Origin of the sequence: Arthrobacter globiformis, from assembly GCF_046536215.2 — a bacterium.
Taxonomy (GTDB): domain Bacteria; phylum Actinomycetota; class Actinomycetes; order Actinomycetales; family Micrococcaceae; genus Arthrobacter; species Arthrobacter globiformis_E.
In genome coordinates this window covers 113,906-228,041 of sequence record NZ_CM143421.1, presented here as the reverse complement: position 1 = coordinate 228,041, position 114,136 = coordinate 113,906, and the positions used below count along the sequence as shown (strand labels likewise).

The window sequence follows — 114,136 nt, the reverse complement described above, 5'->3', positions numbered from 1 at the left end:
ATGCCGTCCCGGCACCCGAGGCCGGCGTCCGCGGCCAGCTCCTGGTTGGGCAGGACGCCGATCCCGGCGAGGACGACGTCGGCAGGAAAGGCGGTGCCGTCGGCGACGGTCACGCGCTCGGCGCGTTCCCCGCCGTCGATCGAGGTGACTGCGGCGCCGAACACGAACCGGACCCCGTGCTGCCCGTGGAGCTGCTCGAAGTGGCGCGAGACGGGGGCTGACGTTACCCGGCTCATGACCCGGTCCTGGAATTCGAGCACCGTGACCTCACAGGCCTTCGCAGCCGCCGCAGCCGCTACTTCAAGCCCGATGTATCCGGCGCCGATGATGGCCACGCGGGTCCCCGGGACCAGCAGCCGCTTGAGTTCGAGGGCGTCGTCCCGGGTCCGCAGGGACCGCACTCCCGGAAGTCCGGCGCCCGGGACCGTGAGCGGCCGTGCCCGTGAACCCGTGGCGATGACCAGCCGGTGGTAGGCCTGCCGCGTCCCGTCGGACAGGAGCACGGTCCGGCCGTCCCTGTCGATGGACTCCGCGCTGGCTCCAGCGAGCCGGCTGATGCCCTTGTCCGCATAGAACTTCTCCTTACGGAGCACGGCCGGGTCGTCCGGGGCGCCGTCCTTCAGGAGTTCCTTGGAGAGCGGCGGCCGTTCGTAGGGCAGTCCGTTTTCGGAGTCGATCAGCAGAATGCCGCCATCCCAGCCACGGGTGCGGAGCCCCGCGGCGACAGCGACACCGGAGTGGCCCGAGCCGACGATGACCACCGGGTTTTGAGCCAGCACCGGGGCTGCCGCCACACGGGCTGCCGTGGCTGCGCAGCCTTCTTTGTCTGCCCCGCTACGCATTGGTTTCCTCCAGCATCACGTGGAGGTGCTCCGGGCCCGAGTTGGTCAGGTTGTTCCCGCGCACGTATTCGATCGGCTTGTCCGGATCCAGCGCCAGCGATGCCAGCTTTTCCGCGAGCAGCTTCACTGTGACCAGGACCTCAAGCCTGGCGAGGGGCGCACCGAGGCAGCTGTGGACGCCGTGCCCGAAGCCGAGGTGGCCGTCGGTGTTGCGGTCGATGTCGAAGCGTTCGCCGTCGGGATACTTGCTGCTGTCCCGGTTCGCCGCGGCGGGCAGCAGCCGGACAATGGCACCGGCCGGAATCGTCACGCCGGCAACCTCCACTTCCTCGGTGGTGATCCGGCTGGCCCGCTGGACGGTGCCTCGGTAGCGGGCCAACTCCTCGACGAAGAGGTTGGCGTCGTCCGGATTCCGGCGGATGCGGTCCAGCAGGTCCGGCTCTTCACTGAACATCCGGAAGGCGTTGGCCAGCAGGATGGTGGTGGTGTCGTGGCCTGCCACGAACACGAAGGCGCACAGTTCCTTGGCTTCCTTCTCGCTGAGCAGGCCGTCCTTCCACATCCGGGCGATGTGTCCGCCGACGGAGTCGCTGTCCTCGCGGTACAGGCGCTCCATGGTGTCTTTGAGATAGGCGAAGAACTCGAAGGTGCTTTGCTCGTCGGTGCCTGTGCCCTGGGCGTTGCGGGCCAGCCGGCCGAAGTAGCTGAAGGTCTCGTCGGACCAGAACTTCATCTTCTCGAAGTCCTCGGCCGGAACGTCCAGCAGTGCACTGATGGTGGACATGCTCAGCGGGATGGCGTAGTCGTCCACGGCATCCCCGCCGCCTGCGGCGAGCATCGGAGCCAGGTACTTTTCGGCATTCTCCCGCACCCGGTCCTCGAAGCGGGCGATGGCCTTGGGGATGAAGGCCTGCGCCACCACCTGGCGCAGCCTCGTGTGGTTTGGGGCGTCGAACAGCGTCAGGAACGTCAGCGGGACCGGGTCAACGACCTGCGAAGAGAAGACTTTCGGTGCCCGCATGGCCCGGCGGACGTCGTCGTACCTCGAGATGAACCAGACATCCGATACCGGTGAATGGGCACGGAGCACCGGGGCGTTCTCGCGCATCCACTGGTAGTGGCGGTAGGGATCACCCTGCGTCCCGTCGTCCACCACTTTGAAGGGCGCCAGGCCCTCCGGCCAGTCAAGTTCGTGCGAATACGGCGGCAGTGCCGTCTGGGGCACCGTGGTCGGGGACAGCGTGGAGACCGGGGGTGCTGCTGTCACTGGGCAAGACATCATCGTCCTTCTTTCCGGTTGGCTTCGGCGTCATCGGGTGTGATCCGCCTCTCACTCCACAGTGCGGGATCTGCCGCCGCCTTCCCCACAGGTCTTCCGTTCATCGGTTGCGAAAGTCCGTGCGCTGGCCGGGCCGGGCGGATGCAGCCTGCCCGGCCCTACACCTAGGCGGATTTCAGCGCGCGGGAGATCCCGTGCGCAGCGGTCAGCAGGGCGGGAACAATCAGCGGAACCGCCGCGTCCTGCCGCGGCACGATGGCATTGAGCGCCGCGGCAACCGTGTTGCCTGGCCCGAAGACGGGCACGGCGATGCCCGTCCACTCGGTGACACCAATGCCGGGCAGGGCCACGTAGCCTCGCTGCCTGATCTCGGCCAGGTGCTTGCGGATAAGGGCTGGGTCCGTGATGGTCTCGGGGGTCACTGCCTTCAGGGGCTCCGCCAGCACCCCGGCCTGGACGGCCGGCGGCGAGAACGCCAGCAGCACCAGGCCGGACGAGGCGGCGTGGATGGGCATCCGCTGCGCAATGTGGGCGGCGTCCAGGCTGGAGTGCGGCGAGGAGAGGCGCTCCACGTACAGCACAGTCCCGTGGTCCAGCACCGCCAGGGTGGTGTGCTGGTGGACGGCTGCCTGCACGTCCTCCATGAACGGCAGCGCCAGCTCGCGGAGGTTCAGCGCCCGGGAGCCCCTGGCGGCGAGCTCCCACATCCGCATTCCGGAGCACAGGTACCCGTCCGGCAGCCGCTCGATGAGGCCGTGCAGGACCAGGTCATCCACCAGCCGGTGCGCGGTGGTCAGCGGGAGGCCGGCGCGGCGGGCCAGGCCGGAGAGCGTCATGGCCGGCAGGTCCCGGTCGAAGGCGCCCATGAGCCGCACCACGCGGCTGATGACAGATTCCCCCGAAGGTGAGTTCGCCATGGCGGTCTCCGGCCCGGCGCCTAGCGGGGCACCGCGTTGGCTGGCCGCCCGGCCTGGTCCCCCGTCCGGTCCGCGTTCCGCTCCCCGGCGAGCCTGGCGATGTCACGTCCGGCACGGTAGCCGAACACCAAGGCCGGGCCGATGTGGGAGCCGTAGCCGGGATACCCGCCGCCAAAGACGCTCACCGCAGCCGCGCCCACGGCCAAAAGTCCGGGAACCACCGAGCCCTCGGCCGTGACCACCTCGGAGTTGTCGTTGACGCCGAGGCCGGCGAACGTGCCCAGATCGCCCATCTGGATCTTCGCCGCGTAGTAGGGGCCCTTGCCCACGGGCGCGAGGTTCGGGTTCGGCTTGTGCTCGAGGTCGCCCCGGAAGTGGTTGTACTGGGTGGAGCCGCGGCCAAAGGCCGGGTCCTCGCCGCGCTCGGCTGCCGGGTTGAAGCCGGCGACGGTGGCTTCCAGTCCGGCGGCATCGATGCCGAGCTTGCCGGCCAGCTCAGCAAGGGTGTTCCCCTTCACCAGATAGCCGGTCCGGTAGAAGTAGCCGCGGGGCATGGGCCAGGGCTTGGCATAGCCGATGCCGTATTTGTGCATCGTTTTCGCGTCGCCGATCACGTAGCCGAAGGTCCTGTCCTCGTCCTTGTTGTGCTCGATCATGGCGCCGCCGAAGTCGTGGTAGCTCAGGGCCTCGTTGCCGAAGCGCCTGCCGTGGCGGTCGACGGCGATCAGCCCGGGCAGGCCAATGGCCCGCAGGTGCGGAAAGAGCCGCTGTTCGCCGCTGAGGTATTTGAAAACGGTCACCGGGGCCCAGGAGCCCACGCTGGACACGGAATCGTCGATGTAGCCTCCGGCTCCCATCGCCAAGGTGGCGGCGTCGCCGCCGTGGCCCACGGTGGGCGTGAAGTGGTCGTCGCCGCCGGCGTCGTGCGGGAAATACCGCTGCCGCAGCTCCCTGTTTCCGGAGAAGCCGCCGGCGGCGAGGATCACGCCGGCCCGCGCGGTGACGGTGACGGCGCGCTCTCCGCCGATGACCGCACCGGTGACGGTCCCGGCGTCGTCCCTGGTGAGCGAGAGCGCCGGTGCGGAGTTCCACAAACGGACGCCCAGGTCGTCCGCGCTCTTGACCATGCGGGTCATCAGGGCGTTGCCGTTGGAGCGCAGAACCGGTCGCTTGTAGCGGGCGGCGTCTGCCCAGGTGCGCAGCAGCTTCCTGGCGACGTAGATGAAGGACCTGAGCGACTGGTTCACATGGAAGAACTCGTTGATGTCCGGCCCCACCTGCGGCATGTAGCCGAAGACCGTGTAGGAGCTCATGTACGGCTGCATCAGGAGCCGCTTGTCGCCCAGCACCCGTGCGTCCACATCCTGCGGCAGGATCGCCCGGCCGGACAGCTTCGCTCCGGGCAGGTCCATCTGGTAGTCCGGGGCCTTCTCCGGGTAGGTGAATTTCACGTCGGTTTCGTTTTCGAAGAACGAGATCGCCTCGGGGACGGTGTCCAGGAAGTTCCGGACCCCTGCCGCGTTGAAGGTCTCGGGCGCGAGGTTCTTCAGGTAGGTCTCGGCGTCCCCGCGGGTATCGCCCTGCGCCGCGCCCTGCTTGTTGCCGGGGACCCAGGCCCACCCCGCGGAAATGGCGGTGGTGCCGCCGAAGTACCGTTCCTTTTCGGCGACGATCACGCTCAACCCCTGCGAGGCCGCTTTCAACGCCGCGGCCATCCCGGCCACGCCCGAGCCGATGACGAGGACGTCACAGACCGCCGTCTTTGCGGTTTCTGTCATGGTTCCTGCTCCGTTCTGCCTGCGGGCCACTCCATTGCGGCGGCAGGCGTTGACTGACAAACCCCCAGTAGACCCGGGGGTACGGGCGCCGGGGAGGAGGATTACCATTGAGCGGGAATCGACAGGAGGAACAGTGGCCAACTCCGCATCCGGCGAGTCGATCATCGGCCGGTTCGTGAAAATCGTGAGCGCCTTCGATGACCGGCACCCCGCCATGAGCGTTGCCGAGCTCGGGCGCCGCACCGGCCTGCCGGTGACCACCACCTACCGCCTGGTCAACGACCTGCTGCTGGAGCGGCTGCTGGAACGCGAGCCCGGCGGGGATATCCACATCGGCACCCGGATGTGGGAGCTGGCGTCGCGCGGTTCGAAAATGCTCGGTTTGCGGGAAGCTGCCCTGCCGTTCATGGAGGACGTCCAGGCCGTGGTGCAGCACTCCACCACGCTGGGCATCCTCGACTCCGACGAGGTGCTGTACATCGAGCGGCTCGGCTCGGACAAGACCATCGTGGACATCACCAAGATCGCCGGCAGGCTCCCGGTCCACGCCACGTCCTCCGGGCTGGTGCTGCTGGCGCACTCCCCCGCCGCGTACCAGGACTCCTTCCTGGCCCGGCCGCTGACCAAATTCACCGAGACCACGCTGACCGAGCCGGCCGCGCTCCGGCGCCACCTCGCCGAGATCCGGCAGCGCGGCTTCGCTGCCATGCCCGGGGTGATCGTTCCCGAATCCAGCGGCATCGCCGTGCCGGTGTTCGGCCCCGACAACACCGTCCGCGCAGCGCTCAGCGTGGTGGTGCCGCGCAACGAGGAGAACGCGCCCGCCCGGGTGCCGGTCCTGATGGCGGCGGCCCGCGGGATCTCGCGCGCCCTGGGCTGGCGGGGCGAGCTGAAGGGAACGCTCCGGCAAAGCCACTAAAGGCGGTTTTGCCGTTCATCGGCAATCGTGTGGTTCCGCTCACAGGTCCCCTGCCACGCTGGCTGGGAAGCAGCGACGAGGCTGCAGGATCACGAGGAGCACCACATGAATCCCATCCAGAACCGCGTGGCCGGAAAGACGGCCATTGTCACCGGCGGCCGCGGGGACCTGGGCAGCGCCACCGCCGCCCTCCTTGCCGAACACGGCGCCAAGGTTGCCAGCCTGGACGTTGCCGGCATCCCGGCCGCCGCTGCCCACGAGAACATCAGTGAGTATGACGTCGACGTCACCAGCGAGGCCAGCGTCGCCAAGGCCATCCGCCGGGTCCGCGACGAACTGGGCACCCCGGACGTCCTGGTCAACGCCGCTGGCATCATCGGCCCGGCGGGAGCGTCGCACACCGCGTCGACCGCCGACTTCGACACGATCTTCAACGTGAACGTCAAGGGCGTCTGGCTGATGACCAAGCACGTGGTGCCCGGCATGATCGAAAAGGGCACCGGCAGCATCGTCAACTTCTCCTCCATCCACGGCCTCACCGGCGGCCGGAACGTGCCGCTCTACCACGCCACGAAGGGCGCCGTGCGGCTCCTGAGCAAGTCGGACGCCGCGGCCTATGGCGGCTACGGCATCCGGGTGAACTCCATCCACCCCGGCTCCATGAACACGCGGATGAGCCGCCGCTCCGCAGAGCAGTCGGACATCGGCCCCGAGGCATACTACAAGCAGCTGGTGGGCTCCAACCCGCTGCCCCGCCAGGGCGAACCGGACGAGATCGCCTACGGCGTTCTCTACCTGGCCTCGGACGAGTCGCGCTTCACCACCGGTTCCGAGCTGGTCATCGACGGCGGCTACACGGCTGTCTGACGCCACCCCGCCCACCCGCCGGCACCTAACTGCCGCGGCACCCATCATCTTCCTCTTGAAAGGCAACACCCCATGAAATTCGTCAACGGCACCTCCGCGGACACCTACGACGTCGTCGTCGTCGGCTCCGGTGCGGGCGCACTCACCGCGGCGGCCACCGCCGCCCGCGCCGGCAAGTCCGTCGTCGTCCTCGAAAAGAGTGACCTGCTGGGCGGGACGTCCGCCGTGTCCGGCGGCATGCTCTGGGTGGCGGACAACCACCACGCGCGCACGGCCGGGATCACCGATTCCAAGGCAGCGGCCGCGCAGTACGTCCGCGCGGTCGCCCGCGGCAGGGGCCGGGAGGAACTGCTGGATGCAGCGTTGAATTACGGCGACCAGATGCTCCGCTTCGTCGAGGAGGAGTGCGGCGTCCGCTTCATCTTCCTCGACAACTTTCCCGACTACCGGCAGGACCTCCCCGGTGCCGTGACGGGCGGACGCACCGTGGAACCCGAGCTGTTCAACAGCACCGAAGCCCTGGGCGGCCTCCGGAAGCACGTGCGCAGCGACGGACGCGCGCCGTTCACCATGCAGGAATACGAGGACTGGGGCGCCTTCACCAAGTTCCCGTGGGACGAACTGGCCAGCCGCCAGGACGATGGCCTGGTTGCCAAGGGACAGGCGCTGGTTTCCATGCTGCTCGCCAGCCTGGTCCGCGACGGGGCCGCCCTCGTCACGGGGGCGCGCGGGCACCGCCTGCTCACCGACGGCCTGCCCACCGACGGCCTTTCCACGGACGGCGGCCGGGTGACCGGCGTCGAACTCGAAACCGGCGAAGTGTTCCATGCCCGCGACGGTGTTGTACTCGCGACCGGCGGCTTCGAATGGGACAAGGCCCTTGCCGACTCGATGCTCGCGTCCCGGCTCTACACGATGTGCTCGCCGCCCTCGAACACCGGCGACGGGCTGCGGATGTCGCAGCGCATCGGCGGCCAGACCCGCGGCACGCGCGAAGCCTGGTGGGCGCCGATGTCCGTCACCGGCGACACCCGTGACGGCCAGCCGGTGGGCACCCTGCTCCGGTTCGAACGGCAGGGCCCGGGGTCCATCATGGTGAACCGGCACGGCCGCCGCTTCGCCAACGAATCCCAGAACTACAACGACCTCGCCCGCAGCCTGCAGTCCTGGGACTCCGCCGCCAACCGCACGCTGAACACCCCGGCGCACGTGATCGTGGACCACGCCTACCTGGAGCGCTACGGCATCCTCGCCCACCGCGCCGGGCAGCCGACGCCGGACTACCTGATCGAGGCGCCGACCCTGGCGGAACTCGCCGCCAAGATCAACGTTCCGGCCGAAAACCTTGAAGCCACCGTGGCACGGTTCAACGGGTCCGCGGCCAGGGGCGAGGACCCCGACTTCGGCCGCGGCGAAAGCGCCTACGACAAGTACTGGGGCGACGCCGACTGCCCGTGGCCCAACCCCTCGCTGGGCCCGCTCGAGTCCGGGCCGTTCTATGCGCTGGAGGTGGTGAACGGCGCCTTCGGCACCAACGGCGGCGTGGCCACCGACGGCTCAGCCCGCGTGCTCGACGTCGACAACCGCCCCATTCCGGGCCTGTTCGCCGCCGGCAACACCACCGAGAACGCCTACGCGGCAGGCTATCCCGGAGCCGGCGCCACCCTCGGACCCATCATGACCATGGGCTACCTCGCCGGCCGCACCCTGGCCGGCCAATCGCCGGAGTACCAGTCACCGGTGGCCGAGCTTGTCGAGGCGGGCGCCTGAGATGATCCGCCACACCGTGCTCTTCCAGTTCAAGCCCGACTTCCCGCCGGTCGACCGGCAGGCCTGGATTGACGGGCTCAACAACATGGCCGGAAAGATCCCCGGCATGCTCAGCCTCAGCCATGGCCCGGACGTCCTCAACACGGAGCGCTCCTTCGACTACGCCATCGTGGCCGACTTCGAAAGCGTCGAGGACATCGCTGTGTACAACACGCATCCGCTCCACGAGCCGCTGAAGGCGTACTCGTTCCCCAACAGCCGGCAGATCCTCTCGGTGGACTTCCACCTCCCGGACACCGCGCCGGCAGCCATTGAGACAACGCAGTCTTAAGGAGATTCCCGTGACCACCACCCCATCACCGCAGGTTCCCCAGCAGGCCCCGCGGAAAACCCCGCGCAAAGCCGCCCTGGCGTCCTTCCTCGGCAGCACGCTGGAGTACTACGACTTCTTCATCTACGGCACCGCCGCAGCCCTGGTGTTCCCCCACCTGTTCTTCCCCTCCGCGGACCCCGCCATCGGCCTCATCGGCGCCTTCGCCACGTTCGGCGTCGCGTATGTGGCGAGGCCTGTCGGCGGCCTGGTGATGGGCCACTTCGGCGACAAGCTGGGGCGCAAGAAGATCCTGCTGCTGACCCTCGGCATCATGGGCCTGGCGTCCCTCGGAATCGGCTTCCTGCCCACCTACGAGCAGCTCGGCGTCTGGGCCCCCATCCTGCTGGTGGCGGGCCGGCTGGCGCAGGGCTTCTCCGCCGGTGCGGAATCGGCGGGAGCTTCCACGCTGACGCTGGAACATTCGCCCGAAGGCAAGCGCGGCTTCTTCACCAGCTTCGTCATGACCGGCTACGCCTCCGGCATGGTGCTGGCCACCCTGGTCTTTATCCCGGTGACCTCGCTGCCCCGGGACGCCATGATGGGCTGGGGCTGGCGCATCCCCTTCTGGCTCTCCATCGTGGTGCTGGCCATCGCCTACTGGGTCCGGACGCACCTGGACGAAACACCGGTCTTCGAGGAAGCCCAGGAACGCCGCCAGGTGACCCCGATGCCCCTCAAGGAAGTTCTCCGCTTCCAGGCTCCGGATGTGCTGCGCGTGGCGGGAATGTCCATCATGTCCGTGATGCAGACCATCTTCACCGTGTTCGGACTCGCCTACGCCACGTCCGGCGCCGGATTCGACCGGGCCGCCATCCTGACCGTGAACGCCGTGGCCATCGGCCTGTCCATGTTCGCCATGCCGCTCGCGGCCAGGCTGTCGGACCGCATCGGCCGCCGCCCCCTCCTGCTGACCGCCGCGATCGGCTGCTCCGCCACGATCTTCCTGTACTTCCTGGCCCTCTCCTCGGGCAACATCGTGCTGGTGTTCCTCGCCGCATTCCTGAACATGACGGTGCTGTACTCGGGCTTCAACGGCGTCTGGCCGGCGTTCTTCGCCGAACAGTTCGCCGCTCCCGTCCGCTACTCCGGCATGGCGCTGGGCAACCAGTTCGGCCTGGTCCTGGCCGGCTTCGGGCCGATGATCGCCGGGATGCTGCTGGCCCCCGGAGCCTGGGGCTGGGTGCCCGTGGCCATCTTCGGCACTGTCTGCATGCTCATCGCCGCAGGATCCGCGTTCTGGTCCCGCGAGACTGCCGCCACGCCCATCGGCGAACTCGGCGGACCGTACCTGGCAGGCACCGCCCGCCGGCGGCAGGCCGAAGCGCAGCAGCCCGCCCTCCAGCGGCGCTGAACCCAAACCGCCCGGAAGGAAAGACCATGACGCAACACACCAGCCGCGAAGTGCAGCCGGAAGCAGGGCACCCTGCGGACAGCCAGGACGCGTTCGACGGCGAACTGGCCACCGCCCCGTGGCTGGGCCTGCACTACCGGACCGAAGCCCAGTAACACCCCGCGGCGGCCGCTCCGTTTCGACGGTTCCCCGCCCGCAAGACGTTGCGCAACGTCGAGCGGGCAGGGAACCGTCGAAATGGCGGGATGGAGGGGCGGTTCAGCAGCCGGTCAGGGATCGCCGCGGCCGCTCCTGCCGGTAGTAATAACGGGACACCTCAGAGAAACCTGCCCGGGAGTACAGCTCCCGGGCAACGGTGTTCGACGCCATCACGAGCAGCCAGTAGCCAGCCAGAGCCCCGTTCCCCGTGTCCAGCGCCGCTCCTGCCTGGAACAGGGCCTGCTGGACCCGGCTGGCGTAGCCGCGGCGCCGGACATCGGGCCGGGTGGCCATGCAGTACAGCCCGCCCCAGCTGCCTGCCGCACCGGGAACAACGGCAAGGCGTCCGACGGCGGCTGGCCCGCCGCCGTCGTCCCTCACCAGCGCGTACAGCGCCGGGCAGCCCGAGAGGATGGCACGGGCCGTCTCCAGTTCCGCGGCGCCGCCGCGGCCGTCAACGGACCACCACAAGTCCAGCCATTCCACCGACGGAGAGTCGGTGATTTCGACGCCGGCGCCACGTTCCGGGGCATCCCCGCCGGCCGCCGGTGCAGGGTCGGAGGCCGGCGCCGTATCAGCCGTCCGTACCATGATCAAAGTCTCCGATTGCCGGGTGAAGCCCTCGTCATCCAGGACGGCGTTCAGTTCGAAGCTGCCGGGCGTGTCAAAGACCTGGAAGATCACCGGCAGCCTGCGGCCGCGGTACCAGGCCCTGGCGTCCCGCAGCGCGGCAAGGCGCTCGCCCCTCGTGCCCAGGGGCTCCGAACGCGGCCAGATGGAGTTGGCACGCTGGGTGACGCCGTGTGCGGCACGGAGGACCCAGCCGCCGGACAGCTCCCGGTCCGGTGCGGGCCAGGCCGCATCCATGGCGGCTTCCAAATCCGGCAACAAGGCCACGGCACTCCTTCGTCAACGGCAGGAGGCTCCCCCGATCTGCGGTACAGATCCGGGGAGCCTCCTGCTCCTGGTTAAGCTTCGCGATTGCTCACGCGGCGGGCCGCGGGACTCAGTCGGCCTTCTTCTCTTCCGGCTTCTTGGCCTCGGGCTTGAAGTCGACGCCGGCCTCCTTGCGCTGCTGCCCGGTGATGGGCGCCGGCGCGTCGGTCAGCGGGTCGTGGCCGCCGCCGGACTTCGGGAAGGCGATGACGTCGCGGATCGAGTCCACGCCGGCCAGCAGCGCCACCACACGGTCCCAGCCGAACGCGATGCCGCCGTGCGGCGGGGCGCCGTACTTGAAGCCCTCCAGCAGGAAGCCGAACTTCGTCTGGGCATCGGCCTTGTCCAGGCCCATGAGCTCGAAGACGCGCTCCTGGACTTCGCGTTCGTGGATACGGATGGAGCCGCCGCCGATCTCGTTGCCGTTGCAGACGATGTCGTAGGCGTAGGAGAGCGCGGACTCCGGGTCCTGGTCAAAGGTGTCCAGGAATTCGGGCTTCGGCGAGGTGAAGGCGTGGTGCACGGCGGTCCACTGTCCGGCGCCGACGGCCACGTCGCCCGACGCGACCGCGGCAGCGGCAGGTTCGAACATGGGGGCGTCAACCACCCAGCAGAAGGCCCAGGCGGTGGGGTCGATCAGGCCGGTGCGGTGCCCGATCTCAACGCGGGCGGCGCCGAGCAGCGCACGGGACGGGGTCTTCTCGCCGGCGGCGAAGAAGATGCAGTCGCCCGGCTTGGCGCCCACGGCGTCGGCCAGGCCGGCACGCTCGGTCTCGGTGAGGTTCTTGGCCACGGGGCCGGCGAGCTCGCCGTCCTCCTTGTAGAGGACGTACGCCAGGCCCTTGGCGCCGCGCTGCTTCGCCCACTCCTGCCAGGCATCGAGTGCGCGGCGGGCCTGCGAGGCACCGCCGGGCATCACGACGGCGCCGACGTAGGGAGCCTTGAAGACGCCGAAGTTGGTGTCCTTGAAGAACTCAGTCAGTTCGGTCAGCTCCTGGCCGAACCGCAGGTCGGGCTTGTCCGACCCGAACCGGGCCATGGCGTCGGCGTAGGTGATGCGCTGGATCGGCGTCGGGATTTCGACGTCGATCAGGTTCCAGACAGCTTTCACGATGCCCTCGCCGAGCCGGATGATGTCGTCCTGCTCGACGAAGCTGGCCTCGATGTCGAGCTGGGTGAACTCGGGCTGGCGGTCGGCGCGGAAGTCCTCGTCGCGGTAGCAGCGGGCGATCTGGTAGTACTTCTCGAAGCCGCCCACCTGCAGGAGCTGCTTGAACAGCTGCGGCGACTGCGGCAGCGCGTACCAGGAACCCGGCGCCAGGCGGGCGGGGACCAGGAAGTCACGGGCGCCTTCCGGCGTCGAACGCGTCAGGGTGGGCGTCTCAATTTCGACGAAGCCCTCGTCGTGCAGCAGCTCGCGGGCCACGCGGTTGGCCTCGGACCGGAGGCGGATGTTGCGGCTGGGGCCGGGGCGGCGCAGGTCAAGGTAGCGGTGCTTGAGCCGGGCTTCCTCGCCCACTTCCACGTGCTCGTCGATCTGGAAGGGCAGCGCGTCGGCGGTGTTGAGGATGACCACCTTGTCGGCCATGACCTCCACCTCGCCCGTGGCCAGGGCAGGGTTTTCGTTGCCTTCCGGGCGCTTGGAGACCGTACCGGTCACCTGGAGCACGTATTCGTTGCGCAGCCCGTGGAAGACCTCTTCCTCACGGACCACCACCTGCGCCACGCCGGAGGCGTCACGCAGATCGACGAATGCGACACCACCGTGATCACGACGGCGGCCAACCCAGCCTGCCAGGGTTACGGTTTGTCCAATGTGCTCGGAGCGAAGGGATCCGAGGTCATGTGTGCGCAGCACAGCATTCCTTTCAGAAGGAAGACAGAATGAAGTTCAAATACGATCGTTGCGGAAACGATCCCGTCCGAGTTTACCCGTTTGAAAGGTTCCTGCCCCGCCATGACCAAGCACCAGCAGCTCCAACGACGGCTGGGTGTGGCCGACGCGACAGCCATCGGGCTCGGATCCATGCTCGGCGCCGGCGTTTTTGTCGTCTTCGCACCGGCCGCCCGGCTGGCCGGATCGCTGCTCCTGGCGGCCATCGCCCTGGCCGGCGCCGTAGCGTACTGCAACGCCGTGGCCTCGGCCCAGCTCGCGGCAAAGTATCCGCAAAGCGGCGGGACGTACGTGTACGGCCGGAAGCAACTCGGTGAGTGGCCGGGCTTCCTGGCCGGCTGGGGCTTTGTCACCGGCAAGTCGGCCTCCTGCGCGGCCATGGCCCTGACCTTCGGCCAATATGTTGCGCCGGGCTACGCCACCCCTGTTGCCATCGCCGCGGTGGCCGCACTGACCGGCGTGAACCTGCTGGGCATCACCCGGACAGCCTTCCTGACGCGCATCCTGTTGGCCGTGGTCCTGGCGACGCTGGCCTTCGTGGCCGCGGCGAGCATCCTGGGACCGCACGTTGCCGGCGGGACGGCTTCCGGACCGGCCTATGCAACTTCCGGACAAGCCGGGAGCTTCTGGGGCATCCTGCCGGCCGCCGGCCTGGTGTTCTTCGCCTTTGCCGGGTACGCGCGCATCGCCACGCTCGGCGAGGAGGTCAAGGACCCGGCACGCGTGATTCCGCGCGCCATCCTCGGTGCCCTGGCCGGCGCGCTCGTCATCTACCTGGCGCTGGGGGCGCTGCTGCTGGCGCATCTTCCGGTTTTCGTGCTGGCATCCTCCACAGCTCCGCTTCTCGACGCCGTGGAACAGTCACGGCTGGCCGCCGGAGCGCCGGCCGTCCAGGCCGGGGCCGCCGCCGCCTCGCTCGGCGCACTGCTGGCCCTCATCACCGGGGTGGGACGCACGGCCATGGCGATGGCCCGCGAACGTGACCTGCCCGCTCCCCTGGCCCGGGTGGGCGGACGCCACCCGGTGCCGGTGACCGCCGAACTGGCGGTGGCCGCCGTCGTCGTTCTGTTGTTGCTGACCACCGATGTGCTGACGGTGGTCGGCTTTTCCAGCTTCGGCGTCCTGCTCTATTACGCCGTGACAAATGCCGCCGCGTTTACCCTCCGGGACCGGCCGTGGCACGCGCCCAAGTGGCTCAATGCCGCAGGGCTGGCCGGGTGCCTGGTCCTGGCATTTACCCTGCCGGCCGCGTCGGCGCTCGGCATGGCGGCCATCATGGCCGCCGGACTCGCCGGGCGCGCCGTTGCGCTGGCATTCCGGAAGCGGCGGTTGGGCTAGCCGCGGGGGGTCGTGACTCAGGAAGCCCTGGCCCGCTAGGCCGAGGGCGCGGAGACGACCTGGACGCGGATGTCCTCCTCCGACGGCGTCCACGTCGCAGGATCGGCGTCGACCTGCACGCCGGAGCGGATGTCCTTGACCTGGTGCTTGCCGTCCTCGTCCGTGAACCAGACGAACGGGATGCCGCGGCGGTCCGCGAACTTGATCTGCTTGCCGAACTTCTCGGCCTTGGCGGCCACCTCCGCGGCGATGCCGCGGCTGCGCAGCTCCGTGGCAACGTCCTGTGCCTCGCCCCAGCTCTCGTCCGAGGTCAGTGCAACGAAGACTGCCGTGGGCACTGAACGGGAGGCCTTGGCCAGGTCCTGGCTGAGGATGCGCGAGACGAGCCGGGTCACGCCGATGGACAGCCCGACGCCGGGGAACTTCCGGTTGCCCTTGCTGGCCAGGGCGTCGTACCGGCCGCCGGAGCAGATCGAGCCGAGCTGCTCGTGGCCCACCAGGACGGTTTCCACGACGGTTCCGGTGTAGTAGTCCAGTCCGCGGGCGATGCTGAGGTCGGCGACGACCTTGCCGGGGACCCGCTTTACGGCGGCCTCGATCACCTGTTCGAGTTCGTTCAGGCCCTCCTCCAGGAGGTCGTTGCTGACTCCGAGCGAGCGGACCTGCGCCGCGAAGGACGTGTCCTCGGTCTTGATGCCGGCCAGCTTCAGGGCTGCCTGTGCCTGCTCGTCGGTGGCGCCGAGCTCGGACTTGAGGAGCTCAGCCACGTTCTCCGGGCCGATCTTTTCCAGCTTGTCGATGCTGCGCAGCACGCCGGCGGTGTCGGTCAGGCCGATGCCGCGGTAGAAGCCTTCGGCGAGCTTCCTGTTGTTGATGCGCAGCCGGAACTCCGGGATCGGGAGGGCGCCCAGCGCCTCGGCAATGACCAGAGCGATCTCGACGTCGTAGCGGAAGGGCAGCTCGCCGTCGCCCACCACGTCAATGTCAGCCTGGGTGAACTCGCGGGCACGGCCCTCCTGCGGGCGTTCACCGCGCCAGACCTTCTGGATCTGGTAGCGCCGGAACGGGAAGGCCAGATAGCCGGCGTTTTCCACGACGTACCGGGCGAAGGGCACAGTGAGGTCAAAGTGCAGCGCGAGGGCGTGCGGATCGTGCTTGCCCTTGGCTTCCTCTCCCTCATCGTCCTGGAGCCGGCTCAGGCCGTAGACCTCTTTGTCGATCTCGCCCTTGCGGAGCAGCTGGCCCACGGTTTCCACAGCGCGGGTCTCGATGGAGCCGAAACCGTGCAGCTCGAAGGTGCGGCGCAGCGAGTCCAGGACATGCTGCTCCACCAGCCGCTCCTCGGGAAGCCACTCGGGGAATCCGGACAGGGAGGCGGTGCGTGCCATGGTGGAGTTTCTCCTCAGGTAAACGAAGGCCGGTGCCGCTGCGCAAATTTCCGCAGCCATTTGAATCAAACGGCTGCGGCAGCGGCGGGAGTCCAGCCTGTTCTGCATAAACTTATGTGCGGCAGTCAGTTTATGCTTTCGGCGCCTGCATCTCTAATGCGGGAGCACGGGCGCTGGCCGGCTGCCGCAGTTCAATCTGCTGCAGTGCAATCTGCTGCCGGGGACGCCTTCAGGGGCCTGCCCGGCGGGCAGTCCGATCGATGAGGAGGACCCGTGGCGGCCAGTCCACGCGAAACACGCGAAGCCAAGAGGCGCATCCAGCAGATGGAAGCCAAACGCGAGCTTCGCCGTGACCAGGAGAAGCGCCGCAAGCGGGACAACCTCATAGCGGGAGGTGCGGGAGCCGCAGCGGTGGTTCTCGCCGTCGTGCTTCAACTGACTGTGTTTTCCGGGAACCCCACCGAAGAGGAATTCGCGGCCGCCGAGGCGGGCCTGGCCAAGCCGTCGGCCGCCCCTTCCGCCTCCGCCACCCCCACGGCAACGCAGACCAACGCAGCCAACATCCCCAAACCCGCGACGGCGGCCGGCAAGACGTTCACCGGCTCATTGCAGCTCAACCGCGGCACAGTGGGCGTGCAGCTGGACGGCACCAAGGCCCCGCAGGCCGCCGCCGTGTTCAAGTCCCTGGCTGACCAGAACTATTACAAGGGCGTCAGCTGCCACCGCCTCACCACCGCCGACAACTTCGGTGTCCTGCAATGCGGCTCCAAGACCGGCGACGGCCAGGGCGACCCCAACTACACGTGGGGCCCGCTGGAGAACACACCGGCGGACAACAAATACCCGGCGGGAACGATTGCGGTGGCCCGCACCGGCAACAACGCCTACGGCAACGGCACCCAGTTCTTCATCGTCTACAAGGACACCGTCATTCCGGCGGACTCCGCCGGCGGCTACACCGTCGTGGGGAAGGTGACCTCGGGCCTTGATGTTGTCACGAAGATTGCGGCTGCAGGTCTTAAGTCGGGCGAAAGTGGCACAGACGGCGCACCTGCGGAAGCAGTCACGATAGACTCATTTTCTCTGAAGTAGGAACCTTGGGCACCAGCGGCCACAAGCGACCTATGAATGGGTATCTTCCTCCAAGCGAAAGACTTTTAGCGGTGACAGACAGTCAGAAATCCGACGAAACAGCAGCCGAAGTGACCGAGGTCCAGGCTTCCCCCGAGACTGTGGAAGCGGGACAGGCGGCCGACCAGGCCGCCCAGCCCGACGACGCCGCCCAGCCCGACGAGGCCGCACAGCCCGACGAGGACGCCACGCCGGCCGACCAGGCCGAACCGGCCGGGGAAGCAGCCGCGCCTGAAGAGGCGGCCGCCCCTGAGGGTGACGCGCAGGCCGGCGAGGCCGGTCAGCCCGAAGAGGCTTCGCAGCCCGAGGCTGCACAGGAAGACACGGCCGCGGCGGAAGCCGCCGCCACCCCGCAGCCGGAGGCTGTGGAGGAAACCCCGGCACCGAGCCGCGCACCGTCACCGCGTCCGACGCCGGCACCCCGGCCCGCTCCCACGCCCGCCGCTTTTGCCGCCAGGCCCAAGGCCGGCCCGGCTGCCACCGTCACTCCGGTGCAGGCTCCGCCCGCCACGTCGCTGGCCGAGGCCGCCCGCTGGGGCCGCGTTGAGGGCGACGGCCATGTGTTCCTGACCATCGACGGCGAAGAGCACCCGGTGGGCCAGTACCCGGACGTCAGCAACGACGAAGCCCTGGCCTACTTCGCGCGGAAGTACGACGACGTCGTGGCCCAGGTTGTCCTGCTGGAACAGCGCGTGGCCTCAAAGGCGCCCACCACGGACATGCAGAAGACCGTGACGCACCTGCGCGAGCAGCTCGCCGAACGGAACATGGTGGGCGACATCCGTTCCGCGGAGGGCCGCCTGGACACCCTTTCCACCCAGATCACCGAACTGGAAAAGGCGGAGAAGGCGCAGCACGACGCCGTCCGTGCCGCCGAACTGGCCGCCCGGGAGGCCATCGTGGCCGAGGCCGAGGCGATCTCCGGCACCGATCCTGCCCAGGTTCAGTGGAAGACGTCCAGCGCGCGCATGAACGAGCTGTTTGAAAGCTGGAAGGCCGCGCAGAAGAGCGGCGTACGGCTGGGCCGCAGCAATGAGGACGCCCTGTGGAAGCGTTTCCGCGCTGCCCGGACGGTCTTCGACCGGCACCGCCGCGCCTACTTCTCCCAGCTGGACAGCAACAACTCGGCCGCCAAGGCCGCCAAGGAGAAGCTGATTGCCGAGGCCGAGGCGCTGTCCTCGTCCACCGACTGGGGCTTCGCCGCCGGTGAATACCGCCGGCTCATGGACGAGTGGAAGGCATCACCGCGTGCCAGCCGCAAGGACGACGACGCGCTGTGGGCCCGGTTCCGCGCCGCGCAGGACGTCTTCTTCAGCTCGCGCCAGGCTGCCAACGACGAGATCGACCAGGAGTACGCCGCCAACCTGAAGGTCAAGGAGGCGCTCCTCGAGGAGGCATCGTCCATCGTTCCGGTCAAGGACATCGCCGCGGCCAAGAAGGCGCTGCAGTCCATCCACGACCGCTGGGAAGAGGCCGGCAAGGTTCCGCGTGCGGACATGGGCCGGATCGAGGCCGGGCTGCGCCGGATCGAGGATGCCGTCCGCCAGGCCGAGGACGAGAAGTGGCAGCGCTCCAACCCGGAGACCAAGGCCCGCACCAACAGCGCCCTGAGCCAGCTCGAATCCGCCATCGCCGGCCTGAAGGATGACCTTGCTGACGCGGAGAAGGCAGGCGACCAGCGCAAGATCAAGGCCGCCAGGGAAGCCCTGGAAGCCCGCCAGGCGTGGCTGGACCAGATCCAGCGTTCGGCGAGCGAGCTCTCCTAAGCAGCGTCAGTTCAGGCCCCGTTCCGGTTATCCACATAACCGGGGCGGGGCCTTACCCGTTAATGCCGATTCCGGCAGGATGACGGAATGGCACCGTTTTCCCAGCCCCCTGTGTTGCAGCCCCCTGTTTTGCACACACCTGTTCCGCAGGCACCTTTGCTTCAGGCGCATGCCTCCCAGGCGCGGGGTGATTCCCCGCCGGCGGACTCCCCCGCCCAGCTGCTGGAACTCTACTCTCCCGGGTTGCCGTTCACCTGGCCGGAGCTCCAGTCCATGGCTGCCGACGGCGTGCTGACGCAGCTTTACCAGCACGGCTACACGGTTCCCGGGACTGCATCCTCGCCGCAGCTGCGGGCACGTGCCGCGGCCCACGGTGTGCCCGCTCCGGTCCGGCGGCGGGTGGTGGCGGGGCGGATGACGGCGGCCTGGATTTACGGGTGCGCCCGCGAGCCGGACCGGCTGGCCCTCCTGGTGGACGCCAAACGCCGGATCTCCAGCCTTCGTTCCACCCGCGGCTGCACGCTCCACGAGGTACGGCTGGGCCCGTTCGACGTCGTCAGCCTGGGTGGCCTGATGGTCTCGAGTCCGCTCCGCACGGCTCTGGACATCGCCCTGCACGTGGATGCCGAGAGGGCAGTGCCGGCCCTGCGGCTGCTCCTGGCAAAGCCCGAACTCGATGTCAGGCTGAGGCTCCTTGTGCTGGCGGTCGAGGCGATGCCCCGGCTGCCCCACAAGAACGCTGCCTTGGAGAAGCTCGCGCTGCTAGCTTCTCCGGCGGTTGCCCGTGGTCCGGTAGACGTCGAACACGCCGTCGATCCGCCGTACAGCACTGAGCACGTGGCTGAGGTACTTGGGGTCGCCCATCTCGAAGGCAAACTTTGAGATGGCCACGCGGTCCGTGGACGTGTGGACGCTGGCCGCCAGGATATTCACGTGGTTTTCGGAGAGCACGCGCGTCACGTCGGAAAGGAGGGACTTCCGGTCCAGCGCCTCCACCTGGATCTCCACCAGGAAGACGCTTGACTGCGTCGGTGCCCAGTCGACGTCGACAATGCGGTCCGGCTGGTCCTTGAGGCCTGCCACGTTGGTGCAGTCCGTCCGGTGCACCGAGACGCCCGAGCCGCGGGTGACGAATCCGAGGATCGGGTCCGGCGGGACGGGGGTGCAGCAGCGGGCGAGTTTCACCCAGACATCGCCCACGCCGCGGACCACCACGCCGGAATCCGAGAAGCGGGCCTTGCTGACCTGGGTGGGGATGCTGACCTCGGTGAGGTCGTCATCGGGTGTTTCGTTGCCGCCCAGGCTCTCGACGAGCTTTTCCATGACGGACTGCGCGGAGGTATGGCCGTCGCCCACGCCGGCGTACAGCCCGGAGATGTCGACGTACTTGAAGTCCTCGGCCACGGCGGCCAGGGCGTCGTGCGTCATCAGGCGCTGCAGCGGAAGGTTCTGCTTCCGCATGGCGCGGGTCAGCAGTTCCTTGCCGCGGTCGATCGCCTCTTCACGGCGTTCCTTGCTGAACCACTGCCGGATCTTGTTCCGTGCCCGGGCGCTCTTGACGAAGTGCTGCCAGTCCTGGCTCGGGCCTGCGCCCTCGGCCTTCGAGGTGAAGATCTCCACCCAGTCGCCGTGGTTGAGCTCGCTGTTGAGCGGTACAAGCTTGCCGTTGACGCGGGCGCCGATGGTGCGGTGGCCCACCTCGGTGTGCACGGCATAGGCGAAGTCCACCGGGGTGGAACCGGCCGGCAGTGCCATGACCTCACCCTTGGGGGTGAAGACGAACACTTCGCGGGCGTTGATCTCGAAGCGGAGCGAGTCGAGGAACTCGCCGGGATCGGAGGTCTCCTGCTGCCAGTCCACGAGGGAGCGCAGCCAGCCCATGTCGCCGTCGCGCGGGCTGCCCGGTCCGGTGGCGGTCCGGTTCGGCTGGTCCTTGTACTTCCAGTGCGCGGCCACACCGTACTCCGCGCGGCGGTGCATCTCGTGCGTCCGGATCTGGATCTCCACCGGCTTCCCGCCGGGGCCGATGACGGTGGTGTGCAGGGACTGGTACATGTTGAACTTCGGCATCGCGATGTAGTCCTTGAACCGGCCCGGCAGCGGGTTCCAGCGCGAATGCAGCGTGCCCAGGGCGGCGTAACAGTCCCGGACCGAGTCCACCAGGACGCGGACGCCCATGAGGTCGTTGATGTCGTCGAAGTCCTTGTCCCGGACGATCATCTTTTGGTAGATCGAGTAATAGTGCTTGGGCCGACCGGTGATGGTGGCCTTGATCCGTGCCGTGCGCAGATCATCGGCGATCTGGTTCCGGATCACGCTGAGGCTCTTTTCACGCTCCGGCGTGCGGTCGCCCACCATGCGGACGATTTCCTCGTACACCTTGGGATAGAGCGCCGCGAAGGACAGGTCCTCGAGCTCCCACTTGATGGTGTTCATGCCAAGCCGGTGTGCCAGCGGCGCGAAGATCTCCAGCGTTTCGCGGGCCTTGCGGGCCGACGACTCGGCGGATACGAACCGCCATGTGCGCGCGTTGTGGAGCCTGTCCGCGAGCTTGATCATGAGGACGCGGATGTCCTTGGCCATGGCCACGACCATCTTGCGGACGGTCTCCGACTGGGCAGCCTCGCCGAAGCTGACCTTGTCCAGCTTGGTGACGCCGTCAACCAGCATGGCCACTTCAGGGCCGAAGTCCGCGCGCAGGTCGTCGAGGGTGTAGGGGGTGTCCTCCACCGTGTCGTGGAGCAGCGCGGCCGCCAAGGTGGTGCCGCTGAGTCCCAGCTCGGCGAGGATCGTGGCGACGGCGACAGGATGGGTGATGTAGGGATCACCGCTCTTGCGCTTCTGCCCGCGGTGGCTCTGCTCCGCGACCACAAAGGCGCGCTGGATGAGGTCGAAGTCTTCCTTGGGGTTGTTCGCCCGCACCGTCCGCAGCAGCGGCTCCAGGATGGGCGAGTACGTCGCGGTGCTGCGGCCCGTCAGCCGCGCCAGGCGGGACCTCGTGCGCTCACGCCGGCCCGGGAAGGTGGGCCGGACACCGGAGTTGTCCACGGGGACTCCGGGCGCCGGGCGCCCGCCAGCCACCAGACCAGTCTGTTGTCCCTGGCCCGGACCGTTGCCTCCGGCTGCCGTTGGCGCCGACGTCGAACCTTCTTCCAATGAAGTACCCCTCACGACCCGTTTAATTATCCCAGTGTATTCCCGCTCCGGGCCCCACCGATAACCGCGTCCGTCACCAACGGCGTTGCCGGGTACACAGCCCGGTCCCCGGGCAGCCGCGCGGGGGCTGCGCAGACGCTTAAAGCAAAGACCGGACGCCGTCGCGGTGACGGCATCCGGTCTATGGGAAGTTACCTACGCTTTTGCAGGCACCCTAGGCTTTTGCAGGCTCGGCAGCCTTGGCAGCCGCGTCAGCACGGCGCTGCTTGACACGCTGGGCCTGCTTGACCAGCGGCGCCTCGCCCTGGCGAAGCCACGCGTACATCGGCGCCGCGATGAAAATCGTCGCGGCGGTGCCGATCAGGATGCCGACGAAAAGTGCCAGCGAAAGGTCGCGCAGTGTTCCGGCACCCAGCAGGCCGGCCCCGATGAACAGGATCGCCCCGACCGGGAGGATGGCCACCATCATGGTGTTGATGGAGCGGACCAGGGTCTGGTTGACGGCCAGGTTGACTTCCTCGGCGAACGTCCGGCGCGAGGAAGTATCGATGTCAGCCGTGTTCTCACGGATCTTGTCGAACACCACCACGGTGTCGTACAGCGAGTAGCTGAGCACCGTAAGGAACCCGATGATCGCCGACGGCGTGACCTCGAAGTCGCTCAGGGCGTAGACACCGGCGGTGATGAACATGGTGACGAGCATGCCCACGATCGCCGAGAGGGACATCTTCCAGGTCCGGAAGTAGAGGGCCATCAGGACGGTCGCGAGGGCTACGAAGACCACGAGGCCGATCAGGGCCTGCTTGGTGACGTCAGCGCCCCAGGTGGGGCCGACGAAGGTGGAGGTCACCTCGTTGTCCGTGACGCCGTAGGCCTTGGTGAGGCCTTCCTTGATCTTGAGGGTCTCGTTGTCGGAGAGCTTGTCCGTCTGGATCCGCATGGTGGTCCCGGCGACGTTGGCGACGCGCGGCACGCTGCCGGGAACGACGTCGTGGACAGCCTTCTCGCCCACGGTTGCCTCGGTGGTCTTGACGTTGGACACCGTGAACTCGGACCCGCCGCGGAACTCAATGCCCAGGTTGAAGCCGCCCTTGACCGCGGGGATCAGGATGGACAGCGCAACGGCCACGGCGGCCACGGCGAACCAGATTTTCTTGGCGCCGACGAAGTCGTAGGAACGCTTGCCGGTATAGAGCTCGTTACCGAATTTCGCGAAACTGGACATTACTTGCCCTCCTTGGCCGGGCCCTTGGAGGAACCGGCGAGCTGCTCCTGCTGCTCCGCGCGGCGGCGTTCAGCGATGGTCATCCGGCGCTCAGCCTCAGCAGCGGCACCGGTGTTCTTGGCGCGCACCACTGACGGCTTGTCCTCGGGGCTGCGGAGCCTTCCGGCGCCGCGGTAGAGCGGCACCGCGCCGAGGCGTTCGGGGTCAAGGCCGGAGAACTTGTGGCCTTCGCCAAAGAACCGGGTCCTCGCCAGCTGCTGCAGCGTGGGGTGGGTGAACATGAACACGACGATGAGGTCGGCGATGGCGGTCAGGCCGAGCGTGAAGGCAAAGCCACGCACGTTGCCGACGGCCACGAAGTACAGCACCAGCGCGGCCAGGAGGTTGACCGCCTTGGATGCCAGCACGGTCCGCTTGGCGCGCTTCCAGCCGTTCTCCACCGCCGACACCAGGCCGCGGCCCTCGCGGAGCTCATCACGGATGCGTTCGAAGTAGACGATGAACGAGTCCGCTGTCTGGCCGATGGACACGATGATGCCCGCAACGCCGGCGAGGGAGAGCCGGTAGTTCTCGGTCCAGCCGAGGATCGCAATGGCAAGGTAGGTGAGCGCACCGGCCACCACCAGCGAGGCGATGGTGACGAAGCCGAGCGCACGGTACTGGAACAGCGAGTAGACAACCACCAGCAGCAGGCCGATCAGGCCGGCGAGGAGGCCCATCCGGAGCTGCTCACCACCGAGGGTTGCGGAAATCTGCTGCTCGCTCTGGATGTCGAAGCTGATGGGCAGGGCACCGAACCGGAGCTGGTCGGACAGCGCCTTGGCGGACTTCTCGGTGAAGCCGCCGGTGATCTGCGGGCGGCCGTCGGTGATCACGGCCTGGGACCGCGGCGCCGAAATGACCTGGTCATCAAGGACAATGGCGAACTGCGACTTGGGGTCACTGCCGGTCTCACCGCCCGCGGCAACGTAGAACTGGTTGAGGCGCTCGGTGACCGTCTTGAACTTGGCCGTGCCTTCGGCGTTGAACTGGATGTTCACAGCCCATTCGTTGGTGACGGCACCCTGGGCGCCCTGCTGGAGCTGGAACGTCGAGCCCTGGATCTCCACACCCTTGACCTCGACCGGACCCAGGATGTACTTGATCGCGGGAGTCTGGTCGGTGGCAGGCTCGCAGGTGACCAGCGGCTTGGCCGGGTCGGAACGCTCCTGCTTGTCCTGGGCCGGGTGGTCACAGTCGAGGGCTTCGAACTGCTTCTGGACGTCCGCGGTGATCCAGTTCGAGTCGCTGGCGTTGGTCGGCTTGGCCGTCGGCTTCGGCAGCTGCGCAGCAGGTGTCCGCTGCGCAGCGGGAACCGCTGCACCCGCACCCGTAACGAGGACGGGGCGGAAGTTCATGTCCGCGGAGGCCTGGATGAGGGCGCGGGTCTCCGTGGACGGCGTGCCGGGAAGGCTCACCACCACGTTGCGGCCGGACTGCGTGCTGATCTCAGCCTCGGCGACGCCGGACCCGTCCACGCGCTGGCGGATGATGGCCACCGCCTGGTTGAGCTGCTCCTCGTTGATGTCCGAGTTACCCTCAACCTTGGGTGCCAGGATCATCTGGGTACCGCCCTCAAGGTCCAGGGCAAGCTTCGGGCTCCAGCTGGCAACCCCGGACATAGTGCCGCCCGCAAGGACGGCCGTCATGGCGGCCAGGATTACGCCAAGCCAGACCAGCACCCGAAGGGATGGTTTTCTGCGGCCAGTTCGTGCCATTGCCTATCTTTCTATTAATTGCGGAGGGCCGCCGGAGCGAGCTTTGTCGCACCCGGCGGCTCCGCAGCCGTAGACAGCTGTACTGCGCGGAAGCGGCGGACTAGATGTCCTTCTTGCCCTCGTCGTTGAGGCGCTTGATGGTTTCATCCGGGGTCTCGTCGGCCGTACCGGCCTTGTTTTCGGGAGCCAGCGTTTCCGGGGCCAGCGGCTCCTCGGCCGTCAGGGCGGACGCGTCGTCGGGAACGGCCTGCGTCTCAGCGGCGGCGGGCTCGACGATCTTGGTCACGGCCTGGCGGTGCACGGTGGCCAGGTTTCCGGGCGACAGTTCCAGGACAACCTTGTTCTCGGCGTCATCGATCGACACGATGCGGCCGAACAGCCCGAAGCTGGTCATGACGTCGACGCCCGGAGCGAACTGCGACTGCAGCTGTGCCTGCTGCTGCTGGGTCTTCTTGTTGCGGCGGAACATCATGAAGATGAAAACGCCGAGCATGAGGAACAGCAGAATTGTCATTGGATCCAAGAGGATTTTTCCGTTCTGTAACTTGCGTAGCTGGTTGACAGCGACGTCCGCTTTGCACCGGGCTGCCCGCCCGGACACGGGAGACCGGCCACGGGCGGCCCGCCGAAGCGGGACACGGAAACAAAGCCCGGACGCGCCGAGCGTCCTTCCAGTCTAGAGGGAAAAGCTGGGAGGGCGCTGCTATTGGGTGCTGGAAACCCACTCAGATGACGATTCCTCATCGTCCGGCCCGGCCCCGAACAGGTCAAGCGTTTCCTGGCCGAAGACCCCCGCCGGTACTGCCAGCCCCAGGTGGGTCCAGGCCGGCGCCATGGCAATCCGGCCCCTCGGCGTCCTGCCCAGCAGACCTTCCCGGACCAGGTACGGCTCGGCCACCGTCTCTACGGTCTCCGGCTCCTCCCCCACGGCGATGGCCAGGGTTGACAGGCCCACCGGGCCGCCGCCGAATTTGGTGATCAGCGCCTCCAGCACCGACCGGTCCAGCCGGTCCAGTCCGCGCTTGTCCACCTCATACATGTCCAGCGCGGCGGAAGCGGAGCGGGCATCAATCTGGTCGATGCCGTGGACCAGGGCCCAGTCCCGGACCCGCCGCAGCAGCCGGTTGGCGATGCGGGGGGTGCCGCGTGAGCGTCCGGCGATCTCGGTAAAACCGGCCGAGTTCACTTTCAGGTCCAGGAGCCCGGCGGACCGGCGCAGCACCAGCTCAAGCTCCTCAACCGAATAAAACTCCAGGTGGCCGGTGAACCCGAAGCGGTCCCGGAGCGGACCCGGCAGGAGACCGGCACGCGTGGTGGCACCCACCAGCGTGAACGGCGGCAGCTCCAGCGGAATGGCCGTAGCGCCAGCGCCCTTGCCCACCACGATGTCAACGCGGAAGTCCTCCATGGCCATGTAGAGCATTTCCTCGGCCGGGCGGGACATCCGGTGGATTTCGTCGAGGAAGAGGACTTCGCCTTCGGACAGCGAGGAAAGGATGGCGGCGAGGTCGCCGGCGTGCTGGATGGCCGGGCCGCTGCTGATCCGCAGCGGCGCGTTCATCTCGGACGCGACGATCATGGCGAGCGTGGTCTTGCCGAGTCCGGGGGGACCCGAAAAGAGGACGTGGTCTGCGCTGCGTCCGCGCATACGCGATGCCTTCAGGACCAGGGAAAGCTGCTTGCGGACCCTGTGCTGGCCCACGAAGTCGTCGAGGTTCTTGGGCCGGAGCGCCGCCTCGATGGCCCGCTCTTCCGGCTCCTCTCCCCCGGCGACCAGGGACGGCTCAGCCACGGCTGCCTACCCTGTTGCCGGCGCGGGCGCCGTCCTGGCCGAGCCAGCGCAGCGTGGTGCGCAGGATCTCGGCGACGTTGCCTTCGCCGGCGAGTTCCGGCGCGTCCGCGAGGGCCTTGTCGATGCTGCCCGAGGCGTCCTTTTCGGACCACCCCAGGCTGGTCATGGCGGCCACGACCTGCGGCTTCCAGACGCCTTCGGATGACGCGGCCGGCGCTCCGGCGGGCGTGGCCGTGCCGTGCGGAACCAGTTTCCCGGCGAGTTCCAGGACGATGCGCCCGGCGACCTTCGGGCCGATCCCGGGCACCTTGGTGAAGGTCTTGCTGTCCTCGGTGTGCGCTGCCACGCGGATGGCCTCGGGATCGTGCACGGCGAGGACCGCGAGGGCGAGCCGCGGACCCACACCGCTGACACTGAGCAATATGTCGAAAACTTCCCGTTCGTCGTCGCTCGCAAAACCGAACAGCGTCAGGGAGTCCTCCCGGACAATCAGCGAGGTGAAAAGCTTCCCCTCCTCGCCGGTCCGCAGCTTGCTGAGCGTCTGCGGAGTGGCGTAGACGCTCATGCCCGCGCCGTTGAGATCGATGACGGCGGTGGACAGTCCGACGTGCGCCACGGTTCCGCGGAGAAAACTAATCAAGGCCGGGGCTCCTGAACTTGCGCCGGCAATAACCGACTATCCGAACATATCTACGAATACCCTAGCAAGGGCCAGCAACATTCAGCGCGCACGGCGCGCCTTCGCCTCAGCCTCGGCCCAGGCGCGCTGGGCAGGGGTCAGCGACTGGCTGCCGGGACCGGTGGTGGCAACGGATGCACCGCTGCCGGCCCGCCAGGCGTGCGTGATGGCAAGGGCCAGGGCGTCCGCCGCGTCCGCCGGACGCGGCGGCGCATCGAGCCGGAGAATCTTGGTGACCAGCTTGGTGACGGCCTCCTTGTTGGAGGAACCGCTCCCGGTAACGGCCGCCTTGACCTCCGACGGCGTGTGCAAAGCCACGGGGATGCCGCGCCGGGCCGCGGCGGCGATGACGACGCCGGAGGCCTGGGCCACGCCCATGACCGTGCTGACGTTGAGCTGCGAGAAGACCCGTTCCACCGCGAGCACGTCAGGCTCGTAGCGGTCGAGCCAGTCGTCGATGGCGAGGGCGATCACCAGCAGCCGCTGGTCGAGTGTTTCCTCGGGGGACGTTCCCACCACGCCGACGGCCACCATGGTGGCCCGGCGGTTCTTTTCGACGTCCACCACGCCGATGCCGCAGCGGGTCAGGCCGGGGTCGATGCCCAGCACGCGCAGCGTCACCTGCAACCGCCCCGGTCCGCCACGCGGAAAATCACTCGGCTTCCAGCGCTGCCTGAACTTCGTCGCTGAGGTCAGCGTTGCTGTAGACGTTCTGGACGTCGTCGAGGTCCTCGAGGGCGTCAACGAGCTTCATGAACTTCTTGGCGGCATCAAGGTCCAGCGGCACCTCCATGGAGGGCACGAACTCGGCCTCGTCGGTGTCGTAGTCGATGCCGGCTTCCTTGAGTGCATCGCGGACGGCCTGCAGGTCCTTCGGGTCCGAGTGGATCTCGAAGTTGTCCCCGTTGTCCTTGACTTCCTCGGCGCCGGCATCCAGTACGGCCATGAGGACGTCGTCCTCGGTGAGGTCGTTCTTGGGCAGCGTCACCACGCCCTTGCGGGTGAACAGGTAGCTGACCGAGCCGGGGTCGGCGATGGTACCGCCGTTGCGGGAGATGGCCAGCCGCACCTCTGATGCGGCACGGTTCTTGTTGTCGGTAAGGCACTCGATCAGCAGTGCCGAACCCTGCGGGCCGCGGCATTCGTACATGATTTCCGTGTAGTCCACGACCTCGCCGGTGAGCCCGGCGCCGCGCTTGATGGCGCGGTCGATGTTGTCGTTCGGAACCGACGTCTTCTTGGCCTTGGTGACGGCCAGTTCGAGTCCGGGGTTGCCCGCGAGGTCCGGGCCGCCCATGCGGGCCGCGACTTCGATGTTCTTGATCAGCTTGGCGAACGACTTTGCCCGGCGGCTATCAATGATGGCCTTCTTGTGCTTGGTCGTTGCCCATTTGGAGTGGCCTGACATGCTTTACGCTTCTCCTCTGATCATGCGGATAAAAAGTTCATGCACGCGCTTCTCCCCTGTCACTTCCGGATGGAAGGAGGTAGCCAGCAGCTGGCCTGAACGCACTGCAACAATTCTAGCTGTCCCCTGCAGATCGGCCGCGTGGGAGGCATGCTCCTGGTCGGCCGGCTCCACCTGCGCCAGGACCTCAACGCCGGGGCCGACACGCTCCACCCAGGGGCCGCGGATGAACACCGCGTGAACCGGAGCCACGCCCTGCTCTGTGGCGCTGAACTCCAGGCCCTTGAAGTCGAGGTCGGTCTCGAAGGACTCGCGCTGCCGGCCGAAGGCGTTGCGGCGGACCGTGATATCCAGGCCGCCGAATGTCTCCTGCGGGTTTCCGGCGAGGTCTGCCGCGGGGTCGGCGATGTCGTGCGCCAGCAGGATCATGCCCGCACAGGAACCGTACACCGGGAGGCCGTCGGCGATCCGCTGCCGCAGCGGTCCGGCCAGATCGAAGGCGCGGGCCAGCTTGTCGATGGCCGTCGACTCGCCGCCGGGGATAATGAGCCCGTCGAGTCCATCGAGCTCGGCCGGGCGGCGGACGCCCACGCCGGCTGCGCCGGCGGTCTCGACCGCCCGGAGGTGCTCACGGAAGTCACCCTGGAGCGCCAAAACGCCGATGCGCAGGCCGGACCCGGGCATTTCGGCCACGGCGGCGGGGCGCGGAAGGGCGCTGGAAAGGGAATTGGTCATCTAAACAGCATAGTGTCCCGGGCACAAACCGGCGTTCCCGCCGTCGGGGACCCGCCACATTGCATGCCGCTGCTGGGATATATTACAGAGCATGTTTTCCCTCAGCGTTCCGCTCGGCAAGTTCGTCCGCCGGGTTTCCCGGCTCAGGGGCGGAGGCTCTGCATTCCCCGGCCTGGTGGTCGAAAAAATCGATCCCGGCTTCATGCAGCGGACCCTGTCCACCCTTCCCCACGGTGTGGCCGTGGTCAGCGGCACCAACGGCAAGACGACCACCACCAAGATGGTGGTGGAGCTGCTGGAAAGCCAGGGCCTGAAGGTGTTTACCAACCGCACCGGCAGCAACTTCACCCGGGGAGTCGCGGCCGCCCTGCTCGGTGATGTCGACTGGCGGGGACGGCTCGACGCCGACATCGCCGTGCTGGAGCTGGATGAGGCCCACGCCGTGCACTTCGTCAACCGGGTCCCGCCCCGCTACAGCCTGCTGCTGAACGTCCTCCGCGACCAGCTGGACCGTTTCGGTGAGATCGACAAGACCGCCCAGCTCCTCCAGCACATCGCCTCCAAGACCACCGGGACTGTGGTGCTCAACCGCGAGGACCCGCGGGTGGCCCGGATCGCCGACACGCTGCACGGCCCCGAGGTCCTCTACTTTGGCCTGGACGATTCCCTGCTGGGCACGTTCCCCAGCGACGATGAACTCCGCGCCGGGCCCGGCAGCCCCGTACCGGCGGTGCCGGAACGGCCCCAGGCCGACGTCGTGCTCCGCCGGGTGGGTGCCGATGACGCCGATTTTGAGTACGACGGCGGCATAGTCACCACCGGGATGAAGCTCCGTGGCGTCTACAACATCTTTAACGCCGCTGCCGCGCTGGCGCTGGCCCGCAGCATCTGCGGCAGCGGTGCCGCCACGGCGGACCACGGCACCCTGCTGAAGGCTCTCTCGGAGGTAGCCCCTGCGTTCGGGCGCGGCGAAAGCCTGACCGTGGACGGGCTCCCGCTGGACCTGGTCCTGGTCAAGAACCCCAGCGGTTTCCGGCTGGGCCTCAAGTCGTTCCCCTCGGGCGGCTACGCCACCATGATCGCCATCAATGACAACTATGCTGACGGCCGCGACATGTCCTGGCTGTGGGATGTTGATTTCGACTCGCTGCGCGCCGAGGGCGTGGACCAGGTCACCGGCTCCCGCGCGTACGACATGGCCCTGCGCCTGCAGTACGACGAGGTGCGGATCGGGGCGGTGGACACCGACATCCCCGCCGCCCTCGCCGACTTCATCCGCAAGGGCAAAGGCAAGCCGAAGCGGGTCTTCTGCACCTACACCTCGATGCTCGCCATCCGCCGTGAGCTGTCCAAAATCACCACAGTGGAGGTGGTCTCTTGACCCCCGATTCGGCCGCCGGCACCACCGCGTCAAAGGGAACCATCCGGGTCCTGCAGCTGTACCCGCGGGAGATGAATATCTATGGCGATTGGGGCAATGCCCTGGTGCTGCAGCAGCGCATCAAGTGGCACGGATACACGCCGGAACTGCTCGAGTACAACGTGGGCGACGAGTTCCCGGAGGGCGTGGACATCATCTTGGGCGGCGGCGGGCAGGACAGCGGCCAGCTCGTCATCCAGGACGACCTCCAGTCCCGCGGCGGCCTCCTCAAGGGGATGGCTGAGGACGGCACGCCGATGCTCCTCATCTGTGGGCTGTACCAGCTGTTCGGGCGCTTCTTCAAGACCCGCTCCGGCCCGGTCATTCCAGGCATCGGGGTTCTGAATATTGAGACCCACGGCACGGATGAGCGGCTGATCGGCAACGTCAAGGTCACCACCGCCGAGTTCGGCGAGGTGCTCGGCTACGAAAACCACAGCGGCCAGACCACCCTGGGCCCCGGCGTCGAACCTCTGGGGACGGTGGCGAAGGGCACCGGCAACAACAGCAGCGACGGCCAGGAGGGCGCCCGGTACCGCAACATCGTGGCCAGCTACCTGCACGGTTCCCTGCTGCCCAAGAACCCGGCCATCGCCGACTTCCTGATCCGGACCGCCGTCGAACGCAAGTACGGAACCTTCCTTCCCGGCGAACCCGACGACCGCTTCGCCGTCCTGGCCCGCGAGCACGCGGCCCGCCGGCCGCGCTAGGGAGTCACCAGCAGCTCATGCGCTCCGGCCTGCGCCGCGCCCATGGACTCCACCACCTGTTTGGTCCGCAGCCGGGTCTCGGCGTCTGCCGCGGGACTGGCGCAGACGCCCTGCGGGGCGTCCGCGGCCACGGAGCACCAGCGGTAGGGGCCGCTGACGATGACTGACGGTGCCCAGGCGACGTCGGAGGCGGTCCACTTGCCGGCACTGTCCTGGCTGAACTGTGCCCGGAGCAGGAGCCCCTCGTTGTTGACCACATACGCAGGCGACAGTTCGGTCACACCGTTGCCCAGCCCGTAGGCGATCCACGTCCCCTTGTACTTTTCGACCGGGAGCACCGAGTGCGTGTGGTGCCCGTAGACCATCGTGAACTGGCCGCTGTCCGCCAGCGCGTGCGCCACTTCCAGCTGCTGCGCGTTGGGGGCGCTGGAGTATTCGTCCCCCGCGTGCATGGCGGCCAGGACGACGTCCGCGCCCTGCGCCCTGGCCTCCCTGGCTTTGGCGATCATGGCGGGGGCGTCGAGCATGTCCACCTGCCACGGCTGTTCCGGGACCTGCCCGTTGAGCCCGTAGGTGCCAGCGATGACCGCAATCCGCGCGGCATCGGTCTGCAGGATAAGGATGCCGCGGGACTCAGCCTGCGACCGGTAGGATCCGGTGTGTTCGAGCCCGGCTGCGTCCAGCACATCCAGTGTCCGGGAGAGGCCCTCCGTACCCTGGTCGATCGTGTGGTTGCTGGCGGTGGTGCAGGCCCGGTAACCCACGCCCTTGGCGGCAGCGGCAATCTGCGGCGGGACGTTGAAGGAAGGATAGGCGGAGAATGGGCCAGCCGGCAGCGCGACAGGCGTTTCCTGGTGGCAGATGGCGAGGTCGCTTTGTTCGATGTAGCGCCGCTGGACTTCCAGCAGCGGACCGAAGTCGAGCCCCTTGATGCCGCCGGCCACGGCATCCTCGTGGGCCTGTTGCCAGAGCTGGGCGTGGACCAGCATGTCGCCGGTGACCAGGACAGACGTACAGCGGACCGCCCTGCACGCGGGACCGGCACCCGGAGTTGGCTGGGCAGTTGTGGAGGTGGGCGCGGCTGCGGGGGTGGGCGCGGCTGCGGCACCCGAGGTGGGGGCCGCCGTCGGCGTTGGAACGGAGTGGCTTCCGGATTGCGTGCCGGGCTGCGGCCGGGCATGCTCGGCGATCACGCCGCAGGACGCCAGCGCCACCGCCAGCAGCGCGGCGACAGCCGCCTATTGCACCCGCCCAGATCTGTTGTTGTTCCCCATGACCCCAGCGTAAGTCGGGGAAATCCCGGCGGCGGGCAACCGGTCCGCCGAGGCCCGCCAAAAACATTGTGCACCGCCGGGCTGCATGAAAGGGTTGCTTCATGACCAATCCCCTCCTGTCCCCCAGCACCCTGCCCTTCGGTCTGCCGCCGTTCGCCGACATCGACGACGCCCACTATGCCGAGGCGGTGGAGGCGGGGCTCGCCGAACACCTGGCCGAGATCCAGGCCATCGCGGACAACCCCGGGCCTGCCACGTTCGACAACACCGCGCTGGCCATGGAGCGGTCCGGCCGCCTGCTGGACCGTGCAGCGGCTTCATTCTTCACCCTGGTTTCGGCCGACGCCTCCGAGGCGATCAGGGAGCTGGAGACCGAGCTTTCGCCCCGGTTCGCCGCCCACCAGGACGCCGTCTACCTCAACCGGGCGCTCTACGAGCGGTTTGCCGCCGTGGACACCGCGGGCCTGGACGCCGAAGCGGCACGGCTGGTCGAGGAGTACCTCAAGGAGTTCCGACAGTCCGGCATCCAGCTGGACGACGCCGGCCAGGACCGGCTCCGTTCCCTCAACGCCGAGCTGTCCCGGCTGGGCACCGAATTCGGGCAGCGCGTCAAGGAAGCCATGAAATCCGCCGCCCTGCTGCTGGACAGCGCCGAGGATCTCGCCGGGCTCCCCGCGGACGAGATCGCCAGCGCCGCGGAGGCCGCCCGCGTTGCCGGCCATGACGGGAAGTTCCTGCTCACGCTCATCCAGCCCAGCAACCAGCCCGCCCTTGCTTCACTGGACAACCGGGGCGTGCGCCGGCGGCTCTTCGAGGCCTCCATTGCCCGAGGCAGCTCCGGCGGCGGCCTCGACGTCCTCGACCTCGTGAAATCCATGGTCCGGCTCCGCGCCGAAAAGGCTGCCCTGCTCGGCTTCGCAAACTATGCCGAACTGGTGGTGGACCGGCAGACGGCCCCGGACTTCGGCGCCGTACGGACCATGCTGAACCGGCTGGCACCCGCGGCCGTCCGGAACGCCGACGCCGAGGCTGCCGCCCTGGCCGAAAGCGCGGGCCACCCCTTGGAGGCGTGGGACTGGGCCTACTACTCCGCCAAAGTGCGGCGGGAACGGTACACCGTGGACGAGCAGGCCCTCAGGCCCTACTTCGAGCTGGACCGCGTACTGGCGGATGGCGTGTTCTTCGCGGCGACCTCACTCTTCGGCATCACCTTCCACGAGCGCAAGGACCTCACCGGCTACCACGAGGACGTCCGGGTCTGGGAGGTCCGGGACGCGGACGGCACAGAACTGGGGCTTTTCCTCGGCGACTACTACACCCGCGACACCAAACGGGGCGGCGCCTGGATGAATTCACTGGTGGACCAGTCGGCGCTGCTGGACACCAAACCGGTGGTCATCAACAACCTGAACATCTCCAAGCCGCCCGCCGGGGAGCCCACGCTGCTCACCCTCGATGAGGTCCGGACAGCATTCCACGAGTTCGGCCACGCCCTGCACGGGCTGTTCTCCAGCGTCACCTACCCCCGTTTCTCGGGCACGTCGGTGCCGCGGGACTTCGTGGAGTACCCGTCCCAGGTCAACGAGATGTGGATCATGTGGCCGGAGGTGCTTGCCAACTACGCCCGCCACCACGCCACCGGGGAGCCGCTGGCCCAGGACGTCGTCGACCGGCTGAACGAGTCCCGCCTGTGGGGCGAGGGGTTCGCCACCACGGAGTACCTCGGCGCTGCACTGCTGGACCTGGCCTGGCACGTCCTGGAGTCCGGGGGCGTTCCGGAGGACGCCCTGGAGTTCGAGACGAAAGCCTTGGCTGCCGCAGGGGTGGCCCATCCGCTGATCCCGCCGCGGTACCGGACGGGATACTTCCAGCACATCTTCGCCGGCGACGGCTACGCTGCGGGCTACTACTCCTACATCTGGAGCGAGGTGCTCGACGCCGAAACCGTGGACTGGTTCACCGAAAACGGCGGGCTCAGCCGGGCCAACGGCGACCGCTTCCGCGCGGAACTCCTCTCCCGCGGCAACAGCCGGGACCCGCTCGACTCGTTCCGCACCCTCCGCGGACGCGACGCCACCCTCGGTCCCCTCCTCAAACGCCGAGGCCTCGAATAAAATTGGAGTTTTTGTCCATTTGTCGCGACTTCGAGGGCCTCTAAGTCCCATTAAGTGGACAAAAACTCCAAGGCATTAAAGCGGACGACGGCGGCCGGTCACCTCGCAAGGTGACCGGCCGCCGTCGTACTAATTACGTGCTGTTACCAGCCGCGCTCGGCGAGGCGGTGCGGCTGCGGGATCTCGTCGACGTTGATGCCGACCATCGCTTCGCCCAGGCCGCGGGAGGCCTTGGCGATGACGTCCGGGTCATCGAAGAAGGTGGTGGCCTTCACGACGGCGGCGGCACGCTGGGCCGGGTTGCCGGACTTGAAGATACCCGAACCGACGAACACACCGTCCGCACCGAGCTGCATCATCATCGCGGCGTCGGCCGGGGTGGCGATGCCGCCGGCGGTGAACAGGACGACGGGGAGCTTGCCGGTGGCGGCAACTTCCTTGACCAGTTCGTACGGGGCCTGGAGTTCCTTGGCCGCGACGTACAGCTCGTCCTCGGGCAGGGCCGCGAGCTTCTTGATCTCGGCGCGGATCTGGCGCATGTGCGTGGTGGCGTTGGAAACGTCACCGGTGCCGGCCTCGCCCTTGGAGCGGATCATGGCCGCGCCCTCGTTGATGCGGCGCAGCGCCTCACCGAGGTTGGTGGCACCGCAGACGAAGGGAACGGTGAAGTTCCACTTGTCGATGTGGTTGGTGTAGTCGGCCGGGGTCAGGACCTCGGACTCGTCGATGTAGTCGACGCCGAGGGACTGCAGGACCTGGGCCTCGACAAAGTGGCCGATGCGGGCCTTGGCCATGACCGGGATGGACACGGCGTCGATGATCTGGTCGATCATGTCCGGATCGGACATGCGCGACACGCCGCCCTGGGCACGGATGTCGGCCGGGACGCGCTCAAGCGCCATAACGGCAACGGCACCGGCATCTTCGGCGATGCGGGCCTGCTCGACGTTGACGACGTCCATGATGACGCCGCCCTTGAGCATCTCCGCCATGCCGCGCTTCACACGGCTGCTGCCCGTCACGCTGTTGGCGGACGAGCCGGCTTCGTTGCTTACATCAGGTGTAGACACAAAAACCCCTATGGGTAGCTAGATGACCTTCGCCGGCAGTGCAGGCGGCACGGACATGCCGTTTTTGCACACACCGGATTACCGGATCCATTGACCGGGCAGTCCTAATACTAGTCCCACCGCGGCAGCCCGGCTTAATCAGGTTTGTTCGGAGTCTTCCAGCGACTGGACGCGCACGGCCAGGACTCGCTGGACCACCGTGACAAGGCTCGCCGCGGCCAGCAGCACCAGGGTCGCCAGCAGCACCACGGGCGGGAGCCCGGCACCGGTCAGGCCGGTGATCACCAGGACGGAAACCAGGCGTTCAGCACGTTCGGCAATGCCCACGTTCGCCTGGAAGCCAAGGGATTCGGCCTTTGCGCGGACATAGGAAACCACCATGCCAAGGACAAGGCAGACGACGGCGGCAATGGCTATGGGGGTATTCGCACCGCCGGTGAAAAACCAGATGGCCAGGCCGGCAAAGAGGGCACCGTCAGCCAGCCGGTCCAGGCTCGAATCCAGGAAGTTGCCCCAGCGGCCGCCCAGGTTCTGCATGCGGGCCATGATGCCGTCGATGACGTCGGAGAAGATGAACGCCGTGATGAAAACTGTTCCCCAAAAGAGCTGGCCCAGCGGGTAGAACACCAGGGCCCCCACCACCACACCGGCAGTTCCCACAATGGTGATCGCGTCCGGTGAGACGCCCATTTTCAGTAGCCAGCGTGCAATCGGGGTGAACAGCGCGGTGAAGAACCCGCGGGCATGCCTATTCAGCATGCGTCTCCCCGGGCCAGGCGTCGGCGACCTGCTGGCGGACCTCGTCAAGGGTCTGGGTGATCGCCTTGGTCTGGGCGATGATCGGGAAGAAGTTTCCGTCCCCGCCCCAGCGCGGCACGATGTGCTGGTGCAGGTGCCCCGCGATGCCGGCGCCGCCCACGACGCCCTGGTTCATGCCGAGGTTGAAGCCGCCGGGATTCGCCGCCTTCCGCAGCACGCGCATGGCGGTCTGCGTCAGCTCGGCGAACTCGACGGTTTCCTCCACCGTCAGGTCCGTGTAGTCGGGGACGTGGCGGTAGGGGCACACCAGCAGGTGGCCGGGGTTGTAGGGGAACAGGTTCAGCACCACATAGCTCGTGCGTCCGCGGTACACGATGAGCGACTCCTCATCGGTGCGCGCGGGCGCGATGCAGAACGGGCAGTCGTCCGGGTTCTTGAACTGGTGCTGCCCGCCCTTGATGTAGGCCATGCGGTGCGGAGTCCACAGCCGCTGAAAGGCATCCGGAACGCCGGCGAGGCCAAAATCGTCCGTCACTTCGGCGTCGCCCGGATAGCCCGACCCTGTGTTCTCCTGCACGTGTTCCCCCTCCGCCGCGGCTAGCTGGTCCGGTTGCGGACGGCGTCCACGATCCGCTGGACAGCCTCTTCCACGGGCACGCCGTTGTCCTGGCTGCCGTCCCGGAACCGGAAGGAGACAGCGCCCGCTTCGGCGTCCTCGCCGCCGGCGATCAGCACGAACGGGATCTTGTCCTTGCTGGCCGTGCGGATCTTCTTGGGGAACCGGTCCGAGGAGATGTCCACCTCGGCGCGGATGCCGGCAGCCTTGAGCTTGTCGACGACTTCGAACATGTAGTCATTGAAGGCCTCCGCCACCGGAATGCCCACCACCTGCACGGGAGCGAGCCAGGCCGGGAACGCACCGGCATAGTGCTCGGTGAGGACGCCCATGAACCGCTCCACCGATCCGAACAGCGCCCGGTGGATCATGACGGGACGCTGACGGGTGCCATCGGCGGCCTGGAACTCGAGTTCGAAGCGCTCGGGCAGGTTGAAGTCGAGCTGGATCGTGGACATCTGCCAGGTGCGGCCCAGCGCATCCTTCGCCTGGACCGAGATCTTGGGTCCGTAGAACGCGGCTCCGCCCGGGTCCGGGACGAGCTCCAGCCCGGAAGCCTCGGCCACTTCGGCCAGGGTGCGGGTGGCTTCCTCCCAGGTGGCGTCGTCGCCGACGAACTTGTCCTCGTTCTTGGTGGAAAGCTCGAGGTAGAAGTCGTCCAGCCCGTAGTCCTTGAGCAGGCCCAGGACGAAGTTCAGCGTGGTGGTGAGTTCGTCCTTCATCTGCTCGCGGGTGCAGTAGATGTGGGCGTCGTCCTGTGTCATGCCCCGCACGCGGGTCAGGCCGTGCACCACGCCGGACTTCTCGTAGCGGTAGACCGAGCCGAATTCGAACAGCCGCAGCGGCAGTTCGCGGTAGGAGCGGCCGCGCGAACGGAAGATCAGGTTGTGCATGGGGCAGTTCATCGGCTTCAGGTAGTAGTCCTGGCCGGGCTTGCGGACGGTGCCGTCCTCGTTGTGCTCCGCGTCGATGTGCATAGCGGGGAACATGCCGTCGCGGTACCAGTCCAGGTGGCCGGATACCTCGTACAGGTGGCCCTTGGTGATGTGCGGGGTATAGACGAACTCGTAGCCGGCGTCCACGTGGCGCTGCCGCGAGTAGTCCTCCATGGCCTTGCGGATGATGCCGCCCTTGGGGTGGAAGACCGGCAGGCCCGAGCCCAGCTCGTCCGGGAAGGAGAACAGGTCCAGCTCGGCGCCCAGCTTCCGGTGGTCGCGGCGCTCGGCTTCGGCGATGCGTTCCTGGTATGCCTTCAGTGCGTCCTTAGTAGGCCACGCGGTGCCGTAGATGCGCTGCAGCTGCTGGTTGTTCTGGTTGCCGAGCCAGTACGCGGCCGAGGACCTGGTCAGCGCGAAGGCGTTGGAGATCAGCTTGGTGTTGGGCAGGTGCGGGCCGCGGCACAGGTCGCACCAGACGCTGTCCCCGCTCTTGCGGTCGACGTTGTCGTAGATGGTGATGTCGCCGGCGCCCACTTCGACGTTGACGCCTTCGCCGGCATCTGCGGCGTCGTTCTTCTTGCCCAGCAGTTCGAGCTTGTACGGCTCGTTCTTCATCGCTTCGCGGGCCTCGTCCTCGGTGACGACGCGGCGGACGAACTTCTGGTTCTGGTTGACGATCTTGAGCATCATCCTTTCCAGCTGGCGCAGGTCCTCCGGAGTGAAGGGCTCCTCGACGTCGAAGTCGAAGTAGAACCCGTCCGTAATGTAGGGACCGATGCCCAGTTTGGCGTCAGGGCGCAACTGCTGCACGGCCTGGGCCATGACATGGGCGGTGGAGTGGCGCAGCACGTTGAGCCCGTCGGGGGAATCGATGGTGACGCCTTCAATCTCGGCACCCTCGGGAAGGGGCTGGTCCAGGTCCTTGAGTTCGCCGTCGACCCGGGCCACAACGACGTCGCGGCGCTCAAAGAAGAGTTCCGCGCCGGTGGTCCCGGTAGTCACCTTCATTTCTTCGCCATCGACGATGAGGGTGATCTGCTGGGCATCTGACACGGGTGTCTCCTATTCAAAGTTCAGGCTTCGTAGCTTGTGGCGTACGGGGACCACAGCCAGCCTCGTCAATGTTATCTGTTGCTGAAGTGGCGAGCCAAAGCGCCACGGCGGCAAGGCAGGTCAGCTTCCCAGTCCGGTGATGGCGAGGGTCCTGCTGATGCCTTCCAAGGGCCCCTGTTGCCTGATCTCCTCAGGCACAGCGGTCCCCCGTTCCGGGAACGGCAGGGTGTCCACCTTGCTGAGGTCCCACGCCATGCTGGCGCTGAGGCTGATGCCGCGCGGGCCGGTCCGCCGGGTGGTTCCCCGGATGAGCAGCAGCCGGGTTCCGAACAGCAGCGGGCCTGCGTTCTCCTGCGCCTCGTGGAAGAACACGGAATCCACGCACCCGGTGCCGTCGTCGATGCTGATGAAGACCACCCGCCGGCCGCCGCGCATAGGCGGGGTCTGGGTGGCGATCCGCACCCCGGCCACCAGGACCTCCGTGCCGTTGCGCAGTCCCAGCAGCTTGTCCGCGGTGGTCACGCCCAGCCCGTCCAGGAGCGGCCGGTGGCTGGACATCAGGTGCTCGCTGACGTCAACGGCCATCAGGTCGAGTTCCGCCCGGACGTTCTCCACCGCGGTGGGTTCCGGCAGCCCTGCCTTGATATTGCGCAGTTCGACATCCCCGAGCGGCAGCGCGAGCTGCCCCTCGATGATGTCGGCGCCCTTCTTGGCAGGCTTGTTCTGAAGGCTCTGGAGGTGGTGGACAAGGTCTGCCCGGTTGGCTGCCCCGCCGGATTCCCGGTGCAGGGTGTCAAAGGCACCCAGCTGGGCGAGCCGCTTGATGCTGGGCTTGCTCAGCCTGGACCGTGCCCTCAGGTCAGCCAGTGAATCATAGGGCTGGCCGGCAACGATCCGCTTCAGTTCAGAACCGGACAGTCCGAAGATGCCATTGAGGCTCAGCCGGATGCCGAGCTTTCCCCGGTCAGGGCCTTCAGCGAGCCGCTCCACCCGGTATTCCGCCCCGCTGCGGTTGATGTCCAGCGGCAGGATGGGGATTCCCATGCGGCGTGCTTCGGCAACGAGGAGCCGCTTGGGGTACATGCCGGGATCGTGTTCCCACAGGCCGGCGAGGAACGCTTCCGGATGGTGGGCTTTCAGCCAGGCCGACTGGTAGGTGGGCACGGCGAAGGCGGCGCCATGGGCTTTGCAGAACCCGAAACTGGCGAACGATTTCAGGGTGCCCCAGACCTTGTCCACGACGTCCGGCTTGTATCCCCTGGCTTTTGCCTCGCGGCGGAAATACTCCTCCACCTGGCCCTCCATGGCGTCGTTGCTCAACGCCCTGCGGAACTCGTCGGCTTTTGCCAGCCCGCAGCCGGTCATCACATCGAAGGTCCGCAGGATCTGCTCATGGAAGACCGTCACCCCGTGGGTTTCCTGAAGCACCGGCTTCAGGTCCGGGTGCGGGTAGGTTTCCGGCGCGAAGCCATGCCGGTGTTCGAGGAAGGGCCGGACCATGTCCGATTTCATGGGACCGGGGCGGAACAGGGAGATGTCGATGATGAGGTCGTTGAATTCGCGCGGGGCCATCTTGCCCACCAGCTCCCGCTGGCCCGGTGACTCGATCTGGAAGCACCCCAGCGTGTGGGTGCTTCTGATCAGCTCATACGTCGGCTCATCATCCAGGGGCACGGCGTTGAGGTCGATCAGCCCGTCCTCGGTGATGTAGTCGGGCCCGTTGCCGCCAGGGCCAACGGGGTGTGCTCCGGCAGCCACCACTTCTGCCTTGGAGGGATGGATGCGGATGATCTCCCGGACGGCAAAGGCCATGGCGCTTTGCATCCGAACGCCCAGGACATCGAGCTTCAGCATGCCCATGGGGTCCATGTCGTGTTTGTCGAACTGGCTCATGGGCAGGCCAAGGCCGCTGGGCTGGACGGGGGTCCGGTCCAGCAGGGTGGCATCTCCCAGGATCACGCCACAGGGGTGCATGGAGATGTGGCGTGGAAGGCGGTCCAGCCGTTCGGTGAGGTCCACCAGCAGGTCCAGCTGCTGGTTCTCGGTGAAGTTCCGCTGTTCCACCCGCCCGGCAAACTCACGGAGTTCCGGCTTTTCCTCCAGGGCCTCCCGGAACTTCCGTGCCGAGAAACGCCACAGCTGCTTGGCGATCTCGCCGACATCGTCGTCGTCCATCCCCAAAGCCATGCCGGCGTCCCGCACCGCACCGCGAGCGCGGTAGCCGTTCTGCATGCTCATCAGCGTGACGCGCTGGGAGCCGAAGCGGTCAAAGATCTTCCGGTAGACGTTGTGCCGCTCCGCGCTTTCCACGTCGATGTCGATGTCAGGCAGGGTGGACCGGTCACCGGAGAGGAACCGTTCGAAGATCAGGTCGTGCTGGAGCGGGTTCACCTGGCTGATGTCGATCAGGTAGTTGACCAGGCTGGAGGCCCCCGATCCCCGCGCCGCCGCCCTCACGCCCATGTCCAGGATCATTCGGGAAACCTCGGCCACGGTGAGGAAGTAGGAGGCAAAGCCAAGGCGGGCGATGATCTTCAGCTCATGCTGCAGCCGGGCTCGCATGTCCGCTTCGGCCTTCCCGGAGATGCCGGGGAAGCGCCGCGCAATTCCCGCTTCGCACCGCTGGGCCAGTTCTGCCAGCGGATCCCCTTCAATGCCGATGACGGCGGCCTCGGGGACCACAGGCTGCTTCCAGCCCATGTCAGCCTCGGGGTCCATGCGGCAACGGTCCGCGAGCGCCTCAGTCTGTGCGAGCAGCACCTGGAGGTCAGCTGTGCCGTAGCCGGCGGCATGGATAATTTCCTTGCCCAGCTCCTCCATTTGGACAGGGGTTTTCAGCCAGCCCTGCCCGTTGGGCTGGAGCAGCGGAGCGGCGGAGAGCTCGGGAAGTGACTTCAGCGTGCGGGCCGAATCCAGGACGTCCGCGGTGGCGGCCCCGTCCTCCTCGCAGTAGCGGACTGCGTTGGTGAGGACGGCAGGCACACTGAATTCCTGCGCCAGCTTGAGCATGCGTACCGCATGGGCCGTGCTGAGGGGCTCCCCCGGCGCACTGAGGTGGGTGACGATCTCCGCTGCGACGCTTCCGGCCGGCATCGCGTCCAGCCAGCCCTTGAACAGGGTGCGGGGCCGGAGGTAACGCCGGCCGCCCAGTGCCAGGCCGACGTCGGAATCCGGGCCCAACAGAATGGTGAGCACCGGTTTCAGGGTTTCCGGGTCCAGCACCCGTGAGGCGAGTTCAGCCCTGGTGACGGCAACGGGAACCGCGCCCCCTGCTTTGCCCGTGGTGCGGGCGTGTGCGTCGGAGATCAGCCGGCACAGGGCCTTGTACCCCGCGCCGTTGTTGTGTCCGTGCGCGAGCACTACGACCCGCCCTGTGACGCGGTCCGCCGAATACCGGGTTTTGGCAACCCGGACATCAGGCAGCCCGCCCCCGTGGTCCCCTTCGTCGTCGAACACTGACAGATCGACGCCGACCACGGGGGCAATCCCGGCAGCCATGCACGCCTTGAGGTGTTTTACGGTGCCATACAGGCCGTCCCGGTCCGTGCACCCCAGGGCGGTTGCGCCCTGGGCAGCTGCCGCCTGGGCGAGTTCATCCGGCCAGGAGACGCCGTAATGGGCGCTGAAGGCGGTGGAAACGTGGAGGTGAGTGAAGCTCATGCTGATTTGTGCTGGAATGCGTCTCTGGGCTTGAGGGCGTCATGGATCCGGAGCAGCCGCCAGCGTCCGCTGCCGGTGTGCCGCACCAGGTCAAGGGTCAGGGGTTCAGCCGGTTCTGCAGCCGGATTTTCCGGCGGGCTGCAACTGCTGGCAGGCAGGACCTGCACCCGCCAGATCTCATGGTCCACAAGCCCTGGCCCGCTTCCCAGCGGGGCACGCCGTTCCTCGGCCCACCACTGGCGCCGTTCATACCAGCGCAAGGGTTCAGCGCAGACCCGGTATTCCCTTCCGCCCCACCGAAGCTCCGCCGGCTCACCGGTAGGTGCGCAGACGACGTCGACAGACTCGCTGAACGTTCCCATGGGTGCCTCCGGATACCAATCCCATCCTGCGGATAATACGCAGGCATTCGAATATGTATTCGAATAGTTCCAGTCTACGCCGGGCCGGAGACAAAACCTAGATGGGTGTGGACGGACGGCGGCTCACAGGGCAGGATGGTCCCATGAGTTCCAATGACGCGCTCCTGAAGCAGGTAAGCATCGCCGCCAAAGAAAGCACATTGGTGGCAAAGTTCGATATCGACGGCAGCATTCCAGCATCGGGCGCCTTTGTTGTGGGGCTCGTGGCTGCCACTCCGGATTATTCGCATCAACGGAGGCTGGGAATCGAGTTCATGAACGGCGAGGCGGTCTCGATCTACTCCTTCAGCCATGACGGCACGGAGGAGAACTTCGACCTCAGCAGCGTTGAGCACTCGGGCAACACCATCACGGGCAACTTTCCCATGAGCACGGTCCTGGGGCTCGACAAGAGCCATCTGATGTCCGCGTTCAGCGAGGCCGACGGGCGGGAATTCCAGTCCGGCGTGCCCGTAGAGGAGAAGCTCTAGAGGGTCAGCGCCACCGCGAGCGGCACCGGGCAGCAGCCCGATCAGCCGCCTCCGCGCTCCGACGCGCCTGCCAGCATCTCAGCTGTTGTCGTTGTGGATTTTCATCTCAAGCTCGATGAACTTCGAGATCATGGCCCGGTACGTGGTTTCCACGATATCCGGGTCGATTTCTTTTTTCTCGGCGGCCAGGCGCACGTGCTCGATAACCCGCTCCACGCGGCCCGGCGCCCGCACCTCGGCGTCGTCGCCCTTCAGCGTTCCAGCGATGCGGATCAGGCGTTCACGGCGCGCAATCAGCGTGACGATCTGCTCGTCCACCTCGTCCACCGCGACCCGCACGGCGGCGAGCTGTTCCCGGTCAGCCTGGGCGTTTTTCTCGTCTCCGTGATTTGTGGGCATGATCATGACAGTATCGAACCATGCAGCCCAGAGTCGATTTTATTTCATTGGGAGTGCGCAGCGTGGCCGCCTCCCGGCGCTTCTATGTGGACGGCCTGGGCTGGCCGGTCCACCGCGAGGTTCCCGACGAAGTCATCTTCATCCAGGCCAACCACGGCCTGATTCTCTCCCTGTGGGATGCCGGGCAGATGCAGTCCGAGGCCGCCGTCGACGCTCCTTCCGCCGCTCCCTGCATTACGCTCAGCCACAACGTGGGCAGCGCGGGGCAGGTGGACCAGGTGATGGCACAGGCAGAGTCGGCCGGCGCCGCCGTCGTGGCTCCTGGCAAGACCCAGCCGTGGGGCGGCTACACCGCCTACTTCGCCGATCCGGACGGCTTCCGCTGGGAGATTGCCTTCAACCCGACCTGGACGGTGGACGACGGCGGCCGGGTCACCGTCTGATTGCGGCCCGCCGCTGGTTCCGGCCGGGTTCCCTTCCGGGTTCCCGCAGCGTCAGAAGAGAGCCTCCACCGGCTCGATGAGGTCCGGGGAGTTGTTGCGGACGTTACCCACCGCCTTGCCCACGGAATCCACCCGCCAGCCGGCGGCAACCTCCTTCACTCCGGACCGGACCAGGTCCACGAGGCCGGCGGCGTCATCCACCTGCGGATCAAGCCAGGCCGCCATGGTGTCGCGGCTCATCGGCAGCGGGACGCGGTCGTGGAGTGCCGTGAGTTCGGCGAACACCGTTCCTTCGGTTCCCGCCGGCGGCGAGTCCGCCGTCATGATGGACATCGACAGCATCCACTGTGCGGGTTCGCCCGGCGGCACGGACGGATCCTTCCACCACTCGTACAGTCCGGCGAAGGCCATGGCGGACTCGTCCCGGGGGTGGACGTAATACGGCTGCTTGCTGCGGCCCTCCCCCTGCTTCCACTCGTAGTAGCCGTCCGCCGGGACCGCGCAGCGCCTCGACTGCACGGCCTTGCGGAACGCCGGCTTCTCAAGGACCGACTCGCTCCTGGCATTGATCATCTTCGCGCCCATGGCAGGACTTTTCGCCCACGACGGGACCAGGCCCCAGCGTGCGACGTGCAGCTGGCGGACCGTGTCGCCGTCGATAAGCCGTTCCAAAACAATCGGCGCACCGTCGGTGGGGGCAACGTTCCACGACGGCGGGATCACGGTTTCGTTCTCAAGTTCAGCGTCGAATTCGGCCAGCAGATCCCCTACTGCCCGGGCCATGACGTAACGTCCACACATGGCACCAGCATGCCATCGCAACAGAGACGGGGGAATACCGGCGCCCGGGTTACGGTTGTGGGGAAGGAAACCGACAGGACCATATCAATCCGAGGAGAGCCCGTGGACTTTACCCCCGAAGACGGCACCATCACCATGTTCTCGACCACCTGGTGCGGCTACTGCAACCGGCTGAAGAAGCAGCTCGACGCGCAGGGCATCGGCTACACCGAGATCAACATCGAAGAGGTCGACGGCACGGCCGAGCTCGTGGAGCAGATCAACGGCGGCAACCGCACCGTCCCCACCGTCCTCTTCCCGGACGGCACCGCGGCCACGAACCCGTCGGCAGCCGAGGTCAAGAGCAGGCTAGCCGCCTAGGGCAGACGCCACAGTAGTAACAAAAAGTAGAGGCACCGGAACTCCGGTGCCTCTACTTTTTTGTTCAGACCTTTTCGCCGATGCGGTCCTGCTCCGGTCTGGGTGCGTGGGCTTCCCTGCGGCGGGGCTCCTTGCGGCGGGCCAGGAAGGCCCACAGCCTTGTCTCGTCCGCGTGGCTCCGGGTTTCCGGATGGTCCACGGGCAGTGGGTTCCCGTGCGCAGCTTCCGGCGGCGCCGGTACCCGGTGCGCCTCAGGCTTTCGGACGGTATCCTTTCGGGTGTCCCAGCCAAAATCCGCCCGCGATGAATAGCACATCACCGACCTCCTTTTCAGCGGCTGTCCTTTAATCGTCCTCTCCCCGGCGTTTGAAATCGACAGCTCTGGGTACGAAAATTCCGGGCCCGGCGACGCTTCCGGCGCCGGCCGGGCCGGCGCGTTACAGTTCAAGTTCCTTCCCGCGTTCCAAAGGATTGCTGTGAATCCAGTTTCCCCGCAGATCGGCACCGTCTTTGTCCCCGTCAGCGATATCGAGGAAGCCCGCGACTGGTATTGCGGCATGCTGGGCGTGCCCGCCGATGACAAGGTCCTGCTGGACCACCTGTACATCCTTCCCATGGAGGGGGCCGGCCTGGTTCTGGACAGCAGGATCTACTCCCCCGGCGCCGTCTTCCAGGTTCCGGCGTTCCACTTCAACACCGCGGACATCCATGCGGCGCACGCGTTCATGAAAACCCGGGGTGTGGAACTCACGGCTGTCAACGACGACCAGTGGTTCAATTTCCGGGACCCGGACGGAAACGTCCTCATGATCTGCCAGATTCCTTCAGCCACCGAATAATTCCGTCCACGGAACAGGCCGCGGCGGAGGCTGAGCCAAACGCTAGGCGTGAAGACTGCTGAAGTCCGCCTCGCCCATCGCGGCGTAGTCCCCGTAGGTTCGGACCACCGCGTCCTCGATGGCCTGCACGTCAAGGCCGGGGACGAGGTCGTTGACCGCGCCGGCCGTCGCCGGATCCCAGTCCAGCCCCAGGGCCGCATAACTGGCCGTGAGCACCTCACGGATGGGCGCCGAGTTTTCCACCACGACGACGGAGCTGAACAGCCAGGCGCCGGACACCACACGCTGGGCCGTGCCCACCAGCTTGATCCGGTGCTCGGGCGCAACGGATGCGAAGCCGTGCACGCTGTATTCACCCGGGCAGTACTCCCCGGGGATCTCACCGACGGCGGCCTGCACGCCCACGCTCTGCAGCGCCCCCGCCAGCATCCCGCCGAAAAAGGCGAACCGGCCCTTGGCTCCGGCGATCGCATCGCTGTGCGGCTCCACGTGGTCGATGATGAGGGTGCCCTCGTGGTACGCGGCGGCGCGGCCTCCCGCCTTGCGGATCAGGGGTTCGAACCCGAGGTCGCGGCACGCCTGGGCAGCGGCGCCGAAGCCGGGCAGGCGGGTGTCGCGCTGGCCGAAGGCAACAGTCGGCGCGGGCCGGTACAGCCGAAGGGTGGGCCCAATGTCCCCGGCCCTGGCCTTGCCGAGGAGCTCGATTCCGAAATCAAGGTCCCGGACTGCGCCGAGGGACTGATCCTGCCGGACGAGGGTCAAAGTCCGTGATTCAGCCCCGGCCTGCTGCATGTTGCTAAGCTCCCTTATGGTCATGTTGCAATTCCTGGTCGTCGCGGCTGCCTTCGCCGTGATCGACGCCGTGTGGCTCAAGCTCATGAACCCGTTTTACCGCGGCCACGTCGGTGAATTGCTGGCTCGGCGGCCCAATCTAGGGTACGCCGTGGCGTTCTATTTGATTTACATTGCGGGCATCGTTTTCTTTGCCCTCCGGCCGGCGCTCGACGGCGGCACCTGGCTGACCGCCGTCGGCCATGGGGCGGCGCTGGGCGCCTTTGCCTACGCAACCTACGACCTCACCAACGCCGCGACGCTCAGGACCTGGCCGCTGCAGCTCATTGTGGTGGACATGGCATGGGGTGCACTGCTGACCGCCCTCGCCACGCTGGCGGGCTGGCTGGTCTTCCACTAGCCGGCCCACAATCGACGGCGGTCAGCCCTTCCGCAGCGTGAGGATCTGCTCCGCCCGCCCGAACGGGCCGGACAGGTCGTGGAGCACGGTCGAGGTGAGGCCGATGCCGTCAGCACCGAAGGACACAGCATTGTCCAGTCCCAGCCACTCACCCACCGGCCGCCGGTACATGTGGATCTGGAGGTCCAGGTTGGGGAAAGCGTAGCTGCCCTTGCCCGGCGGCACCCGTGCGGCAATGCCGTTGGCGGTGTCCACCAGCCCCATCAGCCGCGCCATGTCCGTGCTGTCGTTCCTGTCCGTGAGGGGGTGGTCCGTGCGCAGCCACACCTTCCCGGCGCCGGGACGGTGCCCCTCCGCCACCCGCATTTCCAGGGAGCGGATATACCCACCGGGCCACACGCTCGCGCCGTCGTACGGCTTGCATTCGTCCGGCGACGGGATGGTGCCGTCCTCGACGGCGGCCACCGCGGACGTCTCGCTGGTGACCATGCGCCAGGCCGTTGCCCTGATGGCGATGCGGCCGGCGGCCACCAGCTCTGCCTGCAGCAGCTCGATCGTGCGTCCCGGGCGCAGCGTTGTAGTGACGATTTCAAATTCACCGCCGGGGATCAGTCCCAGGATTTCGTAGCTGAGCCGGGCCATGCGCATGTCGTTCCGGGGTTCATGCCGGTCGAGGCGGTCCGCCAGGAGTCCCGACGCCGGGGCCATGTGCTGTTCGTGGGCGTTCCAAGCCCCCTGGGCGTGGATGGTGGACCGGAAGCGGCCGCCGCCAAGGTCCTGGTAGTAGAAGTCGCCGTCGGCGAGTTCCGGGAGTTCAGCAGTCAACGTTGACTCCTTCAAAGCGTGATCGGTTAATCCCGGTTCACTCTATCGCTTCCGGCGTACGGGGCCGCCGCCGAGCACATCGCCATCAGCGGCGGCACGGTATCGGTGACCGCCTCCGATGACGGAGAACGCCTCCGGCGGCGCCGTGGCAGCTGCCGGAAGCTCCGGCATGGTGGTCACCCCGGGAACCAGCAGCACGCGGCACACGTCCGGCGCGGCATAATTTTGCCCCGCCGGACGCGCGCTTAATGTCCGGATCTCCATATGATGATCTGGGTAGACTCGGAGACTGGTCCTTCTAGCAGCCCTCGGAAGAGGTGTTCGATGCGAGTTATTAGCTACAACCTCCGCAAGCACAAGGCGAGCGGTGAACTGATGAGTCTGGCCCGCAACTTTGGGATAGACGTCCTGTGCCTTCAAGAATGTGACTCATCCGATCTGCCTGACACGCTCGGCCCGCTCCACTTGGCCGACTACACCAAGGGCAACCGGCTTGGCCTGGCCATCTACTACCGGGCTGACCGGTTCACGGCCCTGGATACCCAGACCTTCGCCCTGAAGAAGTCCATGCACGACCGAGTGATGGCACCGGCCCATGAGCGGCTGATCGGCACCCGGATGGTGGACAACGAAACCGACCATGAGCTGGTGGTGGGTTCGTTCCACGCCGCCCCGCTCACGGCGTCAAACTCGCTGCGGCGCAAGCAGATCCACGCGGCGCACGCCGAACTGCTGAGCATGGGCACCGGGCTCATGACACTGATGGTGGGCGACTTCAACTATCCGTTCTTCACCAAGAGCCTTGACACGCACATGAAGAACTCCGGCTACGCACTGTCCCTGAGCAACCGCAGGACGTACACGCGGTACAAGGTCTTCAAAGGCCACTTCGACTTTGCCACGTCACTGGGCCTGGACATTGAAAGCGTGGAGACGCTGCCCCGGGGGAAGTCGGACCACCTGCCCATCCTGGTGACGGCCGAATACGGCGTTGACCGGGCCCCGATCAAGGGCCAGCCGGTTTCCTGACGGTGCCATCCCGTACCGGGATGACGTCAATCCGGGCGCCGGGTCCGACGACGACCAACACCCGCTCTGCGATCACACCTGCCAGCGCGGCCACGACCGTTCCGGGATCCGGCTGTGCAGGGTCCGTCTGTGCGGAATCCGGCTGTCCAGTATCCGTCGGCCCGGTATCCGGTTGTCGTGCCGGACGGGTGGAACGCAGCCACACCGTCACATTGGCACCGGTCGCATTCCGGATGGCGCGTAGGAGCGGAGCGGGATCGGAGCCTGTCACCAGGACAACCTCCCCGATGGTGCGGCCAGTGTCCGCCGGCGGCGCCGCGCGCTCCCGGCGCCAGACGCTGTAGTGATAGGCGGCCACGAGAGCCGTGGCGGTCAGCAGCCCGAGCGGCGATCGGATCCGGCCCACAAAGTTTCCCGAAGGCACCGGGTCCAGGAGATATTCAAAGACCTGGTAGCCGACCACCAGCAGGGCGATCAGCGCCACGACGGCACTGATCCCGAAGATGGCCACGAGGTAGACCCGCCGTCCGGCAGCAGGGCGGGCAGGCAGGCCGTCTACGCTGCCCGAACCGCCTGCACGCTCTTGAGCCTCCACACTGTCGGCGCTCGCCGATGCGCCGCGGTTCGCTGGCTGCCATGCCCGCCACCACACTGCCCCGCCCACAGCCAGCGCGCTGATGCCGCCCAGGAGCAGCGTGCGCCTGCCCGTTCCGGCCAACGTTGTTTCGGCAAACCCCAGGGCCGCGTTGACCACCACCCCCACGCCTGAGGCCGCAGCGACCAGGGCCACGCCCGAGGCCAGCAGCCGCCCCGCCTCCCGCATTTTCTCCGACCGCCCGGCCGTCAGCACCGAGTGGTATCGCCAGACGAGGGACCCCACCGCGGCCGCTGCCAGCGCGGGGCCAAGGGGATCCACGAGCCGGAGCATCTCTTCGGAGCGGTCCAGTACCAGCCGCAGCAGGACGAACACCGCGGTGATGGCACCGGCCATTGCTGTGAGGCAGCCGCCAAGCACGCCGAAGACCGCCGCGGCCACGTTGGCCAGCGGTGAGGACAGGCGCCGCGCCCCACCCCGGACCCAGTGCCACCACCAAACGAGGAATCCGCCGGCGGCCCAGATGAGCGACTGCAGCACCGCAACCCACCAGGGTGCTCCCACGTCCTGCGCACCGGCCAGCCCCCGCAACGACGCTTCGAGAAGCCCGCCCAGCGAGGTCACGGCTCCGCCGGCGAATATCAACAGCCCCAGGACCGACCCTGCGAGCGCCGGGACCGTGTTCAGCCGGCGCGGTCCCTTACTGCGGTGCAGCCACATCCACCGGTGCCACGCCCAGACGGCCGCCCACACCAGACCCATGGCCAGGGACGAACGCCATTGCGTTCCCTCAGCCAGGACATCCGTACCCGCCGCACCGGCTCCGGCACGGGCCAGCAGACCCACCAGTTGGGCCACGGCGCCGAGCAACGCCGTGACAGCGGTGACGAGGGCCACGGTGTAGACACCTGCGACGTACAGTCCCCAGGCAATGGAGGAACGTTCCGCGTCCTCCCCCTGCCGGCGCCACGCCAGCCACCACAGGACAGCGGCCATGCACCCGCCCACCAGGCCGAACGCGAGGGACCGGGCGAGGCTGCCGACGTCGTTCCCTGCAAGTGCTGTGCCCGCCGTCAGCAGCCGCTCCAACAGGCCGGCCACGCCGGACGCGCCGATCAGCACGAGGACGAAGAGGAGCACGAAGACCACCAGCCGCCGCACGGCGGGCACTGCCGGCGATGATGACCGGCCTGTGCCCTGCCCGACCGTGCTCACGGCGCCACCGCCGGAACCGGACAGATGGTGAGCTGCCACGGAGCGGTTGCAACCAGCCAGTTGCCGTTGACCCGCTCCAGGCCGAACACGGCCTCAGTCTCGTATTCGGGGTTCCCGAACGGGCCGTTGCCGTCGGACGTGGCCAGGACGACGTGCACCTCCGCCGTGTTGCCATGCTCTACTGTGGAGGCCAGCGTGACCCGCAGCGTGCCCGCCGCAGGACGGTCGGCCGGCACGCACGGCCTGTCCGGGTACGACGTCCCAAACCGCCCGTCTGTGGAATAGCGCGCGGCTGCCGCGCCGTCATTGTTGAGGACGGCGGCCGCATACCGCTGGACCACACCCGCCGGCGTATTCTCGGCCAGCGGCTCCGGCTGGCCGCGGAAAAAGACCACAGCGAGCGCCACGGCGACGAGACCGGCAATGATGGCAAGGACTGCGATCAGGGTCCGGTCGGGCCGTGGCGGTGCGGTCATCCGGGGAGCTAGGTGGTGTGGTGCTCGACGGTGAAGTCGCCGCCGGGGTACAGGATGGTCTCGTGGCCATCGTCAAAACGGACGTGATACGGCGGCGCTCCGTTTTGGCCCTTGACCTCCAAAATCTCACCGTGCCGGTCAGAGGACTCCACTGTCCTGCCCCGAATGATGATGCGGTCTCCCTGGGTTGCCTGCATGGCAATCACCTCCCAGCCCTAGAGTACGATGCTCTTCCCTTCGGCGGAACAGGCCCGGGGCATCCTCGGCGAAGGGATGGGATTATGCCCGGCCGCCCGTGTGGCGGATGCAGAAGGGGGTCCATGGGCGCGCCTCCAGCCGCCCCTCGGCGATCTGCTCTCCGCACACCGTGCATATTCCGTAAGTGCCGGCGCGGATCCGCTCGAGGGCGGCATCCACTTCCGCCAGTCCGGAGCGGCTCTGGTCCAGGAGTGCGGACGCCTGCGATAGTTCGAAGGCGATCGTGGCCCCCTCGGGGTCATGCTCGTCGTCGACGTTGGAGTTCTGCCTTGCGGCATTCGCCGAAGCTATGTCTGCGCGAAGCGCGGGCAGGAGGGCGAGCTTCCTCTCCCGTTCTTCCTCCAGCAGCAGGCGGAACCTGTCAGTGTCCATCGCTGACGCCGTCCAGCAGCCTGCCGCGCAGCTCCGGCCAGGAGGCGGCGAAGGTGGGGTGCAGGTTGATGCCGGCCACCTCGTCGACGGGAATCCACAGCAGTTCGATGCTCTCCGGGTCGTTGATGGCCGGTTCGAACGGTTCCAGCACCCGCACCGCCACGGTGGTGTAGGACCAGTAGCCGACGTCGAACACGGATGTGAAAAGCACCTTGACGCTTTCCTCGGGAACGGCCGCCTCCTCATGGGCCTCGCGCAGTGCGCCCGTCACGGCGTCCTCGCCCTGGTGCAGGGCTCCCCCGGGAAGCCCCCAGGTTCCTCCATGGTGGCTCCACGTGGCGCGGTGCTGCAGCAGGACACCCTTCCCGGGATCATGGGCCAGGAGGCCGGCCGATCCGAAGCGCCCCCAGAACTTTCCCCGGTCGCCTTCCACCCAGGCGTCGCCCGGGTCGCGGGGGCCAAGGGGACGGCGGGGGTCACCCGGGGACGGCGGAATGATTTCTCCATCGTCCCAGTCTGCCTCATGGGAAGATGCTTCGATGAGCCTGCGCCTGGTCCTTGTAGCCGACACCCATGTCCCGAAGCGCGCCAAGGCACTGCCCGCACAGGTGTGGGCCGCCGTTGAGGAAGCGGACGTGGTGTTCCACGCAGGCGACTGGGTCAGCGAGCGCATGCTCGACGAGTTCGAACAGCGCAGCGCGCGCCTGATCGGCGTTTACGGAAACAACGACGGCGACGGGCTGCGGCGCCGCTTGCCGGAGACGGCCAGTGTGACGCTCGACGGCGTCCGGTTCAGCATGATTCACGAGACCGGTCAGGCCAAGGGCCGGGAACAGCGCTGCGAGGCGCTCTTTCCCGATACGGATGTGCTCATTTTCGGCCATTCCCACATTCCCTGGGACACAGTGGCGCCCGGCGGAATGCGCCTGCTCAACCCCGGCTCCCCCACGGACCGCCGCCGGCAACCTGTATGCACGTACATGACCGCCGTCGTCGTAAACGGCAGTTTGACCGACGTCCAGCTGGTGGCGGTCAGCTCCACGCCCTGACCCGCACACAGGAAAGGGAGCCCTGCCGCTGTTCCTGGCGGGACTCCCTTCGAATCTCCGCTGCAGACGGAGAATCAGACGTGGTGATCCTGTTTGGTCAGTCCTTCTTGAAGGCGTCCTTGACCTTTTCACCGGCCTGTTTCAGATCGGCCTTCGCCTGGTCAGTTTTACCTTCGGCCTCAAGGCCCGGATCGTCGCTGGCCTTGCCAGCCCCTTCCTTGGCCTTGCCGCCAAGCTTTTCTGCTGCATTGTCGATCTTGTCGTCCAGACCCATGCCACTGTCCTTCCGTCTGCCCAGCCCGCTGGCTGCAGGCTGGCTCGTCCTCTCAGTCTAGGTCCGCCACCTATCCGGGTGAAGGGCAACTACCACTTAGCCGCGCGGGTCCGCCAGCAGCCCGTCGGTGGCGGCGTCGGCCTGCCCGCCGAAGTAGTGCTCCAAGACGCTCCGGAATACCTGTTCTTCCGGTGCCGCCCGGAGGAACAGCGTCATGGACGACTGAAGCTTCCGGGAGTCGATGCCGCCGAAAATCTCCGCCGCGCCGCGGTTGCCCACGTTATCCACCGCTGTGGCGCATTCGATCAGCCGCGGTCCCAGCACGGGATGCTGCAGGTAGGCACGGGCCTCATCAAGGGACGCGATGGCGTACCTTCTGGACGTGGCGCTTTGCCCCAGGCCGGCAACCTGGGGAAAGACGAACCACATCCAATGGCTGCGCTTGCTGCCGGCGCGGAGCTCCGCCAGGGCCTGGGCGTAGGTGGCGCCGTCATTCTGGGCGCTGACGAACCGCTCCAGGTCATATGGGTCGTTCATGGCGCTCCTAGCTGGACACGTCCCGTTCGATGTCCTCGGCGAGGTCGTCCACGTCTTCAGGCCGCATGCTGATGCCGGCACCGTCCAGCCGCTCCTTGAGAACGTGGCTCACATCGTCCTCGACATGGCCCAGCCTAATCTCGTCGCGGACCTCCTCGGCAATGGCTTCGACGCTACCGGGGCTGTCCGCCCCTGCCGTGGCGCCAGCGGCATCCGCCGCAACATCCGCGTGCGGATTCTCAGTGAAATAGTCATCGCCGGTAGCTGCAGATTCAGTCATATCCCATGGTGGCCGCCCCGCTCAGATCCGGTCAACAGAACCGGCCAAGGATATGTTTCATTCATGTGCCCGTAACGCGGCCTTCCAGAGTCAGCTTTCACGGCGGCTCACCGGCCTCGCCCTGCATTCCCGGCAAAACCACGTCAGCTTGAGACGAAAACCATCCCGGCCAACAGACTCCGTTAACAAATCCGAAACACGGCAGTCACGCGGGCTTTACGTAGGCGCGATTTTTGAAACCCCTGCGTAACTTGCCACGCCCAGACCCGAAACATAAATCCACCACTATCAATGAGGGGCGCGGCGCCGGCATCAGCGGGCCGCGGAAAGGATGAGTTTCCTGGGAAGGGAAAACGCGTGGAAATCACTGCGGCGAACGTTTGGATGATGGTGTCGGCGGCACTGGTGCTGCTCATGACCCCGGCACTGGGCCTCTTCTATGGCGGCATGACCCGCGCCAAGGCCTCCCTCAACATGATCATGATGAGCTTCGTGTCCGCCGGCATCGTGGGCGTCGTCTGGGTGCTCTGGGGTTACTCCATGAGCACCGGCGAAGGCGTCCTGGGCCTGTTCGGCAACCCGTTCGCCAGCTTCGGCCTCGGCGGCCTGATGGCCACCCCCGACCTGATCAAGGCCGGCTTCGCCGGAACGTTCGCGATCCTCACCGTCGCCCTCATCAGCGGCGCGATCGCCGACCGTGCCAAGTTCACCGCTTGGGTTCTCTTCGTGCCGATCTGGATCACGGCCGTGTACTGCCCGCTCGCATTCATGATCTGGGGCGGCGGCCTCATGAGCCAGGGCGGAGCAGTGACCGCCATCTTCGGCCAGGTCATCGACTTCGCCGGCGGCGCCGTCGTCGAAATCAGCTCCGGCATCGCCGCCCTGGTTCTGGCCGTGATCGTCGGCAAGCGCCACGGCTTCGGCAAGGACCCGGGACACCGCCCGCACAACGTCCCGTTCATCATGCTCGGTGCCGGACTCCTTTGGTTCGGCTGGTTCGGCTTCAACGCCGGCGCCGCCACCACGGCAGAACAGGCCGGACTGATCTGGGTCAACACCCTGGTGACGCCGTGCGCCGCCATGCTTAGCTGGCTGCTCACCGAGAAGATCCGCCACGGCCACCCCACCTCCCTGGGCGCCGCGTCCGGTGCCGTCGCCGGCCTCGTGGCCATCACGCCGTCGTGCGCCAACATCAGCCCAGTGGCCGCCATCGGCCTGGGCCTGGTTTCCGGAGTGGCCTCGGCGCTGTTCGTCGAACTGAAGTTCAAGTACGGCTTCGACGACTCCCTGGATGTCGTCGGCGTGCACTTGGGCTCCGGCCTGGTGGGCACCCTCGCTCTCGGCTTCATTGCCCTCCCCGTCAACGGCGAAGGCGGCGGCCTCTTCTATGGCGGCGGCGTCCAGCAGCTCATCGCCCAGACCGTTGCCGTTCTCATCACGCTCGCTCTCTCCGGGCTGGTGACCGCAATCATCGGCCTCGCGATCCACAAGACCATCGGTTTCAGGGTCAGCCATGAGGCCGAGGTGGCCGGCGTCGACCGGTCCGAGCATGCCGAGAGCGCCTATGAATTCGGCAGCATGGGACACAGCCAGTTCCACCCGCTCCGCCCGCACTTCGCCGCGGCTCCGTCCGTCCGCCCGGCGGTCACGCCAGCTGCTCCAGCCGGCCCTGCCGCAAACGACTCTGTCTCCCCTGAGGCGGAAGAGGAACTGCAGCCCGCACCGGCTTCGGTCTAGCACTTCTGTTATTCGTGGGCTCCACGTCCTAGTGGCGGAAAGCGAGCCGGAGCTCCGGCCTTCGTTCAGCCACGGCGTCCAGCACGGCGTCAACGGCTTCACGGTCGGGGCGGCTGTCCGCCGTCGTCGTTGTTGCTTGCGCGTCCGCGGCAATCCTGGCGCGGCGGACGAAACCATCCCAGTCACCGCCACCGGATCTCAGCGCCCGCAGCGGTGCCAACAGGGACGCGCGGCGGAGCCAGGCATCGGGGTCCCCCGCCCACCGCTCCAGCACCGCGTCGGCACGCATGCGGGCCTGGCCCGCAAGCCCGTCCACCAGCGGACCAACGACGTCGACGGCGAGCGGGTCCACCAGCGACGGTATTTGCGCGTCCCGCACAAATCCCTCCATGCGCGTCAGGTCGGAGTTGGTCAGCAGCCCCACCTTGGACTGCAGAAGGACGACGGCGGCCAGGCGCCGCTCGTAGACCGGCACCTCCCAGAGTTCGGAACTCAGGGCGGTGACCTCGTCGTGGCCAAATCCGGTGTGGCGGCGAAGGGCGTCCCGGACCGTTCCGCGCACCGCGCCAACCGACGCCCCGTAGTACCGCATACCGCTGCCGAACCGGTGGCGCATCTCCTCGGCCCGGTACCAGGAAGCCTCGCGCTGCAAGGTGTCATCCACGAATTCGCCGGCAGCACTCACCCGCTCATTCTTTCCGGCACGCGCCGGCCAGTCCAACCCCACGACGCGCTTTGAACGCGGGCGGGTCCCCTGTGTCCGGGCCGTGTTTGCGGGCCGCGTTTCCGGCTCCGTGTTCTCGGGGCCGTTTTTGTGCGCCGCGTTTCCGGATCCGTGTTCTCCCGGCCGTTTTCCGGGCCCTGTTTCCAGCCCGCGTCATAAAAGTGTTCCCGCAGGTCAGGTCGGGGAAACGGTTGCACGGTCCCGCTGCAGCGCTGCCGGCGTTTTGCGGGCGTTGGTAACGATCGAGTAACGTTGACGCCTGTTCCCCATGGGACGGCCCCGCTGGGGGTCCCGGAGGCCAGCGCTGGGCTCCGGATGCGCAGGGCGGCAACACGGCCGCTCAGGCCTCGTCGACCGGGGCCCAGAATCGCTTCGCGCTTTTCTTTACCGCCTACATTTTGGCTGCCTTCTGCGCGGCAGCCGTTTGCCCGGAGGGGTCTTTTGCTTAAGAAGAACATAGCCATTGCCATTAGCATCGGCGCACTTTCGCTGACCGGATGCAGCCTCACTCCCTCTGCGGAACAGGCTGCCGGGCAGACTGCCGCCGCCGCGGGATCCGCCTCCACCAGCCAGGCCGCCGCCCAGTCGTCCAACGGCTCCGTTGCCGCGAAGCGGGCGTCCGCTGTCTCGCCGTCGAGCGGAGCCAAAGCTGCCGCAGCCAAGGCTGCCGCCGCCAAGAAGGCTGCCGCTGCGAAGGCTTCGGCGGCAAAGACCGCCGCTTCCAAGGCGGCCGCGGCGAAAGCTGCCGCTGCCAAGGCTGCGGCACTAAAGGAGACCGCCGCCCAAGCCGCTGTTCCGGCGAAGGCTGCGCCCGCCGTCGTCGCCCCTGTTGCTCCCGCTCCCGCCCCCGCAGTGGAGGCCGCGGCGCCGAAGGCACCGGCGGCTCCCGCCCAGCCCGCTCCCGCCCCGGCGGCCGTCGCTCCAGCAGCGTCCACGCCGGCAAGCGGCACCCAGGCCGCCAGCACCCTCGGCTGGGGTTCGGTCGTCGCCGGCGACGAGTTCAACTACACGGGAGCCCCGGACCGGACCAAGTGGAGCGTGTACAACAGCTCCGGCCATGCGGGCAACGGCCTGCGCAGCCCGCAGGCCTGGTCCGTCGCGAACGGTGTCGCCACCGTTAGCGGCGACTCGGCCGGCACCACCGGCGGCATGTCGGCGAAGTTCGCCAACCAGAAGTATGGCCGCTGGGAAACCCGCATGAAGACCAACCAGCGTGATCCGGAATACCATCCGGTCCTCATCCTGTGGCCCGACACCAAGTCCTCGACCTGCGCCGAGATCGACTACGCCGAGAGCACCTCTGACACGGCCCTGGTGAAGTTCTTCCTGCACTACGCGTGCAGCGGCTCCAGCAAGCAGACCTACGCCTCGAAGGCCGTTGACACCACCCAGTGGCACAACTACGCCGTGGAGTGGACCCCCACAGGCATCACCGGCTACATCGACGGCGTGAAGACGTTCACCGACACCAACCCGGCGCACCAGCCCTCCGGCAGCATGCACCAGACGCTGCAGCTCGACTGGTTCCCGGACGGTACCCGCCTCACGCCGTCCCAGATGCAGGTCGACTGGGTGCGCGTCTACAAGTAACAGCACGCCTGCGACGAAGGGTGCCCGCTTTGAGCGGGCACCCTTCGCTTTTTCATGCTCTATTCCCCCAAGTGCCTCCATTACCTTTGGCTTGCGCCAGCCAACTAAGGAGCACTTCAGGGCGTTCTCAGCGCTGGGAACGCCCTGATCTGCTACCTAGTTTTCGTTCTCTAGCGGATTCAATAAAGTTTTCGAATCCTGCCTAATCCGGTGCCGGATCGGCCCTTTAATGTCGGACCCCCTTGGCAGACTGTGTTCATGGATGTTGTTGGGAAATCGGCAGTGACAGCGAGGGCGCCGCGCGGCGGCGTCCTGCAGGCTGCCGCGGTTTCTGATGGCGTTTACCACGTCCCTGATGCCGCCGTTCTCGACGCCGATCCGTACTACGGCTTGCCTTATGACGATGATCTCGACGCCGTGTATCCGGCGTCCTTGCCGGAGGACCCGTTTCCTGAGGTCCTTTTTGCGGACCGTCCTTTCGACGGGGACGTCTTGGCCGAGAGCGTCTTTAGAGACGGTGGTTTTGACGAGGGCGGTCCCTCCGGCGGCGCTACTGCCTCGAACGTCGCACCCGGGTCCAGCGTCCAGGACACTGGACCAACCTCGGGGTGGTTTCTTCCGGCAGCTGACCTGACCGCAGACAATCCCGGGCTGATCGACCAGGTCCGGGCGTACGAGAACGTCAAGTGCTGGGCCGCCGGGCAACAGGCGAGGCTTTCCGTCACCTTCGAGGCCCGGCTCCGGCAGGAATCCACCGACCGACCGGCCCTGTCCGCCGAGGACCTGGGCAAAGACAGGGGCAAAGACAGGGGCAAAGACCGGGACCTGGGTGCGGCCGAACAGATCGCGCTGGCCCGGGGCGAGTCCCCGAACCGCGGGCAGAGGCTCCTCGGCACGGCCAAAGCCCTGGTGCAGATGCCCCACACCCTGGCCGCGCTGGAGACCGGGCAGCTGAACGAAGAACGCGTCACGCACATCGCGAAAGAGACCGCCTGTTTGACTGTCGCGGACCGGGCCGCTGTTGATGAGGAACTCGCCGCCGACACCGGAACCTTCACCGGCGCCGGAACCCGTGCCGTCATCGCCGCTGTCCGCGCCGCCGCCATCCGGCGCGACCCCCGCACCGTCGCCCAACGCGCCAGCCACGCCGTCTCCGAACGGAGAGTCAGCCTACGCCCGGCACCGGACTGCATGACCTACCTGACAGCCCTGCTGCCCGTCCACGAAGGCGTCACCGTGTACGCGGCGCTGACCCGTCACGCCGATACCCTCCACGCCGCCGGGGACCCACGCTCCCGCGACCAGGCCATGGCCGACACCCTGGTCGAAAGGACCACCGGCACCCCCGGCGGCATCACCGGCATCGAACTCAACCTCGTCATGACCGACCGCACCCTCCTCCAAGGCGACTCCGAACCCGCCCGGATCCCGGGTTACGGCATCATCCCCGCCGACTTCGCCCGCAACCTGCTAACCCAAGGGAAGAGGATGGCACCGGGGCAAAGCCCGGGGCGGGGTCACACTCCGGCACCAGGGCAGGATCCGGCGCAGGGGCATGCATTGGCAGATGTCGATACAGCCAGGAACCTAAAAGAACTCAAGACCTGGGTCCGGCGGCTCTACACCGCACCCGGCACCGGCGATTTGGTGGCCATGGACTCCAAACGGCGTCTCTTCCCCGCACCGCTGCGCCGCTTCATCCAACTCCGCGACGACACCTGCCGCACACCCTACTGCGACGCCCCCATCCGCCACCACGACCACATCATCCCCTGGCACAACGACGGCCCCACCTCGTTAAGTAACGGCTCCGAACTCTGCGAAGCCTGCAACCACACCAAAGAACTCCCCGGCTGGAAAGCACAACCCAGACCAGGACCCCGCCACACCATCGAAATCACCACACCCACCGGCCACACCTACCAATCCACAGCGCCCCCGCTGCCAGGCACCAGACCTTCAGGAGCAGGGCCAGGTGAGACGGGCCCTCCCGGAGCCGGACGACGGGCAGCACACCAGTCCGAAGGCCCCGTCCCGGCGCTCTAACGGGCCGGGACCCTCGGGGCTGACGGCCGCCACCCGAATTGACGCCAGCCAGCGCGTGCGACCAATGATGTTTGCCCTCGCTGACGCCCGCGAGCGCCGCCGGCGGTCGTCCGCGGGCACGCCTGCCGGCCTGCTGTCCGCCATGCCCGTGGGACACTGCCGGGCCAATGCGACTGCCGGGCCTGTGAGACACTCGGTGTCATGCGCGAACTCGTCGTCCTTGGAACCGCATCGCAGGTCCCGACGCGGACGCGCAACCACAACGGATACCTGCTGCGGTGGGACGGCGAGGGCCTCCTGTTCGACCCCGGCGAGGGCACGCAGCGCCAGATGATCCATGCAGGTGTCTCCGCCAATCAGATCACCCGCATCTGCCTGACGCATGTCCACGGCGACCACTGCTACGGGCTTCCGGGCGTACTGTCCCGCATGGCCCTGGACGGAGTCAAGCACCCGGTGTACCTGCACTATCCCGCGTCCGGAGAGGACGTTGTCCGGGCACTCGTGTCCGTGGCCTCTCCCGGCATCGATCTTCGCCTGCAACCGCACGCGGATGCCGGGGAAATCGCCCCCGGGCTCGAGGTGCGGCCCCTCCGCCACCGGATCGAGACCTACGGCTACCGGCTGACCGAGCCCGATGGCCTCACCATGCTTCCGGAGCGGCTGGCGGCCGCGGGCATTACGGGTCCGGACGCGGGCCGTCTGCAGCGGGAAGGAATCCTCCGGGGAGTGCGGCTTCAGGACGTCAGCGTTCCGCGCACCGGCCAAGGCTTCGCTTTCATCATGGACACCGCCCCGTGCGAGGGAGCCGAGGGCCTGGCCGACGGCGTCGACCTCCTCGTCACGGAATCCACCTTCAGCGACGACGACGCCGCGCTGGCGGCCCAGTACGCGCACCTCACGGCGGGGCAGGCCGGTGATCTGGCCGCCAACAGCGGCGCCGGGACCCTCGTGCTCACACACTTTTCCTCCCGCTACGGCGACGTGGACATCCTGGCCCAACAGGCACGGGCCCGCTCAGGAGGGACCGCCGTCGTACCTGCCAATGACCTGGACCGGATCAGCCTTCCCAAGCGGCAGCGGTCCGCTTCCTGACCGGCGGCCAGAAGCGGCCTGCGGAAAAAGTAGAATTAACCAGACATGCAATGTTCCTACTTCGATGCCGCCCGCTGCCGCTCCTGCACCCACATGGGCAGGCCCTACGACGAGCAGCTGGCCGGCAAGCAGCTCCACTGCCAGACACTCCTCTCCGACCACGCGTCCGTAGAGTGGCTGCCACCTGTGGCGAGCCGCGAGTCCGGCTTCCGCAACAAAGCCAAGATGGTGGTGGGCGGCACGGCCAAAAACCCCACCATAGGGATTCTCGACGCCGAGGGCCGCGGCGTTGACCTGCGCGAATGCGGCGTCTGCTCCCCGGGACTCCTCGCATGCTTCCCCGTCCTGGCGGCCTTCATCACCCGGGCCCATCTGACGCCCTACGATGTCCCCCGGCGCAGCGGCGAGCTCAAACACCTGATCATCACCGAATCCCCCGACGGCGAGGTCATGCTGCGCCTGGTCCTGCGTTCGGAGAAGCTGGTGCCGCGCATCCGGGAGCACCTCCCCGCGCTCGTGGCCGCCCTGCCGCAGGTGAAGGTGGTCTCGGTCAACCTGCACCCGGAACACAAGGCAGTCCTGGAAGGCGACCGCGAGATTCTGCTCACCGGCCAGTCCACGCTGCGGATGCGCGTCAATGACCTCGATCTCCACCTGCGGCCGCAGAGCTTCTTCCAGACAAACAGCGACATGGCGGCGGCCCTGTACCGGCAGGGGCGCGAGTGGGTCAATGAACTGGCGCCGGCATCGGTCTGGGACCTGTACTGCGGTGTCGGCGGTTTTGCCCTGCACTGCGCCGACCCGTCCCGTGACGTCACCGGCATTGAAACCAGCCGTGAAGCCATCGTTTCGGCCAGGCTCAGCAGCGACGAGGCGGGCCTGCAGCGCATGCGCTTCGAGGCGGGCGATGCCACGGCCTTTGCCGTCGCCGCGGACCGGGCGCCCGAACTGGTCATCGTCAATCCGCCACGGCGCGGCATCGGCAAGGAACTGTGCGGCTGGCTGGAAGCCTCCTCCGTGCAGCACGTGGTGTACTCCAGCTGCAATGCACAGTCACTGGCCCGTGACCTGGCTGCACTCCCCTCGTTCACCGCCCGGCGGGCACGGGTGCTGGACATGTTCCCGCAGACCACGCATTACGAAGTCATGGTGCTGCTCGAACGGGCCTAGCCACGTCCCCGGATTCTTGAGCCGAAGATCGGCAAAAGTTTCTCCCGTCTTGAGGTCCCCGCGCGACAGTGTCCGGTAAGCCGCGCAGCAAGGTGCGGCACGGGCCGATGGGCGGGGGCATGCAGGTGACAGCAGCGGGCGGTGCAGGGTGAACGGCGCAGAGGAAATCCCCGTCCTGGACGCCGGCCCGCTGCAGACCCTTGCCGCCGAGGTGGGTCCGGCCTTCGCCGAGGCCTTCATCGATGACTACCTTCAGATGCTGCCGGACCGGGCGTCGAAGATCCTTCGCGCCCTGGCCGGGGGTGACCCGCGGATGGCTGCGGACGCCGTCGTCAGCCTGAGGGCGACGTCCGCCATGGCGGGAGCCCTGCGCCTCGAGCGGTGCTGCAAGGAACTGGAATCACGCATCCGGCGCGGGCAGCGGCTCGAGCCCGATGCGGTCAGGGCAGTGCTGTATGCGAACATCCGGCTCCTGCTGCGTGAAGCCGGACGCCAGGGGCACCTCCCACAGTCTCGGCCCAAGGGCCAGGATTAAGGACGACGGCGGGTGCCCGGCTCGCCGTGCCCCGCACCGGACCAAAGGCACCTGAAACCCCTCCGCCCGCGGACGTAGAATCGTCGGACACGATCGCCTGAAGAGCAGCCGCACGGCTGAACCGATTACAGGAGGACTTCCATGAGCCGCACGAGCACCAGCCAAGTCGCCCCGGCAGCCGCCACCGCTGCGCAGACCATTTTCCGCGTGGGCCTCGGCGGTGTCCTCATCGCCCACGGCACCCAGAAGCTGTTCGGCTGGTTCGGCGGCGGCGGGATAGAAGGCACCAGCAAGGGCATGCACGCCATGGGCTTCCGCCCGGCGAAGCCCAGCGCGGTCCTCGCCGGCCTCGGCGAAGCAGGCGCCGGCCTTGCCCTGGCGCTGGGCCTCGGCACCCCCGCTGCGGGTGCCGCTGCTGCCACCACCATGGGTGTTGCGGCCAGCGTGCACGCCCCCAACGGTTTCTTCGCCACTGAAGGCGGCCTTGAATACCCGGCAGTCCTGGGGCTCGCGGCAGCATCCTTCACGATTGGCGGCCCGGGCAGCTTCTCCCTCGACTCGGTCACCGGCCACGTCCTGGACCGCCCCTGGATGCGGGCCCTTGCCCTGGCAGTGATTCCGACGGCCATCGCGGTCCAGGTGTACCGCCGCCAGAAGGCACTGGCCCGCGACGCGTCCGGCCAGGCCGGTCCGGAGACGGCGAGCGCCACCGGCCCGGACAGCACAGGCTAGGCAACCGGCACTTCACGCAATGGCGGCTTTGGGCGACAGCTAAACGTACTTCTTGAACCACGCCAGCGTGTCGTTCCAGGCCGCCGTGGCCTGCTGCTCGTTGTAGCGCTCGCCGGTGTCGTTGTGGAAGGCATGGTCGACGCCGGGATACACCTTGAGCTGGTTGCGCACGCTGGTTGCCGCCAGGGCATCCCGGAGTTGCGGCATGGGTCCGGTGATCCTGTCGTCCAGTTCGGCGTAGACACCGAACACGGCAGGCTTGATGGACGGCACCTTGTCCAGGTCAGGGGCAGGACCGTAGAAGGCCGACGTCGCCTTGAGGCCGGTGATCTCCACCGCCGACTGCCAGGTGATGCCCCCGCCGAAGCAGTAGCCGGTCATGGCGATCCGGCCCTGCTCCACGAAGTCCTGCTTCTGCAGGTAGTCGAATCCGGCCGCGAAGTCCGCGACGTGCCGCTGCGCGCCCGCCTGCGTGAGGGCACCGGGGACGGCATCCCGGTCCAGGCTCGCCGTGCCGCCTTCCCTGCTCAGCAGGTCGATCGCCAGGGCCGCATATCCTTCCTTGGCAAAGCGCCGGGCGACGTCCTGGATGTGGGGTGTCAGCCCGCGGTTCTCGTGGCAGACCAGGACGGCGGGGCCGGGCTTCCCGCCTTCGGGTCTGGCGAGGTAACCACTGATCTCGGTGCCGCCGGACGCAAACCTCACTGTCGACGTCGTAATGCCGTGCGCCCCCTCGGGAACGGACAGCGGGCTCTTCGCCCCCGGGACGGCGCCGCCCGAGGCAGTGCCCGTAGCTGAGCCCGACGTCGGGGTGGGGGTGGGCATGGGTCGGTGCTGCGGGGAACTTCCTGGGGTGTGCACCCGACCAGGAGCATCGCGGCGGCCGCGGCGGCCATGCTGCCGGTGATGAACGCGACCCGGCGGGTGAACGTGTGCTGGCTCATGGCCCCGGCGCGGTAGTCGTCGAAAAATTCCTCGATCAGGTACTTCTCAAACTTGCCAAGCTGCGTCATGACGGCCTCCTGGAGTTTTTGCCGCTTATCCTCCTCCGAACCCCAACACCAGACAAGAGGACCGCGTGCACCGCGGGCGGCCAGGCCTAGCCGCCGTTTTTCAGGCCCCTGGCATAGGCGGCCTGCCCCGCATGCTGAAGGCAGTCGGCAATCGTGCTGACCAGCCGGACGCCGAAGGTTACCGGCGGGTCCCAGCGGGTATCCACGACCCGGTCGAGGCCGTCGTCGCCGAGGGTGCCCAGAACCTCCGCTGTCTGCCGGTGGACCGCCTCGTAGTATTCGGCAAGCAGCTCCCGCGGAGCCCGCACGGCGTCGACCTTGTCTGACGAATGGCCGTAGCCGGTGTCCCGTTCGGGCAGCGGCAGGTCAAAGCGGCCCGCGAAGCCCTGCGAAGTCCAGACCTGCTGCCGCCCGGCAGCGGAAGCCACCTGCGCGTCCTCCACCCGGCTGAGGTGCCAGATCAGCCATCCGATGGAGTTGCCGTTGCCGGCAGGCCTTCGAACCAAGGCTTCGTCGTCGAGCCCTTCGAGGGTGGCTTCCACGATCTCGCGGATACGGCCAAAGGCGTCCAGCAGGACTTCGTTGGATTTCATGGGGTCCCCTTTACATTTGGCTGTGGGCGGCGACGGCAGGATCAGAACCGATGCGGGCACCGGCTTCGAGGGCAGTGATCCCGCTGATCTCGGCCGCCGACAGCACGACGCCGGTGGCAGCCAGGTTGGCCCGCATCCGGCCGCTGTTGGCCGACTTGGGAATGACGATGGTGCCCTGTGCGAGGTGCCAGGCAAGCACCACCTGGGCCGGGGTGACGCCGTACCTGTCGGCCACGGACGTCACGGCCGCAGCGTCCAGGTCAGCACCCTGGCCCAGGGGACTGTACGCCTCCACGGCGATGCCCAGAGAGCGGCTCTTTGCCGCCAGTTCGGGCTGCTGGAATGTGGGGTGCAGCTCGAACTGGTTGACCGCCGGAACAATGTCCGCCGACTGAAGGAGCGTGTCCAGGTGGTCCGCCAGGAAGTTTGACACGCCGATCGCACGGATCTCGCCGTCTGAATGCAGTTTCTCCATCGCTTTCCATGCCTCGGTGAAAAGGTTCCGGGATGGCACCGGCCAGTGGATGAGGTACAGGTCAACGTAGTCGACGCCCAATGCTCGGCGGCTGTTCTGGAAGGCTTCCCGGGCCATGCCCTGTTCGCCGTTGCGGAGCTTGGTGGTGAGGAAGATGTGCTCACGGGAGATCCCCGAGGCAGCGATCGCGGCGCCGACCGCTGCCTCGTTGCCGTACGCCGCCGCGGTGTCGATGTGGCGGTAACCCGCTTCCAGGGCGTCCTCCACGATCCGCTGGGTTTCTTCCGGCGGGACCTGGAAGACGCCGAAGCCCAGCTGCGGGATCTGGACGCCGTTGTTCAGGGTGACATTCGGTACTGCCTCGTTCGGCGTCATCAAATTTCCTCTGCTGCGGGGGCGGGTCACCCTAAGTATGCCTCCCAGCGGGGCGGCGGCGGAGGAACCCAGGCGCGAGCGGGCCACCTGGACCATTGGTATGACTCCGGAAGCCATGCGCCCAACACGGCCGGCGCAATAGCCCAGGTTGTTCCCTGCCGTTTCGTGCCCGCTCACTCACAGTTGTCCCCGGAACCATTTCACATCACGACGCCGGTCAGGCGCCAGAGGTTCGACGTGCCCCTTCCGGGCGATGGAGGAGGGAGACGGCACCGGGAATTAAGGACCAGCCGGGCCACATGGAGTGCCACGCGGACTGATTGATGGTGATGGCGTCCGAGATCTCCCCCAAAGCGCGAGCGCATCCGACGGCGCCTTCCGGCCTGGACCGCCCGGGACTACGATTTTGCCTGTTGTACCCGCCAACGCTAACCGGCACCGTCCCGGGAGGCCAGAGGATAAAGGGGAATTGCGGTGAGCAGGGAGACCAGGCAGAGCGGGCCGCACTGGCGGCGGGTAATGGCGGCGCTCGCCAACCGAGATGCCCGGACCGCCTACGCACAGATAGTACTCGGGGCAACCGACGTGCCTTCGGGCGTCCACGGCCAACGGCGCGACCGGGCCGTCGCGGCCCTGCTCGACGCTGGCCTGGTTGAACGGACCGCCGGCAATGAATTGGAGGCATCCGAGTCGATTTTCCATGACCTCCTGACGCAGCAGCCCAAGCGCCAGCCGCAGACCGGAGTGGCGCGGTTCATGCGGCTTGGCCGGATCGACAGGTATCCGGCCAACCAGGCGGAGCGGCGGGAACTCCTGGCCTGGATCGCAGGCGAGACCTTCGAGCCGGGCGAGGAGCTCACCGAGCGAAAGGTCAACGAACGGCTCCTGAGCTACACCGACGATGTAGTGCTGCTGCGCCGTTACATGATCGATTTCGGCGTGCTGGACCGAACGCCGTCGGGATCCGCCTACTTCCGCCCCAAAGACCGGTAGGCTCAGTCTCCCCGCGCCTTCCGGGTGGCGGCGTCGTTGGCTTTCTGCAGTGCCTCGACAAGTTCCTCCTTGTCCATCTTGGAACGTCCGTCGATGTTCAGTTCCCGGGCCAGCTTGTAGAGGTGCTCCTTGGAAGCATTGGCGTCCACGCCTCCGGCGGTGGGCGCCGGGGAATCCATGCCCTCTTCTGCGTGCTGGTCAGAAGGTCCGCGCTTCTCCTTCGGCTCCCAGTGGTCACCCACCTTCTCATAGCTGTGCTTTAACGATGCGAAGGCGGTCCGGGCGGCCCGGCTCTCGTCATTGTCATAGGACTCAAGTGCTGAATCGTAGGTCTTGGCGAAAGTGTCCTGGGCTTTCTGGTCCGAACGCTGCAGGGTCGAGGGAAGCTCGTCCTTGCGGGCGTGATCATTCTTGCCGGTCTTGGGCATGCCACCCACGCTCCTTCACCAACAGACGAATCATGCGGATGGAACCAGCTTGGCACTGATGCCTCGTTTTGGCATGGGCGAGTGGGACGAAATCCGCTTCTCGGAATTACTGCGTGTGGCCAATAGTGGGCTTGGTTCCGATGGCGCATCAAAGCTTCGCTTCCGCCTCAACAAGCTTGGTGCCTCCTGACAGCCAACAAGTCCCGGTGCTAGGCATCCTCGGAATCCAGATCCAGGTCCGGTATGTCCAACAGGCCCAGATCCTCCAGGACCGTGGCGTCCTCATAGGTGGTTGCAATGCACCGGACCACCGCAGGCGGTACGCGGAAATGGGTGTCGATCGTCAGGATCCCTTGCTCCGCAAGGCCCGTGAGTTGGGCCAGGGCCGCGGTCTTCAGCGTCTCGACGGTGGCCCTCTCCTCTGCCGAAGCCCCCGCCCGCGGGTCCAGAATACTGTCGGTCCGCGGGGGATCCTCCGAGGCCGCGGCCAGAAGGATCGAGGCCACCGTCGCGGCAACGAGGACCTCCCAGGGCTGTTCAGGGTCATAGCCAAGCACCGAGGCCGAGAGGAACTGCTCGACGAAGAACACCAGCTCTTCCAGACGGTCCGGGGTGCTGCCGGCCTGGAAGACGGCGGAGGCCGCCGACGGCTCCGCCTTCGTTGGCCCGATCTTGATCAGTTCAGTGCGGGCCAGCGCCTCCCACGCCTGCGCCAGCAGCGGCACCTCGTACATGCTGCGGACTGTCTGCTTTTCCGAACCACCGTGCCCGGCCGCAGGGGCTCCGGCCTGCTTGGGGCCGCCCCTGACGTTGAGCCCGAAGCACGCCGCGGCCGCTTCGATATCCTTCGTCCGGAGCGCACCGGTTGCGGTCACCGGCTTTGCGTCGCCGATCCACTGAAGCAGCGCCGTGGTCCGCCGGATCAGCGGGAGCTCCGAGAAGACCTCCAGGGCATCCTCGTCGGAGATGACGGGCACGTCGACGAGGGCCCAGTCGTCCGTCTCCCCTACAAGGGCGCTGAGAAGTTCACCGACGTCGGCGAGCTGTTCGGCTGAACCCGACCACCGGTCCGTGTCCGCAAGGAAGTCAACGAACCCGTGCACGGCCGCGACGACGAACTCACCCCGGTCGTCGTCTTCATCTTCTGCCGGCGTGGAGGCGAGATCGGCAGCGAGGGCTTCGGCCAGGATCACAGGGTCCAGGCGTGTCAGGTCAGCGGCGGCCACGCGGTCCATGTACCGGCCCATGACGCTTTCTATGGCTGCCAGGCAATCCAGGGCGGTGGCAGCAGCGCCGGGAGCGCCGTCGTCGAACCACCTGACAAAGGCCGGCGCGAGCGAGTCAACCGCCCGCCCCGCCCGGAAAGAGCTCAGGGAAGCTGGCGAAGAGCCGCGTGCGGCCGGACTTCCCGAACGGGCGGGACCCTTGCGCTTGTTCCGGTTCCTGCCGTTTTTGCTCATGCTGCCCCTGACTGAATTCTCGTTGGTTCTTACGACGACGGTACTTACCATTGGCGCGGCGTGCCACCAGGCGCGCTGCACCCGTGGGCGTGCTCCTTGCCACTACGCTTCCCGCGTCAGGCTCCGGTTGCGGCCCTGGTAAAGGCGTCGGTAACTGGAAGGTGTCGTGTTGAGTTCGCGCATGAAGTGGAGCCGGAAGTTGGCTGCTGTTCCCAAGCCTGTCCTGGCCGCGACTGCCTGCACGGTCAGGTCGGTCGTTTCGAGCAGACGGCTTGCCTCGGCAATGCGCTGGCTGGTCAGCCAGCGCAGCGGCGTCGTTCCCGCCTCCGCCAGGAACTTGCGTGCGAAGCTGCTGGGCGCCCAGCCGGCGTGGACGGCCATGTCGACGACGGTCAGCGGCTCGGCAAGATGCTGCCTGGCCCAGGCGCACGTGTCGGCGAAGTGGGTGAGCGGCGCGGCCACGGGGCGTTCAATGAACTGCGCCTGGCCGCCCTCGCGATGGGGGGCCACCACCATGCGCCGGGCGATGCGGTTGGCTGCCTCGGTGCCATGGTCCTTGCGGACCAGATGCAGGCACAGGTCGATCCCGGCCGCGACACCCGCGCTGGTGCTGACGCCGCCCTCGTCGATGTACAGCACTCCGGCGTCGACCGTGACTGCCGGGTGCAGGGTCTGAAGGCGCTGGGCGTTCCGCCAATGGGTCGTGGCGCGTTTCCCGTCAAGGAGGCCGGCTGCCGCCAGCGCGAAAGCTCCGGTGCAGACGGACACCACGCGGGCTCCGTTTCCCGCCGCCTCACGGAGGGCTTCGCAGACGTTGGCCGGAGGGTCGTTGAGCGGGCTGAATCCGGGCACGACGATGGTGTCGGCTGACAGCAGGGCTTTGAGCCCCTCCGCGGCGTGGATGGCATACCCGGTTGTGGTGGGGACCAGACCTGGTTCGGCCGCACAGACGGCGAAGGAGTACAGTTTCCGCTCGTCCTCATGGCCGAAGACCTGCGCTGGAATCGCAAGGTCAAAGGCAACGACATCCGGCAACGCCAGGGCAACCACACGGTGCATGAGGCCACTGTACCCACGCCGCCAGTGTCCGGATCCCTGTCTGCAGAATCCTTTTCATCCTGGCAATTTTTACCACTCCCCTCGCAGCCGCCGGAAGCCAGTCTTAACCCATGATCAGCTCCCGCCTCTCACCGGCTCCCCTGCCGGCTTCTTCCCGGCCTGCTACTCGCCGGCTGCGCATCCTGGGCATGACGGCCGCCATCGTGACGAGCCTCCTCCTCACCTCCGCAGCCGCCAACTTTGCCATGAACCAGGCGGAGCGGTCTGCAACCGTTCCGTACGGGCAAAGAGTGCAGACAAGCCACGGCTCCGTCAACGTGGTCCGCTCACCGGGGAACGGCAGGACCGGACAGTCGATTGTGTTGCTCAGCGGCCTCGGGACGCCGGCACCGGCGCTGGACTTTGCACCGCTCGTCCGGGAACTTGGCGACTACGAGGTCGTCGTCGTCGAAGGGTTCGGCTACGGATACAGCGACCAGCCCCCGGTGGAACGCACAGTCGAGAACATCACCTCAGAGCTGCATGAGGCCTTGGCAAACGCGCATGTGCCCAGTCCCTACATCCTCGGCGGCCATTCCATCTCCGGTTTCTACACGCTCGCCTACGCCAACCGGTACCGCAGCGACGTCTCGGCAGTCATCGGCATCGACCCCACAGTGCCCGCCGCCAATACCATCCACGCAGACCAGACCGGCGTGCCTTCCGGCGGCATCAACTGGGAAGGTCTGGCGGCTGCCAGCGGGCTGCTCCGCTGGGCCACAGCGCTCGCACCCAGCCTCGTGGAGCCGGACGGCACCGCCTACACCTCCGGCGAGCGCGATCAGATGCGCAAGATGGCGAACTGGAACTTCGGCAACCCATCCGTCCTCGACGAGACCAACAGGATTGCCGACAACGCCCGAAAGGTACAGGCAATGCGCTACCCGGACGACCTCCCGGTGCTCACATTCCTCGCCTCGGCGAAGGAGACCACTCCGGACCCTGCGCTGCACGAGAGCCGGCTGCAAAGCCTCCGACACCACGAAACGGTGATGATTCCCGGCGGACACTACCTGCACTGGACGCACGCACCAGCGATGGCCAGCAGGATCAAGGCGTTCGTGACCGCCAACGTGCCCGTAAAGCATTGACTTGTCGGTTCTGCCCGGCAGTCAGATCCGCTGATGACTAGTTCGTTTCCGAATTGTCGTCATACGGCTCGTCCATCAGGATCTTGTAAAAACTTGTTGTGAGTATTAAAGGTCTGTCACAAAACTTCGCATCGGCGTCGCACAGACGCCGCGAAGGCCGCCACAAGTAGTACTCGCGTGGCGGCCTCCGGTCGGTCCACGATCCTAGTAGGCGAGTTCTTCTGCTGTCGCTTCCGCGGTCTGGGCGGGAGAGGGCGCGTGGCCCCGCAGCGGAACGTGGCGGATGAACAGTGCCAGCACAAAGCCGGCCGCAGCGACGACGGCGGCCCAGAAGAAAACACTCTGGATGCCGCCGGTCACAGCCTGCTTGAAGAGGTCCTGGACCGCCTGCGGCAGTGAGTGCAGCGCCGACGGAGTGATCTGACCGTTCTGGTGCAGGTTTTCGGTGCCACCGGTACTGCCACCCATGGCGTCAGCCAGGCGGCTGGCGTAGATCGATCCGAGGACCGAAACGCCGAGCGAACCACCCATGTTCCGCGCAAACGTGCTGGTGCCGGTTGCTGCGCCGATGTCTTTGATGTCGACACTGTTTTGGGCGATGAGGTTGGTGGTCTGCATCATGCAGCCCATGCCGGCCCCGAGGATCGCCATGTAGACGCCCGACTGCCATGCCGGAGTGTCCAGGCCCATGGTGGAGAACAGGAACAGGCCTGCGGCCATGAGGGCGGACCCGGCGATCGGGAGCGACTTGTAGTGTCCGGTGCGGCTGATCAGCAGGCCGCCCGACAGCGAAACGACCATCGCGGCGATCATCATGGGCATCAGCAGCAGCCCGCTGCTTGTCGCTGACTGGCCCTGGACGTACTGCTGGAACTGGGGCAGGAAGGTGATCCCGCCGAACATGGCGAATCCGACGATGAAGCCCAGCGCATTGGCCAGCGAGAAGTTGCTGCTGGCGAACAGGCGCAACGGGATCACAGGTTCGGCGGCCCGGCTTTCGATGACCAGGAAGAGGACCAGCCCGACGGCGGCCGCGGCGCCGAGGCCAATGATTTCCGGGGAGTTCCAGTCGTACTGGCTACCGCCCCAGCTGAGCATCAGCACGAGCGAGGTGATCCAAACTGTCAGAACTGCGGAGCCCCACCAGTCGATCCGCACCTTGGAGTTCCGTTCCTGGCGGGGCAGCTTAAGGGTGAACCAGCACACCACCAGGGAGAGGATGCCCAGGGGAAGGTTGACGTAGAACGCCCAGCGCCAGGAGGCGTTGTCTGTGATGAAGCCGCCCAGCAGCGGGCCGCCGATCATGGCCAGCGGCATGACGGCCATCATGATGCCCTGGTACTTGCCGCGTTCCCGGGGAGGGACCATGAGACCGATGGCGGCCATAATGCCCACCATCAGCCCGCCGGCACCCAGGCCCTGGAAGGCGCGGAAGCCGATGAGCTCCACCATGTCCTGGCTCATCCCGCACAGGGCCGACCCGGCAAGGAAAACCACGATTGGAGCCATGAACGTGCGCCGGTGCCCGAAGATGTCGCCGAGTTTGCCCCAAATGGGGGTGGCCACCGTCGAGGCGAGGACATACCCGGTGGTGACCCAGGCGAGGTGGTCCATGCCGCCCAGCTCACCGACGATCGTGGGCAGGGCCGGGGCCACAATCATGTTGTCCAGCTGTGCGAGCAGCATGGCAATGATCAGCCCGCTCATGGCGGTGACGATCTGGCGGGGTGTGAGCCCCGCGGGCGGGACCCGGGAGAACATCCAGACCGTCGCCCTGCGCCTGTTTTCCGAACAGGGCTACGAGTCGACGTCGATGCGCCAGATCGCCGAAGAACTGGGCTTCACAAAGGCCGCGCTGTATTACCACTTCAAGAGCAAGGAAGACATCGTCCGTGCCCTGATGGAGGCCATGCGCGGGCAGATCACTGACCTGGTGGCGTGGGCCCGCGCCCAGGAGCCGGGCCCGGACGTGCGCCGAACCGTGATCGCCCGCTGGACCGAGATCATGCACGGCCAGGGCCTGCGCATGCTCCGTTTCCTCGGCGCCAACCACCGCTTGGTCCATGACATCAAATCGGAACCGGGCCAGCATGAAGGCATGGCCGCCACGGCAGCCGAACTGTTCGCCATCCTCACGCCGCCCGGAGCAAGCGTGGAAGACCAGCTGCGCGTCCGGTTCGCCCTCCTCAGCATCAACATGCTGGGCATGGCCGCGCGCGATCTCGACGCTGACGAAAAGGACATCCTGGAGGCAGCAGCACGAATCTCCTCGGGCCTTCTGCCGCCTGGATTCTGAGATCGACGCCCGCCTGCCCGAGCGTTGCCCGGCCTCCGACTTCCGACTTCCGAATGGTGCAAGCGTCGCTTGCACCATTTTTTTTAGTGCCAGCTAGCCCTGCATAGGCCTGAGCGACAATTCGGCGATGAAACGACCCCTCATTTGGGGGTGGAAATTAAGTTTCCGCGGCTTGACCCCCACTTTTTCCTAGGGCCCGGCACAGACAGTGGGACCGTCCTGAAACGGAAGGTTTGGGAGGCCCCCACTCAGGACATCCGGGCCCGATGCATTCCCCAGCTGCACCGGACACGGCGCCTAGTCCAAGCACGGTCTGAAGCAGGTCTCAAACATGCGCGATCAACAAGGAACTGGGGCGTTGACTCGCGCCTCGGCTGCAAAGCTGTCCACCCGGCGCTCCTGGCGGCCGCAACTGAGAAGCGCGTGGAGTGCCGTTCTGTCCGCAGTCCTTGCGACGGCCGGGCTGTCTGTCAGCGGCATCGCCGCAGCGGACGTCGGCACAATTGGCCACGATACCCTGCGGACCGGATGGTATAACACCGAAACCACGCTGTCGCCGTCGTCCGTCTCGTCCTCAAACTTCGGCAAGCTGTTCTCGACGGCGGTGGACGGACAGGTGTATGCCCAGCCCCTCGTGGTCGGCGGTGTGGTGATTGCCGCGACAGAAAACAACGCCGTTTACGGGCTGGACGGCGTCACGGGTGAAACGAAGTGGCAGCGTTCCCTCGGGCCGGCCTGGCCGGCATCGACAGTGAGCTGCGGTGACCTCACGCCAAACATCGGCATCACCTCCACGCCCGTCTTCGACCCGGCAACAAACAGCATCTTCATGCTGGCAAAGACGAACGACGGCCCGACCCCGCAGCTCCCGCACTGGTACATGCATTCCCTCGACCAGGCGACCGGGGCGGAACGGCCCGGGTTCCCCGTCCTCATCAGCGGCGCCCCCACCAACGATCCGACCCACCCCTTCAATGCGATGACCGCCATGCAGCGGCCAGGCCTGCTGCTCATGGACGGGGTGGTGTACGCGGGCTTCGCCAGCCACTGCGACTACACCCCCTTCGTCGGGTATGTCATCGGCGTGTCCACCAGCGGACGGCAGACAACCATGTGGGCCACCGAATCGGGCAACGCCAACGCGGAAGGCGGGATCTGGCAGTCCGGCGGAGGACTGGTATCCGATGGTCCCGGAAAGATCCTGTTCGCCACCGGGAACGGCATCTCCCCGCAGGCCGGCCCGGGCAAGGCCCCTCCCGGCACCCTGGCCGAATCCGTGGTCAGGGTCCAGGTTGGAAGTGACGGCAACCTGAGCCCCACCGACTTCTTCAGCCCCGCCAACAACCTCAAGCTGGACCAGAACGACACCGATCTGGGTTCCGGGGCGCCAATTGCCATCCCTGACGGATACGGCACGGCAGAGCACCCGCACCTGCTGGTCCAGGTCGGCAAGGACGGCCACGTCTACCTGCTGGACCGTGACAACCTGGGCGGCATGGGGCAGGGGACGGATGGAACTGACGCAGTCCTGGACGCAGCCGGACCGTACAACGGGGTGTGGGGACGCCCCGCGTTTTTGGGGACAAACGACGGCGGGTATCTCTACACCGTCGAGAACAGGGGTTATCTGCGCGCATTCAAACTGGTGCCGACCGGCGCGGGCGGGATCAGGCTGGCCTCCGTCGGAACCTCCACGGGGACGTTCGGGTACACGTCCGGCGCGCCGGCAGTGACCTCCTCAGGCACAGACGGGTCCACCGCCCTTGTCTGGGCGGTCTACTCCACCGGAGGAACCGGCGTCAATGCGGAGCTCAGGGCCTACCGCGCCCTCCCGGACAGCACCGGGTCTCTGCAACAGGTGTTCAGCGCCCCGATCGGTACGGCAGCCAAGTTCTCCTCGGTGGCCACCGACAACGGCCGGGTGTACGTCGGCACCCGCGACGGCCATGTGCTTGGCTTCGGCGCCCCGACCACTGCAGCCGTGGGCGCCACGGGCACCGACCTGGGTACCGCCGAAGTGGGTGCCACCCAGACCGGCAACATCACAATCACGGCCACCCGCGATGTGACGGTCAGCTCGGTTACAACAGGGGCACCGTTCGCGATCGGCACTCCGGCCGGCCTCCCTGCGAACCTGCCGAACGGCAGCAGCCTTACCGTCCCGGTGACCTTCGTGCCGACAGCTCCCGGGCAGGCTGACGGCGCAGTGACGGTCACGACGAACGACGGCGAGACCGTTGCCCTCGGCATCCATGCCGTTGGCACACGGGACGGCCTGGGCGCCACGCCCGCGGCGCTCCAGTTCACCGACGTGCCGATCCCGACGAGCAGCCGGCAGACTGTCAACATCGTCAACACCGGCGCGACCGCCGTCGAGATCACCGGCGTCACTCTGCCCGCCAATGCCGAGCTCAACGCCGACGCGGCCATGCTCCCGGTGGTTGGCCAGCAGATCCAGCCCCTCGCCTCGGTTCCGGTGTCTGTGACATTCAGCCCGACGACGGCGGACCCGGTGACTGACTCGCTGGTCATCACCAGTAACCGCGGTTCCGTGACCGTGCGGCTGACGGCAACTGCCGTTTCCGGTGCCGCCCACCTGGAGATGCCGCCGTCCCTGGACTTCGGGGACGTCCCCGTCGGGACATCGGCCACGGCGGACTTCACCATCCTCAACAGCGGCAACATCCCGATGACCATCACCAAGGCGAAGGCACCGCAGGGTGTCTTCTCCACGACGACGCCGATCTCCGAGGGCATCACCGTTCCCCCTGGTGAGTCCGCCTTCCAGAGCGTGACGTTCACGCCGACGGCGCTGGGGCAGGCAGGCACGCAGGACACCTTCTACCTGATCACCACGGATGACGGCCAGGGCGAGCAGAAGGTCATGCTCACCGGCAACGGCACCGACGACCCAATCGCTGTCAAGGCCCAACAAATCGGCGCAGGCCGCCCGGCGTCATCCCTCGGGCGGGCTCTCACCGGACAGTACGCCGTCGCGGAGGGAAAGTGCCAGGACTTCGTGGCAGGGATCATCTGCTGGTCACCGGCCACAGGGGCACACGAGGTCCACGCGGCGATCTATACCAGGTACAAGGCTGCGGGCGGCGCCGCTGGCATGCTCGGCTTCCCGACTACCGACGTGAAAATCACGCCGGATGGCGTAGGCCGCTACAACCACTTTTCCGGTTCGGGCGGGGCGTCGATCTACTGGTCGCCGAAAACTGGTGCGCATGAGGTCCACGGTGACGTCCGGGCCAAGTGGGCGTTACTCGGCTGGGAGAAAGGCCTGCTCGGCTATCCGGCCGGCGACCAGGCGGCAACTGCAGACGGGGCCGGGCAGTACAGTGACTTCTCGGGTTCGGGCGGGGCTTCGGTCTTCTGGTCGCCCAAGACCGGCGCGCATGAGGTCCACGGTGCGATCCGGACTAAATGGGTAGCACTGGGTTCCGAGAAGGGCCTGCTCGGCTACCCCACCACCGACGAGAAAGTCACGCCGGACGGGGTCGGCCGGTATACCCACTTCTCCGGTTCGGGCGGAGGCTCGATCTACTGGTCGCCCAAGACCGGCGCCCATGAGGTGCACGGCGCGGTCCGGGCCGAGTGGGCATCCCTGGGTTGGGAAGGCGGCAAGCTCGGCTACCCCACGACCGACGTGATGACCACGCCGGACGGGGTGGGCCAGTACAGTCACTTCTCCGGTTCGGGCGGGGCCTCGGTCTACTGGTCGCCCAAGACCGGCGCGCATGAGGTCCACGGTGCGATCCGGACCAAATGGGTAGCACTGGGTTCCACGAAGGGCCCGCTCGGCTACCCCACCACCGACGAGAAAATCACGCCGGACGGGGTCGGCCGGTATACCCACTTCTCCGGTTCGGGCGGAGCCTCGATCTACTGGTCCACCAAGACCGGCGCCCACGAGGTGCACGGCGCGATCCGGGCCAAGTGGGCATCACTGGGCTGGGAGAAAGGCCGGCTCGGCTACCCGGTCAGCGACGAATACCCGGTCCCCACCGGCCGGGCGTCGGCTTTCCGGGGCGGTCGGCTGGTCTGGACGGCGCGGACAGGAATAGTCAGCGGCTGAACCCGCGGCCCCACCTGCGTCCGTGTGCCCCGGCACAGCTCTCTTGATCCTGTGTTGAGTCAGGGCGGAAATTTCTTGATCGAGTTTTGACCGGGCGCCGCGTTGATCCTTGAGGTTTCGCGAGAAAACTTGTCAGCACCGGCAGAGAAGACCGGTCACACGCAGTCCGCGGGTCGGACTCCTTCAAGAAACGGACGTTCGCCAACATGGGTCTCAACCTGAACTCCACCACCGGCAAGGTCATCGCTTCCCTGGCACTGGTCGGCACCGCCGCCGCCGTCGCCGGCCTGGGCACGTACGGTGCCTTCACCTCCACCACCAACGCGTCCACCGACGTCTCCTCCGGCACCGTGGCTATCGCACTCGGCTCCTCCGGCGCCGCGAATCGCCTCAGTGTGGCCGCCACGGGACTGGTCCCGGGCGACACCGTGCAGCGCGCGGTCACCCTGACCAACGCCGCCGGCAACCAGGCCCTCGCCGGCATCAAGCTGACCACCACGGCGCCGACGTCCTCCAAGCTGGACACCGACCCGGTCTCGGGACTGCAGCTGACCATCGACAGCTGCTCCGTCCCATGGACCGAGGCAGGCACCGCTCCGGCCTACACCCACACGTGCTCCGGCGGCACCGCGAGCACCGTACTGGCTTCCCGCGCCGTCATCGGCACCGACCTGCCGCTGTCCAACCTCACCACGGTCGCGGCCAACAAGACCGACAACCTCCGGGTCACCCTGACCCTGCCCACGGGCGCCGACAACACCTTCCAGGCCAAGAGCAGCACCATCGACCTGGCATTCACCGGCACCCAGCGCTCCGGCACCGACAAATAGCGGGCCCGGGCAAATAACCCACACACGTCCCCTCCGCCGACTGGCCCCCAACAGCGGCGGAGGGGGCCCACCGGAAGGCAGGCAGCCATGACAGCGACGGGAATCCCGGCACCCGGACTGGCGAAACCGGCGGCTCCGGCTGCCGGCGCCCTCCGCACGGCCGGCCGCATCCTGGTCCGCACGGTGACAACCGTGCTCATGGTCGTCGCGGTTGCCGCCTTCCTGTTCCTGGCCGTCGGACCGCGGTTCCTGGGCTACCAGACGTCCACCATGCTCACCGGTTCCATGGCCCCGCTGATCAACCCGGGCGACGTCGTGGTGTCGGTCCCAACCCGGGTCGGCGCCCTGAAGACCGGGGACGTCATCACCTACAAAATTCCGGTTGAAGACCAGCGCGTCGAGACGCACCGCATCGTCGACCTCAAGCGCAACACCAACGGCAGCACGACGGTACGGACCAAAGGGGACGCCAACAACGGCGCAGACCCCTGGCGGGCCACCATCCAGGGCGACACGGTGGACGTACACGCCGCCACGGTCCCCTACCTTGGAACAGCCATCCGGGCACTGCGCGAACCGGCGGTCCTGATGGCCCTGACGTACGTGGCGCCAGGCATTTTGGTGCTCATGCTGCTGGCCAGGATCTGGCGGAAGGGGCCCGACTCTGCGCGCGGACCCCGGGACGGGGCAGACGGTGCGCCGGCGAACGACGCCGGCTGAACCGCCGACGCAGGTCCTGGACCCGGAACGCCTCCGAGAGCTGGCACAGGACACTTCGGCAGCGGCTGCGGAGCAGTTCGCGTCAGCCTACGCCGCACTGCTGCCGGCACGTGTTGACCGCGTCATCCGAAAAGTCGGAATCGGCAACCGGCACCAGGCCGTCGAGGCAGTACTGAGCCTGAAGGCGGCTTCGTCAATGGCCGGGGCGCTGCGGATGAGCCAGCTCTGCAGGAAACTGGAGCAGGCCCTGGTGATCGCTGACATGGCAGGCGCCCTGGCCGTGGCGCGGGACATCAGCCTTCACCTGCCGGACCTCCATGAGGCCCTTGCCGCCCGCCCGCCGCTAACCTAGCCCCCAGCCAGCCCACGACGAAAGCCGCAGCCTGTGCCCAGAAAGCGCCCGCCCGCCGACACGAAGCACGTGTCCCGGGTCTGGCGTGCCGTCTCCGTCACCGGGATGGCGATGATGCTGGCGAGCGCGCCGGCCATCGCCCAGGCAACATTCACCGGCAAGACTTCCGGCCAGGTCACCGCCTCCTCACTGACCCTCGCGGCACCCGTCGGCGCCAGCGTCACGGCCGCGTGCGGCAACGGCCGCGCCCTGGATGTCACCGTCAACAGTTACGGAACGGTCCCGCGGGCCACGTCCTACCAGTTCATCCTGCTCGACCCGAACGGCACCGCAGTTCAAACCACCGGCGGATCATACTCTGCGCACCCGGCAGCCAGGGGCACCTGGACCTACCAAGTCCGCGGCAACTACACGGCAGCTCCCGGCAACGTCTGGACCGGCACCCCCTACCAGGGCACCGTCACCTGCTGAGTCCACGACATCACCGCCGGGGATGCATGAAGGGCCCCACGCGCGCGTGAGGCCCTTCATGCATCCAGAAGAAATAGGAAGAGAAAGAACTAGAAGTCCCAGTCCTCATCCTCGGTATTGACGGCCTTGCCAATGACGTAGGACGAGCCCGAACCCGAGAAGAAGTCGTGGTTCTCGTCGGCGTTCGGCGACAGGGCCGAGAGGATGGCCGGGTTCACGTCCGTGACGGAAGCCGGGAACATGGCCTCGTAGCCCAGGTTCATCAGCGCCTTGTTGGCGTTGTAGTGCAGGAACTTCTTGACGTCCTCGGCCAGGCCAACGCCGTCGTAGAGGTCGTGCGTGTACTGGACTTCGTTTTCGTACAGCTCGAAGAGCAGCTCGAAGGTGTAGTCCTTGATCTCCTGCCGGCGTGCCTCGGAAACGGTCTCCAGCCCGCGCTGGAACTTGTAGCCGATGTAGTAGCCGTGCACGGCCTCATCGCGGATGATGAGGCGGATCAGGTCTGCCGTGTTCGTCAGCTTGGCGCGTGAGGACCAGTACATCGGCAGGTAGAAGCCGGAGTAGAACAGGAAGCTCTCCAGCAGTGTGGAGGCCACCTTGCGCTTCAGGGGATCGTCGCCCTGGTAGTAGTCCATGACGATCTGGGCCTTCTTCTGAAGGTTCTCGTTCTCGGTGGACCAGCGGAAGGCGTCGTCGATCTCCTTGGTGGAGCACAGGGTGGAGAAGATCGAGGAGTAGCTCTTGGCGTGCACGGCCTCCATGAAGGCGATGTTCGTGTACACGGCTTCTTCGTGCGGGGTGAGCGCGTCCGGAATCAGCGAGACGGCGCCGACGGTGCCCTGGATGGTGTCCAGCAGGGTCAGGCCGGTAAACACGCGCATGGTCAGCTGCTGTTCAGCCGGGGTCAGCGTGTTCCATGACTGGACGTCGTTGGACAGCGGCACCTTCTCCGGCAGCCAGAAGTTGTTGACGAGGCGGTTCCAGACCTCAACGTCCTTGTCGTCCTGGATGCGGTTCCAGTTGATGGCCTCGACGTGGCTCAGCAGCTTGACCTTCTCGGTCATGTCATCCCCTAAAAAGTTGGGTTGGTTCTTACTTAAAGCGTACGACGACGGGCGGGCACCCGCCGTCGTACGTGGCCTTTGTCCCGACAGGCTCGACCAGCGGTCAGAGCATGCAGGAAACGCAACCCTCCACTTCCGTGCCCTCCAGCGCGAGCTGGCGGAGACGGATGTAGTAGATGGTCTTGATGCCCTTGCGCCAGGCGTAGATCTGCGCCTTGTTGATGTCGCGGGTGGTGGCGGTGTCCTTGAAGAACAGCGTCAGCGACAGGCCCTGGTCCACGTGCTTGGTGGCAGCGGCGTAGGTGTCGATGATCTTCTCGTAGCCGATCTCGTACGCGTCCTGGTAGTACTCCAGGTTGTCGTTCGTCAGGTACGGCGCCGGGTAGTAAACGCGGCCGATCTTGCCTTCCTTGCGGATCTCAATCTTGGAGGCCACCGGGTGGATCGAGGAGGTGGAGTTGTTGATGTAGGAGATCGAACCGGTCGGCGGAACAGCCTGCAGGTTCTGGTTGTAGATGCCGTGCTCCATGACCGAGGCCTTCAGCTCGCGCCAGTCATCCTGCGTGGGGATGTGCACGTCCTTGAAGAGCTCCCGGACCTTCTTGGTCTGCGGCACCCACTCCTGCTCGATGTACTTGTCAAAGAACTCGCCCGACGCGTACTTGGACTTCTCGAAGCCGCCGAACGTCTGGCCGGTCTCGATGGAGAGCAGGTTCGACGCGCGGACCGCGTGGAACACCACGGAGTAGAAGTAGATGTTGGTGAAGTCCAGGCCCTCTTCGGAGCCGTAGTGGACCCGCTCACGCGCCAGGTAGCCGTGCAGGTTCATCTGGCCCAGGCCGATGGCGTGCGACTGGTCGTTGCCGCGGGCGATGGACGGCACCGAGGTGATGTTGGACATGTCCGAGACAGCCGAGAGCGAGCGGATCGCCGTCTCGATGGTCAGGCCGAAGTCCGGCGAATCCATGGTCTTCGCGATGTTCAGCGAGCCCAGGTTGCAGGAAATGTCCTTGCCGGTCTCGTCATAGGACAGATCATCGTGGTACGTCGTGGGCTGCGAGACCTGGAGGATCTCCGAGCACAGGTTGGACATGATGATCTTGCCGTCGATCGGGTTTTCCCGGTTAACGGTGTCCTCGAACATGATGTACGGGTAGCCGGATTCGAACTGGATCTCGGCGAGGGTCTGGAAGAACTCGCGCGCCTTGATCTTGGTCTTCTTGATCCGGGAATCGTCCACCATCTCGTAGTACTTCTCGGTGACCGAGACATCGGAGAACGGCATCCCGTAGACACGTTCGACGTCGTACGGCGAGAACAGGTACATGTCCTCGTCCTTCTTGGCCAGCTCGAAGGTGATGTCCGGGATGACGACGCCGAGCGACAGGGTCTTGATGCGGATCTTCTCGTCCGCGTTCTCCCGCTTGGTGTCCAGGAACCGGTAGATGTCCGGGTGGTGGGCGTGCAGGTACACGGCACCGGCGCCCTGGCGGGCACCGAGCTGGTTGGCGTAGGAGAAGCTGTCTTCGAGGAGCTTCATCACGGGGATGACGCCGGAGGACTGGTTCTCGATCTGCTTGATCGGCGCACCGACCTCGCGGATGTTGGTTAGTGCGAACGCCACACCGCCGCCGCGCTTGGACAGCTGCAGGGCGGAGTTGATGGAGCGGCCGATCGACTCCATGTTGTCCTCGATGCGGAGCAGGAAGCAGGAGACCAGCTCGCCGCGCTGCTTCTTGCCGGCGTTCAGGAACGTCGGGGTGGCGGGCTGGAAGCGGCCCTCGATGATCTCGTCGACCATCTGGGTGGCCAGCTGCTCGTTGCCGCGGGCCAGGTGCAGGGCGACCATGCAGACGCGGTCCTCGTAGCGCTCCAGGAAGCGCTTGCCGTCGAACGTCTTCAGCGTGTAGGACGTGTAGAACTTGAAGGCGCCCAGGAAGGTCTCGAAGCGGAACTTCTTCTTGTAGGCCCGGTTGAAGAGGTCACGGATGAAGTTCATCGTGTACTGGTCGAGGGTTTCGCGCTCGTAGTACTGGTTCTTCACCAGGTAGTCGAGCTTCTCCTCGAGATCATGGAAGAAGACCGTGTTGTTGTTCACGTGCTGCAGGAAGTACTGGTGGGCAGCCTCGCGGTCGGCCTCGAACTGGATTTCGCCGTTCGGACCGTACAGGTTCAGCATCGCGTTCAGCTCGTGGTAGCCCAGGCCCTTGTAGGCAGCGGGGAGCGCCGGCTTCTCCTGCTTTTCAACAGCCGTGTCCATGGACGCGTCCTTTCCTTCGGGCCTGGTTACTTCTGTGTCTGCGACAGTCGTGTCCAAAACTCTTCCAATCCTTCTTGTACACGGGAGACGTCTTCCGGCGTGCCCATGAGTTCGAACCTGTATAGGTGGGGGACCTTGCACTTGGCGGCGATGATGTCGCCTGCCATGCAGTAGTTGTCCCCGAAATTCGTGTTTCCGGCCCCAATGACGCCACGGAGCAGGCGCCGGTTTTCCGGGTTGTTCAGGAACCTGATGACCTGTTTCGGCACTGAACCCTCGCCGCCTGTCCCGCCGTAGGTGGGGACCACGAGCACGAACGGCTCACAGGCAACGACGGGTTCGTCCTTCACATGCAGGGGGATCCTGGCGGCGTCCGCACCAAGCTTCTCGATGAAGCGTTTGGTGTTCTCGGAGGCCGAGGAGAAGTAGATGAGGCGGCTGTGGGTCTGGTTCACGGACGGTGTCTGATTGACGGGCGTCGTGTCCGCAGCGCGGGCTGCGGCCGGCGCATCGGCAAGTGCCGGCGCAGCCATGCGAGTCACCTCATCTACTTGGGAATTCTTTGCCGGAAACGGCGTGGGCGCAGCCTTAGGCCACGGAAGCGGACGCGCTGAGCGCCAGCTCTTCGATCTTGTCCGGGCGGAAACCGGACCAGTGGTCCTGGTCCGTAACCACGACCGGCGCCTGCATGTAACCGAGCGACTTCAGGCGCTCAAGGGCGTCCGCGTCCTGGGAGATGTCAACGCTCTGGTAGGCGATGCCCTTCTTGTCCAGTGCACGGTAGGTAGCGTTGCACTGTACGCAAGCCGGCTTGGTGTAAACCGTAACGGTCATGGTTCCTGTCCCCTTTGTTGAAGTCACTGCTGCTGCACTCTTCTGAGACCTTGCTGGTGTCTCTGTCTTTAAATCTCTGGCATCGTAGCGGTGGACTCTGCCCGGACCTTACCGTCCAGTACTGGCTGCGCCGGTCTCCCGCTCAATCTGTATGTCGATACTACATGTAGTGCGCGGCCCCGGACGGGACCCCAAGATGATGTATTACAAGTATGTCATTTAATGCACTTTTAATCCACAGGCCGGGGCCCTCAAAATGTCCGGATTTCCGGGTTTTTCGCGGACGGAATCCACACCCTGTGGAGTAGTTAGACACATTTAAACGTCAGCGTGTCGTGCCGGAGACGGCGTGTCGCGGCGCCCCTGACGGCACCTTTTGGGTGGCCCGGAACACAACAGTGGGGGTCCCGAAGCATGCTTCGGGACCCCCACTGTGATTAAGCGAACGCCGGGCCGGTGCTGCACCTCCCGGCGGACATGAGACGGGCTACAGCTGTGCCTCCCTGCGGTCCAGCACGATTTGCTGCACGTCCAGGTATCCGGACTGGAAGCCTGCCCGTGAGTAGCACAAGTAGAACAGCCACATCCGCTGGAAGACCTCGTCGAATCCGAGCCCCCGCACTTCCGCGGCCCGCTGCAGGAAGCGTTCCTCCCACAGCCGGAGCGTGACTGCATAGTGGTCACCCATCCCCCGGCGCTCACGCACCCGCAGGGTGGTGTGCTGCTCCGTGACTGTCTCGATCGCCCGCACCGACGGCAGGAATCCGCCCGGGAAGATGTACTTGTGCACCCACGTGTAGGCACTGCGGGTGGCAAGCATCCGCCCGTGCGGCATGGTGATGGCCTGGATGGCCACCTTGCCGCCGGGTGCCAGCAGCCGGTCGATGGTCTGGAAGTAGACGGGCCAGTATTCGTAGCCCACCGCTTCGATCATCTCCACGGACACGACGGCGTCATACTCGCCTTCCACGGCACGGTAGTCCTGCAGCCCGACAGTGACCTGACCGGAGAAGCCGGCCTCCTCGATCCGCTGCTGCGCAAGCGCCTGCTGCTCGCTGGACAGCGTGACCGTGTACACGCTGGCGCCCCGGGCTGCGGCCCGCAGGGCCAGTTCGCCCCAGCCGGTGCCGATCTCCAGCAGCCGGGTGCCCTCCCTCACGCCGGCCTTGTCCAGCAGCCTGTCGACCTTGGCCTGCTGCGCACCGGCCAGGGCCTCCCAGCCCACCCCCGCCAGATGGCCGGCCGACGCCGGGAACAGCGCCGAGGAGTAGCTCATGGTGCTGTCCAGGAAGCTGGCGAACAGCTCGTTGGAGAGGTCATAGTGCCGGGAGATGTTGCCGCGGGTGTTCTGCTCGGTGTTGCGCTCCTGGCGGGGCGCCCTCGGCAGATACAGATTCCGGAGTTTCTGCAACGGGACGGGGATGAGCGTGTCCACCGATGAGGCAAAGACCTCAAGGACGCCGGCAAGGTCTGACGCCTCCCAGTCCCCCGCCATGAAGGACTCCCCCAGTCCGATCAGCCCGTTGTCGCCGATCCGGACCGCGAAGCCCTCCGGACGCACCATGGTCATCACCGGGGCCTCAGCATCCCCGTTGCCCAGCACCTTCCCGTCGGGGTATTCCACCCGGAGCGGCAGCCGGCGGACGGCCGCCTGGAACAGTGAGCCGGCCGCCTTGCCGGCCAGCTGCGCCTTGATCCCGGCAGGCGGACGCGCGACGCCGGGCCACACCTCCGCGTCGATGGCCGCCGGCGCCGGCGGCACGCGGGAGGCCCCGCCTGGCATGTTTCCACTGTGCCGGACCCCGTGCGAAGGGTCCCCGACTGAGGGATCTGGGTATGACGGATCTGTGTACGACGGATCTGTGAGAGTCACGAGACGGCCTCCTGTGCTCGGTGGTCGGGACGGCGGGTGACGGGCAACCCGCGGGCCCAGAGTTTGATTCCCTGCCAGCGGATCTGCAGGACAACGCGGAACGGCGCGAGCGGGACTGCAGCCGCCGCCGCGAGGATGCTGCGGGGTGTGGCGGGCCGGCGGTCGCCGGTCATGGTGGCGGTGAAGGGCTTCCGTCCGGCGCGCTCCAGCACCACGGCAATGGCGAGTTTGTCCGCCGGCTCCGGCAGGCTCATCCGGTAGCTGCCGTCCACCCCGTTGAACGGGGACACGAAAAATTCCTTGTCGGCCCGGGCGCCGCCGGCGCCGTCAGGGTGCAGGAGGTAGCAGTGCCGTTCGCCGTACGTGTTGTGGACCTCGGCTATGACAGCACGCAGTGAGCCGCCGGAACCGTGGCACCAGAAGATGCTGATCGGGTTGAACACGTGTCCCAGCACCCTGGCGCTGGCCAGCATGGTGACCGTACCGCCGTCGTGCTCTTCGCCGTGCACGGCAAGGAAGCGGTCCACGTTCGCCCGGATGCTCGCGGCGGGATCCCCTAAATGGTCCTTCGCATGGAACCCGGCGAGGGGCCGCAGCCACCAGGGCAGTTCCGGCAGCTCATCAAGGTCCACGTACCAGCTGTAGCTGCGGTAGGTGAAGGCATTCTTCAGCGGATCACGCCGCACATGGCGGATGCTGGTCCGGTAGATTGCCGCGGTCATGGCACAGGCTCCGCGGCGTGCCCGGCACCGGATGCCGCGGCCTCCGTTCCGGAGGAGTCCGGCTCCGCAGCGAAGGGATCCTCCCACTCGCGGCCCAGCTGCGCCGCCGCCCGCACACCGGAGGCGGCGCCGTCCTCGTGGAAACCCCAGCCGTGGTAGGCCCCCGCGAAGGCCAGCCGGTGGTCGCCCAGCTCCGCCAGGCGCTCCTGCGCGGCCACGGAGTCGGGCGTGTACTGCGGGTGCTCGTAGACGAGGTCCTGCAGCACTGACTCCGGTTCGATGAGGTCCGATTCGCCGAGGCTCACGATGTAGCTGCCGCCGTCGTGGGGCGTGAGCCGCTGCAGCCGGCTGAGGTCGTAGCTGACCAGCACGTGTCCGGGGCGGGCGGTGCAGGAGGGCAGCCGGTAATTCCACGACGCGCGGGCGGCGCGGCTGCGCGGCAGCACCGCCGGATCACGGTGGAACTTGATGTGGTTCACGGAATAGGGGATGTTCCCAAGAACCTGGACCTCCGCCGGCGTCGGTTCGGCCAGCACGGCGAGTGCTTCGCGCGGGTGGGCCGCGATGACCGCGCCGTCGAAGTGTTCGGTTCCGGCCGCCGTCGTGATCTCCACTCCGGTGGGGATCCGGCGCACGGCGAGGACGGCGCTGGAGAGCCGGACGTCCTGGAGGCCTTCGACCACGCGGTCAACATAGCGCCGGGACCCGCCCTTCACCGTCTTCCACTGCGGCGAGCCCTTGATGCCCAGCATGCCGTGGTGGTCAAGGAAGGTGAAGAGGTACCGGGCGGGATAGGCCAGCGCCGTGGTGGGGTCGCAGGACCAGACAGCGCTGACCACCGGCGCCATGAAGTGCGAGGTGAAGTAGCCACTGAACTGTTCGCGTTCAAGGAACTCGCCCAGCGTTTCCTCCGGCCCATTGAGCCGCGACGCACCGGCACGCGGTCCACCGGGCCGCGGTGCGCCGTCGGCAGTGCTGGCCAGCAGTGCCCCGGCCTTCCGCCAGAACCGCAGGATCTCGGCAAGCATCAGCAGGAACCGGGGCCGCGCGAGGTTGCCGGGCCGGGCAAAGACACCCGCGGCGCCCTTTGCCCCCGCATATTCCAGGCCGCAGCCGTCGCAGCGGATGCTCATGGTCATGTCCGAATCCTGCGTTTCCACCCCGAGCTCGCTGAACAGCCGGATGAGGTTGGGGTAGGTGCGGTTGTTGTGCACAATGAAGCCGGTGTCCACGGCCAGGCTCCCCGACTCCTGCCGCACGTCGTGCGTGTGGGCGTGTCCGCCCGGCCGGGCATCAGCCTCGAAAAGGGTCACATGGTCCCGGCGGCTGAGGATGTGCGCGGCCGTCAGGCCCGCCACCCCGCTGCCGACGACGGCGACATGCCGCCCTTCGTCTGCACTCCGTGCTGGGCTCGGTGACAATTTTTGCTCCTCTGCTGAACAGTTGCCGTGATTCGGGTAGTCAACGGCTATTCGGAGCAGTCCGGCGTGCCGGATGGGTGCGGAGTCTTTTTCCCGTCCCAAAGCACCCGGAGTAAGGTTGGCTGGTGGTCAACCCCGTGCATTTGAGGACGCTTCTTGAGGTGACGCGGCTGGGTTCCTTCGCCGCCGCGGCAGCCCGGCTTGGCTACACCGCCTCGGCGGTGTCCCAGCAGATGTCCGCCCTGGAGCGGGACACCGGCGTCCGGCTGTTCCAGCGCTCGGCCCGGAGCGTGGTTCCCACCGACGCGGCGATGGTGATGGCGCGCCACGCAGCCAAAGTGCTTACGGACATCGAGGCGCTGATGGCGGCAGCCTCCAAAACGCAGGACACCACCAGCCAGGAGCTCCGGCTGGGCATCTTCCCGAGCCTGGCCACCTATGTCCTGCCGCGGATCCTGCGCAGTCCCGCCTGGAAAGGACTGGGCATCGACCTCAGGGTTTCCGTGGCGGAACCCGCCCAGACCATCCAGGGCCTGCGCACCGGCGGCGACACCGATGTGGCGCTCGTGTACCAGGTGGGACAGTCCGGGCTGGCCTGGCCGCACACCATCAACCGGCAATGGATCGGCGACGACAATTTCCGCGTGGTCCTTCCCTCCGGCTGGGGTTTCCGCACCGACGCGAAAGTGGCGGCGGACCATCTCTCGGACATGCCCTGGATCATGCACCATCCGGGCACGAGCGATGCCACCGTCATAGAGCGGCTCTTCGCGGGCTGCAATCTCCATCCCAGAGTGGTGGCCTACAGCGACGATTTCCACGCCAGCCTGGAAATGGCCGCCGCCGGGCTGGGCGCTGCACTGGTCCCGGAGCTTGCGCTGCTCCACCGGCCCGCCGGCGTCGTGGTGCTGGACGTTCCGGAAATCCGGCTGGCCCGCAACGTCTTCGCGCTGCTCATCAATGACAAGAAGACGGCCCGGGTGCAGCTGTTCGTGGACCTGCTGGCCGAAACGATGGGCAGCCTGGGGCAGTCAGTTAAATGATCCCCGAAGCTGGAATGCTCTGCTTTTCGGGTCTATGTTGAAGATATGACCACCAAGGTAGCGAGCCAGCACTTCGGAGTAATCGAGCTGAACCACGGCAGGGACCATAACATTGCCGCGGAGCACGAGCTGGCCGGCCAACGCCTTGAGCTGGACCTCAACATCAACGCCCATGACCACTTCGACGAAGCGGCCATGCACAAAGTGGACTACCGCCTCCGGTACCTCCCCGAGCTCGTGGACGAGGTCAGGGAAATGATTGCCGAGGAGCTCGAGCAGGAGGGCACCAGCCCGCAGGAATACCTTCGCTTCCACTGCAACGCCATCAAGGACGAGCACCTGCAGAAGATCTTCGGCGTCAAGGAGAAAAGCCAGCTCACCAATGCCGTGTTCCTCAAGGCCCTGAAACTGGGCCACGTGGGGATCTACCCCGGCCAGCCGGAGCGCTACTTCGTTCTGGACTTCACCCTGGGCGAGCACTTCACGGACGAGGTCCTGGTGGCCTCGGCGGACGAGGACGGCGTGGTCGACGACGAGATCGTCTGGGAGTCCTGACCCTCCCATCGATTGCTCCATAACTGCCCTTATGGGCATTGAAAACGGCGCCTTCTCAGCAGTCGATGGTTAAAAACGACGGCGGCGCCCGCCACCTTTCGTGACGGGCGCCGCTTGGTTCGTGGTGCTTTTTACTACTTGGCTTCCTGCAGCAGCTCGGCGCGGACCGTCTTGGTGGCCGCGACCAGGTTACGCAGGGACGCTTCGGTCTCGGCGTAGCCGCGGGTCTTTAGGCCGCAGTCCGGGTTGACCCAGAGCTGGCGGGACGGAACGTGCTTCACGGCGGTGCTCAGCAGTTCGGTGACTTCCTGCTCGCCCGGAACGCGCGGCGAGTGGATGTCGTACACGCCGGGTCCGACGCCGCGGCCGAAGCCGTGGGACTCGAGGTCGTGGACGACCTCCATGCGGGACCGAGCGGCCTCGATCGAGGTCACGTCGGCGTCCAGGCCGTCGATCGCGTCGATGATCACACCGAACTCGGAGTAGCACAGGTGGGTGTGGATCTGCGTTGCGTCGGCTGCGCCGGCGGTGGCCAGGCGGAAGGAGTTGACGGACCAGTCCAGGTACGCGGGCTGGTCGGCCTTGCGCAGCGGGAGCAGTTCACGCAGGGCGGGCTCATCAACCTGGATGATCTTGATGCCTGCGGCTTCGAGATCGGCGATCTCGTCGCGCAGCGCCAGGCCCACCTGGTTGGCGGTCTCGCCCAGCGGCTGGTCGTCGCGGACGAAGGACCAGGCCAGGATGGTGACCGGACCGGTCAGCATGCCCTTCATCGGCTTGTTGGTCAGCGACTGGGCGTATTTGGCCCATTCCACCGTGATGGGGGCGCTGCGGGTGACGTCGCCCCACAGGATCGACGGACGGGTGCAGCGGGAGCCGTAGGACTGGACCCAGCCGTGGACGGTGACGTCGAAGCCTTCGAGGTTCTCGGCGAAGTACTGGACCATGTCGTTGCGCTCGGGCTCGCCGTGCACCAGGACGTCATAGCCGAGCTCTTCCTGCAGCTCGACGACGCGCTTGATCTCGTCCTTCATGAGCTGCCCGTACTGCTCGTCGGTCAGGTCGCCCTTGTTGTTGCGGGCGCGGGCCGAACGGATTTCCGAGGTCTGCGGGAAGGAGCCGATGGTAGTGGTCGGCAGCGGCGGCAGCTGCAGTGCTGCTTCCTGGGCGGCTTCGCGGACCTTGTACTCGGAGCGGTTGAAGTCGGCCAGAGTCAGGGCCTCGGTCCGGGCACGGACGTCGGCGCGGCGGACACCCTCGGCTTCGGCGCGGGAGGCGATGACGCGGGTGGCCTCGTCGATGGCCGGCTGGACTGCGGCGGCATCGGTCAGCAGGCCGGCGAGGGTGACAACCTCAACGGCCTTCTGGTCGGCGAACGCCAGCCAGCTGCGGAGCTGATCGGACAGCTGGACCTCTTCCTCAACGTCGTGCGGGACGTGCTGGGTGGAGGTGGAGGTGCTGATGGCCAGCTTGGCGACGCTCCTCTGCAGCTCGGCGATCTTGTTGGCCGAGCTGCAGGTCGTTGCGCCAGATGTTGTGGCCGTCCACGACGCCGGCGACGAGGGTCTTGGTGCCCAGCGCAGCCAGTGCCGCGGCGGAGGGAACCTCGCCCTTGAAGACGTCGATGTGCAGGGCGTCGATGTTGGTGGCGGCGAGGGTGCCGAGCTGGCCGTGCAGTGCGCCGTACGGCGTGGAGACGAACAGCTGCGGGCGGCCGGCGGCAGCGGTGAGGACCTCGTAGGCGCGGGCAACCGCGGCCTCGATCTCCTGTTCCGGGGTGTCCTGGTCCACCACCAAGGCCGGCTCGTCCAGCTGGACCCAGCTGGCGCCGGCAGCGGCCAGCTTCCCGAGCAGGGCGGTGTAGACCGGGAGGACGTCCTCGAGGCGGGACAGCGGGCTGAAGCCGGCGGGGGCGTCGTCGGAAGCCTTGCTCAGCAGCAGGAAGGTGACCGGGCCCACGATGTACGGGCGGGTCTCTACGCCGTTGGCGAGTGCGTATTCGAACTCTTCAACGATGCGGCTGGAGGTCAGCGCGAAGTTGGTCTCCGGGCCGATTTCCGGCACCAGGTAGTGGTAGTTGGTGTCGAACCACTTGGTCATTTCCAGCGGCTGCTGTTCCTTGTTGCCGCGGGCCAGGGCGAAGTAGCCATCAATGTCCAGCTGTCCCTCAGCGTTGAGGAGGTTGCCGAAACGGGCCGGGACGGCGCCGACGTGGGCGGCGGCGTCGAGCACCTGGTCGTAGAAGGAGAACGTGCCCGGAACCGCCGCGGCTTCGGTAAGGCCGAGGCCCTGAAGGCGCTTGGCGGTGCCCAGCTGGATTTCCTTGGCGGCGGCGTCCAGTGCCGCGGCGTCGATCTTGCCGGCCCAGTATGCCTCCACGGCCTTCTTCAGTTCGCGGCGGCGGCCGATGCGCGGGTAGCCCAGGATCGAGGCGGACGGGAAGGACGTGCTCTGCACGGGGCTCTGTTCAGTCATGTGAATTCCTAAAATCGTTGCGAAAAATCGTTGCGAAAAGCAGTGAATGTCTCGGGGAGGAATGTGGTTAGCTGGCGAGCTGGCGGCGTGCGAGCGCGCTGAGGCGGCTCGTCGGGCGGGCCGGCCGGGCAAGCTGCAGCTTGTCCAGCACCTCCAGCGCGCTCTGGTGCTCATTGAACGTGTAGATGTGGAGTCCCGGCGCTCCGGCGTCCAGGGCCGCGTTGGCCAGGTCCACCGTTGCGCTGACGCCGATCCGGAGCCGCTCGGCGTCGGTATCCGCCGCCGCCATGCGCTCGATGAGTTCGGGTGCAGGTTCGACGCCGGTCAGCTCGCCCAGGCGCTTGAGCCTGCGCAGGCTGGTGAGCGGCATGACGCCGGGGATGATCGGGATGGTCACGCCGGCCCGGCGTGCCCTGGTGAGCAGGTCCGCGTACTGGTCGGTGTGGAAGAAGACCTGGGTGATCGCGAAGTCGGCGCCGGACCGCTGCTTGGCGAGCAGCACCTCGACGTCGTGGGCCTCGCTAGGCGATTCCGGATGCCGCGTCGGGTAGGCCGCCACACCAACGGCAACCTTTCCGGCGCACAGCAGCGCGGAGCGCCGCTGCTCGACCCTGCGGATGAGCTCAATCAGGTCCTGGGCGTAGCGCAGCGAACCGCTAGCCGGCACGCCGCTGTCCTTCGGCAGGTCGCCGCGCAGGGCAAGGATGCCGCGGACGCCGGCGTCGAGCAGTTCACCGATGATTTCGGCGAGTTCCGTCGGCGTGTTGCCAACGCACGTCAGGTGGGCCAGAGGGCGGAGGGTAGTCTCCAGCACCAGGCGGTTGATGAGTTCGACGGCAGTGTCCCGGTTGGAGCCGCTGGCTCCGTACGTGACCGACACGTAGTCGGGATCGGTGGCTTCCAGTTCCCGGATGGTGGTCCAGAGGGTCTCGGCGGCAGCAGGCGACCGCGGCGGGAAGAGCTCATAGGAGAGCGCCACCGGTGCGGCGTCTGAGAGATTTGGGTGCGTGTCAATTAGGCTTGGTGGTGACATTTGCGTCCTTGGCTATGGGCCATTGAAGGCTGCGCTGCGGTGGCGGGAAGCCCCGGCAGCATGCGGTCAATGAATTGAGTTTGGGGAAACACGGGACGGACTTTGGCAGGACGCAGCCGCGACTGTTACGCCTGGAAGAAGTCCACCGTGAGCAAATGTCAGGCCCACATGGGGGCACCCACACCCCCCTTGGCGGCCGGCAGGCGGCTCACCGCAGCGGAGGATCGCTGACACGTTACCTCGGTAACTTGTATAAAAGTCTAGAAGCCGTCCGGGGCCGCCTTCAAGTTGACGCCGAATTAAGACGCTGCTTTACGCCCGGTTGGACTGCCCGTTCAGAATTATCTTCGCCCAAAGGGCCTCTGGGGTCCATCGGCCGCCCGAAACTGGCCCGGCGTACCTCTTTTCAAACCACGGAAATTAGTCCATTCTTTTGTCACGTCGTATCGGATTCGGCAAGGTCTCAGGTTGAGGAGGCTGGATGCTTCTTCTGGTTCTTCCTCGGTGAATCGTCCCGAGAGAACATAATCCGCGCCCGTCTTGGCCTGCGTCGCACCGTCCCGAGATTCGGCCGCCGGCAGGGCGCGGTTCGCCAGCGTTCTGCTGCAGCCCGGGCACGGCACTGACGGCGCGGTGGAGTTGCTGGAAGCCAGAAATCCCCCCGGCGAAAGGCCACGAGATGTTCCAGCTTCACAAACCACCGCTTTCCAAAGCACCGCTTTACAGGGCACCGTCCGCCCCGGGCTCCGCCCTGGTGCTCCTCCTCGCGCTGGCAACCGTTACGTCCTGCGCTCCGCAGCAAAATACCGCCCCGCAGGTAACCTCCGGTTCGGCCGCAGCGACAGCGACGTCGGCCGCGGCCACCCCCACCGGATCTGGTGCTTCGGGATCCGCCACCCCCGGTTCAACGGGGACGGCCGGCGCGGAAGAGCTTTGCGGTCCCGGGTCCGCGATCAACTTTGACATCTCCCAGTTCCAGTCATCCCCCAACGTGGACAACAAGTGGTTCCCGCTCAAGCCCGGCATGCAGTACACCACCACCGGAGACGTCAAGAGTGCCGAGGGAGACGTCAAACGCACTGTGGTGCACTCGATAACGGGACTGACCAAGGTCATCGACGGCGTGAAGACCCAGGTCATGTGGGACCGGGACTACGCAGGCGATGAGCTGGTGGAGTCCGAACTGGCGTTCTTTGCCCAGACCAACAGCGGCACCGTCTGGCTCTTCGGCGAATACCCCGAGGAATATGAGAACGGAAAGTTCACCGGGGCGCCCTCCACCTTCATCCACAGCCTGGATGAGGCCCAGGCCGGCATCGCGATGCAGGCGGACCCGCAGACCAACACACCCAGTTACGTCCAGGCCCACGCAGCGAGCGTAGATTTCCTGGACTGCGGGCAGGTCTTCAAGCAGAACGACCATGTGTGCGTCGCCACAGGCTGCTATGACGACGTGCTGGTGATTGACGAGCGGAACCCGCTTGAACCGGCGGTAGGCCACCAGCGGAAGTACTACTCGGCCGGGACCGGCCTGGTGAAGGTGACCGCAGTTGGCGGCAAGGACCAGGAGACGCTGGAGCTCGAAAAGATCGAACAGCTCACCGATGCCAAGCTGAAGGAGATCAACCAGGAGGCCCTCAAGCTGGACAAGCATGGCTACCAGGTCAGCAAGAACGTCTACGCCAAGACCGAACAGGCTGAGGTTGCCACCGAAACGTCTGCGCCAGCCAGCAGCCCGGCTTCAGGCGACAAGCCGACTGTTCAGCCCGGCTACTAGTTCGCAGGGGCGTCCGATACGGGAAAGGGTGCCCGGCACGTGGTTGCCGGACACCCTCCCCTATGACCTTGATCCGGTCTATTCTGATGCCATGATCCAGCTACCAGCCAGCTACGAGGAATACCTCGTTGGCAAGGACCCGAGCTTCGTTGACATGGTCCGTCCGGTCCTTCTCCAGTCGGCAGCGGACCAGCTGCATGGCGTCCGGGTACTGTTTGTTCCCCGGGGACACCAGGCACACCTGGACGACACGATTCCCTATGGAACGATCGTCGAAGACATCGACTGAGACTTAGCCTTCAGGCGGCGTGAATCCGCCGGCAGGCTCAGCCTTCAAGGAGGAGCCGCTGGGCCCGGGGCGCGAGGGTGTGCTCAAGGACCAGGCAGGCAGCACCCACTGCTCCCACGTCCTCCCCCACTCCTGTCCCCACCACTTCGACGGGGTGGATGTTGCCGGCGTCGCTGCTTTGCTGGATCAGTCCGGGGACCTTCTCCAGGTAACGCCCGGACAGCAGCGGCCAGAAGGGGCCGCCGAACACCACGCGGTCCACGTCCAGCGTGTTGGCCACCGCTGACGCCGCCCGGGCCACGAGTTCAGCCGATTTGTCGATGATGGCGGCCGCCTTGGTGTTGCCTGCATCGGCGGCCTCGCAGAGCATGGTGAACCGGTCCTGGACGGCAGAGCCGTTGGCGGCAGTACCGGGCTCATCCAGAATGCCGGCGGCCTGTGCCTGCGCCACAAGGACCTGCGGAATGCAGGTGGATTTGACGCAGCCGCGCAGCCCGCAGTCGCAGGGGGCACCGTCCGGGTCGACAATGATGTGGCCGATCTCGCCGGCGTTGCCCGACGTGCCGCGCACGACCTCGTCATTGAGGACGATGCCGCAGCCGATGCCGGTGCCCATGTACATGAAAACAAAGCTGCCGGCGCCGCTGGGCCCGCCGGCCCACGTTTCGGCGACCGCGGCGCTGGTGACGTCCTTGTCCATCAGTACGGAAAGGCCCGTGGCCTCGGCCAGCGCATCCCGGAGCGGCACATTGTCCCAGCCGTCAAGAAGCGGCGGCTCCACCACCGTTCCGTTGTCATGGTCGATGGGGCCAGGCGCCGCGACGCCCAGCCCGGCAATCTTGGCACGGTCCACGCCCGAGGCTTCGATCAGCCTGTCGATTTCGGCGGCAATGGCGGTAATGACAGCCTCGGGCCGGGAACTGCCCGGCGTTTTCACGCTCGAATGCTGGACCACCGCGCCCAGCAGGTCAAGGACGACGAACGTGGCCACCGCAGGGTCCAGGTGCACACCAACCGCGTACATGCCGGCGGGATTCAGGCGGAGGATGGTCCGTGGTTTGCCGGGCCCGCTGCCCTCTTTGCCTGCCTCGACGATGAGGCTCTGGTCCAGCAGGCGGCGGGAGATGTTTGAAATGGTTTGCGGGGACAGTCCGACAATCTGGGCCAGTTCCACGCGGCTGAGCCCTCCGGAGGTACGGCGGATCGCATCAAGAATGACAGTGAGGTTGAAGTCGCCCATCCGGGGCAGGTTGGTTCCGCGCCTCGGCGAGGGCTGGCGGATCTCGGTCAAGGATTCCCCTAACATCTTTTGTTGGCCATCCCCCAATGTCTGAATCTCCCCAATGTCTGAATGGTACGTCACGCCCCCTGTAACGGGTACGCCCCACGCGCAGGGGCGGTACAGGGTGAATCGGCGCCGGCCCCGGCGCTCATCTTGCCGCCCGCCTGACGCTGGCGGCCACCGTGAATTTGGGGTTCCGGCCCCTCACCTTGGTGGGGCCAACCAGCCGCTCCAGGGCCGGCACATAGCGCAGGTGGCTGTTGAAGACGGTCCAGAGCTGGCCCCCGGGGGCCAGCACCCGGCCGGCTGCCTCGAAGAGCTTCAGCCCCGCCCCGGCATGGACGCTCGAGCCGAGGTGGAACGGCGGGTTCAGCAGGATCAGGTCTGCGCTTCCGGCCGGAAGGGTGCTCATGGCGTCATCCTGGAGGGCTGTGATGCTGCCGGCCAGGCCGTTGGCCCGGGCGGTCGCTGCCGCCGATGCCACTGCGGCCGCGGACCGGTCGGTGGCGAGGACCTCGGTCTCGGGATGCCGGCGGGCATACATCGCCGCCAGGATCCCGGTGCCGCAGCCCAGGTCCACGGCCCTGCCGGCGGCTGGGATCTCCGGCAGGAACGTGAGCAGGAAGCGGGTTCCTATGTCCAGGCGGGTGCCTGCGAAAACGGCTCCGTGCGCGCAGATGTCGAGATTGAGTTCGGCGCTGTGTTCGGTCACGGGGTAGGGCGGAGGACCGTCCGCCCGTTTCAGGCCGGAGGCAATGAGGAGGCGGGATTTTTGCCGGGCCAGCTGCGGCTGGACCGTGCCGAAGTGTTTGCCCAGCACGGCGTTCATGCCAAGGGACATGTGCTTGACCCGGCCGCCGGCAAGCAAAACCGCACCGGCAGGCGCGTGCCGGGCAACGGCGTCGGAAATTTCCTCGAGTTCAGCGAGCGTCTTAGGTAGCTGCAGCAGCACCAGGTCGGCGCCGGCCAGCAGTTCGGCGCCGAGCGGCAGCTGGACAAAGCCCGCCCCGACCCCCAGCGCTGCCGCATTGTTGCGGAGCGCCCGCTCCCCCGTGACAAGGTCCTGATGCACCTTCACCTGTGCCGGCACCTGTCCGGCACCGCCGGCCAGCAGCCCCAGGGTGAGTGCCCCGTAGTTGTCCCCAATGACAGCAACGGTGCCGTCCGGGGTAAGCAGATCAGCAGCGGCATCAAGCAGAAGCGAGTCGGTGGCGTCCCATGCCTGAAGGTTGGCGGCCTCGACATCCGGGTGCCTTCGAAGCAAGTCCAGGACCTGCCCAAGACCGTTTTCTGTCACGTGTTGCCGCCGCCTCTTCCTTGCTGGTTGCCCGGGCGGAAATCCGCCTGTGCAAATCTACCGTGGATCCGTCGCGGCTGCCGGGGCCGCGAGGAGTTTGAGAATTTCGGTCACCGCCGCCCGGCCGGCGCGGTTCGCGCCGATGGTGGACGACGACGGGCCGTAGCCCACCAGGTGCACCCGCGGTTCCGCCGCCACCCGGGTTCCCTCCATGGCAATCCCGCCGCCTGGTCCCCGCAGGTGCAGCGGCGCCAGGTGTTCCAGTTCGGCCCGGAAGCCGGTGGCCCACAGGATCACGTCCGCCGCGAGGAACCCGCCGTCGGCCAGCCGGACGCCGCCGGGTTCGATCCCGGTGAACATCGGACGCCGGTCCAGCGCGCCGCGTGCGGCGGCCGCCCGGAGCGCCGGAGTCCAGATGAGCCCGGTCGCCGCCACGACGCTTTGCGGCGGCAGTCCCTGCCGCACCCGCTCTTCCACGAGGGCGACGGCGTCGTGCCCCGCCTGCCGGTCGAACGCCTCCCGCCATACCGGCTCACGGCGCGTGAACCAGCTCGTTGAGGTGACCTTGGAGATTTCGTCCAGCAGCCCGACGGCGGAAATCCCGCCGCCCACCACGATGACGTGCAGGCCCCGGAACTCCTCCGCGGACACATAGTCGGCCACATGCAGCTGACGGCCGCCGAAGGTGAACTGGCCCGGATAGATTGGCCAGAACGGCCTGGTCCACGTGCCCGTGGCGTTGATGAGCGCTCGGGCTGACCAACCGCCGTCGGACGTGGTGATGCTTAGCCGCCCGGCCGGGTCCGCGTCCTCCCGTTCGACGGCGAGCACCTTCACGGGCCGCTCGACGGCCAGCCCCACCTGCCGCTCGTAGGCGGCGAAGTAGCGGCTGAGGAAGGCCGAGCTCGGCTCCGTGGGGTCGACGTCCGGCTGCGGTATCCCGGGAAGGTCGCTGATGCCGTTCACCGTGGCCATGAGCAGGCTCTTCCAGCGGTGCCGCCACGCTCCGCCCGGCCCGTCCTCGGCGTCCAGCACCGCGTAGGTCTGCCGCGGGCCGGCTGACCTCCCCGGATCTTCTGGCCGTTCTGCGGCGCCGGCCGGCGTGAAGCCGCGGCGGGCCAGATGGAACGCGGCGGAGAGGCCGGCCTGACCTGCGCCTATGACCACGACGTCGGCGTTCCGGGTCGCTTTGCTGCTTACAGTGTCACCGCTCAACAGTGCCGCTCCCCCGGCTCATTTATCCGCTCCACTTTTTCATCCTATGCGCCGTGCGTCCGCGGGCAGCACGGACCTGGCTGCCGCCCGTCCTCCGGAACGCGGAAGGTCCTCCTGGACACCAGAGTGCAGGAGGACCATCCGGGTTTTCGGTTGGTTGTCTCGTTTGTCAGTCGTAACTGTCAGTCGTCGCTGCCGTGGCCGCCGCTGCCTCCGCTGTCGTCGCCGGGCTCGGTGGCCTTGTGGTCTCCGCCCTTGTCGTCGCCGGCCTCGGGCGCTGTCCGCAGCCCACCGTGGTCATCGCCCGGTTCAGCAACCCGGGGTACCTGGTCTGAGCGGAGGCCGCCCTTGTCATCACCCGGCTCGACGGAGAGGGAGCCGCTGCCACCGAAGTTCTGCGCCGGAGTTGCGGCTGCTCCGCCGTTGTCGTCGCCGGGCTCGGCCGTGGTCCGCTGGCCTCCCTTGTCGTCGCCTGCTTCCGCTGGCTTGGACGCCTTCTTGGCCGCTGATGTCTTCTTGTCATCCGCCTGCGTGTCATCAGTTGTCTTGGCGGCGGCCTTGGCGGAGCTGACGGCGGGGGCCGGGGTCCGGGTTGCGGAGTCGTCCGTTACGAGGACGCTCTGTGCGTCGTCGCTGGTACCGGGGTCGGTGTTGCCCAGAGTCTGGGTGGTGGCGAAGGCGGCACCTCCGGTGAGGAGGACGCCGGCGACGGATAGGGCGAGGGCTGCTCTTGTCTTCATGGCTCCACAGTAGAAATCCGCCGTCGAGGATAGGTGCAGAGGAAATCCAAGAGTTGTCCAAGATTGCCCTCGCGGATCTCCCCACCCGGATGGCGCCGAAGTGACTGCCGGGCCGGGGCAGGCGCAAGCGGTGTGCACAGGAAGTGCACGCGCAGGAAGGGAAAGTCGGGTAGGAGACTCGATAAGCGCGGGGTCAGTCGTCGGCGCCGTGGCCGCCGCTGCCTCCGCTGTCATCGCCTGGCTCCGGGGCCTGCCGGAGGCCACCCTTGTCATCTCCGGGCTGAACCGGGATCACCACAGCCGGTGCGGGAGCGGGCTGAACGGTCACCGTTCCGCCGCCGGGGCCGGATGACGGTGCAGTCGCGGAACCGGCGGCATTCCCGGGGGCAATCGCCGGGGCGGACTTCGCCGGACTGGGTTTGGCTGCCGCTGATGCCGCTGCACCGGATTTCGCCGAGCCCGGCTTTGCGGGGCTGGATGTCGCCGGAGTGGCCGTTTTCTGTGCGCCGGCCGGTGCACCTGTCGCGTGTGGCGTGGCCTTCGGACCAGCCGTGGTGGCAGGAGCCGGCACGGAACCGTTCGGCAGGAGGACCACGTTGGCATTTCCGGTGCCGGTGGGCGAAACGCTGAGCACCTGCGTATTGACGGCAAGCGCCGCCGAGCCCGCAGCGAGTATCCCCGCGACGGACAGCACCAGGGCAGCTCCCGTTTTCATGGCTCCACTTTAGAGGCAAAGCGGGAAAGACGGGCCCAATGAACATCCAAGATTCGTCAAAGATTCGCGGACGGCTGCAGCCCGGGTGTTAAACAAAAACCGCCGATTCGTGGTCTGAACCATGAACCGGCGGCTGCTTGGTGGAGCTGAGGGGACTCGAACCCCTGACCCCCTGCATGCCATGCAGGTGCGCTACCAGCTGCGCCACAGCCCCAAGCTGTTTCCCCGGAATCTTTGCGATTTCCCGGAGCAACCCGACCAGCGTAGTCCAGAAATCGCCAAGATGCGAATCGACGGCATGTGGCTTCCGTCACGTTCAGCGAAGAGCCTGAAAAGCCGTGTCAACGCTGCTTTCGGGCAAACAAAAATCCGCCGGAATCTTGCGATTCCGGCGGATCATCCGGTGGAGCTGAGGGGACTCGAACCCCTGACCCCCTGCATGCCATGCAGGTGCGCTACCAGCTGCGCCACAGCCCCGTATTCTTGCTGCTTCGTTCTCGATCTCTCCGAAGCAACTCAAATATCTTAGACCAGCGTTTCCGAAAATTCCAAATCGGGCATATTCGGTCCCGCCGCTACTCCTGTTCGGCGGCAGCGCTGGCTTTGGCCGAGGCGTCGTCCGGCAGCTGGAGGTCCACTACCGGGCAGTCCTTCCACAGGCGCTCCAGGGCATAGAAGACGCGGTCTTCCTCATGCTGGACGTGGATGACGACGTCGGCGTAGTCCAGCAGGACCCAGCGGCCGGCCGAACGGCCTTCCCGGCGGACCGGACGAAGGTCCTGCTTGATGAGCTCCTCTTCAATGCCGTCGACGATGGCGTTGACCTGGCGTTCGCTGGGTGCCGAGGCAATGAGGAACACGTCCGCCAGGGCCAGCCGTTCGCTGACGTCAAGGGCGACGATGTTTTGGGCGATCTTGTCTGCCGCGGCCCTGGCTGCGTGCCGGGCTATGGTGACAGACGATTCGGATGCAGTCACGGGACTCCTTGTAGTGATAAAAAAATGTAGGTGGTGGTACTGGCGAAGTCAGCGTGCGAGTCCGCTGATGATCATGATGACGCCGGCAACCAAGGCAATGGCGCCGAGCGCCACGACGCCAAGCTGAATCAGCTTCAGCCGGTTGGCCCGGGCGAGTCCGGCAGTCGCCGCGTCCAGGGGTTCCAGCCCGTAGGCGGACTTTGCCGACACCGGCGGCAGGGCCGTAACGTCTTCACCGGACTCATCGGTCCAGGCATTTTGGCGGGTGCCGGCCGGAGGCGCAGCTGCCGAACGCGCCGCCGCTTCCGCCCGCGCGATAACCCGCGACCGCCCGGAGGACGGCGCGCCCGAACGGGAGGCCTTGGCGGCACGGTTCCCACGAGCCGGGACCCGCGGACCGGGGTTGGTCACCACGGGAACATGCGAGGTAGCCGGCCGCTTCATGACGGGACGGTCGACGCCGGGCACCTGTTCAAATTCCAGCGGGGTCACCATGGCAAGGTTGCTGGCGGTGGACGGACCGTTTTGTCCACTCTGCTGGGGTGTATTCTGTTCGGCAAGCTTCTGCTTGGCCATGGCCCGCTTGTTGAGCACGGCGGCCCGTTCGGCCAGGGCAATCTGCTGGGCCAGGATTTCCGGATCCACGGCTTCAGGGTCCGTCGCCGCGATGTGTTCCATCTTGGCGATCTGGTTCTTCGCCTGTTCAGCGAGGAGGGCACGCGCCTCAAGGGCCTGCTCCACCGTCATGCCGTCGGGCAGGTCGTCCCCCGCCGTCGACGCGGGCCGCGGACCCGGACCGGAACCTGGACCGCCGGCGGGCTGACCTGCCGGCTTGGAGCCGGTGGCCTGAGCGGGCTTGCCGGCCGTTCCGGACGAGGAGTCAGGCGCAGCAGCGGACGGTTTCCCGGCGGAGGCGCCGCCGTCGGCCGGCTGCACAACGGGCATCGCCGAAGTAACAGCCTGCTCCTTGAGTTGCATCAGCCGAAGCTGGCGGCGTGTCGGCGGGCCACCGCCGGAAAGCTGCTCTTCCTTTTCGGCCAGCTCCTTGATGGTCCGCAGCGCCGCCCTGTCGCGGGCACGGATCTGTGACGAACGCTCGGCGGCTGAAACGGCCGGCGGGGAGTCCACGGGACCAGGAGCCACCCGGCGGACGCGCCCGGTATCCTCCTGGCTGCTGTCTGCGGCGGCCGGACGCTTCGAAGCAGATGGGTTAGAGGCGGGAACTTTAGAAACAGGCGGTTTCGAGGCAGGGGCTTGCTCGCCGGCACCCGGAGGGGCGGCGTTCCCGTTCTGGGCCAGGGCTTCATCCCGGGCCTTGCGCAGTTCTCGGCGGCTGCGGATCGGTTGCTGTTCCTGACTCATCTCAAACTCATTCAGTGCTGGCTGGATCGTTTGTCTCGGTAGTTTCGGAGCTGCTGTTCCCGGCCGGTGCGGCGTAGAGCCCGTATTTCGCGATGTACTGCACCACTCCGTCCGGCACCAGGTACCAGACAGGGTTATGGGCGGCAACGCGGGCGCGGCAGTCGGTAGACGAGATCGCCATCGCGGGGACCTCGAGCAGGCTGACGTCCTTGCGGCCCATGCCGTCGAGCTCATGGCCTGGCCGGGTAACCCCCACGAAGTGGGCCAGCGACCACAGCTCGTCGATGTCCTTCCACGACAGGATTTGCGCCAGGGCGTCAGCGCCGGTGATGAAGAACAGGTCGGCGTCGGGCCGCTGGGTCCGCAGGTCGCGGAGGGTGTCGATGGTGTAGGTGGGCCCGGGACGGTCCACATCGACACGGCTGACGGTAAAGCGCGGGTTCGACGCCGTGGCGATCACCGTCATCAAATAACGGTGCTCGGGTTCGCTGACCTTCTTGCTGGACTTTTGCCACGGCTGGCCGGTGGGCACGAACACGACCTCGTCGAGTCCGAACTTCGCTGCCACCTCGCTGGCGGCCACAAGGTGGCCGTGATGGATGGGATCGAAGGTCCCGCCCATCACGCCCAGCCGCAGCCGGCGCTGCGTATCCTTGTGGTGCAGTGCGGCGGAAATCTTAGTGGCCCTGGCCGTGGTCGTGCTTGTTGGGGTGCTGGCGGTGCGGGTCAGCGTGCTCGTCAACCGCGCTGTGGCGGTTGCCCAGGTTGGTGTAGGAGAGGGTGACGAACATCAGCACCACGAAGAGGGCGAACATCGAGACGCCGAAGACCCACGGCTCGGCCCACAGGGGCGCCCTTTCTTCGTGTTCGGCAACTGACGCGGCAATCTGCTGGAGCAGCATTTTCTCCCCTAGGAATAAAAGGATGACGACGGCGGAAATTCCCGCCGGTCTGGACTTCTTTACTATGTTACCGCTATGTCAGGAGCGGACTTGGCCCTCGCCCTGGACAATCCACTTGGTGGTTGTCAGCTCGGTCAGGCCCATCGGGCCGCGGGCGTGAAGCTTCTGCGTGGAGATCCCGACCTCGGCCCCCAGGCCCAGCTCGCCGCCGTCGGTAAACCGCGTGGACGCGTTCACGATGACCGCAGCGGAGTCGATCTCCGCGATGAAGCGCTCGGCGTTCCGCAGGTCATTGGTCAGGATGGCCTCAGTGTGTCCCGTCGACCACGTCCGGATGTGCTTCACGGCGTCGTCAAGGCTGTCCACCATGGCCACGGCCAGGTCCAGGTCCATGTACTCGGTGGCCCAGTCCTCCTCGGTTGCCGGCAAAGATTCCACCGATGCGGGGAGCGCGGCCCGCACGCGGTCATCGGCATGCAGCCGGACACCCGCCTTGCTCAGCGCTGCGGCAACGGCGGGCAGGACCGTCGAGCCGGAGTGCACGAGGAGCGTCTCCACTGTGTTGCAAACGCTGGGGCGCTGCGTCTTGGCGTTGAGGAGGATCTCCACGGCCATGTCTTCACTGGCTGATTCGTCGATGAAGATGTGGACGTTGCCCTCACCGGTCTCGATGACCGGCACGGAGGAGTTATTGACAACTGTCTGGATCAGTTCACGCCCGCCGCGGGGAATCAGCACGTCGACGCGTCCGCGGGCACGCATGAGCACGTTGGCGCCGTCGCGGCCGTACTGGTCCACGGTCTGCACGGCATCCGCCGGCAGGCCCACGGACTCCAGGGCATCGCGGAGCACGCGGATGAGGGCCTCGTTGGTGAAGGCTGCCGCCGAACCGCCGCGGAGGATCACGGCGTTGCCGCTCTTGAGCGCCAGGCCGGCGATGTCCACCGTGACGTTGGGACGGGCCTCGTAGATGGCGGCCACGACGCCCATGGGGACGTTGACCTGGCGCAGGCGCAGGCCGTTGGGCAGGGTTTGTCCGCGCACCACGTTGCCCACGGGATCGGGCAGCCCGGCAAGGTTCTCCAGGGCGGCGGCGAGGGCGGCAATGCGGGTGTCGTTGAGGGTCAGCCGGTCCAGGAGGGCGGCGGACGTGCCGTTGGCGCGGCCCGCCTCCACGTCCTTGGCGTTCGCGGCGAGGATCTGCTGCTTGTTCGTGAGCAGGGCGCTGCCGATGGCGCGCAGGGCCTTGTCCTTCCATGCCCGGTTGGCGCGGCCCATGCTGCGGGCGGCCTGGCGGGAACGGTCGGCGATCGCGTAGACGGCCGCCTCGACGTCAGCCGGTGTGGGCTGGCTGTCTGCCGGCAGGGTGGGGACCGTCGTAGCGTCGTTGGATGTCTCAGCTGCTTGGTTCATCAGTGCCTCAGTCATCATTCAAGTCTAGGCGAGTCCGGCGCCTAGACCAGAACCAGGTCGTCAACGTGAACAACTTCACGGTCGAATCCGCGGCCCAGGGCCTCCCCCAGCTCCACGGTGGACCGTCCGAGCATCTGCGGCAGTTCGGCCGCGGAGTAGTTCACCAGTCCGCGGGCGATGACGGTGCCGTCAGGCGAGACCATTTCGACGGCGTCGCCGCTTTCGAAGCTGCCTTCGACGGAGGTGATGCCGGCGGGCAGCAGCGAGGTGTGGTTGTCCCGTACGGCCCGGACGGCGCCGGCGTCAAGGAACAGCCGGCCCTGCACGTGGGCCAAATGCGCGAGCCACATCATCCGGACGGACTTGCGGGCACCGTTGACGGTGAACCAGGTTCCAACGTCATCGCCGGCCAGCGCCGCGGCGGCGTTTCCGGTGGAGGTGACGAGCGCCGGGATGCCGGAATCGGCGGCCATGAGGGCGGCCTCAACCTTGGTCTGCATGCCGCCGGTGCCCACGCCGGCTTTGCCGGTCTTGCCGATGGAGACGCCGTCGAGGTCCTCCGGACCGTCCACCTGGGGAATGCGCTTGGCGCCCTGGGCGGGCGGGCCGTCATACAGGGAGTCGACGTCGGACAGCAGCACCAGCGCATCGGCGCGCACGAGGTGCGCCACGAGGGCTGACAGGCGGTCATTGTCGCCGAAACGGATCTTGTGGGTGGCGACGGTATCGTTCTCGTTCACGACGGGAACGACGCCAAGGTTCAGCAGCCGGTTGAGGGCACGGAACGCATTCTGGTGGTGGCTGCGCCGCATGAGGTCGTCGGCGGTGAGGAGGACCTGGCTCACCGTGACACCGTGGGCGGCAAAGGCGTGCGTGTACCGTGCCATCAGCAGGCCCTGCCCCACGCTGGCCGCGGCCTGCTGGGTGGCGAGGTCACGGGGACGCTTGGCCAGGCCCAGCGGCGCCAGGCCGGCCGAGATGGCACCGGAGGAAACGAGGATGATCTCGGTTCCCGCGTTGCACTTGGCGGCCAGCACATCCGAAAGCTCGGTGAGCGCCTCCTCCGATATTCCGCCCTTGATGCTGGTAAGGGACGACGATCCTACTTTGACCACAATCCGGCGTGCCCTGGCGAGCATGCTGCGGTCGTCGGTCCTGGGTTCCTCGATGACAATTGCGGAAGTATCGGTCACGTGTGCGGGTTCACTCCTCATGGTCGGTGTTCAGTCCGCTCTCCTTAAGGGGCTGGGCAGCCCGCCGCGCGCTGACGGACTCGGTCCAGATGCCGGCCTTGCGCTCGGCTTCCAGCTCGGCCCGCGCCGCCGCCTTCGCCTCGCGGCGTTCGATCTGCTCCTCGCGCTTCTGGCTGCGGGTGGGACGGTCGCCGATGTCGGCGAAGCGGACGTCCGTGCCGCGCGGCGAGGCCAGCAGCTCGGCGCCAGCCATCATGGTCGGCTCCCAGTCGAACACCACGCCGTCGTCCTCACCGATCACCACGGTGTCGCCGGGCTTGGCGCCCTGCTTGAACAGCTCGGTTTCGACACCCAGCTTGGCCAGGCGGTCGGCAAGGTAGCCAATGGCTTCCTCGTTGGTGAAGTCCGTCTGCTTGACCCAGCGCACGGGCTTCTCGCCCAGCACACGGAACAGCGGCTCCAGGTTCTTCTCCTCGCGGCGGATCCGGAAACCGGTCTCGTTGACGGCGCGGGGCCGCAGTACCGGTGCGTGCACCTTCGGCGGGGTGGCTTCCACGCTGTCGCGCGCGGCCTTGACGATCTCTGCCATGGCGAAGCCGAGCTGGCGCAGGCCCTCGTGGCTCGTGGCTGACACTTCGAACACACGGTAGCCGCGGGACTCCAGCTCCGGCCGGACGAACTCTGCCATGTCCTTGCCGTCAGGCAGGTCTACCTTGTTAAGTGCCACCAGCCGGGGGCGGTGGTTGAGCGGGACAACTTCGCCGTTCGAGCCGGCGTAGCTCATGTCCACTGCATACTTTTCGAGCTCGGTTTCGATAATTGCGAGGTCGGAGAGCGGATCTCGGTCAAATTCCAGCGTACCGCAGTCCAAAACGTGCACCAAAGCTGCGCAGCGCTCGACGTGTCGCAGGAAGTTGTGACCCAGGCCCTTGCCTTCGCTGGCGCCTTCGATGAGGCCGGGGACGTCGGCAATGGTGAAACGGACGTCGCCGGCCTGGACCACGCCAAGGTTCGGGATGAGCGTGGTGAAGGGGTAGTCGGCGATCTTCGGCCGGGCGGCGGACATGGCCGCGATCAGGCTGGACTTGCCGGCGGAGGGGAAACCCACCAGCGCAATGTCGGCGATCGACTTCAGCTCCAGGACAATATCGCTGGCGTCACCCTCAATGCCGAGCAGCGCAAAACCTGGCGCACGGCGCTTCTGGGAGGACAGCGCGGCGTTGCCGAGCCCGCCCTGCCCGCCGGAGGCTGCAACGAACTCGGTGCCTTCGCCCACGAGGTCGGCCAGGACCTTGCCGTCCTTGGTCTTGACGACGGTGCCGTCGGGAACGGGCAGGACCAGGGTTTCGCCGTTCCTGCCGCCGCGCCAGTCACCCATGCCGGGGCCGCCGTTGGTGGCGTGCCGGTGGGGCGCGTGGTGGTAGTCCAGCAGCGTGGTGGTCTGCGAGTCGACGCGCAGGATGACGTCGCCGCCGTCGCCGCCGTTGCCGCCGTCGGGCCCGCCCAGCGGCTTGAACTTCTCACGCTTCACGGAGACACAGCCGTGGCCGCCGGTACCGCCGGATACGTGCAGTACTACCCGGTCTACAAAGCTCGCCACGGTGAATCTCCTCTGTTGCTGAATTTGGCCGTCCTGGACGTCCAAATCGATTGTAATGCGGTTAAAAGAACAGTGGAGCGAGCCATCATGGCCCGCTCCACCGCTTCAGAACTGGTTGTTACTCTGCAGCTGCAGCAGCAACGATGTTGACGACCCGACGGCCGCGGCGCGTGCCGAATTCAACGGCACCTGCCTGCAGTGCGAACAGGGTGTCGTCGCCGCCACGGCCAACGCCCGCACCGGGGTGGAAGTGGGTGCCGCGCTGGCGGACGATGATTTCGCCAGCGGAAACTACCTGGCCGCCGAAGCGCTTGACGCCGAGGTACTGGGCGTTGGAGTCACGACCGTTGCGAGTGGAGCTCGCGCCTTTTTTGTGTGCCATTTGGAATGCCTGCCTTTAATTCTGGAAAAACTGCTGGAAACCTGAACAGTAACCGGAGGTTACTTGATGCCGGTGATCTTGACCTTGGTCAGTTCCTGACGGTGACCCTGGCGCTTCTTGTAACCGGTCTTGTTCTTGAACTTCTGGATGACGATCTTCGGACCACGGAGGTCCTGGAGGATCTCAGCCGTAACAGTTACCTTGGCCAGGTCCGCAGCTGCGGAGGTGACCTTGTCACCGTCTACCAGGAGCAGCGCGGGCAGCTCAATGGTGCTGCCAGCTCCACCGGCGACGCGGTTCAGGGTAACGAAGTCTCCAACGGAAACCTTCTCTTGGCGGCCGCCTGCGCGGACAATCGCGTACACCACTTGGGAACTCACTTCTCTCGACGTTTATTACTAAATTTGCGTGCGGAACCCGGGTCCGGAAATTGGCCTGGTTCTCGCTGTGCCTCAACGCCGTGGATTGCCCGGGGGAACCCGTGAGCTATCCCAGGAACAAGTCCGAGTGGACGATCCCGGGTCATAACCCAAGTGTTGGCGTAAGCACCGAAGATCTAGAATACGCTAATTCCATCGTCGGTCGCAAATGAGGCTGGCACCGGCGGGTCGTCCGTGATAGGCACCACAGGGGGCGCTGTTCCGGACATCCAATGCCGTGCGCGACTATCTTACCGGGCTCTGCGGCCGCTTCCGCTCAGCTGTGGCGGCTCGGCGCGTCGAAGAATTCCACCTCGTACCGGCAGGACTGCCGGAAGGCCGTGACCATCGCTTCGCGCTCCCCCGCGGACGCGGCCCGGCCGGCGCCGTCCGCGATGTCGATCGCCCGCAGCGTGGCGGCAGCGAACTCCTCATCGGCATAGGTCCGCAGCCACTCGGCATACGGGTGCCCCTCCGGCGCCCCGGCAGCCAAATACTCGGCGTGCAGGGTCTCCCCCACCTCGGCGTACAACCAGAAGCATGGCAGCACCGCGGCGACCAGCACCGCGTAGCTGCCGCCCGCCGAGGCCGCCACCAGATGATCCACGTAGGCCTTGGTGACGGGGCCTAGCTCTGTCGGCACGGTGCGCGTGCTGAGCCAGTTGCGGTGCAGTTCCGACTCCACCTCCAGGCATTGCTGGGCGGAGCGGGCCCAGAACAGCTGCTCCGGCTCTGTTGGCGCCAGCGCGCTGGCCCGGGCCAGGACGCGGGAGTAGCCGTTGAGGTAAATGGCATCCTGGGCGAGGTAATACGCGAATTCCTTCTCCACCAGGGTGCCGTCGGCCAACCCACGGATGAAGCCCAGGCCATAGATGGCTTCCAGGTCGGCAACAGTCTCGGCGCGCAGCAGTTCCGCGAACCCGCCCTTGCGTTCCTGCTTTGCTGCAGTTCCGGTCTGTGCCACGTGGTGGAAGTGGTTAATCGGTCCGTTGCCGGCGCCGACTTCCAGCTGCATGGACGTGCGGAGTGCCCCGGCCAGCCAGGGCTTGACCGTTCGCAGTGATTCTTCCCAGTCCCCCAGGCGCGCCTGTGCAGTGGCCATTGCCGAGGAGAGCGAACACCCGGTGCCGTGGCTGTTCCGCGTGCTGATCCGCTCGCCTGCGACCTCCACCACCTCCGCCGACAGCAGCCCGGCCGTGTTCACGAGGGCATCCGGGCAGGTTGAGACGTTCAGGTGGCCGCCCTTGACCAGGACCGTGGCGCCGGTCTGGTCCGCAAGCCGCCTGCCCTGCTCTAGGGCGGCGGCCCAGTCAGCGGCTTCGGGTTCGCCGAGAAGCATGGCCAGCTCGGGAAGGTTGGGGGTGATCAGGTGCGCCAGCGGCAGCAGCTGCCGGAGGGCTGCTTCCGCAGACTCCTGCAGGAGGCGGTCACCGCTGGTGGCCACCATCACCGGATCCAGAACCACGACGCCGGGCCGCACCTCTTCGAGCCAGCTGCGGACCGCGGCGATCACCTGTGCATCCCCCAGCATGCCGATCTTCACGGCGTCCACATGGATATCGTCGCTGACGGCGTCGAGTTGGGCTGACAGGAAGGAAGCCGGCGGAACATGCACCCCCCGCACGCCGGTGGTGTTCTGGGCGGTGAGGGCCGTTATTGCCGCCATCCCGTAGCCGCCGTGGGCCGCGATGCTTTTCAGGTCGGCCTGGATGCCGGCACCGCCGGACGGATCCGAGCCTGCGATGGCAAGGACCCGGGGAATTTCCCGGGAGGTCGAGACGGCCGGCGCCGCGGTTTCCAGAAGGGAACCGGCGGCTGCCGCGGGTGCGGGCAGGAGTGATGCTGATGACAAGGAAGACATCCCTTCGCCGGTGCTAACCGGACAGGTTCAACGGGTTTGGATCTCAGCCGGCCCGTGCGCGGCACCCCGTGTCAGTCCTCCAGCCTAGCGGGTGGATCGGCGTCGGGCACTGAATTTGACGTTTGCGACAGGCCGGCGGCCACACCGGCAGGAACCAGAAAGGTCCGGCACCGCGACCGCGGTGCCGGACCTCCTTCTTTGCCTTACAGTTCCGAGGCCGGTACCCCGACGCCCAGAATGATCGGTTCGCTGGCTGCCTGCGGAGCCGCCTTGGCCGTCTGCGCATCGCCTGCTTCCGGGGCCTTGGCCTCGTGCGAGTGCCCGGCGGCGGCAGCCGGCGCGACGTCGTGGTGTTCCACGGATGTCTCGTTGGCTGCGCCCTGGGCGCGGCTGGCACTGCGGTTGCGGCGCGGACGGCGGCTGCGGGACGTCGCGGCTGGGCTTTCCACCGGCTGGGCCCCGGCGGGCTGCGCGCTTGCCTGCTGGACGGCGGGGGGAGCCTCTTCCTCTTCGGCCGGGGCAACCGGAGCACCGAGGTGCGCGAAGGCTTCCTCGAGGCGGTCCAGCGTCAGGGCCGGCGCTTCCTTGACCGGCTCGTCGCTGTGATCGACGAACGGAAGAATCACCTTCTCGCCGCCGAACGTAAGCACTGCGCCGGGCCGGCCGGAGACGCTCTCCGTTTCCGGCGCGCGGTGCACGACGGGGCTTTCCGGTGCGGCGGCCGCGGATGCGGCAGGCCGGGCGGCCTCACCCGACGCCGCGGCGCTGTGCGCTGCTTCCTCATGCAGGTGGGCGGCATGGGCCGCCGCCGCGATGTTGGCGAGGGCAGCACGGGTCGCTTCAGCCTTGGCGTGGCGTTCCGCTTCCGACGGTTCCGGGTGGTGCAGTGCAGCCGGGGCAGCCGGGGAGGACTCTGAGGAGGGCTGTCCGCCCTTGCCGCGGCGGCGCTTCCGCTCTGACCTGGCGGGCGGCTGGACCTCGGCACGGTGCACGTGGTGCTCCGCTGCCACGGTGTTGGCGCGGCGGTGCTCCACCGGCTCGTCATGGGTGACGACGCCCCGGCCTGCACATGCCTCGCACTGCTCGCCGAAGACTTCCAGGAGGCCGGTGCCCATGCGCTTGCGCGTCATCTGCACGAGTCCCAGGGAGGTCACTTCGGCCACCTGGTGCTTGGTCCTGTCGCGGCCCAGGCATTCCACGAGGCGTCGCAGGACGAGGTCGCGGTTGGACTCCAGCACCATGTCGATGAAGTCGATAACGATGATGCCGCCGATGTCGCGCAGACGCAGCTGGCGGACAACTTCCTCGGCTGCTTCAAGGTTGTTCTTGGTGACAGTCTCTTCGAGATTGCCGCCGCTGCCGGTGAACTTGCCGGTGTTGACGTCAACCACCGTCATGGCCTCGGTGCGGTCAATGACCAGCGAGCCGCCGGACGGCAGGAAGACCTTGCGGTCCAGTGCCTTGTGGATCTGCTCGTCGATGCGCCAGGCCGAGAAAATGTCCTCGTCCTTGGTCCACTTTTCGAGCCGGCCCACCAGGTCCGGGGCAACGTAGGTGACGTAAGCCTCGATGGTGTCCCACGCCTCGTCGCCGGAGACGATCAGCTTGGAGAAGTCCTCGTTGAAGACGTCACGCACAACCTTGATGGTCAGGTCCGGTTCGCCGTAGAGCAGTTCGGGCGCGAGGACCTTGGTGGACTTCGCCTGACTCTCAATCCCCTCCCACTGGGCACGGAGGCGGTTGATGTCGTGGGTCAGTTCCTCCTCGGAGGCACCTTCGGCGGCCGTGCGCACAATGACGCCCGCGTCCTCGGGGAGACGGTCCTTGAGGATGCGCTTCAGGCGGTTGCGCTCGACGTCGGGCAGCTTGCGGGAGATGCCGGTCATGGACCCGCCCGGGACGTACACGAGGTACCGGCCCGGCAGGGAGATCTGGCTGGTCAGCCGTGCACCCTTGTGGCCGACCGGATCCTTGGTGACCTGGACCAGGACGGAATCGCCGGACTTGAGCGCGTTTTCGATCCGGCGCTGCTTGCCCTCGAGGGTGGCTGCGTCCCAGTTGACCTCACCGGCGTACAGCACGGCGTTGCGGCCGCGTCCGATGTCGACGAAGGCAGCCTCCATGGACGGCAGGACGTTCTGGACCTTGCCCAGGTAGACGTTGCCGATCAGGGAGTCCTGCTGCGTCTTGGAGACGAAGTGCTCAGCAAGCACGCCGTCTTCCAGGACACCGATCTGGATTCTGTCGTCCCGCTGGCGGACGATCATCTGGCGGTCCACGGACTCCCGGCGGGCCAGGAACTCGGCCTCGGTGATCACGGTGCGGCGGCGGCCGGTGTCCCGTGATTCGCGGCGGCGCTGCTTCTTGGCCTCCAGGCGGGTGGAGCCCTTGACGCTGGTCACGCGGTTGCTCGCCGGTGCCTCGCTGATGGCCCGGGGGGCGCGGACGCGGGTGACCGTGTTGGGGGGATCGTCGTCTCCCCCGCCGGTCAGTTCCAGGTCCTGGTCACCGCGGCGGCGGCGACGGCGACGGCGGGACGTCACGCCGTCGTCCGGCTGCCCGGTTTCGTCTTCGAGGG

At 66.8% G+C, this 114,136-nt stretch carries 106 protein-coding genes, 2 tRNA genes, 2 pseudogenes and 1 riboswitch (2 of these 111 cut by a window edge); of the genes and pseudogenes, 39 read left to right on the top strand and 71 right to left on the bottom strand.

Features of this window, described 5'->3' with window-relative positions; genetic code table 11:
• From R5O87_RS01120 to R5O87_RS01105, 4 genes and pseudogenes are all read right to left on the bottom strand, one after another.
• Positions 1–842, bottom strand: the 5' portion of a protein-coding gene (locus R5O87_RS01120) for an NAD(P)/FAD-dependent oxidoreductase (RefSeq protein ID WP_410557045.1). 496 nt of this gene lie to the left of the window's left edge; 842 of the gene's 1,338 nt are visible here — the first part of the coding sequence; its start codon is at positions 840–842; the stop codon falls past the left edge of the window.
• The gene (locus tag R5O87_RS01115; protein WP_410557046.1) at positions 835–2,109 is read right to left on the bottom strand and encodes a cytochrome P450; all 1,275 of its coding nucleotides are present in this window, start codon (positions 2,107–2,109) and stop codon (positions 835–837) included. The genes R5O87_RS01120 and R5O87_RS01115 overlap by 8 nt, the downstream gene beginning before the upstream one ends.
• Positions 2,110–2,318: 209 nt before the next feature.
• Positions 2,319–2,828: pseudogene (locus R5O87_RS01110) on the bottom strand (IclR family transcriptional regulator); the annotation flags it as partial.
• A 230-nt stretch (positions 2,829–3,058) separates the two neighbouring features.
• Entirely contained in the window at positions 3,059–4,816 is a 1,758-nt protein-coding gene (locus R5O87_RS01105) for an FAD-dependent oxidoreductase (protein WP_410557047.1), read from the bottom strand.
• A gap of 133 nt (positions 4,817–4,949) precedes the next feature.
• Here R5O87_RS01105 and R5O87_RS01100 point away from each other — a divergent pair, with 133 nt between their 5' ends.
• The 6 genes from R5O87_RS01100 (at position 4,950) to R5O87_RS01075 (ending at position 10,251) form a co-directional block, all read left to right on the top strand.
• A complete protein-coding gene (locus R5O87_RS01100; protein ID WP_410557048.1) occupies positions 4,950–5,735 on the top strand; it encodes an IclR family transcriptional regulator in 786 nt (261 codons plus the stop codon).
• 105 nt (positions 5,736–5,840) lie between these two features.
• Positions 5,841–6,602, top strand: a complete 762-nt coding sequence (locus tag R5O87_RS01095; RefSeq protein ID WP_410557049.1) for an SDR family NAD(P)-dependent oxidoreductase — start codon at positions 5,841–5,843, stop codon at positions 6,600–6,602.
• Positions 6,603–6,674: 72 nt separating this feature from the next.
• Positions 6,675–8,372: an FAD-dependent oxidoreductase gene (locus R5O87_RS01090; RefSeq protein WP_410557050.1), complete on the top strand. Its 1,698-nt coding sequence runs from the start codon at positions 6,675–6,677 to the stop codon at positions 8,370–8,372.
• A 1-nt stretch (position 8,373) separates the two neighbouring features.
• Positions 8,374–8,703, top strand: coding sequence for a Dabb family protein (locus tag R5O87_RS01085; RefSeq protein ID WP_410557051.1), 330 nt, complete (start codon positions 8,374–8,376; stop codon positions 8,701–8,703).
• 10 nt (positions 8,704–8,713) lie between these two features.
• Positions 8,714–10,096 (top strand): MFS transporter, encoded by a 1,383-nt coding sequence (locus R5O87_RS01080; protein WP_410557052.1) that lies wholly within the window; start codon positions 8,714–8,716, stop codon positions 10,094–10,096.
• A gap of 26 nt (positions 10,097–10,122) precedes the next feature.
• Positions 10,123–10,251, top strand: a complete 129-nt coding sequence (locus tag R5O87_RS01075; RefSeq protein WP_410557053.1) for a hypothetical protein — start codon at positions 10,123–10,125, stop codon at positions 10,249–10,251.
• Between the two features lie 103 nt (positions 10,252–10,354).
• Here the strand turns inward: R5O87_RS01075 and R5O87_RS01070 are convergent, their stop codons facing one another.
• Positions 10,355–11,161 carry a GNAT family N-acetyltransferase gene (locus R5O87_RS01070; protein WP_410557101.1) on the bottom strand — a complete coding sequence of 269 codons (807 nt, stop codon included), beginning with the start codon at positions 11,159–11,161 and terminating at the stop codon, positions 10,355–10,357.
• Positions 11,162–11,300: 139 nt separating this feature from the next.
• On the bottom strand, positions 11,301–13,088 hold the full coding sequence (gene aspS, locus R5O87_RS01065) for an aspartate--tRNA ligase (protein WP_410557054.1): 1,788 nt from the start codon (positions 13,086–13,088) through the stop codon (positions 11,301–11,303).
• Between the two features lie 99 nt (positions 13,089–13,187).
• Between aspS and R5O87_RS01060 the strand changes: the two genes are divergently transcribed.
• Positions 13,188–14,462, top strand: a complete 1,275-nt coding sequence (locus tag R5O87_RS01060; protein ID WP_410557055.1) for an APC family permease — start codon at positions 13,188–13,190, stop codon at positions 14,460–14,462.
• Between the two features lie 35 nt (positions 14,463–14,497).
• On the opposite strand, the gene hisS is transcribed toward R5O87_RS01060, so the two are convergent.
• Positions 14,498–15,850: a histidine--tRNA ligase gene (gene hisS / locus R5O87_RS01055; RefSeq protein WP_410557056.1), complete on the bottom strand. Its 1,353-nt coding sequence runs from the start codon at positions 15,848–15,850 to the stop codon at positions 14,498–14,500.
• Between the two features lie 273 nt (positions 15,851–16,123).
• Here hisS and R5O87_RS01050 point away from each other — a divergent pair, with 273 nt between their 5' ends.
• From R5O87_RS01050 to R5O87_RS01040, 3 genes are all read left to right on the top strand, one after another.
• The gene (locus tag R5O87_RS01050; RefSeq protein WP_410557057.1) at positions 16,124–16,942 is read left to right on the top strand and encodes a peptidylprolyl isomerase; all 819 of its coding nucleotides are present in this window, start codon (positions 16,124–16,126) and stop codon (positions 16,940–16,942) included.
• A gap of 71 nt (positions 16,943–17,013) precedes the next feature.
• Complete coding sequence (locus tag R5O87_RS01045) at positions 17,014–18,747, top strand: DUF349 domain-containing protein (protein WP_410557058.1); 1,734 nt, start codon at positions 17,014–17,016, stop codon at positions 18,745–18,747.
• An 87-nt stretch (positions 18,748–18,834) separates the two neighbouring features.
• On the top strand, positions 18,835–19,629 hold the full coding sequence (locus tag R5O87_RS01040) for a hypothetical protein (protein ID WP_410557059.1): 795 nt from the start codon (positions 18,835–18,837) through the stop codon (positions 19,627–19,629).
• On the opposite strand, the gene R5O87_RS01035 is transcribed toward R5O87_RS01040, so the two are convergent.
• From R5O87_RS01035 to pdxT, 9 genes are all read right to left on the bottom strand, one after another.
• Positions 19,510–21,903, bottom strand: coding sequence for a RelA/SpoT family protein (locus R5O87_RS01035; RefSeq protein ID WP_410557060.1), 2,394 nt, complete (start codon positions 21,901–21,903; stop codon positions 19,510–19,512). The two genes, R5O87_RS01040 and R5O87_RS01035, sit on opposite strands and share 120 nt — an antisense overlap.
• A gap of 214 nt (positions 21,904–22,117) precedes the next feature.
• The gene (gene secF, locus R5O87_RS01030; RefSeq protein WP_410557061.1) at positions 22,118–23,128 is read right to left on the bottom strand and encodes a protein translocase subunit SecF; all 1,011 of its coding nucleotides are present in this window, start codon (positions 23,126–23,128) and stop codon (positions 22,118–22,120) included.
• Entirely contained in the window at positions 23,128–24,885 is a 1,758-nt protein-coding gene (gene secD, locus R5O87_RS01025) for a protein translocase subunit SecD (protein WP_410557062.1), read from the bottom strand. Before secD ends, secF begins: the two co-directional genes overlap by 1 nt.
• A 100-nt stretch (positions 24,886–24,985) precedes the next feature.
• A complete protein-coding gene (gene yajC, locus R5O87_RS01020; protein ID WP_410557063.1) occupies positions 24,986–25,399 on the bottom strand; it encodes a preprotein translocase subunit YajC in 414 nt (137 codons plus the stop codon).
• A gap of 189 nt (positions 25,400–25,588) precedes the next feature.
• On the bottom strand, positions 25,589–26,677 hold the full coding sequence (gene ruvB, locus R5O87_RS01015) for a Holliday junction branch migration DNA helicase RuvB (protein WP_410557065.1): 1,089 nt from the start codon (positions 26,675–26,677) through the stop codon (positions 25,589–25,591).
• On the bottom strand, positions 26,670–27,317 hold the full coding sequence (gene ruvA, locus R5O87_RS01010) for a Holliday junction branch migration protein RuvA (protein WP_410557066.1): 648 nt from the start codon (positions 27,315–27,317) through the stop codon (positions 26,670–26,672). The genes ruvB and ruvA overlap by 8 nt, the downstream gene beginning before the upstream one ends.
• A gap of 81 nt (positions 27,318–27,398) precedes the next feature.
• The gene (ruvC, locus tag R5O87_RS01005; protein WP_410557067.1) at positions 27,399–27,977 is read right to left on the bottom strand and encodes a crossover junction endodeoxyribonuclease RuvC; all 579 of its coding nucleotides are present in this window, start codon (positions 27,975–27,977) and stop codon (positions 27,399–27,401) included.
• Positions 27,978–28,008: 31 nt separating this feature from the next.
• On the bottom strand, positions 28,009–28,764 hold the full coding sequence (locus tag R5O87_RS01000; protein WP_190602648.1) for a YebC/PmpR family DNA-binding transcriptional regulator: 756 nt from the start codon (positions 28,762–28,764) through the stop codon (positions 28,009–28,011).
• A gap of 3 nt (positions 28,765–28,767) precedes the next feature.
• Positions 28,768–29,499, bottom strand: a complete 732-nt coding sequence (gene pdxT, locus R5O87_RS00995) for a pyridoxal 5'-phosphate synthase glutaminase subunit PdxT (protein ID WP_410557068.1) — start codon at positions 29,497–29,499, stop codon at positions 28,768–28,770.
• A gap of 91 nt (positions 29,500–29,590) precedes the next feature.
• Here pdxT and R5O87_RS00990 point away from each other — a divergent pair, with 91 nt between their 5' ends.
• Positions 29,591–30,880: a Mur ligase family protein gene (locus R5O87_RS00990; RefSeq protein ID WP_410557069.1), complete on the top strand. Its 1,290-nt coding sequence runs from the start codon at positions 29,591–29,593 to the stop codon at positions 30,878–30,880.
• Between the two features lie 71 nt (positions 30,881–30,951).
• Positions 30,952–31,629 carry a type 1 glutamine amidotransferase gene (locus tag R5O87_RS00985; RefSeq protein ID WP_462836428.1) on the top strand — a complete coding sequence of 226 codons (678 nt, stop codon included), beginning with the start codon at positions 30,952–30,954 and terminating at the stop codon, positions 31,627–31,629.
• Here R5O87_RS00985 and R5O87_RS00980 read toward each other — a convergent pair.
• The gene (locus R5O87_RS00980) at positions 31,626–32,843 is read right to left on the bottom strand and encodes a CapA family protein (protein ID WP_410557071.1); all 1,218 of its coding nucleotides are present in this window, start codon (positions 32,841–32,843) and stop codon (positions 31,626–31,628) included. The two genes, R5O87_RS00985 and R5O87_RS00980, sit on opposite strands and share 4 nt — an antisense overlap.
• 161 nt (positions 32,844–33,004) lie before the next feature.
• Between R5O87_RS00980 and R5O87_RS00975 the strand changes: the two genes are divergently transcribed.
• Complete coding sequence (locus R5O87_RS00975) at positions 33,005–35,017, top strand: M3 family metallopeptidase (RefSeq protein ID WP_410557072.1); 2,013 nt, start codon at positions 33,005–33,007, stop codon at positions 35,015–35,017.
• Between the two features lie 143 nt (positions 35,018–35,160).
• Here the strand turns inward: R5O87_RS00975 and pdxS are convergent, their stop codons facing one another.
• The 6 genes from pdxS to R5O87_RS00945 form a co-directional block, all read right to left on the bottom strand.
• The gene (gene pdxS / locus R5O87_RS00970) at positions 35,161–36,087 is read right to left on the bottom strand and encodes a pyridoxal 5'-phosphate synthase lyase subunit PdxS (protein ID WP_076802702.1); all 927 of its coding nucleotides are present in this window, start codon (positions 36,085–36,087) and stop codon (positions 35,161–35,163) included.
• Positions 36,088–36,225: 138 nt separating this feature from the next.
• The gene (pgsA, locus tag R5O87_RS00965) at positions 36,226–36,846 is read right to left on the bottom strand and encodes a phosphatidylinositol phosphate synthase (protein ID WP_410557074.1); all 621 of its coding nucleotides are present in this window, start codon (positions 36,844–36,846) and stop codon (positions 36,226–36,228) included.
• The gene (locus tag R5O87_RS00960) at positions 36,836–37,423 is read right to left on the bottom strand and encodes an HIT family protein (protein WP_410557075.1); all 588 of its coding nucleotides are present in this window, start codon (positions 37,421–37,423) and stop codon (positions 36,836–36,838) included. Before R5O87_RS00960 ends, pgsA begins: the two co-directional genes overlap by 11 nt.
• A 20-nt stretch (positions 37,424–37,443) precedes the next feature.
• Positions 37,444–39,408, bottom strand: coding sequence for a threonine--tRNA ligase (thrS, locus tag R5O87_RS00955; RefSeq protein WP_410557102.1), 1,965 nt, complete (start codon positions 39,406–39,408; stop codon positions 37,444–37,446).
• Between the two features lie 165 nt (positions 39,409–39,573).
• On the bottom strand, positions 39,574–43,113 hold the full coding sequence (locus R5O87_RS00950) for a DNA polymerase III subunit alpha (protein WP_410557076.1): 3,540 nt from the start codon (positions 43,111–43,113) through the stop codon (positions 39,574–39,576).
• Positions 43,110–43,475 carry a DUF6504 family protein gene (locus R5O87_RS00945; RefSeq protein ID WP_410557077.1) on the bottom strand — a complete coding sequence of 122 codons (366 nt, stop codon included), beginning with the start codon at positions 43,473–43,475 and terminating at the stop codon, positions 43,110–43,112. Before R5O87_RS00945 ends, R5O87_RS00950 begins: the two co-directional genes overlap by 4 nt.
• 143 nt (positions 43,476–43,618) lie before the next feature.
• On the opposite strand from R5O87_RS00945, the gene R5O87_RS00940 reads away from it, so the two are divergent.
• On the top strand, positions 43,619–44,005 hold the full coding sequence (locus tag R5O87_RS00940) for a hypothetical protein (RefSeq protein WP_377965650.1): 387 nt from the start codon (positions 43,619–43,621) through the stop codon (positions 44,003–44,005).
• Positions 44,006–44,083: 78 nt separating this feature from the next.
• Here R5O87_RS00940 and R5O87_RS00935 read toward each other — a convergent pair whose 3' ends face one another.
• Positions 44,084–44,410 carry a chorismate mutase gene (locus R5O87_RS00935; protein ID WP_111905387.1) on the bottom strand — a complete coding sequence of 109 codons (327 nt, stop codon included), beginning with the start codon at positions 44,408–44,410 and terminating at the stop codon, positions 44,084–44,086.
• 14 nt (positions 44,411–44,424) lie between these two features.
• Here R5O87_RS00935 and R5O87_RS00930 point away from each other — a divergent pair, with 14 nt between their 5' ends.
• Positions 44,425–44,847: a VOC family protein gene (locus R5O87_RS00930; protein WP_410557078.1), complete on the top strand. Its 423-nt coding sequence runs from the start codon at positions 44,425–44,427 to the stop codon at positions 44,845–44,847.
• 51 nt (positions 44,848–44,898) lie between these two features.
• On the opposite strand, the gene R5O87_RS00925 is transcribed toward R5O87_RS00930, so the two are convergent.
• A complete protein-coding gene (locus tag R5O87_RS00925) occupies positions 44,899–45,630 on the bottom strand; it encodes an SOS response-associated peptidase (protein WP_462836360.1) in 732 nt (243 codons plus the stop codon).
• A gap of 120 nt (positions 45,631–45,750) precedes the next feature.
• Here R5O87_RS00925 and R5O87_RS00920 point away from each other — a divergent pair, with 120 nt between their 5' ends.
• The gene (locus tag R5O87_RS00920; RefSeq protein ID WP_078028863.1) at positions 45,751–46,008 is read left to right on the top strand and encodes a mycoredoxin; all 258 of its coding nucleotides are present in this window, start codon (positions 45,751–45,753) and stop codon (positions 46,006–46,008) included.
• Positions 46,009–46,072: 64 nt separating this feature from the next.
• Here R5O87_RS00920 and R5O87_RS00915 read toward each other — a convergent pair whose 3' ends face one another.
• Complete coding sequence (locus R5O87_RS00915) at positions 46,073–46,324, bottom strand: hypothetical protein (RefSeq protein ID WP_410557080.1); 252 nt, start codon at positions 46,322–46,324, stop codon at positions 46,073–46,075.
• A 160-nt stretch (positions 46,325–46,484) separates the two neighbouring features.
• On the opposite strand from R5O87_RS00915, the gene R5O87_RS00910 reads away from it, so the two are divergent.
• Complete coding sequence (locus R5O87_RS00910; RefSeq protein ID WP_410557081.1) at positions 46,485–46,847, top strand: VOC family protein; 363 nt, start codon at positions 46,485–46,487, stop codon at positions 46,845–46,847.
• A 42-nt stretch (positions 46,848–46,889) separates the two neighbouring features.
• Here the strand turns inward: R5O87_RS00910 and R5O87_RS00905 are convergent, their stop codons facing one another.
• The gene (locus R5O87_RS00905) at positions 46,890–47,663 is read right to left on the bottom strand and encodes a lipoate--protein ligase family protein (RefSeq protein ID WP_410557082.1); all 774 of its coding nucleotides are present in this window, start codon (positions 47,661–47,663) and stop codon (positions 46,890–46,892) included.
• On the opposite strand from R5O87_RS00905, the gene R5O87_RS00900 reads away from it, so the two are divergent.
• A complete protein-coding gene (locus R5O87_RS00900; protein WP_462836359.1) occupies positions 47,662–48,039 on the top strand; it encodes a DUF2177 family protein in 378 nt (125 codons plus the stop codon). The genes R5O87_RS00905 and R5O87_RS00900 overlap by 2 nt on opposite strands.
• A gap of 21 nt (positions 48,040–48,060) precedes the next feature.
• Here the strand turns inward: R5O87_RS00900 and R5O87_RS00895 are convergent, their stop codons facing one another.
• Positions 48,061–48,864 (bottom strand): thioesterase family protein, encoded by an 804-nt coding sequence (locus R5O87_RS00895; protein ID WP_410557085.1) that lies wholly within the window; start codon positions 48,862–48,864, stop codon positions 48,061–48,063.
• A 324-nt stretch (positions 48,865–49,188) separates the two neighbouring features.
• Between R5O87_RS00895 and R5O87_RS00890 the strand changes: the two genes are divergently transcribed.
• Positions 49,189–49,893, top strand: a complete 705-nt coding sequence (locus tag R5O87_RS00890; protein WP_410557086.1) for an endonuclease/exonuclease/phosphatase family protein — start codon at positions 49,189–49,191, stop codon at positions 49,891–49,893.
• Here R5O87_RS00890 and R5O87_RS00885 read toward each other — a convergent pair.
• From R5O87_RS00885 to R5O87_RS00865, 5 genes are all read right to left on the bottom strand, one after another.
• Positions 49,871–51,742, bottom strand: coding sequence for a DUF5671 domain-containing protein (locus R5O87_RS00885; protein ID WP_410557088.1), 1,872 nt, complete (start codon positions 51,740–51,742; stop codon positions 49,871–49,873). The genes R5O87_RS00890 and R5O87_RS00885 overlap by 23 nt on opposite strands.
• The gene (locus tag R5O87_RS00880; protein WP_410557089.1) at positions 51,700–52,179 is read right to left on the bottom strand and encodes a hypothetical protein; all 480 of its coding nucleotides are present in this window, start codon (positions 52,177–52,179) and stop codon (positions 51,700–51,702) included. Before R5O87_RS00880 ends, R5O87_RS00885 begins: the two co-directional genes overlap by 43 nt.
• A gap of 8 nt (positions 52,180–52,187) precedes the next feature.
• Positions 52,188–52,376 (bottom strand): DUF1918 domain-containing protein, encoded by a 189-nt coding sequence (locus R5O87_RS00875; RefSeq protein ID WP_331572919.1) that lies wholly within the window; start codon positions 52,374–52,376, stop codon positions 52,188–52,190.
• An 82-nt stretch (positions 52,377–52,458) separates the two neighbouring features.
• Positions 52,459–52,809, bottom strand: a complete 351-nt coding sequence (locus R5O87_RS00870; RefSeq protein ID WP_410557091.1) for a TraR/DksA family transcriptional regulator — start codon at positions 52,807–52,809, stop codon at positions 52,459–52,461.
• Positions 52,799–53,308: an NUDIX domain-containing protein gene (locus R5O87_RS00865; protein WP_462836427.1), complete on the bottom strand. Its 510-nt coding sequence runs from the start codon at positions 53,306–53,308 to the stop codon at positions 52,799–52,801. The genes R5O87_RS00870 and R5O87_RS00865 overlap by 11 nt, the downstream gene beginning before the upstream one ends.
• 40 nt (positions 53,309–53,348) lie before the next feature.
• On the opposite strand from R5O87_RS00865, the gene R5O87_RS00860 reads away from it, so the two are divergent.
• Complete coding sequence (locus tag R5O87_RS00860) at positions 53,349–53,858, top strand: metallophosphoesterase family protein (protein ID WP_410557093.1); 510 nt, start codon at positions 53,349–53,351, stop codon at positions 53,856–53,858.
• 97 nt (positions 53,859–53,955) lie between these two features.
• Here R5O87_RS00860 and R5O87_RS00855 read toward each other — a convergent pair whose 3' ends face one another.
• From R5O87_RS00855 to R5O87_RS00845, 3 genes are all read right to left on the bottom strand, one after another.
• Positions 53,956–54,132 carry a CsbD family protein gene (locus tag R5O87_RS00855; protein ID WP_003800599.1) on the bottom strand — a complete coding sequence of 59 codons (177 nt, stop codon included), beginning with the start codon at positions 54,130–54,132 and terminating at the stop codon, positions 53,956–53,958.
• 96 nt (positions 54,133–54,228) lie between these two features.
• Positions 54,229–54,669, bottom strand: coding sequence for a DUF1810 domain-containing protein (locus tag R5O87_RS00850; RefSeq protein ID WP_410557094.1), 441 nt, complete (start codon positions 54,667–54,669; stop codon positions 54,229–54,231).
• Between the two features lie 7 nt (positions 54,670–54,676).
• Positions 54,677–54,949 carry a hypothetical protein gene (locus tag R5O87_RS00845; RefSeq protein ID WP_410557095.1) on the bottom strand — a complete coding sequence of 91 codons (273 nt, stop codon included), beginning with the start codon at positions 54,947–54,949 and terminating at the stop codon, positions 54,677–54,679.
• Positions 54,950–55,306: 357 nt separating this feature from the next.
• Between R5O87_RS00845 and R5O87_RS00840 the strand changes: the two genes are divergently transcribed.
• Complete coding sequence (locus R5O87_RS00840; RefSeq protein ID WP_410557097.1) at positions 55,307–56,686, top strand: ammonium transporter; 1,380 nt, start codon at positions 55,307–55,309, stop codon at positions 56,684–56,686.
• 28 nt (positions 56,687–56,714) lie between these two features.
• On the opposite strand, the gene R5O87_RS00835 is transcribed toward R5O87_RS00840, so the two are convergent.
• Positions 56,715–57,371, bottom strand: coding sequence for a DNA alkylation repair protein (locus R5O87_RS00835; protein ID WP_410557098.1), 657 nt, complete (start codon positions 57,369–57,371; stop codon positions 56,715–56,717).
• A 480-nt stretch (positions 57,372–57,851) separates the two neighbouring features.
• Between R5O87_RS00835 and R5O87_RS00830 the strand changes: the two genes are divergently transcribed.
• The 6 genes from R5O87_RS00830 to R5O87_RS00805 all read left to right on the top strand — a co-directional run bounded on the left by R5O87_RS00830 (position 57,852) and on the right by R5O87_RS00805 (position 64,578).
• Entirely contained in the window at positions 57,852–59,000 is a 1,149-nt protein-coding gene (locus tag R5O87_RS00830; protein ID WP_462836358.1) for a glycoside hydrolase family 16 protein, read from the top strand.
• A 258-nt stretch (positions 59,001–59,258) separates the two neighbouring features.
• Positions 59,259–61,046 (top strand): HNH endonuclease, encoded by a 1,788-nt coding sequence (locus R5O87_RS00825; RefSeq protein WP_410558538.1) that lies wholly within the window; start codon positions 59,259–59,261, stop codon positions 61,044–61,046.
• Between the two features lie 201 nt (positions 61,047–61,247).
• Positions 61,248–62,141, top strand: coding sequence for a ribonuclease Z (locus tag R5O87_RS00820; protein ID WP_410558537.1), 894 nt, complete (start codon positions 61,248–61,250; stop codon positions 62,139–62,141).
• A 45-nt stretch (positions 62,142–62,186) separates the two neighbouring features.
• Positions 62,187–63,311, top strand: coding sequence for a 23S rRNA (uracil(747)-C(5))-methyltransferase RlmC (gene rlmC, locus R5O87_RS00815; RefSeq protein WP_410558536.1), 1,125 nt, complete (start codon positions 62,187–62,189; stop codon positions 63,309–63,311).
• A gap of 148 nt (positions 63,312–63,459) precedes the next feature.
• Positions 63,460–63,846 carry an Hpt domain-containing protein gene (locus R5O87_RS00810; protein ID WP_410558535.1) on the top strand — a complete coding sequence of 129 codons (387 nt, stop codon included), beginning with the start codon at positions 63,460–63,462 and terminating at the stop codon, positions 63,844–63,846.
• A gap of 141 nt (positions 63,847–63,987) precedes the next feature.
• Complete coding sequence (locus R5O87_RS00805; protein WP_410558533.1) at positions 63,988–64,578, top strand: DoxX family protein; 591 nt, start codon at positions 63,988–63,990, stop codon at positions 64,576–64,578.
• 39 nt (positions 64,579–64,617) lie between these two features.
• On the opposite strand, the gene R5O87_RS00800 is transcribed toward R5O87_RS00805, so the two are convergent.
• The 3 genes from R5O87_RS00800 to R5O87_RS00790 all read right to left on the bottom strand — a co-directional run bounded on the left by R5O87_RS00800 (position 64,618) and on the right by R5O87_RS00790 (position 67,034).
• On the bottom strand, positions 64,618–65,403 hold the full coding sequence (locus R5O87_RS00800; protein ID WP_462836357.1) for a dienelactone hydrolase family protein: 786 nt from the start codon (positions 65,401–65,403) through the stop codon (positions 64,618–64,620).
• 274 nt (positions 65,404–65,677) lie between these two features.
• Positions 65,678–66,184 (bottom strand): mycothiol transferase, encoded by a 507-nt coding sequence (locus R5O87_RS00795; protein ID WP_410557002.1) that lies wholly within the window; start codon positions 66,182–66,184, stop codon positions 65,678–65,680.
• Positions 66,185–66,194: 10 nt separating this feature from the next.
• On the bottom strand, positions 66,195–67,034 hold the full coding sequence (locus R5O87_RS00790; protein WP_410557001.1) for an aldo/keto reductase: 840 nt from the start codon (positions 67,032–67,034) through the stop codon (positions 66,195–66,197).
• A 474-nt stretch (positions 67,035–67,508) separates the two neighbouring features.
• Here R5O87_RS00790 and R5O87_RS00785 point away from each other — a divergent pair, with 474 nt between their 5' ends.
• Positions 67,509–68,027, top strand: a complete 519-nt coding sequence (locus R5O87_RS00785; protein WP_410557000.1) for a DUF2087 domain-containing protein — start codon at positions 67,509–67,511, stop codon at positions 68,025–68,027.
• Between the two features lie 2 nt (positions 68,028–68,029).
• Here the strand turns inward: R5O87_RS00785 and R5O87_RS00780 are convergent, their stop codons facing one another.
• The 3 genes from R5O87_RS00780 to R5O87_RS00770 form a co-directional block, all read right to left on the bottom strand.
• A complete protein-coding gene (locus tag R5O87_RS00780) occupies positions 68,030–68,455 on the bottom strand; it encodes a ChaB family protein (protein WP_410556999.1) in 426 nt (141 codons plus the stop codon).
• 209 nt (positions 68,456–68,664) lie between these two features.
• On the bottom strand, positions 68,665–69,915 hold the full coding sequence (locus R5O87_RS00775) for a hypothetical protein (protein ID WP_410556998.1): 1,251 nt from the start codon (positions 69,913–69,915) through the stop codon (positions 68,665–68,667).
• Between the two features lie 102 nt (positions 69,916–70,017).
• On the bottom strand, positions 70,018–70,974 hold the full coding sequence (locus R5O87_RS00770) for a helix-turn-helix domain-containing protein (protein ID WP_410556997.1): 957 nt from the start codon (positions 70,972–70,974) through the stop codon (positions 70,018–70,020).
• Positions 70,975–71,084: 110 nt separating this feature from the next.
• Between R5O87_RS00770 and R5O87_RS00765 the strand changes: the two genes are divergently transcribed.
• Positions 71,085–72,104, top strand: coding sequence for an alpha/beta fold hydrolase (locus R5O87_RS00765; RefSeq protein ID WP_410556996.1), 1,020 nt, complete (start codon positions 71,085–71,087; stop codon positions 72,102–72,104).
• Between the two features lie 204 nt (positions 72,105–72,308).
• Here the strand turns inward: R5O87_RS00765 and R5O87_RS00760 are convergent, their stop codons facing one another.
• Positions 72,309–73,811 (bottom strand): MDR family MFS transporter, encoded by a 1,503-nt coding sequence (locus R5O87_RS00760; protein WP_410556995.1) that lies wholly within the window; start codon positions 73,809–73,811, stop codon positions 72,309–72,311.
• Here R5O87_RS00760 and R5O87_RS00755 point away from each other — a divergent pair.
• The 6 genes from R5O87_RS00755 (at position 73,795) to R5O87_RS00730 (ending at position 80,854) form a co-directional block, all read left to right on the top strand.
• Positions 73,795–74,400, top strand: coding sequence for a TetR/AcrR family transcriptional regulator (locus R5O87_RS00755; RefSeq protein WP_410556994.1), 606 nt, complete (start codon positions 73,795–73,797; stop codon positions 74,398–74,400). The two genes, R5O87_RS00760 and R5O87_RS00755, sit on opposite strands and share 17 nt — an antisense overlap.
• A 358-nt stretch (positions 74,401–74,758) precedes the next feature.
• Positions 74,759–78,481: an Ig-like domain-containing protein gene (locus R5O87_RS00750; RefSeq protein WP_410556993.1), complete on the top strand. Its 3,723-nt coding sequence runs from the start codon at positions 74,759–74,761 to the stop codon at positions 78,479–78,481.
• A 206-nt stretch (positions 78,482–78,687) separates the two neighbouring features.
• Positions 78,688–79,311 (top strand): hypothetical protein, encoded by a 624-nt coding sequence (locus R5O87_RS00745; protein ID WP_410556992.1) that lies wholly within the window; start codon positions 78,688–78,690, stop codon positions 79,309–79,311.
• A gap of 87 nt (positions 79,312–79,398) precedes the next feature.
• Positions 79,399–80,031: a signal peptidase I gene (locus tag R5O87_RS00740; protein ID WP_410556991.1), complete on the top strand. Its 633-nt coding sequence runs from the start codon at positions 79,399–79,401 to the stop codon at positions 80,029–80,031.
• Positions 80,006–80,383, top strand: a complete 378-nt coding sequence (locus tag R5O87_RS00735) for an Hpt domain-containing protein (protein ID WP_410556990.1) — start codon at positions 80,006–80,008, stop codon at positions 80,381–80,383. Before R5O87_RS00740 ends, R5O87_RS00735 begins: the two co-directional genes overlap by 26 nt.
• A 33-nt stretch (positions 80,384–80,416) precedes the next feature.
• On the top strand, positions 80,417–80,854 hold the full coding sequence (locus R5O87_RS00730; RefSeq protein WP_410556988.1) for a hypothetical protein: 438 nt from the start codon (positions 80,417–80,419) through the stop codon (positions 80,852–80,854).
• An 89-nt stretch (positions 80,855–80,943) separates the two neighbouring features.
• On the opposite strand, the gene nrdF is transcribed toward R5O87_RS00730, so the two are convergent.
• The 7 genes from nrdF to R5O87_RS00695 form a co-directional block, all read right to left on the bottom strand.
• Positions 80,944–81,918: a class 1b ribonucleoside-diphosphate reductase subunit beta gene (nrdF, locus tag R5O87_RS00725; protein WP_377965731.1), complete on the bottom strand. Its 975-nt coding sequence runs from the start codon at positions 81,916–81,918 to the stop codon at positions 80,944–80,946.
• A gap of 103 nt (positions 81,919–82,021) precedes the next feature.
• Positions 82,022–84,178 carry a class 1b ribonucleoside-diphosphate reductase subunit alpha gene (gene nrdE, locus R5O87_RS00720; RefSeq protein WP_410556986.1) on the bottom strand — a complete coding sequence of 719 codons (2,157 nt, stop codon included), beginning with the start codon at positions 84,176–84,178 and terminating at the stop codon, positions 82,022–82,024.
• A gap of 26 nt (positions 84,179–84,204) precedes the next feature.
• Positions 84,205–84,711 (bottom strand): class Ib ribonucleoside-diphosphate reductase assembly flavoprotein NrdI, encoded by a 507-nt coding sequence (gene nrdI, locus R5O87_RS00715; RefSeq protein ID WP_410556984.1) that lies wholly within the window; start codon positions 84,709–84,711, stop codon positions 84,205–84,207.
• 55 nt (positions 84,712–84,766) lie between these two features.
• The gene (nrdH, locus tag R5O87_RS00710; RefSeq protein WP_076802586.1) at positions 84,767–85,012 is read right to left on the bottom strand and encodes a glutaredoxin-like protein NrdH; all 246 of its coding nucleotides are present in this window, start codon (positions 85,010–85,012) and stop codon (positions 84,767–84,769) included.
• Between the two features lie 487 nt (positions 85,013–85,499).
• Positions 85,500–86,795 (bottom strand): class I SAM-dependent methyltransferase, encoded by a 1,296-nt coding sequence (locus tag R5O87_RS00705; protein WP_410556983.1) that lies wholly within the window; start codon positions 86,793–86,795, stop codon positions 85,500–85,502.
• Between the two features lie 86 nt (positions 86,796–86,881).
• Positions 86,882–87,607 (bottom strand): DUF1365 domain-containing protein, encoded by a 726-nt coding sequence (locus R5O87_RS00700; RefSeq protein WP_410556981.1) that lies wholly within the window; start codon positions 87,605–87,607, stop codon positions 86,882–86,884.
• Positions 87,604–89,028 carry an NAD(P)/FAD-dependent oxidoreductase gene (locus R5O87_RS00695; RefSeq protein ID WP_410556980.1) on the bottom strand — a complete coding sequence of 475 codons (1,425 nt, stop codon included), beginning with the start codon at positions 89,026–89,028 and terminating at the stop codon, positions 87,604–87,606. Before R5O87_RS00695 ends, R5O87_RS00700 begins: the two co-directional genes overlap by 4 nt.
• A gap of 125 nt (positions 89,029–89,153) precedes the next feature.
• On the opposite strand from R5O87_RS00695, the gene R5O87_RS00690 reads away from it, so the two are divergent.
• Together R5O87_RS00690 and R5O87_RS00685 are read left to right on the top strand one after the other, a co-directional pair.
• Positions 89,154–90,071: a LysR family transcriptional regulator gene (locus R5O87_RS00690; protein ID WP_410556979.1), complete on the top strand. Its 918-nt coding sequence runs from the start codon at positions 89,154–89,156 to the stop codon at positions 90,069–90,071.
• Positions 90,072–90,116: 45 nt separating this feature from the next.
• Entirely contained in the window at positions 90,117–90,626 is a 510-nt protein-coding gene (locus tag R5O87_RS00685) for a DUF2004 domain-containing protein (protein WP_331572979.1), read from the top strand.
• Positions 90,627–90,760: 134 nt separating this feature from the next.
• On the opposite strand, the pseudogene metE reads toward R5O87_RS00685, so the two are convergent.
• Positions 90,761–93,101, bottom strand: a pseudogene (gene metE / locus R5O87_RS00680) (5-methyltetrahydropteroyltriglutamate--homocysteine S-methyltransferase).
• A gap of 67 nt (positions 93,102–93,168) precedes the next feature.
• Entirely contained in the window at positions 93,169–94,134 is a 966-nt protein-coding gene (locus tag R5O87_RS00675) for a methylenetetrahydrofolate reductase (RefSeq protein WP_410556978.1), read from the bottom strand.
• A 679-nt stretch (positions 94,135–94,813) separates the two neighbouring features.
• Between R5O87_RS00675 and R5O87_RS00670 the strand changes: the two genes are divergently transcribed.
• Together R5O87_RS00670 and R5O87_RS00665 are read left to right on the top strand one after the other, a co-directional pair.
• Positions 94,814–95,911: a hypothetical protein gene (locus tag R5O87_RS00670; protein ID WP_410556977.1), complete on the top strand. Its 1,098-nt coding sequence runs from the start codon at positions 94,814–94,816 to the stop codon at positions 95,909–95,911.
• Positions 95,912–96,002: 91 nt separating this feature from the next.
• Complete coding sequence (locus R5O87_RS00665; protein WP_003800990.1) at positions 96,003–96,200, top strand: hypothetical protein; 198 nt, start codon at positions 96,003–96,005, stop codon at positions 96,198–96,200.
• A gap of 37 nt (positions 96,201–96,237) precedes the next feature.
• Here the strand turns inward: R5O87_RS00665 and R5O87_RS00660 are convergent, their stop codons facing one another.
• The 18 genes from R5O87_RS00660 to R5O87_RS00575 all read right to left on the bottom strand — a co-directional run.
• Positions 96,238–97,491, bottom strand: coding sequence for an ROK family transcriptional regulator (locus R5O87_RS00660; protein ID WP_410556976.1), 1,254 nt, complete (start codon positions 97,489–97,491; stop codon positions 96,238–96,240).
• Positions 97,492–97,630: 139 nt separating this feature from the next.
• Positions 97,631–98,779, bottom strand: coding sequence for a class I SAM-dependent methyltransferase (locus R5O87_RS00655; RefSeq protein ID WP_462836356.1), 1,149 nt, complete (start codon positions 98,777–98,779; stop codon positions 97,631–97,633).
• A 57-nt stretch (positions 98,780–98,836) separates the two neighbouring features.
• Positions 98,837–99,994 carry an NAD(P)-binding domain-containing protein gene (locus tag R5O87_RS00650; RefSeq protein WP_410556974.1) on the bottom strand — a complete coding sequence of 386 codons (1,158 nt, stop codon included), beginning with the start codon at positions 99,992–99,994 and terminating at the stop codon, positions 98,837–98,839.
• Between the two features lie 182 nt (positions 99,995–100,176).
• Positions 100,177–100,734: a hypothetical protein gene (locus tag R5O87_RS00645; protein WP_410556973.1), complete on the bottom strand. Its 558-nt coding sequence runs from the start codon at positions 100,732–100,734 to the stop codon at positions 100,177–100,179.
• 193 nt (positions 100,735–100,927) lie between these two features.
• Positions 100,928–101,449 (bottom strand): hypothetical protein, encoded by a 522-nt coding sequence (locus tag R5O87_RS00640; protein ID WP_410556972.1) that lies wholly within the window; start codon positions 101,447–101,449, stop codon positions 100,928–100,930.
• 138 nt (positions 101,450–101,587) lie between these two features.
• Positions 101,588–101,663: transfer RNA gene (locus R5O87_RS00635), tRNA-Ala, on the bottom strand.
• 190 nt (positions 101,664–101,853) lie between these two features.
• Positions 101,854–101,926, bottom strand: a tRNA-Ala gene (locus tag R5O87_RS00630).
• A gap of 98 nt (positions 101,927–102,024) precedes the next feature.
• On the bottom strand, positions 102,025–102,426 hold the full coding sequence (rsfS, locus tag R5O87_RS00625) for a ribosome silencing factor (RefSeq protein WP_410556971.1): 402 nt from the start codon (positions 102,424–102,426) through the stop codon (positions 102,025–102,027).
• A gap of 48 nt (positions 102,427–102,474) precedes the next feature.
• Positions 102,475–103,788, bottom strand: coding sequence for a hypothetical protein (locus R5O87_RS00620; protein WP_410556970.1), 1,314 nt, complete (start codon positions 103,786–103,788; stop codon positions 102,475–102,477).
• Positions 103,789–103,795: 7 nt separating this feature from the next.
• Positions 103,796–104,410, bottom strand: a complete 615-nt coding sequence (nadD, locus tag R5O87_RS00615) for a nicotinate-nucleotide adenylyltransferase (protein WP_236783241.1) — start codon at positions 104,408–104,410, stop codon at positions 103,796–103,798.
• 55 nt (positions 104,411–104,465) lie between these two features.
• A complete protein-coding gene (locus R5O87_RS00610; RefSeq protein ID WP_331573004.1) occupies positions 104,466–104,690 on the bottom strand; it encodes a hypothetical protein in 225 nt (74 codons plus the stop codon).
• A gap of 78 nt (positions 104,691–104,768) precedes the next feature.
• Positions 104,769–106,118 carry a glutamate-5-semialdehyde dehydrogenase gene (locus tag R5O87_RS00605; protein ID WP_410556968.1) on the bottom strand — a complete coding sequence of 450 codons (1,350 nt, stop codon included), beginning with the start codon at positions 106,116–106,118 and terminating at the stop codon, positions 104,769–104,771.
• Positions 106,119–106,144: 26 nt separating this feature from the next.
• Positions 106,145–107,242 carry a glutamate 5-kinase gene (gene proB / locus R5O87_RS00600; protein WP_410557005.1) on the bottom strand — a complete coding sequence of 366 codons (1,098 nt, stop codon included), beginning with the start codon at positions 107,240–107,242 and terminating at the stop codon, positions 106,145–106,147.
• 64 nt (positions 107,243–107,306) lie between these two features.
• On the bottom strand, positions 107,307–108,896 hold the full coding sequence (gene obgE, locus R5O87_RS00595) for a GTPase ObgE (protein ID WP_410556966.1): 1,590 nt from the start codon (positions 108,894–108,896) through the stop codon (positions 107,307–107,309).
• A 118-nt stretch (positions 108,897–109,014) separates the two neighbouring features.
• Positions 109,015–109,278, bottom strand: a complete 264-nt coding sequence (gene rpmA, locus R5O87_RS00590; RefSeq protein WP_003803426.1) for a 50S ribosomal protein L27 — start codon at positions 109,276–109,278, stop codon at positions 109,015–109,017.
• 59 nt (positions 109,279–109,337) lie between these two features.
• Entirely contained in the window at positions 109,338–109,646 is a 309-nt protein-coding gene (rplU, locus tag R5O87_RS00585) for a 50S ribosomal protein L21 (protein ID WP_003803420.1), read from the bottom strand.
• Positions 109,647–109,974: 328 nt separating this feature from the next.
• Positions 109,975–111,558 carry a bifunctional hydroxymethylpyrimidine kinase/phosphomethylpyrimidine kinase gene (locus tag R5O87_RS00580; RefSeq protein ID WP_410556965.1) on the bottom strand — a complete coding sequence of 528 codons (1,584 nt, stop codon included), beginning with the start codon at positions 111,556–111,558 and terminating at the stop codon, positions 109,975–109,977.
• A riboswitch (TPP riboswitch) is annotated at positions 111,541–111,637 on the bottom strand. It overlaps the preceding gene by 18 nt.
• Positions 111,638–111,761: 124 nt before the next feature.
• Positions 111,762–114,136: the 3' portion of an Rne/Rng family ribonuclease gene (locus R5O87_RS00575; RefSeq protein ID WP_410556964.1), read on the bottom strand. 967 nt of this gene lie beyond the right edge of the window; 2,375 of the gene's 3,342 nt are visible here — the last part of the coding sequence; its start codon lies beyond the right edge, outside the window; it ends in the stop codon at positions 111,762–111,764.

Coding starts and splice junctions, on each gene's coding strand:
- R5O87_RS01105 (WP_410557047.1), bottom strand. CDS start 4,816: ATGACAGAAACCGCAAAGACGGCGGTCTGTGACGTCCTCGTCATCGGC.
- R5O87_RS01095 (WP_410557049.1), top strand. CDS start 5,841: ATGAATCCCATCCAGAACCGCGTGGCCGGAAAGACGGCCATTGTCACC.
- R5O87_RS01090 (WP_410557050.1), top strand. CDS start 6,675: ATGAAATTCGTCAACGGCACCTCCGCGGACACCTACGACGTCGTCGTC.
- R5O87_RS01085 (WP_410557051.1), top strand. CDS start 8,374: ATGATCCGCCACACCGTGCTCTTCCAGTTCAAGCCCGACTTCCCGCCG.
- R5O87_RS01075 (WP_410557053.1), top strand. CDS start 10,123: ATGACGCAACACACCAGCCGCGAAGTGCAGCCGGAAGCAGGGCACCCT.
- R5O87_RS01070 (WP_410557101.1), bottom strand. CDS start 11,161: ATGGATGCGGCCTGGCCCGCACCGGACCGGGAGCTGTCCGGCGGCTGG.
- R5O87_RS01060 (WP_410557055.1), top strand. CDS start 13,188: ATGACCAAGCACCAGCAGCTCCAACGACGGCTGGGTGTGGCCGACGCG.
- hisS (WP_410557056.1), bottom strand. CDS start 15,850: ATGGCACGCACCGCCTCCCTGTCCGGATTCCCCGAGTGGCTTCCCGAG.
- R5O87_RS01040 (WP_410557059.1), top strand. CDS start 18,835: ATGGCACCGTTTTCCCAGCCCCCTGTGTTGCAGCCCCCTGTTTTGCAC.
- secF (WP_410557061.1), bottom strand. CDS start 23,128: ATGTCCAGTTTCGCGAAATTCGGTAACGAGCTCTATACCGGCAAGCGT.
- secD (WP_410557062.1), bottom strand. CDS start 24,885: ATGGCACGAACTGGCCGCAGAAAACCATCCCTTCGGGTGCTGGTCTGG.
- yajC (WP_410557063.1), bottom strand. CDS start 25,399: ATGACAATTCTGCTGTTCCTCATGCTCGGCGTTTTCATCTTCATGATG.
- R5O87_RS01000 (WP_190602648.1), bottom strand. CDS start 28,764: ATGTCAGGCCACTCCAAATGGGCAACGACCAAGCACAAGAAGGCCATC.
- pdxT (WP_410557068.1), bottom strand. CDS start 29,499: ATGACCAATTCCCTTTCCAGCGCCCTTCCGCGCCCCGCCGCCGTGGCC.
- R5O87_RS00990 (WP_410557069.1), top strand. CDS start 29,591: ATGTTTTCCCTCAGCGTTCCGCTCGGCAAGTTCGTCCGCCGGGTTTCC.
- R5O87_RS00985 (WP_462836428.1), top strand. CDS start 30,952: ATGAATATCTATGGCGATTGGGGCAATGCCCTGGTGCTGCAGCAGCGC.
- R5O87_RS00975 (WP_410557072.1), top strand. CDS start 33,005: ATGACCAATCCCCTCCTGTCCCCCAGCACCCTGCCCTTCGGTCTGCCG.
- pgsA (WP_410557074.1), bottom strand. CDS start 36,846: ATGCTGAATAGGCATGCCCGCGGGTTCTTCACCGCGCTGTTCACCCCG.
- thrS (WP_410557102.1), bottom strand. CDS start 39,408: ATGAAGGTGACTACCGGGACCACCGGCGCGGAACTCTTCTTTGAGCGC.
- R5O87_RS00950 (WP_410557076.1), bottom strand. CDS start 43,113: ATGAGCTTCACTCACCTCCACGTTTCCACCGCCTTCAGCGCCCATTAC.
- R5O87_RS00945 (WP_410557077.1), bottom strand. CDS start 43,475: ATGGGAACGTTCAGCGAGTCTGTCGACGTCGTCTGCGCACCTACCGGT.
- R5O87_RS00940 (WP_377965650.1), top strand. CDS start 43,619: ATGAGTTCCAATGACGCGCTCCTGAAGCAGGTAAGCATCGCCGCCAAA.
- R5O87_RS00935 (WP_111905387.1), bottom strand. CDS start 44,410: ATGATCATGCCCACAAATCACGGAGACGAGAAAAACGCCCAGGCTGAC.
- R5O87_RS00930 (WP_410557078.1), top strand. CDS start 44,425: ATGCAGCCCAGAGTCGATTTTATTTCATTGGGAGTGCGCAGCGTGGCC.
- R5O87_RS00925 (WP_462836360.1), bottom strand. CDS start 45,630: ATGGCCCGGGCAGTAGGGGATCTGCTGGCCGAATTCGACGCTGAACTT.
- R5O87_RS00915 (WP_410557080.1), bottom strand. CDS start 46,324: ATGTGCTATTCATCGCGGGCGGATTTTGGCTGGGACACCCGAAAGGAT.
- R5O87_RS00900 (WP_462836359.1), top strand. CDS start 47,662: ATGTTGCAATTCCTGGTCGTCGCGGCTGCCTTCGCCGTGATCGACGCC.
- R5O87_RS00905 (WP_410557082.1), bottom strand. CDS start 47,663: ATGACCATAAGGGAGCTTAGCAACATGCAGCAGGCCGGGGCTGAATCA.
- R5O87_RS00890 (WP_410557086.1), top strand. CDS start 49,189: ATGCGAGTTATTAGCTACAACCTCCGCAAGCACAAGGCGAGCGGTGAA.
- R5O87_RS00880 (WP_410557089.1), bottom strand. CDS start 52,179: ATGACCGCACCGCCACGGCCCGACCGGACCCTGATCGCAGTCCTTGCC.
- R5O87_RS00875 (WP_331572919.1), bottom strand. CDS start 52,376: ATGCAGGCAACCCAGGGAGACCGCATCATCATTCGGGGCAGGACAGTG.
- R5O87_RS00870 (WP_410557091.1), bottom strand. CDS start 52,809: ATGGACACTGACAGGTTCCGCCTGCTGCTGGAGGAAGAACGGGAGAGG.
- R5O87_RS00860 (WP_410557093.1), top strand. CDS start 53,349: ATGAGCCTGCGCCTGGTCCTTGTAGCCGACACCCATGTCCCGAAGCGC.
- R5O87_RS00855 (WP_003800599.1), bottom strand. CDS start 54,132: ATGGGTCTGGACGACAAGATCGACAATGCAGCAGAAAAGCTTGGCGGC.
- R5O87_RS00850 (WP_410557094.1), bottom strand. CDS start 54,669: ATGAACGACCCATATGACCTGGAGCGGTTCGTCAGCGCCCAGAATGAC.
- R5O87_RS00845 (WP_410557095.1), bottom strand. CDS start 54,949: ATGACTGAATCTGCAGCTACCGGCGATGACTATTTCACTGAGAATCCG.
- R5O87_RS00825 (WP_410558538.1), top strand. CDS start 59,259: ATGGATGTTGTTGGGAAATCGGCAGTGACAGCGAGGGCGCCGCGCGGC.
- R5O87_RS00820 (WP_410558537.1), top strand. CDS start 61,248: ATGCGCGAACTCGTCGTCCTTGGAACCGCATCGCAGGTCCCGACGCGG.
- rlmC (WP_410558536.1), top strand. CDS start 62,187: ATGCAATGTTCCTACTTCGATGCCGCCCGCTGCCGCTCCTGCACCCAC.
- R5O87_RS00805 (WP_410558533.1), top strand. CDS start 63,988: ATGAGCCGCACGAGCACCAGCCAAGTCGCCCCGGCAGCCGCCACCGCT.
- R5O87_RS00800 (WP_462836357.1), bottom strand. CDS start 65,403: ATGCCCACCCCCACCCCGACGTCGGGCTCAGCTACGGGCACTGCCTCG.
- R5O87_RS00795 (WP_410557002.1), bottom strand. CDS start 66,184: ATGAAATCCAACGAAGTCCTGCTGGACGCCTTTGGCCGTATCCGCGAG.
- R5O87_RS00790 (WP_410557001.1), bottom strand. CDS start 67,034: ATGACGCCGAACGAGGCAGTACCGAATGTCACCCTGAACAACGGCGTC.
- R5O87_RS00780 (WP_410556999.1), bottom strand. CDS start 68,455: ATGCCCAAGACCGGCAAGAATGATCACGCCCGCAAGGACGAGCTTCCC.
- R5O87_RS00775 (WP_410556998.1), bottom strand. CDS start 69,915: ATGAGCAAAAACGGCAGGAACCGGAACAAGCGCAAGGGTCCCGCCCGT.
- R5O87_RS00770 (WP_410556997.1), bottom strand. CDS start 70,974: ATGCACCGTGTGGTTGCCCTGGCGTTGCCGGATGTCGTTGCCTTTGAC.
- R5O87_RS00765 (WP_410556996.1), top strand. CDS start 71,085: ATGATCAGCTCCCGCCTCTCACCGGCTCCCCTGCCGGCTTCTTCCCGG.
- R5O87_RS00755 (WP_410556994.1), top strand. CDS start 73,795: ATGATCAGCCCGCTCATGGCGGTGACGATCTGGCGGGGTGTGAGCCCC.
- R5O87_RS00760 (WP_410556995.1), bottom strand. CDS start 73,811: ATGAGCGGGCTGATCATTGCCATGCTGCTCGCACAGCTGGACAACATG.
- R5O87_RS00745 (WP_410556992.1), top strand. CDS start 78,688: ATGGGTCTCAACCTGAACTCCACCACCGGCAAGGTCATCGCTTCCCTG.
- R5O87_RS00740 (WP_410556991.1), top strand. CDS start 79,399: ATGACAGCGACGGGAATCCCGGCACCCGGACTGGCGAAACCGGCGGCT.
- nrdF (WP_377965731.1), bottom strand. CDS start 81,918: ATGACCGAGAAGGTCAAGCTGCTGAGCCACGTCGAGGCCATCAACTGG.
- nrdE (WP_410556986.1), bottom strand. CDS start 84,178: ATGGACACGGCTGTTGAAAAGCAGGAGAAGCCGGCGCTCCCCGCTGCC.
- nrdI (WP_410556984.1), bottom strand. CDS start 84,711: ATGGCTGCGCCGGCACTTGCCGATGCGCCGGCCGCAGCCCGCGCTGCG.
- nrdH (WP_076802586.1), bottom strand. CDS start 85,012: ATGACCGTTACGGTTTACACCAAGCCGGCTTGCGTACAGTGCAACGCT.
- R5O87_RS00705 (WP_410556983.1), bottom strand. CDS start 86,795: ATGCCAGGCGGGGCCTCCCGCGTGCCGCCGGCGCCGGCGGCCATCGAC.
- R5O87_RS00700 (WP_410556981.1), bottom strand. CDS start 87,607: ATGACCGCGGCAATCTACCGGACCAGCATCCGCCATGTGCGGCGTGAT.
- R5O87_RS00685 (WP_331572979.1), top strand. CDS start 90,117: ATGACCACCAAGGTAGCGAGCCAGCACTTCGGAGTAATCGAGCTGAAC.
- R5O87_RS00675 (WP_410556978.1), bottom strand. CDS start 94,134: ATGTCACCACCAAGCCTAATTGACACGCACCCAAATCTCTCAGACGCC.
- R5O87_RS00670 (WP_410556977.1), top strand. CDS start 94,814: ATGTTCCAGCTTCACAAACCACCGCTTTCCAAAGCACCGCTTTACAGG.
- R5O87_RS00665 (WP_003800990.1), top strand. CDS start 96,003: ATGATCCAGCTACCAGCCAGCTACGAGGAATACCTCGTTGGCAAGGAC.
- R5O87_RS00645 (WP_410556973.1), bottom strand. CDS start 100,734: ATGAAGACAAGAGCAGCCCTCGCCCTATCCGTCGCCGGCGTCCTCCTC.
- R5O87_RS00640 (WP_410556972.1), bottom strand. CDS start 101,449: ATGAAAACGGGAGCTGCCCTGGTGCTGTCCGTCGCGGGGATACTCGCT.
- R5O87_RS00620 (WP_410556970.1), bottom strand. CDS start 103,788: ATGAGTCAGGAACAGCAACCGATCCGCAGCCGCCGAGAACTGCGCAAG.
- nadD (WP_236783241.1), bottom strand. CDS start 104,410: ATGGGCGGGACCTTCGATCCCATCCATCACGGCCACCTTGTGGCCGCC.
- R5O87_RS00610 (WP_331573004.1), bottom strand. CDS start 104,690: ATGCTGCTCCAGCAGATTGCCGCGTCAGTTGCCGAACACGAAGAAAGG.
- R5O87_RS00605 (WP_410556968.1), bottom strand. CDS start 106,118: ATGACTGAGGCACTGATGAACCAAGCAGCTGAGACATCCAACGACGCT.
- proB (WP_410557005.1), bottom strand. CDS start 107,242: ATGCTCGCCAGGGCACGCCGGATTGTGGTCAAAGTAGGATCGTCGTCC.
- rpmA (WP_003803426.1), bottom strand. CDS start 109,278: ATGGCACACAAAAAAGGCGCGAGCTCCACTCGCAACGGTCGTGACTCC.
- R5O87_RS00580 (WP_410556965.1), bottom strand. CDS start 111,558: ATGTCTTCCTTGTCATCAGCATCACTCCTGCCCGCACCCGCGGCAGCC.